The 115,343-nt window shown below is 42.8% G+C and carries 97 protein-coding genes and 4 tRNA genes (2 of these 101 only partly in view); 55 read left to right on the top strand and 46 right to left on the bottom strand.

The window, feature by feature from the left end; genetic code table 11:
• Both AC1XUE_RS03960 and AC1XUE_RS03955 read right to left on the bottom strand, forming a co-directional pair.
• On the bottom strand, positions 1–303 hold the 5' portion of the coding sequence (locus AC1XUE_RS03960; RefSeq protein WP_483354626.1) for an EamA family transporter. Its footprint begins 126 nt before the window's first position; only the first 303 of its 429 coding nucleotides appear in the window; its start codon is at positions 301–303; its stop codon lies off the left edge, out of view.
• Positions 304–358: 55 nt separating this feature from the next.
• Positions 359–763 (bottom strand): response regulator, encoded by a 405-nt coding sequence (locus AC1XUE_RS03955; protein WP_483354625.1) that lies wholly within the window; start codon positions 761–763, stop codon positions 359–361.
• Between the two features lie 272 nt (positions 764–1,035).
• On the opposite strand from AC1XUE_RS03955, the gene AC1XUE_RS03950 reads away from it, so the two are divergent.
• Positions 1,036–2,364, top strand: a complete 1,329-nt coding sequence (locus tag AC1XUE_RS03950) for a sensor histidine kinase (RefSeq protein ID WP_483354624.1) — start codon at positions 1,036–1,038, stop codon at positions 2,362–2,364.
• Here the strand turns inward: AC1XUE_RS03950 and AC1XUE_RS03945 are convergent.
• The 3 genes from AC1XUE_RS03945 to nhaA all read right to left on the bottom strand — a co-directional run bounded on the left by AC1XUE_RS03945 (position 2,343) and on the right by nhaA (position 4,938).
• Positions 2,343–2,639 carry a hypothetical protein gene (locus AC1XUE_RS03945; protein WP_483354623.1) on the bottom strand — a complete coding sequence of 99 codons (297 nt, stop codon included), beginning with the start codon at positions 2,637–2,639 and terminating at the stop codon, positions 2,343–2,345. The two genes, AC1XUE_RS03950 and AC1XUE_RS03945, sit on opposite strands and share 22 nt — an antisense overlap.
• 120 nt (positions 2,640–2,759) lie before the next feature.
• Positions 2,760–3,341, bottom strand: coding sequence for a MutS-related protein (locus tag AC1XUE_RS03940; RefSeq protein ID WP_483355995.1), 582 nt, complete (start codon positions 3,339–3,341; stop codon positions 2,760–2,762).
• A 388-nt stretch (positions 3,342–3,729) separates the two neighbouring features.
• Positions 3,730–4,938: a Na+/H+ antiporter NhaA gene (gene nhaA / locus AC1XUE_RS03935; protein ID WP_483354622.1), complete on the bottom strand. Its 1,209-nt coding sequence runs from the start codon at positions 4,936–4,938 to the stop codon at positions 3,730–3,732.
• A 349-nt stretch (positions 4,939–5,287) separates the two neighbouring features.
• On the opposite strand from nhaA, the gene AC1XUE_RS03930 reads away from it, so the two are divergent.
• The 4 genes from AC1XUE_RS03930 to AC1XUE_RS03915 all read left to right on the top strand — a co-directional run bounded on the left by AC1XUE_RS03930 (position 5,288) and on the right by AC1XUE_RS03915 (position 9,107).
• Positions 5,288–7,057, top strand: a complete 1,770-nt coding sequence (locus AC1XUE_RS03930; RefSeq protein ID WP_483354621.1) for a TrkH family potassium uptake protein — start codon at positions 5,288–5,290, stop codon at positions 7,055–7,057.
• A 5-nt stretch (positions 7,058–7,062) separates the two neighbouring features.
• On the top strand, positions 7,063–7,740 hold the full coding sequence (locus tag AC1XUE_RS03925; RefSeq protein ID WP_483354620.1) for a potassium channel family protein: 678 nt from the start codon (positions 7,063–7,065) through the stop codon (positions 7,738–7,740).
• A 233-nt stretch (positions 7,741–7,973) separates the two neighbouring features.
• A complete protein-coding gene (locus tag AC1XUE_RS03920) occupies positions 7,974–8,327 on the top strand; it encodes a DUF389 domain-containing protein (protein ID WP_483354619.1) in 354 nt (117 codons plus the stop codon).
• 126 nt (positions 8,328–8,453) lie between these two features.
• Positions 8,454–9,107 carry a hypothetical protein gene (locus AC1XUE_RS03915; RefSeq protein WP_483354618.1) on the top strand — a complete coding sequence of 218 codons (654 nt, stop codon included), beginning with the start codon at positions 8,454–8,456 and terminating at the stop codon, positions 9,105–9,107.
• A gap of 54 nt (positions 9,108–9,161) precedes the next feature.
• On the opposite strand, the gene AC1XUE_RS03910 is transcribed toward AC1XUE_RS03915, so the two are convergent.
• The 5 genes from AC1XUE_RS03910 to AC1XUE_RS03890 form a co-directional block, all read right to left on the bottom strand.
• A complete protein-coding gene (locus tag AC1XUE_RS03910) occupies positions 9,162–9,521 on the bottom strand; it encodes a hypothetical protein (protein ID WP_483354617.1) in 360 nt (119 codons plus the stop codon).
• Between the two features lie 315 nt (positions 9,522–9,836).
• The gene (gene arsB, locus AC1XUE_RS03905; RefSeq protein WP_483354616.1) at positions 9,837–10,946 is read right to left on the bottom strand and encodes an ACR3 family arsenite efflux transporter; all 1,110 of its coding nucleotides are present in this window, start codon (positions 10,944–10,946) and stop codon (positions 9,837–9,839) included.
• Between the two features lie 8 nt (positions 10,947–10,954).
• Entirely contained in the window at positions 10,955–11,368 is a 414-nt protein-coding gene (locus AC1XUE_RS03900) for an arsenate reductase ArsC (RefSeq protein ID WP_483354615.1), read from the bottom strand.
• Between the two features lie 138 nt (positions 11,369–11,506).
• Positions 11,507–12,073 carry a DUF6428 family protein gene (locus AC1XUE_RS03895; protein ID WP_483354614.1) on the bottom strand — a complete coding sequence of 189 codons (567 nt, stop codon included), beginning with the start codon at positions 12,071–12,073 and terminating at the stop codon, positions 11,507–11,509.
• 48 nt (positions 12,074–12,121) lie between these two features.
• Positions 12,122–12,451 carry an ArsR/SmtB family transcription factor gene (locus AC1XUE_RS03890; RefSeq protein ID WP_483354613.1) on the bottom strand — a complete coding sequence of 110 codons (330 nt, stop codon included), beginning with the start codon at positions 12,449–12,451 and terminating at the stop codon, positions 12,122–12,124.
• Between the two features lie 570 nt (positions 12,452–13,021).
• Here AC1XUE_RS03890 and AC1XUE_RS03885 point away from each other — a divergent pair.
• The gene (locus tag AC1XUE_RS03885; RefSeq protein WP_483354612.1) at positions 13,022–13,219 is read left to right on the top strand and encodes a hypothetical protein; all 198 of its coding nucleotides are present in this window, start codon (positions 13,022–13,024) and stop codon (positions 13,217–13,219) included.
• Positions 13,220–13,330: 111 nt separating this feature from the next.
• Here the strand turns inward: AC1XUE_RS03885 and AC1XUE_RS03880 are convergent, their stop codons facing one another.
• Entirely contained in the window at positions 13,331–13,954 is a 624-nt protein-coding gene (locus AC1XUE_RS03880; protein WP_483354611.1) for a TetR/AcrR family transcriptional regulator, read from the bottom strand.
• 80 nt (positions 13,955–14,034) lie between these two features.
• Here AC1XUE_RS03880 and AC1XUE_RS03875 point away from each other — a divergent pair, with 80 nt between their 5' ends.
• The 4 genes from AC1XUE_RS03875 to AC1XUE_RS03860 all read left to right on the top strand — a co-directional run bounded on the left by AC1XUE_RS03875 (position 14,035) and on the right by AC1XUE_RS03860 (position 17,235).
• Positions 14,035–14,481, top strand: coding sequence for a cupin domain-containing protein (locus tag AC1XUE_RS03875; protein WP_483354610.1), 447 nt, complete (start codon positions 14,035–14,037; stop codon positions 14,479–14,481).
• 80 nt (positions 14,482–14,561) lie between these two features.
• Positions 14,562–15,227: a short chain dehydrogenase gene (locus AC1XUE_RS03870; protein WP_483354609.1), complete on the top strand. Its 666-nt coding sequence runs from the start codon at positions 14,562–14,564 to the stop codon at positions 15,225–15,227.
• A 107-nt stretch (positions 15,228–15,334) separates the two neighbouring features.
• Entirely contained in the window at positions 15,335–16,099 is a 765-nt protein-coding gene (map, locus tag AC1XUE_RS03865) for a type I methionyl aminopeptidase (RefSeq protein WP_483354608.1), read from the top strand.
• Positions 16,100–16,521: 422 nt separating this feature from the next.
• Complete coding sequence (locus AC1XUE_RS03860) at positions 16,522–17,235, top strand: hypothetical protein (protein WP_483354607.1); 714 nt, start codon at positions 16,522–16,524, stop codon at positions 17,233–17,235.
• A gap of 40 nt (positions 17,236–17,275) precedes the next feature.
• Here the strand turns inward: AC1XUE_RS03860 and AC1XUE_RS03855 are convergent, their stop codons facing one another.
• The 8 genes from AC1XUE_RS03855 to AC1XUE_RS03820 form a co-directional block, all read right to left on the bottom strand.
• Positions 17,276–18,190 carry a helix-turn-helix domain-containing protein gene (locus AC1XUE_RS03855; protein ID WP_483354606.1) on the bottom strand — a complete coding sequence of 305 codons (915 nt, stop codon included), beginning with the start codon at positions 18,188–18,190 and terminating at the stop codon, positions 17,276–17,278.
• A 4-nt stretch (positions 18,191–18,194) separates the two neighbouring features.
• Positions 18,195–18,461, bottom strand: a complete 267-nt coding sequence (locus AC1XUE_RS03850) for an Atu4866 domain-containing protein (RefSeq protein WP_483354605.1) — start codon at positions 18,459–18,461, stop codon at positions 18,195–18,197.
• 56 nt (positions 18,462–18,517) lie between these two features.
• Positions 18,518–19,357 (bottom strand): oxidoreductase, encoded by an 840-nt coding sequence (locus AC1XUE_RS03845; RefSeq protein ID WP_483354604.1) that lies wholly within the window; start codon positions 19,355–19,357, stop codon positions 18,518–18,520.
• A gap of 333 nt (positions 19,358–19,690) precedes the next feature.
• Positions 19,691–20,140 carry a hypothetical protein gene (locus AC1XUE_RS03840; protein WP_483354603.1) on the bottom strand — a complete coding sequence of 150 codons (450 nt, stop codon included), beginning with the start codon at positions 20,138–20,140 and terminating at the stop codon, positions 19,691–19,693.
• A 389-nt stretch (positions 20,141–20,529) separates the two neighbouring features.
• Entirely contained in the window at positions 20,530–20,943 is a 414-nt protein-coding gene (locus AC1XUE_RS03835) for a hypothetical protein (protein WP_483354602.1), read from the bottom strand.
• A 189-nt stretch (positions 20,944–21,132) separates the two neighbouring features.
• Positions 21,133–21,594: a MarR family winged helix-turn-helix transcriptional regulator gene (locus AC1XUE_RS03830; RefSeq protein WP_483354601.1), complete on the bottom strand. Its 462-nt coding sequence runs from the start codon at positions 21,592–21,594 to the stop codon at positions 21,133–21,135.
• A gap of 102 nt (positions 21,595–21,696) precedes the next feature.
• On the bottom strand, positions 21,697–22,059 hold the full coding sequence (locus AC1XUE_RS03825; RefSeq protein ID WP_483354600.1) for a VOC family protein: 363 nt from the start codon (positions 22,057–22,059) through the stop codon (positions 21,697–21,699).
• Positions 22,060–22,153: 94 nt separating this feature from the next.
• On the bottom strand, positions 22,154–23,152 hold the full coding sequence (locus tag AC1XUE_RS03820; protein WP_483354599.1) for a helix-turn-helix transcriptional regulator: 999 nt from the start codon (positions 23,150–23,152) through the stop codon (positions 22,154–22,156).
• A 113-nt stretch (positions 23,153–23,265) separates the two neighbouring features.
• Here AC1XUE_RS03820 and AC1XUE_RS03815 point away from each other — a divergent pair, with 113 nt between their 5' ends.
• The 4 genes from AC1XUE_RS03815 to AC1XUE_RS03800 are packed head-to-tail and all read left to right on the top strand — an operon-like array spanning position 23,266 to position 28,324.
• The gene (locus tag AC1XUE_RS03815; RefSeq protein WP_483354598.1) at positions 23,266–25,650 is read left to right on the top strand and encodes a TonB-dependent receptor; all 2,385 of its coding nucleotides are present in this window, start codon (positions 23,266–23,268) and stop codon (positions 25,648–25,650) included.
• 29 nt (positions 25,651–25,679) lie between these two features.
• Positions 25,680–26,909 carry a hypothetical protein gene (locus AC1XUE_RS03810; protein ID WP_483354597.1) on the top strand — a complete coding sequence of 410 codons (1,230 nt, stop codon included), beginning with the start codon at positions 25,680–25,682 and terminating at the stop codon, positions 26,907–26,909.
• Between the two features lie 33 nt (positions 26,910–26,942).
• Positions 26,943–28,121: a PepSY-associated TM helix domain-containing protein gene (locus tag AC1XUE_RS03805; RefSeq protein WP_483354596.1), complete on the top strand. Its 1,179-nt coding sequence runs from the start codon at positions 26,943–26,945 to the stop codon at positions 28,119–28,121.
• Positions 28,118–28,324 carry a hypothetical protein gene (locus tag AC1XUE_RS03800; RefSeq protein ID WP_483354595.1) on the top strand — a complete coding sequence of 69 codons (207 nt, stop codon included), beginning with the start codon at positions 28,118–28,120 and terminating at the stop codon, positions 28,322–28,324. Before AC1XUE_RS03805 ends, AC1XUE_RS03800 begins: the two co-directional genes overlap by 4 nt.
• 178 nt (positions 28,325–28,502) lie before the next feature.
• Here AC1XUE_RS03800 and AC1XUE_RS03795 read toward each other — a convergent pair whose 3' ends face one another.
• The gene (locus AC1XUE_RS03795; RefSeq protein WP_483354594.1) at positions 28,503–30,140 is read right to left on the bottom strand and encodes a carboxylesterase/lipase family protein; all 1,638 of its coding nucleotides are present in this window, start codon (positions 30,138–30,140) and stop codon (positions 28,503–28,505) included.
• A 140-nt stretch (positions 30,141–30,280) separates the two neighbouring features.
• Here AC1XUE_RS03795 and AC1XUE_RS03790 point away from each other — a divergent pair, with 140 nt between their 5' ends.
• Complete coding sequence (locus AC1XUE_RS03790; protein ID WP_483354593.1) at positions 30,281–31,030, top strand: NUDIX hydrolase; 750 nt, start codon at positions 30,281–30,283, stop codon at positions 31,028–31,030.
• A gap of 8 nt (positions 31,031–31,038) precedes the next feature.
• Here the strand turns inward: AC1XUE_RS03790 and AC1XUE_RS03785 are convergent, their stop codons facing one another.
• Positions 31,039–31,224 carry a PepSY domain-containing protein gene (locus AC1XUE_RS03785; protein WP_483354592.1) on the bottom strand — a complete coding sequence of 62 codons (186 nt, stop codon included), beginning with the start codon at positions 31,222–31,224 and terminating at the stop codon, positions 31,039–31,041.
• Positions 31,225–31,436: 212 nt separating this feature from the next.
• Between AC1XUE_RS03785 and AC1XUE_RS03780 the strand changes: the two genes are divergently transcribed.
• Positions 31,437–32,450 carry an LLM class flavin-dependent oxidoreductase gene (locus tag AC1XUE_RS03780; RefSeq protein WP_483354591.1) on the top strand — a complete coding sequence of 338 codons (1,014 nt, stop codon included), beginning with the start codon at positions 31,437–31,439 and terminating at the stop codon, positions 32,448–32,450.
• 138 nt (positions 32,451–32,588) lie between these two features.
• Here AC1XUE_RS03780 and AC1XUE_RS03775 read toward each other — a convergent pair.
• The 11 genes from AC1XUE_RS03775 to AC1XUE_RS03725 form a co-directional block, all read right to left on the bottom strand.
• A tRNA-Ser gene (locus AC1XUE_RS03775) sits at positions 32,589–32,675 on the bottom strand.
• A 49-nt stretch (positions 32,676–32,724) separates the two neighbouring features.
• Positions 32,725–33,798, bottom strand: coding sequence for an asparaginase (locus AC1XUE_RS03770; protein WP_483354590.1), 1,074 nt, complete (start codon positions 33,796–33,798; stop codon positions 32,725–32,727).
• Positions 33,799–33,817: 19 nt separating this feature from the next.
• Positions 33,818–34,579: a TatD family hydrolase gene (locus tag AC1XUE_RS03765; protein WP_483355994.1), complete on the bottom strand. Its 762-nt coding sequence runs from the start codon at positions 34,577–34,579 to the stop codon at positions 33,818–33,820.
• A gap of 46 nt (positions 34,580–34,625) precedes the next feature.
• Complete coding sequence (locus tag AC1XUE_RS03760) at positions 34,626–35,627, bottom strand: glycosyltransferase (protein WP_483354589.1); 1,002 nt, start codon at positions 35,625–35,627, stop codon at positions 34,626–34,628.
• 58 nt (positions 35,628–35,685) lie between these two features.
• Positions 35,686–36,318: a polysaccharide deacetylase family protein gene (locus tag AC1XUE_RS03755; RefSeq protein WP_483354588.1), complete on the bottom strand. Its 633-nt coding sequence runs from the start codon at positions 36,316–36,318 to the stop codon at positions 35,686–35,688.
• Between the two features lie 161 nt (positions 36,319–36,479).
• Entirely contained in the window at positions 36,480–37,988 is a 1,509-nt protein-coding gene (locus AC1XUE_RS03750) for a glutamate synthase subunit beta (RefSeq protein WP_483354587.1), read from the bottom strand.
• 92 nt (positions 37,989–38,080) lie between these two features.
• Complete coding sequence (gene gltB / locus AC1XUE_RS03745; RefSeq protein WP_483354586.1) at positions 38,081–42,664, bottom strand: glutamate synthase large subunit; 4,584 nt, start codon at positions 42,662–42,664, stop codon at positions 38,081–38,083.
• A gap of 336 nt (positions 42,665–43,000) precedes the next feature.
• Positions 43,001–43,423 carry an STAS domain-containing protein gene (locus tag AC1XUE_RS03740; protein WP_483354585.1) on the bottom strand — a complete coding sequence of 141 codons (423 nt, stop codon included), beginning with the start codon at positions 43,421–43,423 and terminating at the stop codon, positions 43,001–43,003.
• 41 nt (positions 43,424–43,464) lie between these two features.
• On the bottom strand, positions 43,465–44,406 hold the full coding sequence (locus tag AC1XUE_RS03735) for a phosphoribosylaminoimidazolesuccinocarboxamide synthase (RefSeq protein ID WP_483354584.1): 942 nt from the start codon (positions 44,404–44,406) through the stop codon (positions 43,465–43,467).
• A 16-nt stretch (positions 44,407–44,422) separates the two neighbouring features.
• Positions 44,423–45,124, bottom strand: coding sequence for a hypothetical protein (locus AC1XUE_RS03730; RefSeq protein ID WP_483354583.1), 702 nt, complete (start codon positions 45,122–45,124; stop codon positions 44,423–44,425).
• Between the two features lie 40 nt (positions 45,125–45,164).
• Entirely contained in the window at positions 45,165–46,127 is a 963-nt protein-coding gene (locus AC1XUE_RS03725) for a vWA domain-containing protein (RefSeq protein WP_483354582.1), read from the bottom strand.
• Positions 46,128–46,256: 129 nt separating this feature from the next.
• Here AC1XUE_RS03725 and AC1XUE_RS03720 point away from each other — a divergent pair.
• The 3 genes from AC1XUE_RS03720 to AC1XUE_RS03710 all read left to right on the top strand — a co-directional run bounded on the left by AC1XUE_RS03720 (position 46,257) and on the right by AC1XUE_RS03710 (position 46,650).
• A tRNA-Ser gene (locus tag AC1XUE_RS03720) sits at positions 46,257–46,343 on the top strand.
• Between the two features lie 47 nt (positions 46,344–46,390).
• Positions 46,391–46,464, top strand: a tRNA-Pro gene (locus AC1XUE_RS03715).
• A gap of 112 nt (positions 46,465–46,576) precedes the next feature.
• Positions 46,577–46,650 (top strand) — tRNA-Arg (locus AC1XUE_RS03710).
• Between the two features lie 381 nt (positions 46,651–47,031).
• On the opposite strand, the gene AC1XUE_RS03705 is transcribed toward AC1XUE_RS03710, so the two are convergent.
• Positions 47,032–49,425 (bottom strand): ABC transporter permease, encoded by a 2,394-nt coding sequence (locus tag AC1XUE_RS03705; RefSeq protein ID WP_483354581.1) that lies wholly within the window; start codon positions 49,423–49,425, stop codon positions 47,032–47,034.
• Between the two features lie 360 nt (positions 49,426–49,785).
• On the opposite strand from AC1XUE_RS03705, the gene AC1XUE_RS03700 reads away from it, so the two are divergent.
• Complete coding sequence (locus AC1XUE_RS03700; RefSeq protein ID WP_483354580.1) at positions 49,786–52,065, top strand: NADP-dependent malic enzyme; 2,280 nt, start codon at positions 49,786–49,788, stop codon at positions 52,063–52,065.
• A gap of 206 nt (positions 52,066–52,271) precedes the next feature.
• Here AC1XUE_RS03700 and AC1XUE_RS03695 read toward each other — a convergent pair whose 3' ends face one another.
• Positions 52,272–53,330 carry a M14 family metallopeptidase gene (locus AC1XUE_RS03695; protein WP_483354579.1) on the bottom strand — a complete coding sequence of 353 codons (1,059 nt, stop codon included), beginning with the start codon at positions 53,328–53,330 and terminating at the stop codon, positions 52,272–52,274.
• Positions 53,331–53,676: 346 nt separating this feature from the next.
• Between AC1XUE_RS03695 and AC1XUE_RS03690 the strand changes: the two genes are divergently transcribed.
• Positions 53,677–54,600, top strand: coding sequence for a class I SAM-dependent methyltransferase (locus tag AC1XUE_RS03690; RefSeq protein ID WP_483354578.1), 924 nt, complete (start codon positions 53,677–53,679; stop codon positions 54,598–54,600).
• 103 nt (positions 54,601–54,703) lie between these two features.
• On the opposite strand, the gene AC1XUE_RS03685 is transcribed toward AC1XUE_RS03690, so the two are convergent.
• Positions 54,704–55,066, bottom strand: coding sequence for a DUF4174 domain-containing protein (locus AC1XUE_RS03685; RefSeq protein ID WP_483354577.1), 363 nt, complete (start codon positions 55,064–55,066; stop codon positions 54,704–54,706).
• 72 nt (positions 55,067–55,138) lie between these two features.
• Between AC1XUE_RS03685 and AC1XUE_RS03680 the strand changes: the two genes are divergently transcribed.
• The 4 genes from AC1XUE_RS03680 to AC1XUE_RS03665 all read left to right on the top strand — a co-directional run bounded on the left by AC1XUE_RS03680 (position 55,139) and on the right by AC1XUE_RS03665 (position 61,158).
• A complete protein-coding gene (locus tag AC1XUE_RS03680; protein WP_483354576.1) occupies positions 55,139–55,654 on the top strand; it encodes a peptide-methionine (S)-S-oxide reductase in 516 nt (171 codons plus the stop codon).
• Positions 55,655–55,739: 85 nt separating this feature from the next.
• The gene (locus AC1XUE_RS03675; protein ID WP_483354575.1) at positions 55,740–57,755 is read left to right on the top strand and encodes a BCCT family transporter; all 2,016 of its coding nucleotides are present in this window, start codon (positions 55,740–55,742) and stop codon (positions 57,753–57,755) included.
• A 63-nt stretch (positions 57,756–57,818) separates the two neighbouring features.
• The gene (locus AC1XUE_RS03670) at positions 57,819–58,442 is read left to right on the top strand and encodes a flavin reductase family protein (RefSeq protein WP_483354574.1); all 624 of its coding nucleotides are present in this window, start codon (positions 57,819–57,821) and stop codon (positions 58,440–58,442) included.
• 304 nt (positions 58,443–58,746) lie between these two features.
• Positions 58,747–61,158, top strand: a complete 2,412-nt coding sequence (locus AC1XUE_RS03665; RefSeq protein WP_483354573.1) for an ABC transporter permease — start codon at positions 58,747–58,749, stop codon at positions 61,156–61,158.
• A gap of 91 nt (positions 61,159–61,249) precedes the next feature.
• Here the strand turns inward: AC1XUE_RS03665 and AC1XUE_RS03660 are convergent, their stop codons facing one another.
• Positions 61,250–61,600: a DUF4260 domain-containing protein gene (locus AC1XUE_RS03660; RefSeq protein ID WP_483354572.1), complete on the bottom strand. Its 351-nt coding sequence runs from the start codon at positions 61,598–61,600 to the stop codon at positions 61,250–61,252.
• Positions 61,601–61,672: 72 nt separating this feature from the next.
• Positions 61,673–62,254 carry a Crp/Fnr family transcriptional regulator gene (locus AC1XUE_RS03655; RefSeq protein ID WP_483354571.1) on the bottom strand — a complete coding sequence of 194 codons (582 nt, stop codon included), beginning with the start codon at positions 62,252–62,254 and terminating at the stop codon, positions 61,673–61,675.
• Between the two features lie 586 nt (positions 62,255–62,840).
• On the opposite strand from AC1XUE_RS03655, the gene AC1XUE_RS03650 reads away from it, so the two are divergent.
• Both AC1XUE_RS03650 and AC1XUE_RS03645 read left to right on the top strand, forming a co-directional pair.
• Positions 62,841–66,107 (top strand): T9SS type A sorting domain-containing protein, encoded by a 3,267-nt coding sequence (locus AC1XUE_RS03650; RefSeq protein WP_483354570.1) that lies wholly within the window; start codon positions 62,841–62,843, stop codon positions 66,105–66,107.
• 683 nt (positions 66,108–66,790) lie between these two features.
• On the top strand, positions 66,791–70,057 hold the full coding sequence (locus tag AC1XUE_RS03645; protein WP_483354569.1) for a T9SS type A sorting domain-containing protein: 3,267 nt from the start codon (positions 66,791–66,793) through the stop codon (positions 70,055–70,057).
• A 68-nt stretch (positions 70,058–70,125) separates the two neighbouring features.
• Here AC1XUE_RS03645 and AC1XUE_RS03640 read toward each other — a convergent pair whose 3' ends face one another.
• Positions 70,126–71,424 (bottom strand): M20/M25/M40 family metallo-hydrolase, encoded by a 1,299-nt coding sequence (locus AC1XUE_RS03640; protein ID WP_483354568.1) that lies wholly within the window; start codon positions 71,422–71,424, stop codon positions 70,126–70,128.
• A 243-nt stretch (positions 71,425–71,667) separates the two neighbouring features.
• On the opposite strand from AC1XUE_RS03640, the gene AC1XUE_RS03635 reads away from it, so the two are divergent.
• From AC1XUE_RS03635 to AC1XUE_RS03620, 4 genes are all read left to right on the top strand, one after another.
• Positions 71,668–72,237, top strand: coding sequence for a Crp/Fnr family transcriptional regulator (locus AC1XUE_RS03635; RefSeq protein WP_483354567.1), 570 nt, complete (start codon positions 71,668–71,670; stop codon positions 72,235–72,237).
• A gap of 157 nt (positions 72,238–72,394) precedes the next feature.
• Positions 72,395–73,780 carry a TolC family protein gene (locus tag AC1XUE_RS03630; RefSeq protein ID WP_483354566.1) on the top strand — a complete coding sequence of 462 codons (1,386 nt, stop codon included), beginning with the start codon at positions 72,395–72,397 and terminating at the stop codon, positions 73,778–73,780.
• 25 nt (positions 73,781–73,805) lie between these two features.
• Complete coding sequence (locus AC1XUE_RS03625) at positions 73,806–74,765, top strand: HlyD family secretion protein (RefSeq protein ID WP_483354565.1); 960 nt, start codon at positions 73,806–73,808, stop codon at positions 74,763–74,765.
• 24 nt (positions 74,766–74,789) lie between these two features.
• Positions 74,790–75,968: an ABC transporter permease gene (locus tag AC1XUE_RS03620; protein WP_483354564.1), complete on the top strand. Its 1,179-nt coding sequence runs from the start codon at positions 74,790–74,792 to the stop codon at positions 75,966–75,968.
• Between the two features lie 34 nt (positions 75,969–76,002).
• On the opposite strand, the gene AC1XUE_RS03615 is transcribed toward AC1XUE_RS03620, so the two are convergent.
• Complete coding sequence (locus tag AC1XUE_RS03615; protein ID WP_483354563.1) at positions 76,003–76,878, bottom strand: helix-turn-helix domain-containing protein; 876 nt, start codon at positions 76,876–76,878, stop codon at positions 76,003–76,005.
• 173 nt (positions 76,879–77,051) lie between these two features.
• On the opposite strand from AC1XUE_RS03615, the gene AC1XUE_RS03610 reads away from it, so the two are divergent.
• From AC1XUE_RS03610 to AC1XUE_RS03590, 5 genes are all read left to right on the top strand, one after another.
• Positions 77,052–77,393 carry an L-rhamnose mutarotase gene (locus tag AC1XUE_RS03610; protein ID WP_483354562.1) on the top strand — a complete coding sequence of 114 codons (342 nt, stop codon included), beginning with the start codon at positions 77,052–77,054 and terminating at the stop codon, positions 77,391–77,393.
• Positions 77,394–77,423: 30 nt separating this feature from the next.
• A complete protein-coding gene (gene fucP / locus AC1XUE_RS03605) occupies positions 77,424–78,680 on the top strand; it encodes an L-fucose:H+ symporter permease (RefSeq protein WP_483354561.1) in 1,257 nt (418 codons plus the stop codon).
• A 42-nt stretch (positions 78,681–78,722) separates the two neighbouring features.
• Entirely contained in the window at positions 78,723–79,511 is a 789-nt protein-coding gene (locus AC1XUE_RS03600) for an L-fucose dehydrogenase (protein ID WP_483354560.1), read from the top strand.
• Positions 79,512–79,541: 30 nt separating this feature from the next.
• Positions 79,542–80,555 carry a zinc-binding alcohol dehydrogenase family protein gene (locus AC1XUE_RS03595; RefSeq protein ID WP_483355993.1) on the top strand — a complete coding sequence of 338 codons (1,014 nt, stop codon included), beginning with the start codon at positions 79,542–79,544 and terminating at the stop codon, positions 80,553–80,555.
• Between the two features lie 79 nt (positions 80,556–80,634).
• Positions 80,635–81,714, top strand: a complete 1,080-nt coding sequence (locus AC1XUE_RS03590; RefSeq protein WP_483354559.1) for an AI-2E family transporter — start codon at positions 80,635–80,637, stop codon at positions 81,712–81,714.
• Between the two features lie 17 nt (positions 81,715–81,731).
• Here the strand turns inward: AC1XUE_RS03590 and AC1XUE_RS03585 are convergent, their stop codons facing one another.
• From AC1XUE_RS03585 to AC1XUE_RS03555, 7 genes are all read right to left on the bottom strand, one after another.
• A complete protein-coding gene (locus tag AC1XUE_RS03585; protein ID WP_483354558.1) occupies positions 81,732–86,084 on the bottom strand; it encodes a PAS domain S-box protein in 4,353 nt (1,450 codons plus the stop codon).
• Between the two features lie 244 nt (positions 86,085–86,328).
• Entirely contained in the window at positions 86,329–88,203 is a 1,875-nt protein-coding gene (locus AC1XUE_RS03580) for a monovalent cation:proton antiporter-2 (CPA2) family protein (protein ID WP_483354557.1), read from the bottom strand.
• Entirely contained in the window at positions 88,200–88,799 is a 600-nt protein-coding gene (locus AC1XUE_RS03575; RefSeq protein ID WP_483354556.1) for an NAD(P)H-dependent oxidoreductase, read from the bottom strand. The genes AC1XUE_RS03580 and AC1XUE_RS03575 overlap by 4 nt, the downstream gene beginning before the upstream one ends.
• A 60-nt stretch (positions 88,800–88,859) precedes the next feature.
• Positions 88,860–89,855, bottom strand: coding sequence for a bestrophin family protein (locus AC1XUE_RS03570; RefSeq protein ID WP_483354555.1), 996 nt, complete (start codon positions 89,853–89,855; stop codon positions 88,860–88,862).
• A gap of 128 nt (positions 89,856–89,983) precedes the next feature.
• Positions 89,984–90,757 carry a LytR/AlgR family response regulator transcription factor gene (locus AC1XUE_RS03565; RefSeq protein WP_483354554.1) on the bottom strand — a complete coding sequence of 258 codons (774 nt, stop codon included), beginning with the start codon at positions 90,755–90,757 and terminating at the stop codon, positions 89,984–89,986.
• On the bottom strand, positions 90,754–91,800 hold the full coding sequence (locus AC1XUE_RS03560; protein WP_483354553.1) for a sensor histidine kinase: 1,047 nt from the start codon (positions 91,798–91,800) through the stop codon (positions 90,754–90,756). Before AC1XUE_RS03560 ends, AC1XUE_RS03565 begins: the two co-directional genes overlap by 4 nt.
• The gene (locus AC1XUE_RS03555) at positions 91,797–92,756 is read right to left on the bottom strand and encodes a GAF domain-containing protein (protein WP_483354552.1); all 960 of its coding nucleotides are present in this window, start codon (positions 92,754–92,756) and stop codon (positions 91,797–91,799) included. Before AC1XUE_RS03555 ends, AC1XUE_RS03560 begins: the two co-directional genes overlap by 4 nt.
• Before the next feature lie 530 nt (positions 92,757–93,286).
• Here AC1XUE_RS03555 and AC1XUE_RS03550 point away from each other — a divergent pair.
• From AC1XUE_RS03550 to AC1XUE_RS03460, 19 genes are all read left to right on the top strand, one after another.
• Positions 93,287–94,114, top strand: coding sequence for a type 1 glutamine amidotransferase domain-containing protein (locus AC1XUE_RS03550; RefSeq protein ID WP_483354551.1), 828 nt, complete (start codon positions 93,287–93,289; stop codon positions 94,112–94,114).
• Positions 94,104–95,810 (top strand): thiamine pyrophosphate-binding protein, encoded by a 1,707-nt coding sequence (locus tag AC1XUE_RS03545; protein ID WP_483354550.1) that lies wholly within the window; start codon positions 94,104–94,106, stop codon positions 95,808–95,810. The genes AC1XUE_RS03550 and AC1XUE_RS03545 overlap by 11 nt, the downstream gene beginning before the upstream one ends.
• Positions 95,811–95,900: 90 nt before the next feature.
• Entirely contained in the window at positions 95,901–96,326 is a 426-nt protein-coding gene (locus AC1XUE_RS03540; protein ID WP_483354549.1) for a hypothetical protein, read from the top strand.
• Between the two features lie 83 nt (positions 96,327–96,409).
• A complete protein-coding gene (locus tag AC1XUE_RS03535) occupies positions 96,410–97,255 on the top strand; it encodes an MBL fold metallo-hydrolase (protein WP_483354548.1) in 846 nt (281 codons plus the stop codon).
• A 30-nt stretch (positions 97,256–97,285) separates the two neighbouring features.
• Positions 97,286–97,678, top strand: coding sequence for a nuclear transport factor 2 family protein (locus AC1XUE_RS03530; protein ID WP_115828815.1), 393 nt, complete (start codon positions 97,286–97,288; stop codon positions 97,676–97,678).
• Positions 97,679–97,701: 23 nt separating this feature from the next.
• A complete protein-coding gene (locus tag AC1XUE_RS03525) occupies positions 97,702–100,584 on the top strand; it encodes a molybdopterin-dependent oxidoreductase (RefSeq protein ID WP_483354547.1) in 2,883 nt (960 codons plus the stop codon).
• The gene (locus AC1XUE_RS03520; RefSeq protein ID WP_483354546.1) at positions 100,584–101,414 is read left to right on the top strand and encodes an FAD binding domain-containing protein; all 831 of its coding nucleotides are present in this window, start codon (positions 100,584–100,586) and stop codon (positions 101,412–101,414) included. Before AC1XUE_RS03525 ends, AC1XUE_RS03520 begins: the two co-directional genes overlap by 1 nt.
• Before the next feature lie 18 nt (positions 101,415–101,432).
• Positions 101,433–101,774 (top strand): hypothetical protein, encoded by a 342-nt coding sequence (locus AC1XUE_RS03515; protein ID WP_483354545.1) that lies wholly within the window; start codon positions 101,433–101,435, stop codon positions 101,772–101,774.
• A gap of 92 nt (positions 101,775–101,866) precedes the next feature.
• Positions 101,867–102,622 carry a type 1 glutamine amidotransferase domain-containing protein gene (locus AC1XUE_RS03510; RefSeq protein WP_483354544.1) on the top strand — a complete coding sequence of 252 codons (756 nt, stop codon included), beginning with the start codon at positions 101,867–101,869 and terminating at the stop codon, positions 102,620–102,622.
• A 95-nt stretch (positions 102,623–102,717) separates the two neighbouring features.
• Complete coding sequence (locus AC1XUE_RS03505; protein ID WP_483354543.1) at positions 102,718–103,287, top strand: DJ-1/PfpI family protein; 570 nt, start codon at positions 102,718–102,720, stop codon at positions 103,285–103,287.
• 10 nt (positions 103,288–103,297) lie between these two features.
• Positions 103,298–103,720, top strand: a complete 423-nt coding sequence (locus AC1XUE_RS03500) for a VOC family protein (protein ID WP_483354542.1) — start codon at positions 103,298–103,300, stop codon at positions 103,718–103,720.
• Between the two features lie 70 nt (positions 103,721–103,790).
• Positions 103,791–105,614, top strand: a complete 1,824-nt coding sequence (locus tag AC1XUE_RS03495) for an AGE family epimerase/isomerase (protein WP_483354541.1) — start codon at positions 103,791–103,793, stop codon at positions 105,612–105,614.
• Positions 105,615–105,663: 49 nt separating this feature from the next.
• On the top strand, positions 105,664–106,002 hold the full coding sequence (locus AC1XUE_RS03490; RefSeq protein WP_483354540.1) for an STAS domain-containing protein: 339 nt from the start codon (positions 105,664–105,666) through the stop codon (positions 106,000–106,002).
• 3 nt (positions 106,003–106,005) lie between these two features.
• A complete protein-coding gene (gene glgX / locus AC1XUE_RS03485) occupies positions 106,006–108,126 on the top strand; it encodes a glycogen debranching protein GlgX (RefSeq protein ID WP_483354539.1) in 2,121 nt (706 codons plus the stop codon).
• A gap of 83 nt (positions 108,127–108,209) precedes the next feature.
• Positions 108,210–108,530, top strand: a complete 321-nt coding sequence (locus AC1XUE_RS03480; RefSeq protein WP_483354538.1) for an anti-sigma factor antagonist — start codon at positions 108,210–108,212, stop codon at positions 108,528–108,530.
• A gap of 12 nt (positions 108,531–108,542) precedes the next feature.
• A complete protein-coding gene (locus AC1XUE_RS03475; RefSeq protein WP_483354537.1) occupies positions 108,543–108,968 on the top strand; it encodes an ATP-binding protein in 426 nt (141 codons plus the stop codon).
• 110 nt (positions 108,969–109,078) lie between these two features.
• The gene (locus AC1XUE_RS03470; RefSeq protein ID WP_483354536.1) at positions 109,079–112,255 is read left to right on the top strand and encodes a WD40 repeat domain-containing protein; all 3,177 of its coding nucleotides are present in this window, start codon (positions 109,079–109,081) and stop codon (positions 112,253–112,255) included.
• Positions 112,252–114,924: a TonB-dependent receptor plug domain-containing protein gene (locus AC1XUE_RS03465; RefSeq protein ID WP_483354535.1), complete on the top strand. Its 2,673-nt coding sequence runs from the start codon at positions 112,252–112,254 to the stop codon at positions 114,922–114,924. Before AC1XUE_RS03470 ends, AC1XUE_RS03465 begins: the two co-directional genes overlap by 4 nt.
• Positions 114,921–115,343, top strand: the 5' portion of a protein-coding gene (locus AC1XUE_RS03460) for a GNAT family N-acetyltransferase (RefSeq protein ID WP_483354534.1). The gene runs 177 nt beyond the window's last position; only the first 423 of its 600 coding nucleotides appear in the window; it begins with the start codon at positions 114,921–114,923; the stop codon falls past the right edge of the window. The genes AC1XUE_RS03465 and AC1XUE_RS03460 overlap by 4 nt, the downstream gene beginning before the upstream one ends.

Below are 115,343 nucleotides of genomic sequence, written 5' to 3'. Positions count from 1 at the left end.
CGAAGATCTTTCTACAGTAGTAACATATGAAGCATTCCCCAGGGACAGTGCTTTGAAAGAAAAGAGTGTAGAAAGTGTAGTAGCGATACCTGCTAGCGTTATCAATAGCCATGTTTTGGGTTCAATCTGACGGATCTCCGAAAAATTGCCCTGCCATGCGACAACGCCCCATGTAATGCTGATGATCAGTACAGCCTGTATGGCAAACGCCAGGCTGGAATCTACATCTTTAAGACCCGCTTTTGTCAAAACCACTACCAGGGCTGCAAATGCGGCAGCCAGTATCGCCCAAATTAACCACATGCAAACATGAAAGTTTTATGATTCGTATATGTCAATTCTATCCAGCAGGATCAGATTAAATAACATCCGCCAGGGTATTTTCTGCATTGATGATTTGCTTTATCATCTGTGCATACGCTTCGATCGAATCCTGTTTCTTATAAAACCTGGCTATCCCAAATTGTGAGGGATCTGCCAATGGTATTACGCCCGACATGACGCATATCCGGTGGGCCAGGTGTGGGAAAGTTGTTTTGAGTAGTGCCAGGTTGCCTATAGGATCATGACGGATAACTCCCCAATCCAGAAAAATATAGTCTGGCAGAGGAGCCTGCTCTGTTTCAAATTTGGCAATGGCTTGCGGTATACTGAAGGTACTCCAGAAGCTGGAACAATCGAAATTCTTCTCTACACTGATCATGAAAATCTCATGTTCATCTGCATCATCGTCAATCAACAGACAGGATATTGTACTCATCATATTTCAGTTAACGTACCAATTCATTCTCATTTACTACAATATTCGTTCCAGCTGTCAGGGTCTGGGCATTTGAATGGTAGCAAGAAGAATTTTTGATGGATACATAGCCCGGCACAATTGATTGTTATTGGTATAGCTCAAATTGATGTTCGGGTACGCAATTTGTAATTCCTTAGGTATATCGGGAAATGATCCCGTATCCCAAGAAACGGACATTACCGATCTGGTCCGGCTTTTTGTCGGATCTATCGGCCATAATCATTTGAAATCCTATGCGTACCTACAATTCTGCTTCCCTTCACCAGGTAAATAATTATCTTTTCAGCAGGAGAGAAGCGATACTCAACAATTGGCGGGTTGTATGTGAACAAGACCGGGATCTGGGCACGGTAAGCTCGCTCAGCCGGCAAGAATTTAATAATCTGATTCCTGCTATTCTGGACATTCTCGAGCAGCGTCTTTTGCATCAGATACCCAAAGAGGATCTTACCTACGTAGCCGAAGGACACGGACTACACCGGTGGCATAAGTCGCTTGCCCTGATTGATTCGATGAAAGAGCTGAATCACCTGGCTGAAATCCTCTATGGTGAACTGGATACCTATGATGAATTGTACCCGGATACGGACAAAGGCTTACTGCTTTTTGTACAGCGTACGATTACTGCTGTGATGCAACAAACTTTCACAGGTAGTGTGCATAAATACGATGAGCTGCAACGTCTGCACGCAGCCGGAAGACTTAATTCGTTGCAGGGGGCCGTTGAGAAGATGAACGAATTGATCAATGAACGTGGTCAAATACTGCGTGCATCGTCTCATGATCTGAGGGGAAGCGTGGGGATTGTTTCTTCTGCGGCATCGCTGTTGGGAGGCGGCGACTTATCTGAGGATGAAAGGGGCGTGTATGTGGAAATGCTTAACCGTAATGTCATGAATGTGCAGGCACTTCTGGAAGATCTGCTGGATTTGTCCAGACTCGAATCGGGTCAGGAAAGCCTCAAAATAGACTGGGTGGATGTCGGTGAGCTGCTTCTAACCCTGGTGGAGGGCGCGCAAGGCATGGCCAGACAACGAAACATTGTATTAAAAGCGGACGGTCCTGCTACTTTAATGGTGCAAACCGACCGTACCAAGCTGCATCGCATTGCTCAAAATATTTTGATCAATGCACTTAAATACACTACTTCCAGGGATGATACCAAGGGCATCGTTTCTGTATCATGGTCTTCGGAAGGGCGCTACAGATGGATCCTGGGAATTCAGGATTCTGGTCTGGGAATAGAGAATGATCTCTTAGGGGTTTATTACCAACAGCTACGGCCTACCACTGAACCGACGGCCTTGCTGAGTCCTGATCAGGCAGAACCCGATCAGATCAGACCGGTTGATATACCACAGGTGCCCTCCGGGAAGGAGCTCGGTAAACTGAGCGAACAGGGGGATAAAGGTGAAGGTGTAGGTTTGCAGATCGTCAAACATCTCTGTGAGCTGCTGGATGCGAGTCTGGACGTCGAAAGTATCAAAGACCGCGGAACATTGTTTCGGGTAAGAATGCCAGTTCACTATGAAACCAGCCGTCAGGATAAAGAATCAAATTGATCAAATCCTTCTTTCGGCAGTAGTACCATTCGGGACAAGTCTTTTTCTTTTACGATTCGTCCTGTTTTTATTGCTCCTTTATGATAGATAAGAAGTGGTCCGTAGTTGATGACTTTGGGAGTTCTATGCTGTTCTGCTTCAAAAAGGATTTTTTCTGAAAATATCGAACCCGTTATTTTCATTTTGTCTTCGTTGCTTCTGTGTAGATACAGCGATTCGAGCAGAGAAAACCGTTTAGGTGCATTCGCCAGCAGAGTGCTTATCTGTGAATACAATGGCTTGCCAGTCAGGTAATTTAGGTAGCGTGTGCTTTCCTTAAGGGTAATTGTAGTAGTTTAGGCTTTTATCTGAATATAATCATTTCTTCCCTGGTTAGTCCAGCAACTTATTTTCATCTAAATTGCTCGGAGCATTTTGTCTTTTATCTGTCGCGCTAGCAATGATGCCTCTTTAATTACTTCCTCAGGGTAGTCATTCAGCTCCAAAATTCTTATGGCATTTGTCTTACTCAAATTTCCAGGCTTGATTTTGAAGTCAAATACAATTGTTCCATCTTCAACTATTTCACTAAAATGATATAAGGTATAAGTATCATTCAACAGTTCAGCTAGTTCCAGGTCATGAGTTGCAACAAAAATAATATTATCGCCTTTGTTCACATAGCTCAAAACTGCCTTTCCGGATGCAATTCGCTCAACGGTGTTTGTTCCCTTGAAATGTTCGTCAAGTAAAAATAAACTACTGAATCCAGAGCTACCTTCACACAGCAATGACTTGATTGTTAAAACTTCTTCGAAATAATAACTCTTATCGCTCAGTAGGTCGTCTGAGATTCTTATCGCCGAATGCACTTTTAGGATTGGGATAGAGAATCCTTGGGCAAAACAAGTATTTATGGTTTGAGCGGTAATAGCATTGATGCCAATTGTGCGGATAAATGTCGTTTTTCCCGACATGTTTGACCCGGTTATTATCACTGATTTTTTCTTCAGATCTAATGAGTTCCAGACCGGCTGATAAATTAATGGATGGTAGATCCTAGTCGTATTTACTTGCTTTTGCTCCGAGTTAATTGCAGGAATGCAGTAATATGGTAGAGCTTCGCACAAAAAATTTATCGATATAGCAACATCAATCTCACCGACGAACTCATAAATCCGCTAGACGTCTTGCTTCACAAAAAAGGGTTATGCCCAAGGTGTTTATCAGCACCACTCCGGCTATAATTCCCGGGTACAACACGCTGGTATGCACAGGGTGTGCCCTATTAAAATAGTTTGTTTAGTTTTCGTTCGCACAATTCCCAAAATAAAAAAACTCAATGTATCATCTTTTGGAAAATACTTTACAAATTTCCTTTTGAGTTTATATACCTTCTGTCAGGTCTGTATCTGGTAATTTTTTGCTTCTTTTATCAACTTCACCCAGCCATAAATAGCCTAAAATTCCGGATACAATAGAAGCGATTAATATAGAAAATTTCGCTTCTGCCAGTACCAATTCCATTCCTGAGAATGAAAGCAAAGCTATAAATATGGACATGGTAAAGCCTATCCCTCCGAGCATTCCTACACCAATGATGTGTAGCCAAGATGCATGCTTAGGCATTTTGGCAATTCCTAACTTTACGGCAATCCAGGAAAAAATGGTAATTCCAAGTGGCTTTCCAATGACAAGGCCGGCGATAATTCCCATACCCAACACGGTAGTCAACCCCAGCAGCATGATCGGTTCAAAATGAATATTCGTATTTGCGAGTGCAAATATGGGCATAATCATAAAATTGACCGGGTTGACCAGGATATGCTCAAGTTTTTCCAGAGGGGATTCTGTCGCGTCCGGAGTAGTCGGTATAGCAAACGCAGTCAACACACCCGCAATGGTGGCATGCACACCCGAATGATGCACAAAATACCATATAAAAAGGCCAGGAATCAGGTATGCAGCCAGACTTTTTACTTTCAGCTTATTCAGCAGAAGCAAAAAGCCAAATATGCCAAATGCATAAAGCAGATAGGTAAAATGAATGTCAGTGGAGTAAAATAAGGCAATCACTAAAATCGCCATCAGATCGTCAACAATGGCCAGGGCAGATAGAAATATTTTCAACGACGACGGTACGCGTTTTCCCAGCATAGAAATCACAGCAATCGCAAAAGCGATATCTGTTGCCATAGGTATGCCCCAACCACCGGCTGTCTCAGAGCCGTAATTAAATGAGAAGTATATTAGAGCAGGAGCCATTACACCTCCAATCGCTGCCAGTATGGGCAATGATGCTTTTTTGAAAGATGAGAGTTCTCCCTCTACCATTTCCCGCTTGATTTCCAGTCCGACTAAAAGAAAGAAAATGGCCATCAAGCCATCATTAATCCAAAGTATGACAGGATAACGCAGATGAATGCCTGCAAAGTTTGCACCGAGCTCAGTTGCCAGAAGTGCTTCAAAACCGGGCCCCAAACTCGTGTTTGCAATAATTAAGGATATGATTACACAAAAGATGAGAATCATACCACCAATAGATGTGGATCTGAAGAATTGCTTGAAAGACCTAAGGTTGATTAGTTGTGTCATAGCTGCAAAACTAGTCACTAACGCCGGGATTTACACCCAAAGAGATAAGTAAATGCGTAAAACCTATGCACTCCTTTTCTGTATAGGCTGGTTAGCTATCAACATTCCGTTCACAGGTAAGTGGTCAGGATCTATGCTATTGGCAAGTATTTTGGGTATAGATCTCATGCAATTTTGTGAGCCAAATTGAAGTAAAAACATGCCTTTATCCAACGCAGTCCTACTGGTAGCATATCAAACCTGGATCAGGTGAATTGTGTCAGAGGTGATGTATTAAACAGTTTTTATACATTTAAATAATCTGCGGTTGGGTAAATACCCTTATGTTTGCTGCAAACTATACCCTTGAATGGAGGATAAAATAAGATACTTCCGAAAATGGCTTGATCACATTTTGATTGCAATGAGTATTGTTTGCTCGATGGTGATCGTATTTCATTTGGGATACAATACCGATCTGCACATCGAGCAGCTTACAAACCGTATGCTCGAATGGTGTTTTTTGTTTTTTGCTCTGGCCTTGGCAGCGAAGACCTTTACAGCATTTAAAAGTAAGTCTTCTGTGATTTCAAGGGTAGGGGAGGCGCTGCTATTCTTCTATTTCGTTGCCGTGATCATTGCCGATAGCTATCATTTTTCCGCTTCGGAAGGTACCGAGCTTGTCAAGCCTGAATGGATGTATTTAGGAATTTTTTCCATACTGATCATTGAAGTATCGAAGCAAACCTTGTTTTTTGATAAGTTTTATTTTAATCCGACGCTGCTGTTTGTATTAAGTTTTTTGACCTTGATCTTAATAGGTACCGCACTACTGTTGCTCCCTAAAACGACGCATCATGAGCAGCTCAGCTTCGTGGATGCACTTTTCTTAGCAACGAGTGCGGTTTGCATCACAGGACTTTCTGTGGTTGACATCGCTTCGGATTTTACACGCTTCGGACAAACTATTTTGCTTGTTTTAGTACAGATCGGAGGGTTGGGTATTATGACCTTTACAGGCTTTTTCGGTTATTTCTTTTCCGGCGGGTTCTCCTACAAAAATCAGTTAATGTTTACAGAACTGATCGGTGAGAATAAAGTTAGCTCTGTAATTTCAACATTGTATAAGATTATTCTTGTTACATTCTTTTTTGAAATACTGGGAGGTGTCTTCATATACCTGAGCTTAGACCCGGACGACTTCGAAAGCCGAGCAGAACAGATTTATTTTACCGTTTTTCATGCGGTAACCGCATTCTGTAATGCAGGATTTTCTACTTTGCCCGACGGATTGAACAACACTGCTGTCAGGTTCAACTACCAGCTTCACCTGGCTATAGTTCTACTGTATGTGATGGGCGGACTAGGATTCGGTATCGTGTTCAACTCTTATGAGTTCATCAGACGCTGGCTGTATAATTTTTACCATAAAATCAGGTATGGACGTCATTTCGTTTACAGGGCCCGCGTGATCGGATTTAACTCTAAAATAATCGCTTACACCAGCTTCTTTCTAATACTTTCTGGCTTTGTGCTGGTGTTTATTCTGGAGTATAACCACACGCTTTTAGCACACGAAAGTTATTTTGGTAAGATTGTTACGGCCCTATTTATTGGTACCAGCCCCCGCTCTGCCGGTTTCAATACGATTATGATGAGCGAGCTGGCCTTTCCTACTGTTATGTTAATTTTTTTGCTGATGTGGATTGGAGCTGCCCCGGGTTCAACAGGAGGTGGGATCAAAGTGACCACATTTGCCCTGGCTACGTTAAATATCTTCACACTGGCTACAGGAAAAGATAGAATAGAAGTCTTTGGTAGAAAGGTTTCTGATGATTCCATATCAAGGGCATTCGGCATTATATCTTTATCACTCGTTTTTCTAGGTCTGGCTATTTTTATGTTATCGGTTACAGATCCGGAAAAAAACCTGCTCTCCCTGGCGTTCGAGACGTTCTCTGCTTATAGCACCACTGGCCTGAGTTTAGGGATTACCCACGAATTGAGTGATGCTGGTAGATTAGTAATCATTTTGACTATGTTTGTCGGTAGGGTAGGCTCGCTAACCTTACTGGTAGCATTTGTTAAAAAAGCAAAACCAACAGATTACCAACTCCCTGGTGAGCAAATGAACTTTTAGACGATATGAAGTACGTAATATTTGGATTGGGAAGTTTTGGTAAATCCCTTGCTACCCGGTTAACCGAACTCGGGCATGAGACGATAGGCGTGGATAACAACATGCAAAAAGTAGAGCAGCTAAAGGAGCTGATCACCCATACGGTGTGTATGGATTGTACCGATAAAAATGCGGTGAGTTCGCTTCCACTCAAAGATGCTGATGCAGTCATTGTGGCGATAGGAGAAGACGAAGGTGCTTCACTGCTGGCAACAGCTTTGCTGAAACAGTTGGGCATGAAAAAAATCATCGGCAGGGTTGTATCAGATCTTCAGAAGACCGTTTTGGAGGCCATGCAAATAGAAGAATACATACTTCCTGAGGAAGAATCAGCCGAAAGGTTGGCCATGAGGCTCGATAATTCTGGGATCGTTGATTCATTTAAAGTGTCTGAGAAGTATAGCATTATAGAAACCAGGGTGCCCGCCAGGTATGTAGGTATGACCTTGGCCGAGGCGGATTTGACAAAGCGGTATAATGTCATCGTTCTGACCGTTCTGACATTGTCCAAAGGTTCAGAGAATGGCCTTTCCAAAATATTCAAAAGAGCATCGGGTATTGCCACGCCCAACACAGTCATGCATGAAAATGAAGTTTTAGTTCTTTTTGGAGAATTGGATGATATTGAAAAACTCATGCATTGATCCAGCATGTGCTGGCTTATTCGATTACATAATTAAATGCAAGTTAAATAGTCATTGAAAAGCTTCTGAGAAGATTTGACATTTCTTCTGAGCGGGAGGAGTATACAACCATTCACGATATAGTTGAAAGTGGCATTCAATTTAAAGGTACCAATCTATGGATCCTTATTTTTGCCATATTTATAGCATCCGTTGGACTGAATGTCAATTCCACGGCTGTGATCATTGGTGCTATGCTCGTATCTCCTTTAATGGGCCCTATTTTGGGGATGGGATACAGTATTGCAACCTACGACTTTTCTCTTTTTAGAAAGGCGCTTGTCAATTATATTTTCGCTATTGTAGCTGGCCTGCTTACATCGGCCACCTATTTTTATGTTACACCCATCTATCAGGCGCACTCTGAACTGCTGGCCAGAACACAGCCCAATATTTATGACGTAATTATTGCGCTGGTAGGAGGACTTGCCGGAATAGTGGCCATATCCAGTAAGAATAAAGGCAATGTAATTCCTGGTGTGGCTATTGCAACTGCGCTTATGCCTCCTTTGTGTACCGCAGGTTATGGCCTTGCTACAGCCAATTAGGGCTTCTTTTTTGGAGCACTTTACCTGCTTGCAATCAATACCGTTTTTATAGGCAGCGCGACACTGATCACCGTCAGGTTACTACGTTACCCTATTCGTAATTATGCCAATGAGTATCAAAAAAGAATGGCCAACCGATGGGTGACCTTTCTGGTACTTTTAACCACCATACCAAGTGTATACTACGGCTATTTACTGGTTCAAAAAGAGCGTTTTATACAGGATGCAAACAATTTTATTACAAACGAAACCTATATAGAAGGCGATTTCCTACTGAAGCATGAGCTTGACGCTGCTAAAAAACAAATCAAGCTTATATATGGCGGGCGGGTGATTGAAGAATCAGAAAAGAAGCGTTTGGCTGATCGGAAAAGAATTTATGGTCTTGCAAACACTACTCTGATTATACAGCAAGGCTTTTCAATTAATGATGTTTCAGATGATCTTACCCAGAATGAACGCTATCAAGCCGAAATCAATCGGCTTAAAACAGAATTGAGTACAAATATTAAAATGCAGGACAGCATACGCGCCCAAAAGGACGTCGGTAGAGTGCTGTATCAGGAAATAAAGCCCCTTTTCCCATATGTGACTTACTGCTCAGCAAGTGAGCAGGTATTTTATACAAGTCAGGGTAAAGCTCAGCGTTTCACTGTCGTTGTCTTGGGCACTTCTAATATCAGACAAACCAACCGTGACAGATCAAAAATTGATAAATGGATGCAGGTGAGATTGAAAACTGAGTCAATAAAATTATATGTCGACAAAGCTGCCTTGTAGCATTGATTCGTTTTTCTTAAAGCCCAGAATCGAAGATAACTTCTGGATGGATACTCAGGAGTCAACCGCCCTTTTTACAAAAGCTCCAAGGAAGCTTCCCACAAAGGTTAGAATGAGCGCGCCAATCAGTCCAAACAGTTCCAATTCGCGTTTTGCTGTGTCATGTTCTGTTGCACCCAATAAAAGAAAGTATCCTATTGTGATCACGGCACATAAGGCAATAGCCCACATCCATCCTTTTTTGGTCTGTAAGAATCCAATAATCAAAGATACCGCAACAGCCACCATATAGGGTGTATGAATATGGGTAGCGTACTTAACGAAGTACGTAATTATTGCACCTCCAATCAGAACCACCAATGTGGCGAGAATAAATCCTGAATTAAAAAATGATCTGTTATTTGTCTGCTGCATAGTGATGATTTTAAGAATTGCGGTTGTTTTTTACAGTTCGTCTAATGATAAAAATTTGAGTATATAGCGTAAGTTGGTGTAACAGAAACATACGGCTAACCTCCCTCGACGATAATCGCTATGTAAATCCGGCGCAATTATCATTCCATACACTATTAGCAAGCTAGATGGCTCCAATCCTTATGTTTACTGTCATTCAATAATATGGATGAGTCCTGATTGATATGCAGCGTCACATAAGCACCCCTTGAATCATCATCTCTGGGTTTGCCAATTGATCTCAAAGCGCTTTGGCCACCACCAATTACAATCAGATCATATACATCCAACAGGCGGGTGAATATTTTCTGTTTTGTAATATTTATCCCGCAGCCAGAAAGCCACATTCACCAGGGCTATCAATGCCGGTACTTCTACCAGCGGACCTATTACGCCGACAAATGCCTGGCCGGAGTTGATACCGAATACGCCGATAGCCACAGCAATGGCAAGTTCAAAATTGTTGCCCGCCGCAGTGAAGGCAATGGAAGCATTTTGTGAATAATCCGCACCCAGTGATTTTGCCATAAAGAAGCTGACCAAAAACATGATCGCAAAATAAATCACCAGTGGAATAGCGATTAAAAGCACATCACCCGGAAGCTGAACAAGCAGCTCACCTTTCAAGCTGAACATGAGCATGATCGTAGCTAAAAGCGCAACCAAAGTAACAGGTGATATCAGGGGGATAAATTTTTTCTCATACCAGTCTTCCCCTTTCAATGCAGTCAGCCCAAAACGGCTGATCATGCCGGCAGCAAAAGGAATACCCAGGTAGATGCCTACACTGATTGCAATTTCTGCAATGGTAATATCTACTTTTAGTCCCTTTAGTCCTACCAACGGAGGAAGTACCGTAATAAAGAAATAAGCATAAAAGCTGTAAAGTAGTACCTGAAATACACTGTTTAATGCTACCAGTCCGGCTGCATACTCCCGGCTGCCTTCTGCCAGCTCGTTCCACACCAAGACCATGGCAATACACCGGGCCAGACCGATCAGAATTAACCCGATCATATAATCCGGATGATTGGGAAGAAAGATAATGGCCAGTATAAACATAAGTGCCGGCCCGACAATCCAGTTCAGTAAAAGGGAAGCAGTCATCACTTTGGTATTTCGGAATACTTCGCCCATTTTGTTGTATCTGACCTTGGCCAGTGGCGGGTACATCATCAGGATCAGGCCGATAGCAAGAGGGATATTGGTTGTACCACTTGAAAAAGTATTGATGTAATCCGGCAATGACGGAACAAAATTACCAAGGCCTACGCCAATGGCCATGGCCATAAAAATCCATAATGTTAAGTAACGGTCAAGAAAGCCCAGTTTTTTACGACTGGCTGCCGGAGCGGCGGCTCCCGGAGCACAATTAATAGCTGACATAATTATTTTTAAAGGTTCTCCTTGACAAAATTTTCTGAATACGTTTTGATCATTTCACGTACTATGCGAAACTGCTGCATGATTTGCACCTCGCTACCGGTTGCTTTGCCGGGATCCGGAAAGTTCTGATGGAATTTCTTCGCATTAGTCGGAAAATACGGACAGCGTTCTTTGGCGTTATCACAGACCGTGATCACAAAATCAAAGTCAATGTCTTGGTATTCATCGATGTTGTTGGACGTGTGGCCGGAGATATCAATCCCATCCTCGGCCATAATAGAAATGGCTTTGGGATTTACGCCATGGGTCTCAACCCCAGCACTATATACACTGGCTCTCTCACCAGCAAATTTTCTGAGATAGCCTTCGGCAATCTGGCTCCGGCAGCTGTTGCCGGTGCAAAGTACCAGTATTCGTTTCATGTTCGCTGTCTGTTTTTTTATTAGATGATATGAAGTCTTTGATCTTTAGCTTTTTGCAATGCTGTCTTAAAAGACGACTGTTTTAATGGCTGATGACATTGTGCAAAGAGCGGAATATTCATTCTTTCCGATACCTTATCAACAGCATCCACCGCCAGGTGTACAACGCTGACTTTCTGCAGCTTCAGGCGCTTGCCTAAAATAGGCTCCTGTGTTGCTAGCAGGCGTGCAGCATTCCTCACCAGATGAGGTAGTCTCACAGCTACCACCACGTGTTTTTGCCTTACACTGCGTAAAGTCGGCGGTCAGATTTACGGTAAGTGAAGCTTTGTCTGAAATCAGATCTGATGGATACATCTGGCGGGTATCAAATTTAGAATTACCAAATTCTATTTTAACTGTAGCCAATGGATTGAGGGGAAGCGATTTTTCTACCAGGCTAATAATGGAAAGCGCTTTGCTTACCTTCATAGCACAGTCTGTTTCGGCTACAGACGGTTCCCAAAGCTGAACAATGATTTCAGTCCAGCTGTTGACGACCCCACCGCAGTCCACCGACAAAATAGGCGCTTGTTTGATTTCGGTAATGTGATAGGATGCATCTACGAATTGGCCTTCAGTATATTGGAATTGAAGTGTCTTCTGCGGATTTTCTAAAAGGGTATTTTTGAAGGCCTGCCAAGTCATAGGATTTAAGTTATTCATTGCTATATTACGATTATTCTAAACATGAAGAATTGTGGTAATTATTCCTTAATTACAGCATTTTGGATTAATCTCAGTTTCAAAAATTTCGCCAAAAATTACCTTTGCTTCTGCCCAAACCGTCTCATTAATACAGTAGCAAACACGTGGAGGATTGATTTCCCCATGCAGGATGCCAATATTTTTAAGCTCTTTCAAATGCTGTGATACCGTTGCCTGAGCAAGTGGTAAAACTTCTACCAGATCACCGCAAACACAGGATTTTTCCTTTAAAAGATGCTGAATGATAGCAATGCGTGCAGGATGCGCCAGCGCTTTGGCCAGATCGGCGATCCGGTTCTGCTGGTCAGTGAAAACTTGTGTCTTTGTTACTCCCATGCCCAAAGGTAATGATGTTTTTTATTATTGCAATAATACGATGATTTAATAGGTTGTAGGTCGAGCGTTAGTTTGGGTTTAAGTTTATTAAATTCATAGACCTGTTTGATCATGTCTTTTAACCAAATTAAATCGCTGACGCAAGTGGCTTGCTCACCGCAGATTCGGTTGGCAATAAACGTTTTGTAAAGATACGATAGGTGTGAATTAAGGAAATCGATTTTCAACTTTGCAAATTGTCTCGTATTTTACCTACGTAGACAAGCAACAACTTGACTCCGATTGAGCAACATAAATATTTGTTCAGAAAGGAAAACAATATTGTTCCTAATTATGTCGCTGATGTCAGTTTCGACAATATATGCACAACAAATCTCACTTTATGACAGTGGTGGCAATTCACAAGCTTACATCGATTATGATCAGCAGATGACTGGAATTGCAGCCTTTTGCTGAAGGAATTGATTAGGCATTACTTTTCTGAGCGCAACAGTCAATTTTCCTGCCAAAAAATCAGCTTCCATTTCAGTACTAAGCTATTGAACTGGAAGTAATAAATACAATCACAGATTGTACGAATTTGACCGTTATTCCGCCGACATGCTCGCCTGCAGATCTTTTGCAGAGTTGAACACAGCCGATAAGATCAAGCAGCTCAATTTCGATCTGCATGTTGGCTCTGTTTTGAGCTTTCCAGGAAAAGTTCTTGCCTGTATGGCGAGTCTGATACCGGCAAGTTTGCCCGTGTCAGGATTTGATATCTGGTAGGGTAGAAAAATGAAAAGCCAAGGGTCAAGACTAAAAGGACAATTTCAATATTAAATTCAAAAGCCAATAAGGTGTAGCATCTAACAGTTTCAGGTTGATTGAGCAGATAGCTTATTGTTCCCCCTGTCGTTGCTCTGCTGCCATACCTTTAAGGATCATTTCCAACGTCCATTTCAGCAGCTCATTGGACTGCTTGTTATTTAATCCGCTCACATCTTTATTGGCAATTAAAGGCTCAATACCACAGAGCAAAGTCACTACATGTTTCAAATTGTCGTAATTCTTGCTGTCAATCTGATCTTTGAAAGGTTGCATTACGATATCCAGCGTTCGGGGACGTCTGCCACCACGATGCGCTATTGCTGAATCACCCTTCACAGACTTATCCAGAACCAGGCTTAGGTATTTGCGAAATGCGTTTTCATGTTCCTGAATCAAATTATTGAAATACTCCTGCACATATAGCAACGATTGGCTCAGATCCATGCCCTGTACATAAAATGCGAAATCCTCAGGATCTTTATGGGTCATTGATATCGCTACATCCAGACATAGTATATCTATGTTGGCGTAATACCTGTAAATCGTCGCGCGGGAAATTTGCATCTCCGCAGCTACGTCTTCCAGTGAAAAATCTTTGTTGGACAGCAGCATCTTTCTGGCAGTGTCCAAAATCTTCTTCTGCGTTTTTAGTTTCTGATCAACACGGCCGGTTTTGGTATTTTTGTTACTCATGAGACAAATATCTTATAAAATTTGGAATGATCAAAATGTGCCTTTACTTTTGTGAGACAACCGTCTAACGAATGGAAAATATGGAAAACAAGAAAGGAGTTATGTGTCTGGGACACCAGATTTTAGTACACCAGACCAGTGGGAATTATGATTTGATTGAAGGGATAAGCGCTCCGGGCATACCCGGGCCTCCTCCACATTATCATAGTGCTTACCATGAAATGTTTGTTGTAACGGAAGGGGAACTTGATTTGCTGATCGATGCAAATGTGGTAAGAGTCAAAGCAGGAGAGAGCATAGATATTCCTGCGCATACGCTACATACATTCAAAAACCAGGGAGCAGGCGACTGCCGGTATTTAAATATTCATAGCCCGAAAGGATTTGCCGGACTCTTTGAGACCTTTGGTATTGATGCTACAGAAGAAAATGCATTTGAAAAGTCTGTCGCGCCGCAAGTGATCAACGAAGTGCTGCAAAAAGCTGCCGACTTCGATATGCATATCGTTCTAAATGAAGCTAGATAACCCTGCTGAGAGCAATCTGATTTCATGTAGGAATTACAAAGACCTTAAAAACTATTTCTAAACAACATCAAATATTGCATATGAAAATTATACTGATAGGTGCCAGCGGAACGATTGGTAAGCGGATTGCAGAATCATTGAGAAGTGACCACGAGATCATCTCGGTGGGTTCAAAGAGCGGAGATATTCATGCAGACATCAGCTCTGTGGAATCTATTGAGAACCTGTTCCGGCAAACAGGCACTTTTGACGCGCTGATATGTGCAGCAGGGAATGCCTATTTTGGTCCTTGGAATACGATGACTGACCATGAATTCCGGATAGGAGTGAATCACAAATTGATGGGCCAGGTTAACCTGGTACTGATCGGTCAGCGTTATATTTCAGCCCATGGATCTTTTACCCTTACCTCCGGGCTGTTGAGCAGCAATCCGGTGCATGCTGGTTCGAATGCATCCACGGTGAATGGCGCGATTAATTCCTTTGTCATAGCGTCTGCATCGGAGCTACCGCACGGAGTACGGATTAATGCAGTAAGCCCTGGTCTTGTTGAAGATGCTACAGATTACTATGCTTATTTCCCAGGATTCGTTCCGGTCACGATGCAAAGAGTTGTAGCGGGATACTATCAAAGTTTGTCAGGCACGGCTACAGGTCAGATCATCGAAGTGCATGAAGACACAGAACCAGTCAAAATCGAGGCAAATTTGCATGGGGATCATGACCCCAATCGGTTGAATTGTTAGTCCGGACAGATAAAATCGTATCTTTGCAAGATCAAAAATACCTGATGCCGGCATGTCGCAATAGCCTTAATCCAGATATCAACGGTGCCATTTTTACAATACGATTTATGTCTATATCAACAGAATCCGATTTACTGGGAATGAGAAGTGCAAGCGAAGCGGTTGCATATACACTGAAGAAAATGACCGAATATGCTCAGCCGGGAATGACCACCAAAGAGCTGGACGATTTTGGCGCCAAACTATTAACTGAATTTGGAGCAAAGTCTGCTCCATACTCGACCTACGGTTTTCCTGGCTGGACCTGCATCAGTGTGGATCAGGAATTTTGTCATGGGGTACCTTCTGAAAAAAGAAAATTAAAGCAGGGAGATCTTATCAATATTGACGTCTCTGCTGAATTAAACGGCTACTGGGCAGACAATGGCGGTTCGTTTGTGCTGGGCAGTGATATCAATCACCATCAAAAACTTGTGGATGCATCGAAGCAAATTCTGATGAAAGCCATAGGTAATATCAAAGGTGGTGTTAAAATAGCAGATATTGGGCATATCATGGAGTCGGAAGCTAAAAAACGTGGCTTCAAAGTGATCAGGAATCTGGGTGGACACGGTATAGGCAGAGGTTTACATGAGCAGCCTGACGAACTTCTGAACTATAAAAATAAATTTGATCATAGGAGATTTAAGAAAAATTCTGTTGTGGCGATTGAAACATTCATTTCTACAACTTCATCCTTTGCCACTGAGCTCAACGACGGGTGGACCATGGTTGGAAATAAGGGCGGCTACATGGCACAACATGAGCATACAATCGTAGTTACTGACAAAGCCCCGATCATTTTGACAGCAATGAATGAAATATTTAATTGATATCAGTATCAGTAGAAGTGCATGGAGCGGATTCAACCGCTGATGAAATGGTAAGTGTCTCAAACGCTTACCATTTTTTTGTTTTCCGGGAGCAAACAACTGGATGTGACATGTAAAGTTTCCAGCAGATACCGCACGCTTTTCAGACATATGTGGAGCAGTCATTCATTCTGACGCCGTATGCTCTAAAAAGGCTGAGTTGGTCAACGCCTTTGAGAACGTAGTGAAGTGAGCTGCAACGAGCTGTTAATTTCCGTCGTAGCTTTGCGCAACATACTTTTTCTTCATTCGGAAAGTAATCGTTGTTGCGACGGTATTGCTGGCATATCTTTGATGTAGTGATCTGGCAAATCAGCAAATATTTTACAATTCGATCTCTAAAAGAGGCTGACTGTAGATATTCAAATCTTAGCAAATCATATATGATCAAAATTATATTGTCATTATTAATTATAGTGTCTTTCTTTTCCTGCAGAGCCCTGAAAGACAGTCCTAAGTATAAGCTTACAGACGGCGTATACACTACCCGGGTTGATGGTCAGAAAATAGCCGTTTATGTAGAAAATGTAGAAGATTCGGTACTGGTATATAGTCTGCCTGCCGGCAAGCACACAAAGCCAGGTAGCGCCAAGCCCCTGAAGCCCAAAATGGTTTATCCCCGGGCACGGATAGATGAGGAGATTACCAACAGTAAATACAGAAAAAATGCTTTTGATCTGGACGTACTAACGATACCGTTTAAGTTCCGTCCTTCTACCAAAACGCTTAACACGCAATTGAGTAACCATCTGAATGGAGCCTTGTACGTAGGATACCGTAGCGACACGTACGAATTGTCTTATAAAACCAATCCGATTGGTAAGGTAAGTCAGCGAATTACGCATTTTGGGTTTTCTGCGGGTTTAGCGACCGGAATTGGCTCAACTCCGATCAATCCATGGGTGACAGATGATAACGTCAGCGATGAGTATGATGGGTTTGTCTGGTCAAAAGCATTTTGTATACTGATGGGTGTAGAAAAACTTAACTTCGGACTGGCGCTCGGAATAGATCATTTGCTGGATAGCAACAAGCAGTATTGGATCTACCAGGGAAAACCCTATGTAGGTGTGACAGTAGGTTTGAATATCAATTAGCACATAGCAACTGTAACATGCGTTTTATGTAATCTTCGGACTACTCGTACATCTGCCTGAATTGAAGCGGGGTGTGGTCAGTTTTGTTTTTAAAGAGCTTGCTGAATGACTGAGGATGTTCAAAACCAAGTTCATAGGCAATTTCACTGATGGACAAACTCGTCGTGGTTAGCTGCTCTTTGGCATATTCGATCAGCTTGGACTGAACATACTGCTGTGTGTTTTGTTTGGTATATATCCTGAGCAGAGTGCTCAAATAATTGGATGATATATTCATCTCTGAGGCAAGATATCCAACTGGGGGAATACCGTTTTCAGATAGTTTTCCGCTTCGGAAATAGTCTGACACCAACTGCTCAAAGCGGGTCAGTAATTCGTGGTTGGATTTTTTTCTGGTAATAAACTGTCTGTTGTAAAATCGGTCGGAGTATATCAGCAACCTTTCTATTTGTGCAATAATCAGATCCTGACTAAACCGGTCAATATTAGATTGATATTCCTGCTGTATGTTCTGAAGAATATCAACGATTACCAATTCTTCCTTTTCGGAAAGAAACAATGCTTCGTTGGCTGCATAATGAAAGAATTCGTATGATTTCATCTTCTTTGCCAGATCCGTGTTCCACAAAAAGTCGGGATGGATCAGCAGTAGCCAGCCGGAAGGATCTATTTGGGCATTGGGGTTGATCTCAATTTTAAGAAATTGATGAGGAGAAACGAAGGTCAGTACACCGGAGTCAAAATCGTATTGCTGCTGGCCGTAATTAAATTTAGCATTAACATTCCGTTTCAATCCGATCGAGTAAAACTGTTGTACCCATGCCATTTCATGATCAATTACATGATAGTTCACCTTGCTGTAGTCGATCAGACTGATAAGCGGATGCTCGGGCTTGGGAAGACCACAAAAAACATGAAACTCGGATAACGAATTGAAACGAAATGTGTCAGCCATAATCTTAATTGTTTTTTCGGTTTTCTTTGTACAATATCATACCTGCATGATGCAACACGCCGTCGATGAATTCGCCATCGGCGGTAAATCCGGTATCATCTTTGTAGTCAATATGATTACCGGATACAGTGTAACTACCCTGGTAGGCGCTTTGGCGGGATCCGCGTGCTTCATCATATCGGTTATCCGCCAGCAGCTCATGGCGAATATAGCCATCTTTGGTTACCCACATGCCAATATAATCGCGCGTTTGTTCTATGGTTGTTACCATCGCAGTAGGTTGTTTAATAACTTGTGAATCACATGATAAGGTCAGTACCATTAGGATCAAAAGCCGGTTGATAGTGTGTATGCTTTCCATTTTTCTGCGTCCTGGCGGATTATTTCAGTTTTCTGTTGCAAAAGATCATAGGCATCGGTTCCTAATAGCAGGTGTACCGGTGGATTTGGCTGGCCTGCGATGGCGATAAGCACTTCAGCAGCCTTTACAGGATCATTCGGTTGATTGCCATTGATTTGCTCTGCATGTGCCTTTTCGGAAGCTCTTGCCGCCTGATAATCCTCAATGGTAATTTGTGGTCTTTTGAGCGAATCCGCGGTAAGGAAATCAGTACGGAAATAACCCGGATACACAATTGTAACATGTACTCCGAATTCCTTCACCTCTTCTGCCAGCCCTTCACTAAACCCTGCCATGGCAAACTTAGTGGAACAATAGATGCCCCATCCTGGGAAGTTGCCCAGAAATCCGCCCACGGAAGCAATGTTGAAGATATGTCCTGATTTTTGATCCCGCAGGTAAGGCATCACATTTCTGATCACATTCAAAGGACCAAATACATTGACATCAAAATTCTCTCTCGCTTCTTGATCAGACAATTCTTCGAGTGTACCAAGTTGTCCGTAGCCGGCATTGTTAACCACCACATCTATTCTGCCGAAATGCGCGACAGTTTTTTCTACAGCAGCTTTCACCGAACCAGGATCCGTTACATCGACCTGTAGCGGTAAAAATTGTGCAGATTCTTCTCCAATAGCCTTTACCAGAGATTGCATATTTCTGGAAGTTGCTGCGACCAGGTAATCCTGGGCAAGCAGCATTTTTATCAGTTCTAATCCAAGGCCTTTTGAGGCCCCGGTTACAAGCCAGACTTTCTTTGTTTCCATGTTCATTTTGTTTTAAATTAATGATGGTACAAAGGTGGTTATCTCACATAAAGCATCATTAGCCCAATCCTGAATTGTTGTAGCCGGATCGTGAAATGATGGTGCAGCTGAGTGTGATGGTAGTCTGATTGAAGAGTATTGGGGAGAATAGTTATGTGATTGCCTTTGGAGCTGTCTGCTCGAGGTATAAGACAGTATTGATCGTATTATTACCACAGAGCGGTGATCAGGTAGAGCCAGTTTTGATGCGAAATTGAGGATCAAATAGCATTACCCATGTATTCGAAAATGAATGTGTAGAGTCTCTTGCATCACATATCATGGGAAGCAAAACTACTTGCTCAACAATTCATCAGTGATAACTAATGTATAATTCACTTCAATACAACCAAAATCCCGTCCACCAGGCTTGCGTTTTTGTCTGGACCAAAGGGCTTCTAAAACCGGTGCCTGGCTATAAATAATGGAGTCAGCTCCATTAATGGTTATGTATAACTGAAATTTAGAAAAAGTTGAATTTGGGGGAGGAACACTTCCAAATTCAGCTCCTTGTCCGATTAATGCTCGTTGACCACTCTGCACTACCGTGGCAGAATCCAACTGATCGTTCAAACCCGGCGATCCAAAATCAAGCTGAAAGCTTTTTTTGCTTTGATTGTCGATATAATAGTATGCCACACCCATACACCCATCGGTGCGATTATTTTTACCAATGAGTGGTAGGTTGTCGCACCCCGTCCCTAGGAGTAACACTATTAGGAGAAAAAGAAAAAATTTGTTCATGCTTAGGTAATGAATGTTACAAATTGATGACGTCAAATCCACTACAATAGTTGTACTGGATTTCAAAATTCAATCTTCAATAATGTCGTTCATGTATGACGCTTGAATTAAAGTTCCCGCGCGTTTTGTCTGCTGTCAATTGCGCATAGCTCAATGTGTTCTATAAATAAAATCTGCAAAGTCCAGAAGTTCTTCATGATTTCTAAGTTGTGTGAGCTAATTCAAGAAAATATGGCTTTAAAATAGGATCAAGCACTATAACACCAGGCCTTGCCATCGCAGACAGATTGATATTAATTGGACAATCCTGCTGATTTAAAGCAGCAGGATTGCATTAATACTCAGGAGACAAAACAGTTTTAAACTATTGAAATAGGAACAGCTGTATATCAGTCTTTCTGTTTGAACCTATACCGGATTCCCCAGCTGCCTCTGACAATGGGAGTGCCTTCAGAGAAAATAGGGGCTAACTCTATATGAAAACCGAAATTCTTTGAGGTGAAAGGGAAAAAGTGAGCACCTACAGGTGCAACGAGTCCGGCAGTATTGTTAGCACGACCTCCTAATCCCGCGTACACTTCTACACTTTCTTTATTGATAAACTGGTAGGTAGCGACGGCTTCAACCGACATGTTATCCAGGTATGTATCTACTCCTACACGAAGTTCCGGCAGAAACCGGTCAGCAATTTCATAGTTAAAGCCCACAAAAGGCAAATTGGATTGATGAGCACTCACGCCAAACTGGGCGATAGATAAATTGGATATCAACAGGAAACAAAATACAGGTATTATTTTACGCATACAGGATGATAGCATTTAATTCGAAAAATGATTTATAAAAAACGAAGATATATCTAATTCTACATTAAATTCCAACCTGTACAGGGAATGCTGCTACAAGATAACAATAGAGTTTTGATTCATTTTTTCTACACGGCATGTTCGCCGGCTTTACCATAATCCATGGGTATATCCTCATTCTTGCTGTCACTACATGCTTTTGTTTTGCTCAATCAGTGCCACCATCTTTGAATTAAAAGTCGTCAGATCTGCCCCCAGACCGTCAAAAAATTCCAGATCGGCAGCTTCGACACACACAATGGCTTCTTGTAGAACTGTTTCTCCGTCTTCAGTCAGCCGGATGATTTTCGCTCTTGTATCTGTAGGGTGCTCCTGGCGGGTAATGAATTTCTTCTCCTGAAGCGTTCTCAAAACTTTGGAGACCATCATCGTGTCTGCATTGCCTTGATTGGCTATATCAACCTGTGTCACTTTATCACTTTGTCTGGATAGCCAGGCTATAGCACACAGTAAGGCGAACTGTGTATGCGTCAGGTCCAAAGGATCCAGGACGCGTTTCAGTTTCCTGTGCCACAGCATCGTTAGTTGTCCCATAAGGTAGCCGGGGCTATCATCTGGATTTTTAAAATGGAATTCAATTCTTTTGGACATACGATTAAGATTACGTGCGTGGGGAAACAAGGTCAAAGTTATATCGGGTAGCCCCGTGATTAGTTAGACGCGATTACCCGGTATCTTAATATCCCGATTAAATTAGTTAGCCTTCAGAAATGTAATGTTGTATCCATCAGGATCTTTGGCAATGAGAATTTTTCCAAAAGGTGTTTCCTGAATAGGTCCTAATAACGTTACGCCTTTGGATACTAACTGAGTCTGCAAACTCTCAATTTCCTCATCAATTGCAAACCAAAGCGAAGCGCCGATGCCTAGTTCCTTCCCATCAAGATTGCCGATAGGCGTTCTGATGGCAAAACTTGCCTCACCCTGGTTGTATCTGAAAACACATGCCTGTGGATTGGGAATTCCTGCTTGCTCAAATCCAAGTTTTGCAGTGTAAAATTCTTTCGAGATCTCTAAATCCCGAACTTGAAGAGAGGCGAATTCTAATTTTCTCATGATATATGGTTTTTTTTGATGTCTCAAATATAATATACGTGACTATTATATGCAAGTTTTTATTTCTGTGACAATACCTGGAAAAATATTGTGATCACCTTTTCAAATCCTTGGGGAGTATATTGAATTTGCGTTTAAATGCGGCAGTGAAATGCTGGGGGTTTTTATATCCGGCCAAAGTGGCAATCTCGGCAATAGAAATCTGCTGGTCTGCATCCAGAATTCTCTGTCGGGCTTCAGCCAACCGCATATCAGTGATGTATCCAAAAATAGTGGTTCCGAACAATTCCTTAAATTCTTCCTGTAGTTTCGTACGGTTAATACCCGCTATTTTTGAGAGCTCTTCAATAGAATACGGATCATAAATGTTCTGAAGCAGCAAGTCGCGTACATAAGTCAGTTTTTCTACGCTTGCCTTTTTACTCCGTCTACCCAACCCATCTACCGGTATGATCTGATTAATCTGCAGTACGAGTAATTCCTGAACCTTTGCTTCTACGAAAAGCTTTTTTAGAGGCGGGGCATACTGGCAAGTCTTTACCTCGTTAAGGATCATCTTCATGGCCGGGGTGATGGGGAAACTTTTGTGTCCCATGATGGCAGGTAGACTTTTTTCTATATTTTTTCCAAATTCACCCAGTACTTCCAGGTCATTCAAAAAGAGGTTGCGAAGGAAATCCACAGATAGTTCTATTTCAACGCTTTCTGACCATTTTTTTTTCAGATAAAATAATTTTCCGTTCAGCGAAGGATAAAAAAGAAGACAGTGAGAGCCGCCATACACAGAGGTTTCAATTTCGAACCTGGCTTTGGGGTTGTATAAACAGCCTACTGTGGACAGTTCAAAATGCATTTGCAGATAGGGGAAATCGCTTTCAAGAATTTGTTCCAGATCGTATTCCGCCTCTCCTTCCAGTATGGAATAGATCATTCCCGGGCAGTAAATCCTACGCGTTCGACTTTTAATGCCTTTATAATCCCATTCATGTACGGTTTCTCTAAATTGAGATTTCTCAATTAATGAGAACCCATCCTGGTAATCTTTGACGTAGTTCAGGTCTGATATATCCTCCGACCGAAAAATGATTTTCATTAGTTTACTGCTTAGCGCGTCATTAATAGTGCATATGACGTTAGCGCGCAATGTCGCGAACCCATTACTTTTGCAGCTATTTATAAATAGTCTTATTAAGCAAAATTACAAAATTGACTCGAATTTTCCTTCTTCCGGTAACTGCGCTGATCATCATCACTATGGGTTGTGTAAGATCCTTCGGACAAGATGTTTACCTTCACGGAATTGTCCGGGATAAAAATAGCTTTGCCCTTCCAGGGGCGAGTGTATTTTTGGGAAATTCAACAGAAAATACTACCACCGGTGATGACGGCAAATTTCAAATCAAAATCGTCTCTACTGATACTTTTCAAATTGTCGTGAGTTATGTTGGATTCAAAACGCTCAGAAGGACGATAACCCGAAAAGAGCTATCCGGAAAAGAGCTCATTTTTGTATTGGATAGCGACGAAACACAGCTTTCGGAAGTACAGGTGACCGGTCTTAGCGAAACCCAGCTGGCCAGATTGCAGCCTATCAAAGCCGAAATTATTAATACCAAGGCCATTCAGGAGCAGCCTTCTACTTTGGTGGAACTGATGAACCGGTCGGCAGGGATCAGGATCAGGCAAACCGGGGGGCTAGGCTCACATGCTGGTTTGATAATGAATGGTTTTCAGGATCGGGCAATTAAGAATTTCAGGGACGGAATTCCGCTGGACTACCTCGGCGCGGGTTACAACATTTCCCTTGTGCCTGTTAATATGCTGGAACGCGTTGAAATTTATAAAGGGGTATTACCAACAGCGCTGGGGGCTGATGCGCTGGGTGGGGCAGTGAATATGATAACCAAAAGATCGTTGTATCGTTATGCGGAGGCGTCTTACGAAGTAGGGTCTTTCGATACGCATCGTGCATCCTTAAATGCGCTTTATTCGGATACTACCCGTCATTTTTTTGTCGGTGCGGATGGATTTTTGAACCGATCGGATAACAATTACAAGGTGGATGTGATTGTAACAGACCAGGAAACAGCAGCACGTACTCCCGCTACCGTTCGCTTATTTCATAACCAGTTTAACAATTATTATACCGAAGCTTATGGTGGACTCACCAATCTGAAATGGGTTGATGAGCTGAGAGTAGGAGTGACCTGGTTTCATATTCACCGCCAGAATCAGTATGGCTCGTCTATGTCACAGCCTTTCGGAGCGTCGGTTAGCAGTCAATATTCGGTCATACCGACGGTAAGGTACCGCAAAGCTTTTGGCAAATTACATCTCGATCAGTTTCTGACAACAAGCAACATTAACACCACGCAAGTCGATACGGCAAAAGGCACCTATGACTGGTATGGAAACTTTATTCCCAGCCCTTCGCGTCATGGCGAGATTTCTATGAGGGGCACCCTGTCCGATATTCAATTTTCCTACTTCACTTCCAGAACGCATCTGAGCTATCAAGTAGGGCAGAAGCATTTGGTTGAGGCAAATCTGGTTTCGACGAACATTGGCCGTACCGGCCGGGATCCTCTTGGACTGACGTTGCCCGAAACAGGCCAGGATATTCTTTCGCTACCGGCCAGATACAACAAGGTAATTGCAGCTGCGGGTATACAGTCGATGTTCTTAGATGAAAAATTGACGAATAATCTGATTGGCAAGTATTTTCAATATAATACCTCAACGATCAATGTCGACATATATGGTACCACGTTGGGAGCGCACCGGTATACTTCCAGAAGTAGTTTCGGGATTGCAGAGGCATTGAAATGGGCATTAACGCCAAATACGTTTTTCAGATTTTCTGTCGAAGCAGCAACAAGGCTGCCTGAACAGGATGAAATTTTTGGAGACGGTAATTTCCATCGCTCTAATTTCCTTTTAAAACCTGAGAAGAGTACGAACACTAATTTGGGCTTCCGAACTGAGAAGCGTCATGCATACAGTCTGGAGGTCAATGGTTTTTATAGAATCACCCGTGATTTGATTCTTAGGATGCCTGTTGATTTTCTGTTTACACAGAATCAAAACGTGGAAAGTGTAAAAGGACTGGGTATTGAAACAGACCTGAATGTTTCACTCACCCGGTGGTTACGTGCCAACGGTAATTTTACCTATCAGGATTTTCGGCTGTTCGATACGGGAAACCGTCTTAAAGAAAAGGCAAGACTCAGGAACACACCGTATTTTTTTGCTAATCTCGGAATGAATAGTACGCTGAATACAAAAGGCGTGGGGAAATTACAGCTATACTATTTCTTCACGTTTGTGCGCGAATACTACCTGGATTATGTACCAAAGGCAATGGAGCCCGATGGCTTTCTGGGACTTTGGGGCAAAGCCAAATTTGATGCTCCAAACATCATTCCTGATCAGGTATTGCATGCTGCTGGTTTCACCTGCAATCCATTAGGGGAACGTTTTTCGATCGGATTTCAGGCCAAAAACTTTCTGAATGCACGCGTGTATGACAACTTCCGTATTCAAAATGCCGGCCGCAGTCTACACGTCAAAGTGAATTATGTCTTAAAATAAATTTTATATTTTTTCAATCAATCCAATCTATGAGATCCCCTTTTAAATATCTTTATTTCCTTCTCGCAGCGGCGCTTCTGACCGGCTGCTCAGATGATAACAATGGTAGTGAAACACCTGCTCCGGATGATAAAGAAAAGTATGTACTGATGACGAACGTTTCGCGGTTCGGAGATGGTTATGTTACAAGTTTTTCCGATTTTCCTTCAGGATCAGTGAAAAATACCAATGAGAAAACTTTGGGTTTAAAGGCTGCTTTTGGTTTTCGTACCTATGGAAAGTGGATTTTTAACCGGAGCAATGCTGCGGGAGACCAAGGGTTGCAAAAGTTTACTGTTAATGCTGACGGCAGTTTCAAAGATGAAGGATTTATTGCAGGAGCTACGCAATATCTGGTGCTGAGCGAAACCAGCGGCTACTATCTTGATCTGACGAGGGGAGCATTGAAGCTGCAGAAATTTAATCCTTCAACCATGCTGCGTACAGGTGAGATCGATCTGTCTGCTTTGAAAAAAGAAGGCGTGGAATTCCAGTCAGTGGGGCAGCACACGCTGGCTGCAAAGGAAGGCAAACTTTATGCAGGTATCACTTACGGAACTACAGCGGGTGCAGGTTACGGAGACGACTTATATAATACGATTGAAGTTGCTGTGATTGACGTGGCTACGGATAAGTATGAAAAAACGATTAAGTATGATGGACTGAGAAGTCTGGGATGGGGATCTTCTGCGAATAAGATGTGGTCAGTAGGAGATGACGGGGCATTGTATCTGTATGCTACAGGCCTGGGTAAAATGCAGTTTGAGAAATCTTCTATACTTCGCATTAAAAAGGGTGAAACCGATTTTGACAGAAACTGGATATTTACGGTTCCTAACGGGAATTCTATTGCTATGGCATTGATTAAAGGTGGTAAACTCTACTATGAACTGGCCTCAACACCTTTGAAAACAGACTATTCCAATCTGACAGCTAGTATATTTGATTACCATGTTTATGATTTCACCACTAAGCAATCAACCAAAATAACAGGGATGCCATTGCACGATTATGCATATGCCAATGAGCAGGCTATCATTGAAATTGATGGAAAAATATATCTATGGGTTAGAAATGGTACTGTCACTACAAGCGGCACCACGACGGTAACAACCGTAAACGAAGACGGTTACTATGTGTTAAATGGAACAACTGCTACCTCAGCGTTCAAGGTTGCTCATGACGGGACAATTCAGGGTTTTGCCAAAGTGAGCCAGTAGAAAGTGATTGCATAACGGATAACCTTTAAGTATATGAGTTCTGTAAAAAAAATTAAGATTTGGTTTGAAATCCACAAATGGACGAGCCTGATCTGCACAGCTTTCCTGCTGATGCTATGCCTGACCGGCCTGCCGCTGATCTTCCATGAAGAAATTGAAGAGCTGGAAGGAAAGCCCCATCTGGCCAGAGAAGTGCCTGCAGGTAAGCCATTGGCAGGACTGGATAAGCTGGCTATAAATGCATTAGCTGAATATCCGAAAAAGGTTATCCGTTACATTTATTGGGACGAACATGAGCCCAATACCACTGCTTTCAGTTTGTCGGACTCGATCAATGCGGCACCTGACAACTTTACAACGGTGATCATGGACGATCATACGGCAGAAGCACTGGCAACACCTAACTACCAGGAGGGCTTTATGTATATCATGCTGCAGCTGCATGTTGACATGTTCATGGGAATCGGTGGCAAGCTGTTTCTGGGGTTCATGGGCTTGCTTTTCTGTGCTGCGATCGTGTCGGGTATGATGCTGTACGGCCCGATTATGAAGCGGTTCGATTTCGGAATGATCCGGACCGAGCGGTCTACGCGCCTGAAGTGGCTGGATTTACATAATCTGCTTGGTGTAGTTACAATCGTATGGGGGCTTGTGGTGGGTTTCACCGGAGTGATCAATACTGCCTCAGAAATTGTGCTGGGGCTGTGGCAAGTGGGACAACTTTCAGAAATGACCGCGCCATACAAAAATGAAGAGCCGATAACTGGTAAGCTTAGCTCACTGGATCAGGCTGTGGCGCTAACCAGACAAGCAGCGCCTGAGATGGAACCCTCTCTGATAGCTTATCCGGGAACACCATTTTCAAGCAAACATCACTATGCTGTGTTTGTGAAAGGAAACACGCCATTGACAAAAAGGATCATTAAACCAGCATTAATCGACGCGGGAAAAGGCGAACTGACAGATTTGCGCGACATGCCGTGGTATGTGAATGCATTGTTTATTTCACAGCCGCTTCACTTTGGCGACTACGGCGGGTTGCCTATGAAGATTATATGGGCACTTTTTGATATTGCTACCATTGTAATACTTGCAAGCGGCTTGTACTTATGGTTTGCACGCAATAAAGCTTCCAGGGCACAAATAAGCCGGATGTCAAAACACGAAACCGAAATTCTTACCGTACTTGCTCAGAAAGAAAACGTATCATGATGAAAGACCTATTTTGGAAAGTGTGGGGGATACCCTTGGTGATCGGCTTGTTTTCAGGTATTGGTTTGATATCGGCGTTGACAGGCGATGGTGTATATGATTTAATCTCCTGGCTCTCTTTAGGTGGTCCTGTTGTATTGACCGTATGGTATTTATTCAAAAAGAAGAAAACGACAAGAGCCGCGCGAACAAAGTCCAGATAAAATTCCTGACCGCTTCATAAGGCTCGTCCCAAGATTGTTCAATATACAAGCTATCGGATAGCCGATAATGAGATTGATATGAAACCTGATAATAAACGGGAGCCCACTTTTGAACGAAGTGGGCTCCCGTTATTTTGCTATTCTGGCGGATGTTGCCAGATTTTGAAACAGAAATTGTCTATCCGTTTTTATTCGCCATCGCATCCAAAAGTATATAACGACCTCTGTGCTTTTCAGTCTTCAGATTAGTGTCAACGTCAATATACATGTAGTTGGCATCTGTGTCTTTTTTGACAGGCTGCCAATCAGGCAAACCCTTGCCGTTAGGGTTTCCTTTTTTGATGAAATTGACAAAATATTCCTGCATTGTCGCAGACACTTTGTGGTCTTCTGGTGTCCATGCGTACACTTTATTATGTGAGAGATTGCCCATTGCATACTCAATTTCTGCGGAGTGTACTGCCCCCTTGGGTAAAGGCGCTTTCGTGGCTTCGGTACTTTTCGAAACGCCACCCGCCAGGTTAGCAGACACATTTCCCATTTCGGCATTCATGGCAGGACGAGGGCGACCATACAGATAGCGGTATACCGGCTTGCCGCCACCGGTTTTACTTTGTATATCAATCCATTTCCATGTCCCGAATCCGATAAAACGATCACCGGCAAGATCGGTGGCAACCTGCTCTACTTCAGCGTCGGAGGTCGCGGAGTATTCTTTTAAAACCTTTTCGGCCTGCTCGCCATACAATTTCTGAACTGCTTTGGTGTAGTTTTCAAGCGTTGGTTCTTCTTTTCCCAATATCATTCGGAAATTCATTTCCTCAGTATTCCAGCCAGCCAGCAATGGTACCTGAGATTGTTTTCCCGCCTGGAATATTTTCAACGGAGCTTCAGGGAAAAAATATCCATCCACTGCAGAAGAGAATCGTGGAACACCCTGTCCGGCAGTTGCTTTCAGCATATCCTCTGCGGGTACAGCCCGCATGTCTGCCAGTGTTTTTTTGCCAACCTGCTCATTGAATTTAGCTCCGGCTTGTTCTGCCTGGGTTAACGGAACCGGGGGTAATGTGCCCAGTACAGACCCGCTTTCGCCGATGGCTGCAGAGAAAAGATTTTTGGAAAGGGGAGAAGCCATCAATGCACTCACAGAGAGTGAGCCAGCGGATTCCCCAGCGATTGTAACCTTGTTGGGATCACCGCCAAATGCTGCAATGTTCTTTTTTACCCAGGCCAGCGCCGCTGCCTGATCCAGATAACCGTAGTTTCCCGAAGCATGGTTGGGAGATTCCTTCGTCAACTCTTCGGAGGCATAAAAGCCAAATACGCCCAGGCGGTAGTTCACCGTAAGGCTTACGATGCCTTTGGTAGCCATACTTTCTCCATCGTAACGCCCTTCGGATCCGTCACCGGCTATAAATCCACCTCCATAGAAATAAACAAGAACAGGCAGTTTCTCAGCGGACGATTTCGCAGGGGTCCATACGTTCAGGTAAAGGCAGTCTTCACTCATATCGTCGGAGCGAAAACCCATGTCGCCGAAAACAGCATTTTGCATGGCGCGCGGACCAAACTTGTCGGTTTTGCGGACACCCTCCCAGTTTTTAACCGGCTGGGGCTCACGCCAGCGCAACTGGCCAACCGGTGGTGCTGCGAAAGGAATACCTTTAAAGGATCTTACTCCTGAAGGTTCAACAATACCTTCTACAACCCCGTTAGCTGTTTTTGCTTGCGGTGCAGAAGTGGCCTTTGCTGACTGTGCAGAGGAAACATGCGCTATCTGCAATGCCAGCAGCATAGTAATAATGATTGTTTTCATTCGAGCTTTATAAATAATAAGTGCTGATTATAAAAGACAAAATGCTCAGGCGCATCAATATTGTCTCATGATGGAACAATAATAAAAAATTCTTTTGACAATCTTGCTTTTTTCTCACTTCGACGCCTTATTTTTATATAATGAGCAAGAAAATAGAAAATCCGTTACATCAGAATTCACAGGGAATAGGCTACTTGCCAGGGCTGGCCATGGATTTTGTGATTTTTGGGTTTGATCAGGATGAGCTTAAAATACTTTTGCTGGAATACCGCAACACCAATCTTTGTGCTTTGCCGGGTGGGTTTATCAGGGAAAACGAAGATCTGAATGATGCTGCCAGGCGTGTGCTGCACGAGCGTACCGGACTAGCAGATATTTATCTGGATCAGTTTTATACTTTCGGCGATCTGGCCCGTTATGATCAGGTTCCGTTACGTACCATTATGCAGGCCAAGGGAATGAACCCGGCCGATGATCATTGGCTACTGCGGCGTTTTATTTCGGTCGGTTACTATGCCCTTCTGGATTTTAGAAAAGCCGCTCCGGCTCCGGACACACTTTCGGATACCTGTGTGTGGTATACCCTTGAAAACCTTCCAGAGCTCATGCTTGATCATAAGGCTATTGTGCAAAAAGCTTTGGACACACTACGGGCTGATCTTGACAGGAAACTGGGTGGTAATGATAGCTGGGCAGCGCCTCTGCTTCCTGTGTCCTTTACAATGAGGGAACTTCAAACACTGTATGAAACAATTCTCGGCCAAAAGCTCCGGCGCTCAGGTTTTCAGCGTAAGGTACTTGGATTAGGAATACTTGAAAGGCTTGAAAAACAGTATAGCGGTGGCGCGCACAAAGCGCCTTATTTGTATCAGTTTGTGAGGGAGAAGTAACGTCTTTCTTAATCATATCGCAACCTCATTTTCCACCAAATTATGAATCCTATTATGGGCAGCAACACTCCGATGAGGGATGCCAGGAATGCAAGTACGTTGCCCGGAAGACCTAGCATACTTCCCACATGGATGTCGTAGTTCATCCCTCCGGGTTTCGTAAGCAAAGATGCTTGTGGCAAATTCAGTTCCATACCCCTCGTTACCTTTATATCCTTTGAAGTATGCTTGTTGAAGACATAGTGCGGTTGCCGTAAAAGTGGCTTGATACTTTACACATGCGTATTAGGTATACTTTCTTGTTAAGATAGCAAGTAAAGAGTAGGAGAGCATACGCGTTTTGAGGAACTCATATGCTGAATAAATGCTTTTTAATAGCAGTGTACTTGCAGTTTTAAAAATCAACATGGCAGATAAACTTCTTCAAAATATACCCCTATCCATTCTGGATCTTGCACCGATCACGGAGGGAAACAATGCAGCCGTAACTTTCAGGAACAGTCTTCAGCTCGCGCAACGTGTGGAAGAGCTTGGCTATAACCGGTATTGGCTGGCAGAGCATCATAATATGGAAAGTGTTGCCAGCTCAGCAACATCTATATTGATTGGTTACATTGCAGGTGGTACACAAACGATCCGTGTGGGCAGCGGTGGCATTATGCTACCCAATCATGCACCGTTGATCGTTGCTGAACAATTTGGTACTCTTGCTTCGCTTTACCCTGATCGTATAGATTTGGGACTGGGGCGTGCACCCGGAACCGATCAGGTTACAGCACGCGCGCTCAGGCGCAATTATATGGAATCCGTTCAGGATTTTCCGGAAGATATACTTGCACTGCAAACCTACTTTTCGAAAGAAAACAGCAATTCAAAAGTCCGCGCTATTCCCGGAGAAGGCTTGGATATCCCTATTTGGATATTGGGTTCGAGCACTGATAGTGCGCAATTGGCTGCACATCTGGGATTACCGTATGCATTCGCCAGTCACTTTGCACCAAACCATTTCCTGACAGCCATCGAACTGTACCGAAGAAATTTCAGACCCTCCCGGTATCTGTCACTGCCTTATGTAATGGCTTGTGTTAATGTAATTGCTGCTGATACTAATACTGAAGCCGAGCGATTGGCCACCTCATTTTTACAATTGGCTACGGGCATCATTACCGGCAAGCGCAGACCTTTACAACCACCTGTAGATAGTATGGAGGGTATTTGGAGTGATTACGAAGAGGCAGCAGTCATGCAAATGATGAAATATACATTTATAGGAGACAGCAATAAAATCAGCAAAGATCTGATCTATTTTCAACAGCGTACCCAGCTGGATGAATTAATGGTTACCAGTCACATATACGACCCTGAAGCGCGTATACATAGTTATGAAGTATTAAAGAGTGTGCAGGGAGCGATCAGCTAAGCAGAAGCAGCACGGACTTTTACTGCGTCATTAAATTGATGATTTAAAAATATATTTGAATATTTTATTAGGTGTCATAGCAAAAACCCCGTTTAAGACATTTAAACGGGGTTTTTGATGTTTTTCTATTGCATTTTGCAGAGAGGAAGAGATTCGAACTCTCGATACAGTTACCCATATACTACCTTTCCAGGGTAGCTCCTTCAACCACTCGGACACCTCTCTGTGTGGTTAATCAGGGTGCAAATATAGTAGAAGTAATTGAATAAACAAATCAGACACTCATTTCTCCTCGCAGCGGCAGTCCTAAAAGCTCTGCGCACTTTGTGATGTCCTTCTCTTTGCTGAACACATACATCATTTTTGTAATAGCTGCTTCTGCAGTAATGTCAGAACCACTTACCACACCTACTTGTTTCAAAAATTTACTTGTTTGATAGTGTCCCTGAATTACTTTGCCACCTTCACACTGAGATACATTGAAAATGACAATACCAGATTCGATAGCTGTTTTAATAGCATCCAGAAACCAGCTTTCCGTGGTAGCATTACCTGCTCCATAAGTTTCCAGAACTACTCCCCGCAGCCCTTCGATGCCCAGAATCGACTGTACAACTTTCTGAGTGATTCCGGGAAACATTTTGATAAAGGCGACATTTGTGTCCATTTGTTTATGAACAAGCAAAGTGCCATCTTTTACCCTTGGTTTCAAAAACGGGTAGTTGTATTCAATTTGAACACCTGCATTAGCCAGGTAGGGATAGTTATCGGAATGAAAAGCATTAAAGTCTGAACTCTCCTGTTTTTTTGAACGGTTGCCCCTTAATAGCTGTGAGTTAAAATAAATGCATACTTCTGATAAAATCGGATTTTGATCTTCATCCTTTGCGGCTGCCAGCTCCAGCGCAGTAATGAAGTTCTCACGAGCATCTGACCTTGCCACACCTATAGGAAGCTGAGCGCCCGTAAGAATGACCGGCTTATCCAGATTTTCCAGTAGATAACTCAGAGCCGAAGCCGTATATGCCATCGTATCTGTGCCGTGTAGAATCACAAAACTATCGTACTTGGCATAATTGCTCTCAATAATTTCTGCCAATTCAATCCAAATAGCCGGATTGACGTTGGATGAATCGATAGGTTCTTGCAAAGAGAGAAAGGTAATTCCAAAGCTTAGACGGCTGATTTCAGGAACTTTTTCAATAATCTGGTCAAAGTTAAAAGGCACAAGTTGTTTTTCCTTGCTCTCATACACCATCCCCAAAGTTCCACCAGTGTATATAACGAGTACCAATCCCTGAACAGGATCAGGTGATATAGGATTGATATCAATGGTTGTATATGACATAATTGGCATTATTAAGGGATTATGCCGAAAGCATGCCCAGTGCGTTTTTAGTTGTGGCTTTTATTACTTCTTCTTTACTGATCTGCTTAAGATCACCTATTCGTTGTGCAACCAGCTCTATATAGGATACTTCATTTCTCTTTCCGCGGTAAGGAACCGGAGCAAGGTATGGGCTGTCTGTTTCCAAAACCAAATGCGCTATATCAACATAGGGTATAACCTTATCAAGCCCTCCGTTTTTGAAAGTAGCTACTCCTCCGATTCCTAGTTTAAATCCAAGCTCAATAGCTTTTTCTGCTTCAGCGAGCGAGCCGGTAAAGCAATGAAAAATACCAGAAAGTTTGGGTTCTGCCAGTTTCTCAATGAGTGCAACTGTCTCTTGAAATGCATCTCTGCTATGAATGTCAATCCATATATTATGTTTTACCGCTAGTTTACACTGATAAAGAAATGCTTGTTCTTGCTGTGCGCGATAGGTTTTGTCCCAAAATAAATCCATTCCAATTTCGCCTATTGCAATAAATTCCCTTTTAGCAAGCCACGCTTCCACGATCTCAAGTTCTTCCTCGAAATCTTCTTTTACATAACACGGATGTAGCCCTATCATTGGCAGACATTTGTCTGGATATTGATCGGCTAATAGCATCATTGGTTCAATGGTAGCACGATCACAGTTGGGCATCCAAATCTGACTTATACCTGTATTCCAGGCCCTTTTCAGCATTGCCTCGCGATCATCATTATAGTCCTCACTGTAAATGTGGGCATGTGTTTCAACCATCATTTGTAATTATATCTTTTTAGTTTTTGTATCGGCCATTTCCTATTCAGTAATTTCTGCCTTTCCAGACTGTTTTTCCGGGTGAAGCGTGGATTATCAACATCCATAAACAGACAAGCATCAGATAAAACCAGAAAAAGAAAACCGTTTTCCATAAATCACTCTGTTTAAGAACAATGATGGCATACATAACAACTGTCGTTATGAGCATATAATGTGATACCGCCATACTCCAGGCTCGCTGAGGATCCCAAAACGCAATCGTGCAGATAATTGGAACATAAAGCGCCGACATGATCACGCAGATTTTCAATATAAGCGGCAATTCCATAATTCCCTGCATCCACCTCCTTCTTTGTATTCTTAATTCACTCAGGGAATTCAGCGGCTCCGAATGTGCTATGACTTTCTCCGTATAGGCTTGTGCAAATGTATACTTCGCTTTGACAATGGCCATAAGCAAGGCGTAATCTTCAACAATCGAAAACCCGATTTTCTCATAACCTCCCACTTTAAAATACGCTTCTCTGGTTACTGCCATATTGTTACCGAGTCCCGCAAGTGCAATTTTAAACAAGGAAAAAAAACGCAACACCGACAAAGTGAAAAGCCATTCGAGGGAGAGAAAATCAGCCAAAAGATTGGTACTCCTCATGCGGGTCAGCCCGACAACAACTCCGGTTTCAGGGGAAAAATGTCCCAACATGGCGTGTATCCAATTGGCCGGAACGGTAATATCGGCATCGCAGTACAGAAAATAGTTTCCTTTGGCTTTGTTGGCAAGTTGTGCCAGTACGTTGGCTTTCCCTTTTAGGCCAGCTGTTTCCTGCTGAATTCTATAATATTGATATTCAGGCTTGTTTAAAGTAAAATTATGAATAATTTCCGCAGTCCTGTCACTGGAATCGTCATCACCGATTAGCACTTCCATTTCGCTTTTTGGGAAATCTAATTCTGAAAGCGACTGCAGGCATCTTTCTATATTTTTTTCTTCATTCCGTGCTGCCAACAAAATACTAACCTGAACCTGGGGATCTGACGATGACATGTATTTATTTAAAAATGAGAATTTCGGTTGTAAAAGAAATGAGCCAAAAGCTTTCCATCTACAGGATTTGATTCATTGATAAAATTTGAAAACTAAACCCTTTTTCGGAAAAATGTTCAAGGAAACGCGGAAGCGTGTATTGCATATTTTTGGAAGCCTTCACACTGTCATGAAAAAGGACAATTGATCCCGGACGTGTGTATTTAATCGTTTTCTTTAAACAAACCTCCGGAGTAATATGCGGCGAAAAATCTCCGCTCAGTACATCCCACATAATTATTTTTCTGTGATCCGGGATCAATTTGATCTGACTGCTCTTCATCCGGCCATAGGGAGGTCTGAACAGATTGGTTTCCACCATAAGCTGTTGGTCACATAGCTGAATGTTTTCCATATACGTTTCATCCTTTGTCTTCCAGCCGTTCATATGGTTAAATGTGTGATTACCAATTGCATGACCCTGATCCAAAAGCATGCGAAAGATATCGGGATGTTTGCGTACATTATCTCCGATACAAAAAAATGTTGCTTTGGCATTGAACTTACCAAGCGAGGCCAACACAAATTCGGTTACAGCAGGTATCGGGCCATCGTCAAAAGTAAGATATAGCTTTTTTTCATCTGTTGGTATGTGCCAGATGAAACGGGAATAAAAAGCCTTTAACCAAAAAGGAGAATAGTGTAAAAACATAAAATGATTATTTCACTCAGCCTGGTAAGATACCGGGTATCTGGCACAAATATACATATTACTCGACACCCCCGATGCGGACATGACTACCTGTAAAATAGAAAAACCGTACATCTGCTGCACGGTTTTCTATATTTATATTCGAAATAGTGGTTAATTCACTACACGTGAGCAAAAGATGGATTAAACATCGAAACAGCTTTAGCTTCAAGGAATGACTCTCCCATCAGGAATTCATCAACTGCTCTTGCCGCTTCACGCCCCTCGCTAATAGCCCAAACTACCAAAGACTGACCTCTGCGACAGTCACCTGCGGCAAAGATTTTCTCATTTGATGTAGATTGATAACCAATGGTTTTGATGTTTCCTCTGTCATCAAACTCTAGTCCCAGATTGTTCAGAAGACCTTCCTGCTGTGGATGAAGGAATCCGGCAGCAAAGAGTGCAAGCTCGCAATCTATAGTACGCTCACTTCCAGTCACTTCCTTCATCTGTAGGCGTCCTGTCTCTGCATCTTTCTGCCAATCCAGATCTACAATTTTAATCGCTTTCAAATGACCATTCTCATCTCCAACAAATTCTTTGGTATTGATTGACCAATGTCTGTCGCAACCTTCATCATGAGACGTAGACGTACGAAGCATCATCGGCCAGTTTGGCCATGGAGTACTTGCATCACGCTCTTTCGGAGGAATAGGCATCAATTCTATCTGAGTAACTGATTTCGCTCCGTGACGGTTAGAAGTACCTACGCAGTCAGATCCGGTATCACCACCACCAATCACAACCACATTTTTACCCGTAGCCAACAGATCACCGTCTTTATATTTGATTCCGCGGTGATCCACAACAGGCTCAATCCCGGACACCCGTTTGTTTTGCTGGCTCAGGAATTCCATCGCAAAGTGAATTCCTTTCAGATGACGCCCCTCAATTTTGACATCACGTGGAACGGTAGATCCCATTGTCAGTATCACTGCATCGAAATCATTTTCCAGCTCATCCGCTTTGATATCAACACCAACATTGACATTGGTACGGAATTCAATGCCTTCCTGTCGCATTACCTCAAGACGGCGATCAATCACTTTTTTATCAAGCTTGAAATCAGGAATGCCGTAACGAAGCAATCCACCCATTCTGTCAGCTCTTTCAATCAGTACAACTGAATGCCCGGCCTGATTTAGCTGACTTGCCGCCGCCAGACCAGCAGGACCGGAACCTACTACTGCCACCTTCTTGCCGGTACGGCGCTTTGGAATCCTTGGTTTTACAAGGTTCAGCTCAAATGCTTTCTCGATAATTGCCTTTTCGATGTATTCGATGGCTACCGGTGGTTTGTTAATTCCCAGCACACATGCCGACTCACAAGGTGCAGGGCAAATTCTTCCCGTGAATTCAGGAAAATTGTTGGTCGAGGACAAAATCTCATATGCCAGTTTCCAGTTTTCGTCGTAAACAGCATCATTGAACTCCGGAATAATATTACCCAGCGGACAACCATTATGGCAAAAAGGGATCCCGCAATCCATACAGCGGGCCGATTGTTGTTTGGAGTTTGAATCCGTTGGCGCTGTTTCGATCTCCTTATAATCTTTAAGGCGCTCGTCAACAGCTCTCTTTTTAGGCAATTCCCTTTCAAACTCTAAAAATCCGGTTGGTTTTCCCATTATATTTCTTTCAAATTAATCGTGATTGAATCGGGCCGTTTAAAAGTTTAACCCGGTAAGCTAACAGCCAATTGCCACCGGGCCAAAAAGCATTACAGGTGATCTACGTCTACGACGATATCCTGATACACCACATTTTTATCCGCTATTTGCTGTGCAAGCGTAATTCCACGTCCTTCAAGCGCTTTCTTAAAGTCGGACGGAAGCACTTTTACAAAAAGTTTCACGGACTCTTCCCAATTCTGTATCAGTTGGAACGCGATATTACTCGTTGTATATTGGAAATGTTTGTCAAGGAACTCTCTGAGTATTCCCTGATCTTCATCGGTGAGCTCATCAAGAGTGACCATTTCCATATTCACTTTCTCCTTAAAGTCACCTGCTCTGTCCAAAACATAAGCTACACCACCCGACATACCTGCGGCGAAGTTTCTTCCGGTTTCTCCAAGAATAACTGCCAAACCACCTGTCATGTATTCGCAGCCATGATCTCCTAAGCCTTCTACAACCACTTTTGCTCCTGAGTTACGCACACAGAAACGTTCACCTGCCGTTCCTCGGATGTAAGCCTCACCAGATGTTGCTCCGTAGAAAGCCACGTTACCTACGATAATGTTCTGTTCTGGTTTGAACTTAGAATCCCTGTCAGGATATACAATCAGTTCTGCGCCACAAAGCCCCTTGCCGAAGTAATCATTAGCATCTCCTTCCAGTTCTAGGCGAACGCCAGCGGTGTTGAATGCCCCGAAACTTTGCCCGGCCGTTCCGCGGAACTTATAGTGAATTGTTCCCTTTGGCAATCCCTCACCTCCGTATTTCTTTGAGATTTCATTGGAAAGCATCGTACCAACCGCGCGGTTCAGGTTGTTGATAGGAAACTCTTTATATACTTCTTCTTTATTTTCAATTGAAAGCTTCGCCGCATGAATCAAGTCCAGGTCGATAATGCTGTCTATACCATGATCCTGCTCCTCCTGCTTAAACTGTGCTACGCTGATGCCTGCTTCCTTATATAGAATCGCATCGAAGTTCAGATTTTTATATTTCCAGTGTTTAATGTCATGGCGTAATTCAAGGTATTGAGCCTGACCTACCATTTCATTCACTGTGCGGAAGCCTAACTGAGCCATGATTTCGCGCAGTTCCTCTGCCATGAAAGTGAACATATTCACCACATGTTCCGGCTTTCCTGAAAACAAAGCGCGCAATTCTTTACGCTGCGTTGCCACACCTACAGGACAAGTATTCAAGTGGCACTTACGCATCATGATGCAACCAGCAGCTACAAGAGCCGCCGTAGCAACGCCCCACTCCTCAGCACCCAATAAGGCAGCTACAGCAAGGTCTTTACCTGTACGAAGCTGTCCGTCTGCCTGAACCGTCACTCGGCCACGCAATTTATTACGAACGAGCGTCTGATGTGTCTCTGCCAGACCAAGCTCCCAGGGAAGACCTGCATGGCGAATGGAACTTAAAGGAGAAGCACCTGTTCCTCCGTCGTATCCGGCAATCAGAATATGATCCGCATGTGCTTTTGCAACACCGGATGCTACGGTTCCTACACCAGCCTCTGAAACCAGTTTAACACTGATACGGGCTTCTTTATTTGCATTCTTTAAATCAAAAATCAACTGCGCCAAATCCTCGATAGAATAAATATCGTGGTGAGGAGGAGGGGAAATCAGACCCACGCCTGGTGTCGAGTGACGCGTACGTCCGATCCAGTCGTCCACCTTAAATCCTGGCAGCTGACCGCCTTCACCCGGCTTAGCACCTTGGGCGGTTTTAATTTGAAGTTCGCCTGCATTGCTCAGATAGTGACTTGTCACCCCGAAACGTCCTGAAGCAACCTGCTTAATCTGCGAGTTCATACTATCGCCATTTGGCAATTTTGTATAACGCATTTCATCTTCACCACCTTCACCGGAGTTGGACTTACCACCGATACGGTTCATCGCGATGGCAAGTGTTGTATGTGCCTCCCAGGAAATTGACCCAAAGGACATTGCACCTGTAGCGAAACGTTTGAATATATTCTCAACTGGTTCAACTTCTTCCAAAGGAATAGGATTTCCTTTTTTGAAACGGAGCAGTCCACGCAAAGTCAGCGCTTTATGGCTTTGATCGTCAATCAGCCGGGAGAATTTCTTGAATTGCTCATAGCTGTTATTCTTAGTAGATTGCTGCAACAGGTGAACGGACTGCGGATTAAAAATGTGCGCTTCACCACGCTGCTTCCATTGATAGAATCCACCTACTTCCAGTTTTGGATGTTCCTCGGGCGTCTCATGGTAAGCCACTTTATGACGTACCAGAATTTCACGAGCGATCTCAGAGATCCCCATCCCTTTGATACGGGAAATGGTTCCCGTAAAATAACGATCCACTACATCCTTATTCAAACCAACACATTCAAAAATCTGTGCTCCCTGGTAAGACTGAAGGGTTGAAATACCCATTTTAGAGAAGATCTTAAGCAACTCCTTATTAACAGCCTTAATATAGTTATAATGTAATTTTTCATCCTTGAAGCCTTCTTCGATCATCCCTTTTCTGTTCATATAAGAAAGGGTTTCGAAAGCCATGTATGGACAAACACCAGCTGCTCCGTAACCAATTAAAGTAGCGAAGTGATGCGTTTCCCATACATCACCGGCTTCTACCAATAGCCCAACCCTTCCTCTGAGTCCCTCGCGGATCAGGTGATGGTGGATCGTTGCAGTAGCAAGCAACGAAGGAATCGGTGCGTGGTCCGAGTCAATTGCACGGTCGGATAAAATGATGATTTCAAAACCATCTTCAATGGCATCTACCGCATAACGGCAGATTCTTTCCAATGCTCTTTCCAGTGCTTTTCCACCCTGGTCGGCCCGGAAATATGTATTGATCGTTTTTGCCTGAAAGCCTGCTTTATCAACAAAACGAAGTTTGTCGAACTCATGTACCGTAAGCACAGGATGTTGCAGAGCGATCTGGCGGCAATGTATAGGACTTTCTGTAAGGATGTTTTCGGTTGCTCCTACAAATGAGATCAGAGACATGATCGCTCGTTCACGGATTGAGTCGATCGGTGGGTTGGTCACCTGAGCAAACAACTGCTTGAAGTAGTTTGAAAGGTGCTGGCTTTGCTCAGACAGAACGGCCAGAGGAACATCGGTCCCCATTGAACCAATTGCTTCAAGACCTGTCTGACCCATTGGAGCCAGAATCATACGCAAATCTTCAGAAGTATATCCAAATGCTACCTGACGTTTCAGAAGCGCATTTTCCTCATAAGGGCGGTAGGTTCTGATGGGTGCATCAAGTTGATCAACGTGCAATTTGTATTCATCAAGCCATTGCTGATAAGGCTGGGCAGAGCATACACTCGCTTTCAATTCTTCGTCGGGAATAATGCGACCTTGCTCCATGTCAACGACAAACATACGCCCCGGCTGTAAACGACCTTTTGTAACCACCTTCGCCTGGTCCACTTCAAGTACCCCGGCCTCCGAAGCCATGATAATGGTATCATCATCCAATACCCAATAACGTGAAGGACGAAGTCCGTTACGGTCGAGTGTTGCACCAACCATCTTTCCATCTGTAAAAGAAATAGAAGCAGGTCCGTCCCAAGGCTCCATAATTGCTGCATGGTATTCATAGAATGCCTTGCGCTCAGGATCCATTTGCTCATTACCATCCCATGCTTCAGGAACCAGCATCATCATGACGTGCGGTAATGAACGGCCTGAAAGATGGAGCAATTCAATTGCATTGTCAAGATTTCCTGAATCAGACTGATTTCTGTCGCAGATCGGCAGGATCATGTCCATTTCTTCTTTCGTAAAGAACTCAGAAGAAAAAGATTTCTCCCCGGCTCTGATCCAGTTTACATTTCCTTTTACGGTATTGATCTCACCGTTGTGCGCTATGTAGCGGAAAGGCTGAGCCAGTTCCCATGCCGGGAAAGTGTTGGTTGCAAAACGGGAGTGTACCACAGCAAGTGCAGACACGACAGCTTCGTTTTCCAGATCCGGAAAATAATATTTCAGTTGGGCAGTTGTAAGCTGTCCTTTATATGAGATCGTGCGGCAGGATAAAGAAGAATAATAAAATTTACCCTTAGAACCTTTTACAGTATCAGTAATAAGTCTGGCAGAAACCTGGCGAAGAATATATAGCTTACGCTCGAAACCGAGATCATCGGTGATTTCATCAGGACGCTTTATAAACATTTGCTCCACATGCGGCTCCACTGAAAGAGAACCCTCACCAAGCGTATTGTTCAGTGTAGGCACCTTGCGATAACCTAAAAGTTGTAAGCCCAGTTTTTTAATCTTCCTGTTGAGGATATCACGGCATTCGGCACGCATTGTTGCGTCATTAGGAAAGAATATCATCCCCACGCCGTACTCACCTGCCGGCGGAAGCTGAAATCCGAGTTGCAGGCATTCATCCACAAAATACTCATGTGGGATTTGGATCAGGATACCTGCTCCATCTCCTGTGTTGGGGTCAAAACCTGTGGCGCCCCTGTGTTCCATACGCTCCAGCATATGAATAGCATCGGCTACGATCTGGTGTGACTTGCGGCCTTTGATGTTAGCCCGGAAACCTATTCCACATGCATCATGCTCAAATTCCGGACGGTAAAGTCCCTGATTTTCTACCATTGGTTCAGACATTTGCGACATATATCGAAGAGTGTAGAGAAATTAACAAATTCGTATATAGAATTTTTATAAATAAGCGCTTAAAAAAAATCGCCAAAACTGCTTTACCTTACGATTAGGGTAAAGCCACGCAATATAATCATAAAAAATATTTGGCGGAATAGCCGAATGACAAAATTTTCTTTCACTGTTTTAATTTGGTTGTTTTATTACAAATAATCTAAAAATATTGATAATGTGATAACGAACGGGCTTAAACATTCAAAATTTGTGAATCACTCTATACGTAAAAACAAAAAATCTCATCCTGTAGGAGAATGAGATTTTTCGTCAAAATAGAATATTTTACCGATGCCCTCAGGGCTCTTTGGATTCGCTTACGCCTTCATAGTCTTCATCGTCATAATCATCATCCCCTGCTCCAAATTCATTTTCAAGATTATTCATAAATACAGCATCTATCGCTTCTTCTTTCGTAGGAAGAATCGTCAGATCGGGAATTTTCAATGCTTCGAGCGTATCGATAAAGTCGTCATCTCTGGTTACCAGAACCAATAATCCCAAATCATTCGCACAAAGCCAGTTAATTTTTTTGAGTACAGCTGTTCCCTGGGCATCAATTGATTTGGTTTGCTGCACATTCACAATCAGACTGTGATAGTCTTCGCGAAATAGTGATCGCGCTATTTCTTCAAATGCTGCAGGAACTTCGGCAGCAAAGGCATCTTCTTCAAGTTCTATAAATACGTACTGTTCTTTTTTTTCAAGCTTGTGGTTCATGGCAAGTCTGTTTTAAACCAAAACATTAGTCTTTTTTGTAATTAAAATTTTTCCGTAGCCTGAGCAATCGCTTTTTCAATGCGTTCCACAGGGTTTTCAATATGTGCTTTCTGAAATTTAATTCCCGTCACTTTTTCATAAAGCTCTATATATCGCTCCGTAATGAGTGTTACGCGTTCGTCATCCATCACAGGTATTTGTTGCCCGTCTTTACCCTGAAAGCCGTTTTGAATAAGCCACTCTCTTACGAATTCCTTCGAAAGCTGCTTCTGAGGCAATTTTTGTGCCTGGTTTTGCTCATACACATCTTTATAAAAGTAGCGAGATGAATCCGGTGTGTGAATTTCATCTATCAAATAGATGATACCATCCTTTTTGCCGAATTCGTATTTGGTGTCTACCAGAATAAGGCCCTGGTCTGCTGCCATTTCAGCACCTCTGTTGTACAGTGCAAGCGTATATCTTTCCAGATGTTCATAATCATCCTGATTTACCAGCCCCTGGCTCAGTATCTGCTCACGTGAAATATCTTCATCGTGTCCTTCATGCGCTTTTGTAGTGGGCGTAATAATAGGCTGTGGTAACTTATCATTTTCATTTAAACCATCAGGCAGTGCAACTCCGCAAACAGCTCTTTTTCCGGCACTGTATTCTCTCCACGCGTGGCCTGCGAGGTATCCCCGCACAACCATTTCAACCGGAAATGTATCACATTTGATACCAATAGCTACGTTCGGATCCGGAACCTCTTCCAGCCAGTTGGGCACTATGTCCGATGTAGCATTCAGAAAATAGGCTGCAATTTGATTCAACACCTGTCCTTTGAAAGGAATAGCTCGTGGCAGGATTACATCGAAAGCAGATATGCGATCTGTAGCAACCATAACAAGGTGTTTCTCAAAAGAGTAAACATCCCGTACTTTTCCTTTATAGAAAGCTGTTTGATTAGGAAACTGAAAATTTGTTTCGGATATACTGTTCATTGGTTTTTGATAAAAATTACCATTCAATTTGCTCACTTTGTTCAGCTTTTGTCGCATATTGTTTTCTGCGTAGCTGATAAATATATTGGGATTCTCCCGATTTCATTGCATCCAAAATTGCCCTTGCCTGATCTTCCGACATATTCATGGCTTTCAGACTGGTTAGTAACTGTTCCCGTTTTGCATTTTCTTCCACCTCCTGCTGATTCGGTTTTGGTGGTGGAGCAGGTGCATTGGTCGCTTGTGGTTGCTGTTTTTCTGCCTTGGATTGAGGCATGCGCTCTATACCCGAAAAAGCCTCCTTCAGAATAACGAAATTATGTCTTGCAATATCATTATTAGGATCGATGCGTAATGCTTCTTTCAGGCTACTCAATGCGGCAACCGTGTCTTCCTGCTGAGCCTTGATCAGACCAACCTGCAGATTAGCCACCGAGGAAATCTTTCTGTTAGTTACACGCCGCAGAAGCTGGTAATGCTGTAGCGCCTTTCGGTATTTGCCTGCCAGAAAGTAGGCATGAGCCATATTCAATCGGGCTGCCGGCTCAGAAAAAGTAGACCCGTAAGCGATCTGCTGGTACAGATCTGCGGCTTCCAGAAACTGCTTATTTTCAAAAAATCTTTCTGCGCTCAATTTCCGCTCATTAGCCTTTGTAATGGAATCGAAATTTCGATTGTCCATAAGCCAAAGCAGGAGATAGAGAATAATTGATGTCATGAAAAAACGTTTGTTGCCTTGCAAAAATAAGAATAGATCGTCACAGACGGAAGGTTCCGATCGTAATTAACACATCCAGCAGCAATAATATCAGCGCTGCGCCCAGAAAATAGTAATACTTATTACTGGCAACGGTCACTGTTCTGGAGTCAATCAGGGTACCATCCGCATTGATCACATCGCCGATTAGCTTGTTGATATCATTTTTGGCATTATTAAGTTCGTAATAGCTGCCCTTCGTATTGGCTGCAAAGGATTTTAGAAAGCCTGTCCCCAATTTACTGACCACAATATTACCGTTTCCGTCAAGAAGAGGCTTACCCTGATCGCGGATACTGATTCCATTTGACGTTCCCACTGCAACCATGTATGTACCTATTCCAAAACGGCGAAGGTTATTATATAGACTACGACTACAGTCATTTCCATTTTCTCCGTCGGTGAAGGTAATGATCATTTTTGACCGGCTGGTAGGGTCTGTACCACTCATCAGTTTGTTGTAAGCCAGCTCAACCGCTCCGCAAATATTGGTTCCGCTTGTAGGTAGCAGGTCTGTTTGCAGCGACTGTATGTAGAGTTCCAGAGCGGCTACATCATAGGTGAGGGGCACCTGAACAAATGCATCGTTGGAAAATATAATGATACCAATTTTGTTAGCCCGTTGATTTTGTATAAAATGATTTAATTCAAACTTGACTTTTTCAAGACGCGAAGGATTCACATCAGCTGCATTCATAGAACGGGAAAGATCAATTACCAGATAAATATCCTTGCCTTTTGCCGAAAGTTGTCTTTCCGCCTCCCCGAATGATGGCCCGAGCAAACTTATAATCAACAAGCCGAGGGTAATACTTCTCAGAAACAATTTAATTATGATCGTCCTCGCTGTGGTTTTAAGCTGCCTGGCGACGCGAATTGTACGTATGATGTAGGTTGTGTAAACGAAAATAAAAAAAAATATGAAAAAATATTCCGTGCTCCCAAAGGGGTAATTCCAGTTCATACTGAACGTTTTGTATAATTTAAGTTTTCCAAAAATAGGGCTTTTAACGCTTCTGATAAAGTTTTTTTAACTAAATGTTTGCTTTTCTGATTTACAACCCACTATATTTGCAACCCAGAACGGAACAACGGAGGGATGGGTGAGTGGCTGAAACCAGTAGTTTGCTAAACTGCCGTACTCGCAAGGGTACCGCGGGTTCGAATCCCGCTTCCTCTACACTGTTTTAAATGGCCGTTGGTTTTATTTCTAAGTAAGATCAAATTCGGGGAGTGGCGCAGCCCGGTAGCGCATCTGGTTTGGGACCAGAGGGTCGCAGGTTCGAATCCTGTCTCCCCGACAAATGAACAGGCAGTAGGCCGTATGCAGCTTGGACTGCGAACTGCTCACTGCCTGTTTTATTAACCGAATAAAGCAACTGCCTTCTAAGCAGTAGGTCGTTCAAAAGTTTTGGTTCCGTAGCTCAGCTGGATAGAGCAACTGCCTTCTAAGCAGTAGGTCTTGTGTTCGAATCACAACGGAATCACCGAGAAAATCAAGCGTTTAGCAGCAATGTTAAACGCTTTTTTTTATGCTGCGGTATCAAGGATCAACTCGAAATGGGGATCAGTCCGAAAACTTTGGGGAGATAAAAAGGATCAGTCCGAAAAAAGTAGTTTCTCTTATATCTGAATTTCTATAGTTACTGCAAACGAGGCCTTGACTTTGAACAAACCTTGGGCCCTAAACAAATTCGAAAAATGTGGTCGAAAGTATTCCACTAATGCTAAGTACCAAATCAAACATTTCCTCTACAATTAAACAGCATATACATGGATCAATACTTATACCTGATGATATAGTATCGATCCACGAGTTATTCCTTCTGAATATTCCGCAGTAATTTTGGTCAAACACTTATCACAAGCTATTCCGATTTCAGGGATTTGACAGGATTCATCAGTGCGGCAGCGATTGATCTGTATCCTACTGTTAAGGCTGCAATTAAAAGTGTGGCTCCAATGGCCAAAAGGAAAATTCCGGCTCCTATTTCTTCTCTGTATTTAAAGTTCTGCAGCCAGCCGTTCATTACCCACCAGGCCACTGGAGCAGCGATGACAAAAGCAATGAATAACAAGCGCACGAATTCTTTTCCAAACATCCAGACTATATTCCCGATGCTCGCGCCCAACACTTTTCTCACACCAATTTCTTTGGTTTTTTGCGTTGCCATAAATGAGACTAAACCATACAATCCCAGACAGCCAATAAAGATCGCTATGCCCGCAAACAGTTGAATCACTTCCAGCATGATTTTATCAAATGCGTAAAACTCGGCAATCTTATCATCCAGAAAAGCAGATTTGAAAACATATTCAGGGTAAATCTCATTCCAAATCGTTTCTATTTCGGTACGCGTCGTTTTCATATTTGCCATATTGATATTGACCGCATAATTCCGATATGAGGTGTAATTAGACATGATACAAATCGGATCGATATTTGCCCTGAAGGAGTAATTGAAGAAATCTTTCACCACACCAACTACGATGGCTTTATCATGATTACCATTGATGCTGAGCTGCTTGCCGATAATTTCATCAGCAGATTTCAGTTTAAGTTTTTTGATCAATGTTTCATTGACTACAAATTCACGCAAGGTATCAGAAGGCATAAAGTTACGCCCTGCTACCAATTGTAAACCGAATGTCTTTATATACTGATCATCAGCACTCTTGATATTAATACCAAACTGTTCATCCTCTGAGCGTGCATTAAATCTTACGCCAGAGGAGTTATTGGAGTTAGCGGCAGGTGCTTCAAAGCAAAATGTGCTGCTTTCTACACCAGGAAGTTGAGAAATTCTGGATCGTAACGTACTCATCTTTGCAAGATCTTTCACAGGAACCGGTACCATGATCAGGGCATCTTTCTTAAATCCAAGGTTCGATTGGGTTGAGAAGCGCATTTGATTGGCGATGACAATGGTGCCAATGATGAGAATTTGAGAAATCGCAAATTGAGTAACGACCAGTCCTCTTCTTAAATTAAACCCACCTATGTTTTTCTGTGATAACTTTCCCTTCAATGCTAAAATCGGCTGAAATCCAGCCAGAATAAGTCCCGGATACGAACCGGACAGGAAAGTAACAAGCGTGACCAATACGCCTAAAAACAATAGGAGCGTCATATCCGACAGAAGGGAAATAGACAATTGCGCTTTAAATACTTGATTGACATAGGGCAAGACAAGATAGGATATAACAAGCCCAGTAATCACGGATAAAAAAGTGATGATCGCAGTTTCTGAAATAAATTGCCAGAATAGCTGCGAACGAAGACTGCCTAAAACTTTCCTGACGCCGATTTCTTTGGAACGACTAAATGCCTGAGCGGTTGCCAGGTTAACAAAATTAACGCAAGCTGTTATAATCAGAAAAATGCCGATAAAAGACAGGGCCCACAGATTTTTCTTTTCCATTTCGCCTCCGAGCTCCGCGTTGAAATGAGTATCAGATAGAAGCTGAAGTTTAAATTGCCAGCCATCTGCATCTTTCGGCGGATAATATTTTTTTGATAAAGAGGGTAGTGCTTTTTCAACGGCACCTTTGGTAACGCCTTCCTTGAGCAGGACATAACATTGTGATTCTGAATAAATTCCCAACCAGCTATCATCTTTGGCAATCCATTCATTTTTATCTTTCAGATTGCTGTAGGAAAGGTATATTTCCTGTTTACGGTCAGAATTTACCGGTAGGTTTTTGAGTATTCCCGTAATTTTGTAATCGATTTTATTATCCACACGGATGGTCTGTCCGACCGCTTTTTGATTTCCAAAGTACTTCACAGCTATTGCTTCAGTGACGATGGCAGAATTAGGCTCCGATAGAACTGTTATTTTATCACCTTCTATCAAAGGGTAATTCATGATGTCAAAAAACTCGGGCTCAGCAAAAGCAATACCGTTTGCTTCTTCAAACTTTTGGTTGTCTTTCGAATTCGGTATAGAGATCAGCTCATTATTATAACTTATGATCCTGGCTGTTTTCTCCGCAAACGGAAAATCATTACGAAATGCCTTTCCGAAAGGACTAGGCACTCCGCTTTGTACACTTACATCTTCATTATGAAATTCTGTATAAATACGGTAGATACGATCGGAGTTTGCATGGAAATTGTCAAAACTTAGATGATATCTGACCAGCATAAAGATCAGGATGGCGCAGGAAATGCCCAGTGCTAAACCAAGAATATTAATAAAAGCGTAATCCTTACTACGCTTTAAATTCCGGAACGCAATTTTAAAGTAATTTTTTAACATGGCTAATAAGGATTTGTATTACAGCAGATCAAAAAACTATTCCAATTTTATATTTGTCTGACCATCAATTATTTGGTAGATAAATAAATGTATTTAAGTGTCCGCTATTGGACGTTCATGTTCAATAGCGGATAAGCATTTAACTGAGCTACTTCATGTGATATCATGGTTGGTGAACGTTTGGTGCATTTCGTTTCTTATGATTGGAAGTTTACAGAAAGCTACACTCCGCATACAGACATAAGATAACTTGCAGTACGATCTCTATTGTGATGCAAGGTTGAAAAGCGGTATCTTTCGAATAGCATGTACAAGTCTGTGTAATAGGATCACAGTACAGATGAAACAAAAAGAATTACGATGCAACAAGGAAAAACCAAACAGCAGCAAGCACTCGACTACCATTCAGAAGGCAGACCGGGGAAAATTAAAGTAGTACCTACAAAAAACACGAAGACCCAGCGCGATTTGTCGCTTGCCTATTCACCTGGCGTCGCAGAACCGTGTATGGCCATTTTCGAAAATAAGGAAGATGTCTATAAATATACTGCAAAGGGAAACCTTGTTGCGGTGATATCTAATGGTACGGCTGTACTGGGCCTGGGCAATATTGGTCCAGAGGCCAGCAAGCCCGTGATGGAAGGAAAAGCTTTACTGTTTAAAATATATGCAGACATTGACGTGTTCGATTTGGAACTGGACACATCAAGCGTTGAAGAATTTATCACTGTCGTGAAGGCATTAGGGCCTACTTTCGGAGGAATTAATCTGGAGGACATCAAAGCGCCTGAGTGTTTCGAGATTGAGCGGCGGCTCAAAGAAGTAATGGATATTCCTGTCATGCATGATGATCAGCATGGGACCGCCATCATATCGTCTGCAGCCCTGCTCAACGCGCTTGATATTGTAGGTAAAAAAATTGAGAACGTAAGTATTGTTGTCAGCGGTGCAGGCGCGGCTGCCCTGGCTTGCATAAGGTTATATGTTTCCTTAGGCGCAAGTAAAGACAATATTCTGATGTTTGATAAAGATGGTATCATCTCAACTTCTCGAACCGATCTGGATAAAAGCAGGCTGGAGTTTGTAAGGGAAACAAGCATAACCACACTTGCTGAAGCGATGGTAAATGCCGATGTTTTTCTTGGGTTAAGCGCAGGCAATATTGTTTCGTCCGAAATGGTAAAGTCGATGGCGAAGGACCCCATTGTATTTGCGATGGCCAATCCAAACCCTGAGATAAGTTTTGAGCAGGCAAAAGCAGCCAGAGAAGATGTGATTATGGCAACTGGTCGTTCCGATTATCCTAATCAGGTCAACAACGTGCTGGGTTTCCCTTATATCTTCAGGGGAGCACTTGATGTGAACGCCCGGCAGATAAATGAAGAAATGAAACTTGCCGCCGTTTATGCAATTGCTGAACTTGCCAGGCTCCCTGTGCCGGATAAAGTAAATGTTGCCTATGGTGAGCAGAATCTGGTTTATGGCAGGGATTACATCATTCCGAAACCTATGGATCCCAGATTACTACAGCACATTGCCCCGGCTGTTGCTAAGGCAGCAATAGCGAGCAACGTGGCCAGAAAAAATATTGAAGACTGGGATTTGTACAAAGAAGAACTAGGCAATCGCATCGGACTGGATAACTCCATTGTCAGGGTCATCAATCAAAAAGCGAGAAAGAATCCTAAACGCGTCGTGTTCGCCGAAGCAGACAATCTCAAGATACTGAAAGCAGCCCAGATTGTAGAAAGCGAAGGCATTGGAACACCTATCTTGCTGGGCAGCAGGGAGCGTATTCATGCGCTGATGAGCACGCATCATATTGACATGAATTCTGTTAACATTATTGATCAGACAGAGGAAGTAAACCAGCCACTCATGGAACGTTTCGGTGAGCTCTTCTATCAGAAGCGGCATCGGAAAGGCTATACTGTCTATGAAGCAAGAAAGGTCATGCGCGAACGTAATTACTTTGGTTGCATGATGGTTGAAACTGGCATGGCCGATGCGCTGATCAGTGGATTGACAAGAAGTTATCCTGACACGATACGCCCAGCACTTCAGATCATAGGCATGCAGGAAGGTAGTAAAAAGGTAGCAGGCATGTACATCGTACTTACGCCCAAAGGACCTTTATTTTTAGCAGATGCTACTGTAAATCTTGATCCTTCATCGGATGAGCTTGTCGACATTACTTTACAGGCGTCGAGTGCTGTGAAATTCTTTGGCGTAATTCCAAGGATTGCCATGCTTTCTTATTCTAACTTCGGCAGTAGTTCCACACCCGAGGCAAAGAAAGTGCGGGATGCCGTCAGGATACTGAAAATGCGTGATCCTGATATGCTCGTCGATGGCGAAGTACAGGCTTCTGTTGCATTTGACCAGGCGTTGTTAAAGGAGAATTATCCGTTCTCTGAGCTAATCGGTGAAGGTGTCAATACGCTCATTTTCCCCAATTTATCCTCAGGAAATATTGCTTATAATTTACTGAAGGAGGTTGCAGGCTTCGATATTATCGGACCAATACTTATGGGTCTTAAAAAGCCTGTACACATATTGCAGCTGGGTAGTACAGTAGACCAGATTGTTAGTATGACTGCCATGGCAGTTGTGGATGCACAAGACAAACTCGAACGGTAAGAAGCTAAATGCAGTCAGATGAAATGAAATGCTAATTTGTGCAAGTCAGGTTACAATATGTCAATGCATTATTGTAGCCTGATCTGCATAGTATCGTCAGGGATACTCTACAGCACTTTTTCGATCTAAACTGTACAGATATGTCATCTAATTATTTTCCCTTTAATTCAGGATCACGTTTAATGCATCTGCTTTATGAATACAAGCTATTCCATTTTAGCAAGCACTGTTACATCCTCTCCTTTGCTTATCGGGGGAGTAGCAAGAATGAGTAGTAGCATCCCATCTTCTTCTGCATAAATGGTCTGAAGAACGTCACCAAAATAACTTGTTATATGTCCTAATTTGGCTCCTTTTTTTACGTAATCTCCTGCTTTTTTAGAGGGATAAAAGATTCCGTCAAATTTTGATGTTGTATAAATCCGGCGGGAAATAAGGGTAGGGGATTGTACAGAATTGGTTGTCGAGGAAGATGTTGTCAATGACAAATAGTTTAGCAAGTTTAAGATGCTTGTCTCTATTTTGCTTATCGCCGACTGTTCTACTATTCCCAAGCGTCCGCACTCAATATCTATGGCAGGAATTCCTCGTTTAAATGCTTCTGCAGTGCAAAAAAGACTCAAAGCATCTTTTTGCATGTAGTTTTTCCCGTCTGTATCAAAAATCACCACACGATCAAATCCCAAAGCGAAAGCCATCTCTTTTCCTTTGGTTGAAATCTCCGGCATGGCGCTGTTGGCATAGTAGGCAGCATAACTGATCATGTCCTCAGGCGCATCTCCTGAATGCATATCACAAAAGTAATCGGATCTGGAAATGATTTGCTCTGTTATAAAATTTGCGATTTTTTGTGTATTTGTACCATCTTTTGAACCTGGAAAGGAGCGGTTCAAATTCTTCCCGTCTGTAGGATTTTTATAAGGCGATCTTCCTAAATAGCTTTCCAGTCCTGCTATTTGAACCAGTATAACGACTCCGTTCAGCTTACTGGGATTAATTGAATTGATCAATTTCTGAGCAGCCAGTATAGGCGCATATTCATATCCGTGAACGCCTGCGGTAATGCCCAGCGTCTTGCCGTTTCTAACCCCGTTAAATACAGACACAGGGATAAACGTTGAGTCGTGACCAGTCTCGACAGGCACCATAAAGTGTCTTTTTGTACCAGCTTTGATTTCTTTATTTTGAAAGTAATAGGAGGATTGGGTTAAGGCAAAATGTGGTAAAAATAGTATGCAGATGAATAAACTGATCTTTTTAATCATTTTCGACTTTTTTTATTATTTAATTCTGAATCAAAAGTTACGGGGATTAAGATACATTCACTAAATCAGTCGCAACAATGTTGCAAATATACTGTAGATAGCCATTTATACAAAGCGTACGCATTTCTTAGGTATCGTTACTCCAGCTGGATAAAGAAGACTCGTAAAGACATGTTTAAGCTCAACCAGTTGCCGACACAGCTGCCGGGTTGCAGGTAATAATTCCAATCCGGTTACACAAATGCGTATTATAACTTATAAGTTGGATCTGGTTTGCGATAATTGTCTATTTTTACCAATTATCTGAAAATTTCTTATAAATCTATTTGTGCTGTAAGCTTTCACTATGTCTACCGAAAAATTAAGTCATGAAGCGCACTCTACCTGGTTTCAGCAACAATATGAGACCCAGGAGGCAAAGGACAAAGCGATCACTAACTGGAAATTTGATCAGGCAAATAATACAATTAATCACTGGATACATCAGAGATTATTGGAATTGGCAAATCCGCTTCTCATTGAAAAGAAAAGTTGGCTTACGGTTGGAGATGGCTATGGATTCGATGCCAATTTCTTCTATAAGAAGGGGCTTGACGTAACAGCCACGGATATATCAAATACTTTTTTACCTCTATCGCAGGCTGAAGGTTTATTTGAGAAGTATTCTGTCGAAAATGCAGAAAAGATGAGTTTTCCTGACGAAACATTCGACTATATTTTTTGTAAGGAAGCTTATCACCACTTTCCGAGGCCCTATATGGCTGTTTACGAAATGCTTCGGGTAGCAAGGGAAGGGGTTGTATTGGTGGAGCCTCATGACCCGATTTCCAGGATGCCTCTGCTTCTTGCAGTCAGGAATATTTTTGACCGCTTTGATACAAAACTTTTGCAAAAGTATTGGAAGAACAGGTATTCTTTTGAAGATGTAGGGAACTACGTTTTTAAACTTTCAGAAAGAGAGATTGATAAGTTGGCCAATGGTATAGGGATGTCCGTAGTCGCTTTCAAAGGAATTAACAATAATTACTACGATCCAAATGCGGCACGGGAAAAGGCAGATGATAGTTCCAGAGCTTTTCAAAAAATAAAGCGTAAGCTTCAGCTGCATAATTTATTAACCACACTATCGCTGATGCCTTCACAGGTTTTATGTGCAATAATTTTCAAAAAAAGGCCCTCGGACCAAGTCATTGATGCGATGAAGCGGGACGGATATCAAGTTCATTTCCTTCCGGAAAATCCCTACGCAAAGAAGAATTCCGGTCTATAGCAAGCTCACGGGAGATTTCTGCTTGTAGACAAGCTGTGCGTATGCGTATTTTGTAATAATGTACTTTTTGCATTTTACAGGGGTAAACTCCTGCAGAACTGAATTATCTCTGGATCTTCATTTCTGTTTTACGCATGGGCATGGCATCTATCAATCCAAATAGTTTGTCTATCGTGACCACTTCTGCCGATCTGAGTTTTTCGCCACCATCACGGCCAACCAATACAAATGTAAATGCCTGCTGTTGCTTGATATCCCATTTTTTCCAAATCTCTTCATTCTTAGCCGAATAGGGAACAGGCTCTATTTCTATATCTCTTTCAAGAATACCTTTCCGGGCTTTGTTCAGGATCTGCACTTGAGATTTGAATCGTTGCTCCCCATCTGCTTTGTAAAACAACAGGACTTTTCGTGGTGGATCTGTGAAAGATGTCATGATTAGCAGTAAGATCAGTAATGTTTTCATAAAAACTCTGTTAAAAGAATGTTGCCAGCGCACAATTTTTTTAGTGTTATCATCATCAAGTAAACTGACGCAATGGGAAACACAGATACAATTGGATTTGGCGGTAGTTGCCATTGGTGTACGGAAGCAATATTCCAATCCCTGATTGGTGTTGAAAGTGTTCAACAGGGTTGGATAAAATCTTGTAATTCCGATGACGATTTTTCAGAAGCTGTAATCGTTAAATTTAATTCGCAACTGGTCTCACTTCATACGCTTATCGAGGTACATCTAAACACACATAGCTGCACCTCTACACATACGATGCGGTCGAAATACAGATCTGCGGTTTACACTTTTGAAAAAGAACAGGTCTGTCAGGCAAAGTCAGCAATCGAAACTTTTCAGGATGATTTTACAGATTCTATCATTACACAGGTCATTCCTTTTCAGGATTTTAAACTAAATATAGACCAGTACCTGGATTACTATTACAATCATCCGGACAAGCCATTTTGCAAGACCTTTATAAATCCCAAACTGAGGATTCTTCTATCGAAATTTTCAAATCAGGTGGATAACACCAAACTGAAATCTGGCAGCTTGTAATCTCATGTGGTGAATAAGATATATGTATTCACTGGTGTTTGACTAAATATTTTACCTTTACAACAAGTGGAAACCAATCTTATTTATGAACACGCTGAAAAAACTTTACCTGCCGTCTACCTTTAAAAAAGGTATTGTTATTCCCAGCCTGATCTTCATATTGATGGTGACTTTCGTATCCAGTTTTTTTCCGGATTTAACCACCATGCTTTTAGGCAATGTTCAGGACTGGATTTTTGTCAACCTGAATTGGGTGTATGTCTGGGCGGTTACCCTTTTTGTATTTTTTCTAATGGCGCTGGTTTTCAGTAAGTATGGCTCCATAGTACTTGGTGATGATGATGCCATTCCTGAACATTCATTTTTCTCATGGATATCTATGCTTTTTGCAGCGGGAATGGGTATTGGTTTGATGTATTTCAGTGTTTCCGAGCCTATATCACATTTTTCAGATCCTATTTTCAGTGAGCTCAGCCAAACACAACGAGCAAAGAATGCTCAGCTATATACCTTCTTTCACTGGGGAATACATGCCTGGGCCATTTATGGAGTAGTAGGACTTTCCCTTGCTTATTTCACCTATAGATATAAACTACCCCTTTCGCTTCGCAGCTGCTTTTATCCGCTTTTGAAAAACAAAATCAATAGTCCGGCAGGAGATGCGATCGATGCATTTGCATTGTGTAGTACATTTTTCGGAATTACCACCACGTTGGGTTTTGGTATTGTTCAGCTCAACGCAGGCCTTGTCAAAATAGGACTCATCGGTAGCAAAGCATTCGGCTATCAGGTTGTTATAGTTATTGTGATCATGACTATCTCTATTTTGTCTGCATCCTCAGGCGTTAATAAGGGCATCAAGTTTTTAAGTCAGCTTAACATCATTGGTGCAGTAATTCTGATGCTGTTTATATTGATCATGGGACCAACAGTGTTCTTACTTGGCTCATTTTCTGAAGGAATCGGTTACTACCTGAATGAGTTTTTTACATTAACATTTAACACGCACGCCTATGAGCCGGAAAGCCAGCCGTGGTTTTACAACTGGACTATTTTGTACTGGGCCTGGTGGATTTCCTGGTCTCCGTATGTAGGACTTTTTATAGCCAGCATTTCCAAAGGCAGAACCATACGCGAATTTGTATGTGCAGTATTACTCATCCCTACGGCCTTTAATTTTATCTGGATGACCATTTTTGGGAACAGTGCCAGCTGGCTGGATCAGGGTATTGCAAACGGCCAGTTGAGCAGCATGGTGTCCAGAGCAGATGAATTGCTGTTTAGCTTTCTTGACTATTTTCCGGCTTCCGGGATCAGCAGTGCCTTGGCTATTTTCATCATCTTTATATTTTTCGTGACATCTGCTGATTCAGGGATACTGGTTATTAATAACATTGCATCAAACAATGCTATGAAATCTCCTAAATGGCAACTATCCTTTTGGGGAATTCTTCTGGCACTGCTAGCTTTAGTACTCCTCAATGCGGGAGGATTGCAATCACTTCAAACCATGACTTTGATTACTGCGCTACCTTTTGCTATCATCATGATTTTGTTTTGTTACAGCCTTGTCCAAGGGTTAATTGTCGATAATTATTATTACAGCAGAGGTTTTTCTCCGGCCACTAATAACTGGTCAGGGGATTTATGGAAGGAAAGACTTGGCAAAATTCTGGCATCCAAAAATCAGGAATACGTAGATCAGTATATTAAACAAACGGTTCAGCCTGCGCTGGATGAACTGGCAACAGGCTTCAACCAGAAAGAAATTCCTGCAATTGTACATAGTAGCAATAACCCTATGCAGGTATCATTGACGATTAAACATAAATCAATCGAAGATTTTACATACGGAGTCCGAAGTAAATCAAAAACAGTATCGGATTTTCTGGTCGACGAAGGTAATATCCCAGGCGTGATAGGAAATGAGTCCTACATTCCGAAAACCTTCTTTGGCGACAACCGATTGGGTTACAATATTGAGTATTTTACAAAAAATGAAATCATTGCTGACGCTTTAAAACAGTATGAACGATTTTTGGAACTATCTTCCGAGGTCAAAAATGAAATATTTACTGATATTACACTCAAGCGCAAATGATAGCACACCTGACCTGGCACAGACATTTGTCCTACACATCATTACAACTTAAAACGAATTAATATGTATCATGTAACATATGATCAGATCCAGGAAATGGAAAAGTATTTTCGGATTAACCTGATCAATAGTGTGGCCGGATTCAAGTCATTAAATATGCTGGGTACAATCAGCGAAAGTGGCAATACTAATCTTTGTCCTGTCAGTTCAACATTTCACCTGGGAGCAAATCCACCTTTGATAGGACTTGTGATGCGCCCGGAAAGAGCTCATAACGACACCTTGAACAACATTAAATCTACGGGTGTTTACACCTTAAATAATGTTTTGCCCGATACCTACAGGCAGGCCCACCAGGCTAGTGCCAGCTACCCATCCGGTGTGTCTGAGTTTTCGACATGCGGTTTCAATGAGCACTATGTGAGTGGATTTCGGGCACCCTTCGTTTCAGAATCAACTGTTAAAATAGGCTTGGAGCTACAGGAACTGCTGGATGTTCGACTCAATGGTACAACCATAGTCATTGGGCGGATTAGCCACATTTTATTGGCAAACTTCATATTAGATACTGATGGTGCAGTGGATCATACCAAAGCAAAAACAATGACAGTGGCCGGTTTAGACACCTATTTCCTACCACAACTGATGGAGCGACTGCCGTATGCTAAACCTGAAACAAATTCCTGATAAAGTGTCATCAACTTTATAAATTGCTGATAAAAGGCTGAAAAGTGAAGATATAAAAGTATTTCAGAAAGGGCATGAATCAGCTATCCGTGTCGTGTCATGCATCGTTATGATAACTGACCCAATAGTGATTATTTATGATAAGTAAAAGTACGTTGATGAACGCGAATCGTTCGAAATCGGACATGTGTTGTTTGGTAATTCATTGATTTACAGTTTTAGCTTACATGGCATGTAATTTGGTTGGACATCATATATATGGGGCTTATAATCCGATAGCCGTACTTTTTTAACTTGCCATTATATGCTTCACAACTACCTCAAAATAGCTTTTCGCAGCCTTTGGAAATACAAGACAAATTCTTTTGTCAGCATTGCCGGGTTGGCATTTGGAACCAGCTGCTTTTTGCTGCTGGCCACCTATGTACTGCATGAGGTTCGATACGATCGTTTCTTTCAGAATAAGGATCGCATAGCCCGCGTCAATCTGTTCTACCAGTATGGTGAGGGTGAACCCTCGCATATTGCCATGACACCAACGGCGGTCGCCCCCACATTCATGCGCGAGTTTGAAGAGGTTGAAAAGGCAGTCCGGATATATCCTTTCAGCGGCAATGGATCTGTGGCTGTGCGTTATGACAACCAAACATTCAACGAGCGAAAGATTATTTTTGCAGATTCTGCTTTCTTTGAGGTCTTTTCCTTTCCATTTATTGAGGGTAATCGTGCATCTGCATTGTCGAATCCTAATTCTGTGGTAATCGACCAGTCTACCGCTAAAAAGTACTTTAAAGAAGGAAAAGCCCTGGGTAAAATGATCTCCATGGATGAGCGATACAATTTGCAGGTAACAGGGGTAATTGCCGATGTTCCTTCCTACTCGCATATTAAGTTCAATTGTGTAGCTAGTTATGCAACATTGGCTCGCTCAAAAAGTGAGGTCTTTAATTCTGCGAATGATTTTAGTTATATTTTGCTTCGTCCCCATGTATCGCTGAAAAGTTTCCAGGATAAGGTAAATGCATTTGTGAAATCGAAATGGAATAACCCTGCTGAACCAGCTTCTCAATTGAGGCTCGATGTAGAAAAATTGGCTGATATCCACCTGTATTCTACCGTTTCCAACCAGATGGAAGCCTCTGGTAATTATAAGTATATCTACATTCTTTCAGGTATAGCTGTGTTGATTCTAATGATAGCATGTATCAATTTTGTAAACCTGGTTACGGCCAGGGCAGCAATCCGTGCACGTGAAGTAGGCGTGCGCAAAGTGATAGGAGCGATCAGGTCACAGTTGTTCATGCAACATCTTTTTGAAAGTGCTCTGATAACGGTGACTTCTACCATACTGGCATTGATATTCACATTACTTTGTTTGCCTGAACTGAGCATGCTTACAGGTAGTAGCCTGAACCTGTCAGTCTGGCCGGATTTTAGTTTTCAAATTGGTTTGCTAGTGCTTGTGATAATCATTACGCTTGTTTCAGGAATGTATCCTGCAGCTGTTTTGTCCGGTTTCGAACCTGTGAAGGTGCTGAAAGGAAATGCATTTTCCGGATCTGAGCGAGGTGGCTTGCGCAACACGCTTGTGGTGTTTCAATTTTCAATCTCTGTGCTGTTCATTATCGCAACGCTTATTGCAAACCAACAGCTGAATTTTATTCAAAACAGGAACTTGGGTCTGAACCCCGATCAGATACTGGTACTGGACATGAGCGCGGGTATTCCTGCGAACAAGCTGGCATCTATTAAAAATGATTTAATGGGGCAGTCCGGTGTGAAATCTGTTAGCGCATCTTACAGCTCACCACTGGATATTCAGGGAGGATATTCGATCACCGCACAAGACAAACCGAAGGAGTTTTATATTGATATTACAGCCATCCCGGTGGAGAAGGATTTTGTGCAAACGATGGGGATGAAGCTTTTATTGGGCGAAACTTTCAGCAATACCGACATTACACAAGCCACTCAGGAAAGTGAAAATGAGCGGAGATTTGCGTTTTTGTTAAACGAATCTGCTGTAAAGGCACTCGGCTGGACCCCTTCGCAGGCGCTGGGAAAGGAAGTAAATATGAATGGCAGGCAGGGTAGGGTGAAAGGTGTTCTGAAAGATTTCCATTTTCGATCCATGCACGAGAAAATTACGCCCATCGCTGTCATCCCTGAATACGATTATTTCGGAAAATTGTTGGTAAAGACAAGCGGAGCTGATGCAACACATGCAATTAATATCCTTTCAGCAAGCTGGAAGAAAAATTTTCCCCTACGCCCTTTTGAATACCATTTTCTTGATCAGGAGTTTGAAGATATGTATCAGGCTGAGAAGAGAATAACGCATATCCTGCGTATATTCTCGACGATAACCATCCTGATTTCCTGCCTTGGGTTGTTTGCGCTAATATCTTTCATATCTCAGCAACGCACCAAGGAAATAGGAGTTAGAAAAGTACTTGGAGCTTCGGTTTCCAGTATTGTCTTTCTACTTTCGAAAGATTTTATCAGGTTGATTATCATTGCCGTACTGATCGCGTCTCCAGTTGCCTGGTATTTCATGAATCAATGGCTGAATGACTTCGCTTATCACGTGGAAATCGGCCCGTGGATTTTTATGCTGGCATTGTTCATTGCGGTAGCCATTACATTTGCGACAATTAGTTTTCAGAGCATCAAAGCCGCACTTATGGATCCTGTGAAGTCGTTAAAAGTGGAATGAACAGTGTAAGCAACCATCCGTTTTTTTCTATTGCGGAATAAGCAATCAAACGGAAAAGTTCAGGATGTATACCATACAAGCCTGGACTTTTTTATTTCCCAATTTCTCCCAGATGAGTAAATTTAAAGCCATTATTTAACTTCAGGCCATATCCCATCATTCTGTCCATGGCTGAGTGAGCGTATAGGATAATACCGGCAAGAAGCAGGCCATCATTGGTAAGCAGATGGCCTGAGATACCAATGGCAGTTGCCAGTGCCTTGTGATGAAATAAATTATAGGTACGTGCTCCTGTTTTATTGCCAAAGGTGTATCCGATTATGCTGAGGTCGGGCAGGAGTAGCAAAGCGGGGAAAACCCACCAGACAAATGGTAACTGGTTGAACAATATAATAGCGATCACAAATTGAGCAACTTCTTCAACTTTTATCAGCGTTTTCATGATTGAAATAATTAATGATGCTGCAAAGGTCGGAGGCTAGCTGATGTAAAATAGTTAACAAAAGATAAGAAATCAGGATGTGATAATGCGTCGTCGGATGCGACTCAGAGACACAGGAGTAATGCCAAGATACGACGCTATGTATTGCTGAGGAATCCGTTCGAGGATTTTACGCTTGATAGCGGTGTTAATAAATTTGAGATAACGTTCTTCCGGAGTGAGTGTCAGAAGCTCAGCCAAACGAATATCCAGGCCGATGAACAGATACTCAGCAAGTTTGCGTCCAAAAACCTGATATATCGGGTATTTCTCATACAGTTCTGTTAATGATTCGTATTTGAAACAAATCAATTCACAATCTTCCAAGGCTTGCACGGACATGGTACTGCCAGTATTTGTTATACACCCCATATAATCCCCAACCAGGTTATTCTCAAAGAAGAAGTAGGTAGTTTTCTCTTCGCCATCGTTGTCGTAGAACAATCTGCATGAGCCAGTGATCATAAAGTAGAGTTCCCTGGATTGCTGCCCCTGCGTAATCAGGTAGTGTTTTTTTGGAATTGACCTTACAGACATGGTCTCTGCAAAGGCTTGCCATTCCTGATCGTTCAGATCAACAAAACGGCTTAAATACGTACGAAATTGATTGGTCATAAGGTGTAATATACAGACAAATAGATACAGGTAATCACGGATTTTGTATGGATTGGGAGTTTTTGCTACGCGAAAGTTTCTGATGATAGGGTGTACACGTCATTTTAATATTATTACACCACGATTGCCCCTATACAGAGCAACACTCTTAATTATAGCAAAAGTTCTTTTCCTTTTTCAAGCTTGCCTGTTTTGGGTTAATCACCGTTTTATGCCATACATTAATCCACGCATGGCACCTGGAATTCAGTTCGTAAAATCATAAACTTAAGTCACTATGGAGCCATGTACAATAACAATATGTTAATGATTTATAGAATAGAATTTTTGCTATTTGCTAGCTATAAATTATTATTATTTCTATTAAGTATCTCTATATTTATCTGTCTGTATAATTTTTATTTGTAGTATTTTTTTTAAATTATTAATATTTTTTGTGTTGATATATTTTTATTCTTTTTGAAATTTAATTTATATTAATTATTTTAAGTTATATACTATTATTTTCATTGATTATCGAGATTAAATAGTTTTACTATATTGCAAATATAATCTTTTATTTTCACTAAAATCACACACACTTTATATGAGGGATTTACTACGCATTTTACTTTTCGCTGCACTGTTTGTTTTATTTGTAAATTATTCGTATTCACAAACAGTTGTTTATGTGCCAGGCAATTCATCAACTTTGCCAAATTATCCAACGGTGGATTTGGCTCTCACTAATTCTTCGAATGATCTTAGAATTGTTCTGACTTCGCCAGTTACTACTCCCGCAAATGGTTTCACATTTCCATCCGGCCATCCTGACAGAACGGTTGAGTTTTATGGTTCAGATACGCTTACGGCCATTATTGACGGTTCTGGCCTGAATGGAGCTAGTTCAATGATGGGAACAGGAGGACCAGCTTCAGTTTATAATATGAACAGTAGATTAGGATCTATCAAATTTACAAACATAAAAATTATCAATGCTCATACCAATGGTAATGGTTCGGTTTTGAATACGAATACTCCGGTGGTCGTCATGGCAATTAATTCTGTTTTTGATAACAATCGTGCTGGCGTGGATGGTGGAATGTTTTACATCAGACATGATACAAACAAATTAAATCCTATTATTTTTAATAACTGCTATTTGAGAAATAATACCGCTGCGAGAGGAGGAATTGGGTTTTTTCAAATTAGAGGGGTTAGGGTGGATATTGAATTTAACAATTGCGTTATAAATAATAATAGTGCAAATGGTGTGTATGGCGATGATGCTTATGGGGGAGGTTTAATTAGTGTATTTCCCGGGAACTCGATGCACGGTTCCAACATCTTAATCAATAGTTCTACGATGTTTAATAATAGTAGCTTATCTGATGGTGGTCTATTTTATATTGCGAATCAGGTCGACAATGCGGATAAAAATATAATTAAGATTTTGGGGAGTCGGATAGCAGGAAATAAAAGCAGAGTAAATGGAGGGGGCTTTTATACAGGCAGGGGGAACTATGATATTCTGGTTCAGAACAGCAATCTGGATGATAATATCTCTGAAACAGGAAGTGGGGGTGTTTTTTATATTCATAGATTCACAGCCGCTAATTCGTCTTTTTTAGTTGATGGTTCATCATTTTTGCGAAACAAAGCAAATCTCCATGGAAGTGTTCTTTACACGGGTGAACTTCATAACGGCTCTACTTTTGGTATACGCAATCACGCTGTTTTCAATAGAAATGTTGCCACAACCGGTTCAGGTGGCGTTTTTAACATCACCTCGGTTGGCGATCAGGTCACTTTCGATTGGTCGGATTTTATCATGAACAATAATGCTGCGGGAGAAGATGGGGGTGTATTATACAATGGAGGGTCTGGTGTTAATTTTACATTTCTGAGCTCTAATGGTACTTTGCAGAGCAACCTTGCAGGTATTGACGAGGTCTTTGAACCAAATAACAGCTATCCTAAAGGAAATGGAGGAGTTATGTACGTGGGTATGATAGGTGTAAATGCGTCATTTACATTTGACAACCTTGCTTTAACTTCTAATGAAGCACAGACCGGCGGTGGCGGAGTATTCTATACTGATGAAGTTGCGAATTCTTTTAAATTCAATATGACCAGACTAACGGTAAAAAATAACTGGTCAGGCGAACATGGCGGAGCTCTGAATCTGGGAGAGGTAATTGGAGCCTTGTCAAACTTTACTATCAAAACTTCAGTCTTTGAGAATAACGAATCGCGCTCTCAATATGGAGGAGGAGCCATTATTGCCGCTAAAATGCTTCTTGGGGGAGGTGTTCAATTCAATTTTGAGGATCTGGAATTCAGAGATAATAGAGCAGAACAAAGAGGTGGGGCGATTTGTCTTGCAGGTTATGACGATACAAATTATTTTGAATGCAGAATGAAAAGGGTAAAGTTTTATGATAATATCGCAGTAATGAGTGGTGGTGCTCTCTATTTTACCAACGGGATGATTGACATGTCTGAGGGTATGTTTGAAAATAATCGGGTTGAGTCATCTGCTTCTGATGGTTTGGGAGGTGGCATTTATTTTGATTATACATCGGCTACTATTACAAACAGTTCTTTTATAAACAATTATGCAGATAATGGGGGTGCAATAATGCACCAGCGATCCAGACTTGCCTCTACCCGCAATACGGTTTTCGTAAACAATGAATCATCTATCTCAGGAATTGGTGGAGCTACTTATCATTCAGCGAACTCCTATTCGACAGAATACTTCAATTGTTTATTTGCAGGAAATACGGCTGGAATTTTTGCAGGAGCGATTTATCAGCGCGCCGCAGGAGGCATAGGGAATCAGCCTGTTCCTATAGTCAATTGTACATTTTATAACAATTTCACAACTAACAACAATAATTCACAAAGTAATATTAGTGCCGGGGCTGTTTTTTCGCATACGGCATCAAACGTTGCCAATTGTGTATTTTATAACAATAGCGGACCCTCAGTAAGTAATTTCAAAGACCTAAATATGTGGGTTCCTGCGTCTAGTACTATTACGACGAGCTCGATGCAACTGGCGAATGGAACAGCATACAATAATCCTGCTTTGGTAGGGGTAAATCTGTTTGGAAATACAAACCCAGGATTTATGAATGCGTCTAATGTTCTTGGTGCATCAGGAACCGGTAGAGGCACAGATGCCGGTCTGAGGCTTACGCATCCATCCATGGTCAATAACGGTACCAATAACGTTAATTCTACTGTAAGTGATTTATCAGGAGCCGGGAGATTTGAAGGGATAATAGATATGGGAGCCTATGAAAAGGTATTTGTATTACCAGTAACGCTTGTAAACTTTACAGTATCAGGAGAGAATGAAATCACCCATTTGGCTTGGTCAACGACTGTGGAGACAAATAGCTGCTGCTTTGAAATACAACACAGTCTCGATGGAAAGGTATGGAACACTATCGGTATGGTTAACGCACAGAACACTTCTGGCGGGCAACATGATTACAATTTTAAGTCTGATGTTGGCTTGCAGGGAAATTCATCTCATCGCGTGGAATATTACCGCTTAAAGATGTTGGATAACGACGGCACCTTTGCATACAGTGCTATCAGAAGTTTTCAGACAGCGTCTGAGTTAAATGTGAGTTTTTATCCCAACCCTGTAGCCGAGAGTTTAGTGTTCAAAGCCTTAGATATGTCCACTGTTGTGAATGTAGAACTTATTAATATGTCAGGGGTAACTGTGCTTCGATCTTTGCCGCCCTACCTAAATAACAGCATAAATGTCAAAGCTATAATCCCAGGCATTTATATCGTCAAGCTTGAACAGGGTAATGGGCGTATAATTACGGGACGAATATTGGTTGCAAAATAGATTTCAGAAGGGTATTCTAGTAATCCGCTGTATCCGAGTGTAAACACTCAGTTACAGCGGATTACTTGTTTTTAATATGCATGCCTGTGAGCTATCCATTTTATAAATATGCTTCTGCCTATATACCATGAAATTCGTCAAACGACATAGCTATGTGTTGTCTGGCTTTTCCTGATTTTGTAGTTATCTCACACATCGCCGTCTTCGACATTCTCATCCATTTGCTTATTATACGCTGCAACTTTATACTCACATTACGTTCAATCCATTCTTAACTACATACAATAAATAGAAAAAATTTTATTGTAAACTGTATATAATCATCATTGTTGATAAAATATTTATATTGGCACAATTATTTTGTAGAATTATGTTTACTGAAATAGTTGTATTTAATGGTATACGAAAGTAGTAGTACTTATATATGTGTTAGTATGTGTACACTTGCAAGTGTAATTAATGTCTGAAACCGAATTGCCATCATGATTTGATAGACGCATTGGTTTCGAATCTGTAAGCCGAAATAGTAGGGATTCATAGTGGTAACATTCTCCGATTTTTCAGCTGATAGGTAAGTGCGCTTTCTACTGTCATCCATATTGAACCAAGCCAACTGTCTAATTAGTCGCAAGCTTTATATAGAAGATTAAGCTATTTTATTACACTCAACTCAATGAATTATTATGAAAACTTCACTACTAAAAAGTCTTTATCTCATAGCAATCTGCTGGGTTATATTTCATGATACTTATTCGCAAACAATTGTATACGTCCCAGGAAGCACATCATCTTCTCCGAATTATGCAACTGTTGATCTGGCATTGACTAATGCCTCTAATGATCTGCGAATTGTCTTAACTTCACCAGTAAACGTACCATCCAACGGTTTCACGTTTCCTTCAGGCCATCCTAATCGTATCGTTGAGTTTTATGGATCGGATACGCTAACCGCTATCATCAATGGAGCATCTTTGAGTGGAGCAAGCTCATTGATGGGAAATGGGAGCCCAGCGACAGTTTACAATATGAATGACCGACTTGGCAGTCTCAAATTTACTAATGTGAAGGTGATTAACGCACGTACAACAGGTAATGGATCCATTTTGAATACCAATTCGCCAGTAACAGTAACTGTTGAAAATTCAGTTTTTGATAACAATGGTGCTGGTGTTGACGGCGGAATATTTTATATCAGGCATGATACAAGTACTCCCAATCCTATTGTCTTTCGGAATTCAAAACTTCGAAATAATACAGCAGCAAGGGGAGGATTAGCCTATTTTCAGAATAGAGGTGTGAGTGTTACTCTAGAATTTGATGGTTGTGATTTAAATAACAATAGTGCAACAGGTACATCAGCAGAGGCGTCTTATGGAGGTGGCTTAATAAGCTTCGCGCCGCTCACTTCCACCTTTGGAAGTAGCGTCTTAATTAATAGCTGTAGTATAGTAGATAATAGTAGCCTTTCGGATGGCGGATTATTCTATGTAACCAATCAACTTGATGGCGGAGTATCTAAAAATACCATAACCATTACACAGAGTAATATCTCACGTAATAGATGCAGAAATAATGGGGGAGCATTTTACTATGGGAGAGGATACCATGACGTCACAATTAGATCAAGTACTTTTGAAAACAATAGGGCTGAAGTTGATAATGGAGCAGTATTTTATATGCATAGATTTACAGGCGAGAACTCATCCTTCGTTGTTGACCAGTCCACATTCACAGAAAATGTAGCGGGTCTTGGTGGAAGTATATTATATACAGGTGAGCTCAATAACGGTTCTGTTTTTAGGGTTCAAAATAATTCTACATTCACAGACAATGTTTCTACTGGTGGGTCGGGAGGCGTATTTACAATATTAACGGTGGGAAATAACGTTACATTTGATTGGTCAAACTTAACAGCTAACCGTAATATAGCTGGAGAAGACGGCGGAGTGTTATTTAATGGAGGTTCTGGTAGTAACTTCACATTTTTAAATTCGAACTGCATTTTCCAAAATAATAAAGCGGGTACTGATGAAATTTTCGACCCGGCAAATGGAAATCCAAAAGGTAATGGTGGCGTTATGTACGTAGGATTAATTGGCAATGATGCCAGATTTAACTTTAATAATTTAAATTTTACAGCCAATGAAGCCCAGACCGGCGGCGGCGGCGTGTTTTACACGGATGAAGTTGGTCGGGGATGGAATTTTTTAATGACTGGCTTGACAATTAATGATAACTGGGCTGGAAGACATGGTGGAGCGCTCAATCTAGGTGAAGGAATAGGAGCACTTGCAAATTTTACTATTCAGAATTCCAGTTTTCAGAATAATGATTCCAGATCAGAGTATGGTGGAGGAGCCATCATTGCAGCTCGAATGCTGGCTGGTGGTGGCACACAATTTAATTTTCAGGATCTTTCTTTCACGGGAAATCGTGCGGTCGAGAGAGGTGGCGCTATTTGCTTAGCAGGGTTCGATAATACTAGCAATTTCAGTTGTACCATTAATAGGGTAAATTTTAATGATAATTTATCATCCTTAGGTGGTGGTGCAATGCATATCACAAACGGTGTAATAGATATTGCTGAGACTATGGTCGCCGGTAACAAGGTAGTCAGTAATGGTATAGAAGGAATAGGAGGAGGGATTTACTTTGACTATGCAGATGTCACAATCACTAACAGTACGTTTGTAAGCAATGAGGCAGACAACGGTGGAGCAATCTATCATCAGCGATCTAAAAGAGCTTCTACCAGAAATTCAGTATTTGTAAATAACACTGCATCCTTAAATGCAGGAGCTAATTATCATTCTTTAGATTCTTTTGTTACAGAATATTACAACTGCGTGTTCGCTGGAAATCAGGCAGGAATTTTTGCAGGAGCACTTTATCAGCGTGCATCAGGTGGGGTAGGTACATCACCTGTACCGATAGTTAACTGTACCTTTTACAATAATTCCACAAGCAATAATGGTGATGAGCAAAGCAATATCAGCGCAGGAGCATTGTTCTCGCATACTGCATCTAATGTGGCCAACTGTGTTTTTTATAATAACACCAGTCCGGCTGTAAGTCGTTTTAGTGATGTTAATTTTTGGGTGCCTGCAACAAGTATCATTACCACGAGTTCTATGCAACTTGGCAATGTCGCAGCGTACAGTAATCCTGCGCTGGTAGGTACTAGCTTGTTTGGCAACACCAACCCTGGTTTTGTAAATGTATCGAATATACTTGGAGCGTCCGGAACAGGTAGAGGCACGGATGCTGGACTACGTCTTGTTAATACATCTATGGTGGACCGGGGAACAAATATAATTAATCCATTATTGGTTGATTTGACAGGAGCAGTTAGAATTCAGGTGACCATAGATATGGGCGCATATGAAACTGTCACTGCGTTGCCAGTAAGGCTTATAAGTTTTAATGTAACCAAAGAAGGACTAACAAATAATCTGGTTTGGTCTACTACAGTTGAAGAGAACAGCTGCTGCTTCGAAATACAACACAGCTCAAACACTACTAAGTGGAATACAATTGGAAAAGTAAACGCTTTGAACAATCATATAGGCAAATACGACTATAGTTTTAAACATGGTGGACAAGCCACGGGAACTTCTTCTCACAAGATGGATTATTACCGGCTTAAAATGATTGACAACGACGATACATTTACCTATAGCCTTATTAAAAGTATAGAATCCTCAGGTGAACTGAACATCAGTTTTTATCCAAATCCTGTCATTGAGAAATTTACTATTGAGTCTCTGGATATGTCATTACTGGTAAATCTGGACATCATAAATGCTTCCGGGCTGACTGTTCAACGTATCTTACCACCGTATACATCTAATAGTATAAATGTTTCCGGATTAAATCCGGGTGCATATATTGTGAAAATGAAGCAGGAAAACGGCCAAATTGTTACCGGCAGAATACTGATTGCAAAATAGAATCGGCCTTCAAAGAAAATGAGATCACCAACCAGGGCGATCTCATTTTCTTATGTATAAGTCAGCTTTCACTCAGCTAATCCAGCCTCGGAAAGTAGTAGCAACAGTGCATTTTGAATCGCAAGATGCCCTTTATCATTGAGCCACCACTCGTCCAACGCGTGAGCATTACCGCCCACTCCGCCGCCGCCGATAGTTACGCATGGAATCCCCAGCGACAGAGGAGTATTGGCATTGGTAGAGCTGATGCCCAGCATCGGCACAGACCCGAAATAGTCGGCTACTGCTGCAGCTCTTTGTACAAGGGGTGCCGTCTCAGTCAGAAATCCAGTAGGCCGGTCTCCGACATTTTTAACATCTACGGTCAGGTCTTCACCCATTCTTTTGATTGCATTTTCTTCTGCTAGGCCACGTGTGATGGCAGTTTGCAAAAGCTGATTGATCTGTTTTAATTTTTCAGGACTTTCTGAACGCATATCCACTTCCATCCACGATTCAAAAGGAATTGCATTCACGGATGTTCCGCCACCGATTACGCCAATGTTATAAGTCGTTTTCTGACCCGTTTTAGTGAATTTATCTGCGTCTATTGTAAAGTAGTGAATGGCTCTTGCCAGTGCATTGTGCGGATTCACCAATCCGAATGCGCCATAGGAATGCCCTCCCGGCCCTTTAAATGTCACCTTGTAACGAAGTGATCCCACCCCTCCGTTCACTATCCTTCCTACACCTCCGCCATCTACAGCGATATGAGAATCTATTTTCAGCCCATCTTTACTGTAAAGTTGCTTTACACCACGCAAATCGCCAAGGCCTTCTTCTCCTACTGTACCGATTACGTATACATCAGCTTCAGTTCGGATTTTATTTTGATTCAGCGCTTTTAATACCGTGAGTACAATGGCCAGGCCGCGCGTATCATCGCCAATGCCAGGTGCTTTGAGTGTGTCGCCTGCAAATCTCACTTTCACATCCGTGCCTTCAGGAAATACCGTATCCAAATGTGCATCAATGACCACTTTCTTGTTTCCTGATTTGCCTTTACGAAGCGCAATAACATTCCCTACCGGATCGGTCCACAGTGAGTCGACACCGATCTGCATGAGCATTTTGGCATATTGTTTTCCTCGTACTCCTTCTGCAAACGGAGGAGCCGGAATTTCGGTGAGCAGTATATGGTCTTTCCGGGTTTCGGGCTCCAGATCAAGGATGGTTTGCAGGGCCGCCTTTACCTTTGGTTTAGAACCCAAAGCGGCGATTTCTTCGACGAATTCTTTTTTCAGACCTACCCGCTGAGATTTAGGTTTCTGTGAGAAAACGGCGGTGGACGCTACACAAAAGCAAACGATAAGTATTGTCTTTTTCATTTTGGAATAACAGTTAGGTAATTTCAAAGTGCATGAAATATGTGCAGACTTCAATCAAATGAAATATTGAATTAAATCCAAATAATGCAATTTGATTCCAGTAAATACTTGCTTTCGCAATACACTGAGCTGCATTTAGCGTAATTGCATAGGTACTATTTGGTTGATCGCTCCGGATACCTGGTTCGTATTGTTTGCACATATCGCCTTAGATCGGCATATTACAGAACCAACTTATGAACTATGGATTTACTGACTTATTTCAAGCTGATCACTACCATCTCTGCCCATGCAGAAGAGGGCATTATTACAGGTTTCAAACATCTGCAGCATCCGCGTAAGCACCATCTTTGCAAACAAGGACAGATTGTCAATCAGCTGTATTATATACATAATGGGTTGGTGCGTATGTATTACATCAATAAGCAGGGCAAGGATGTTACCTACGGTTTTTATACAGAACAGCAGTTTGTGACTGTTCCGGATAGCTTCTTCGGTCATTCGGCGAGTCGTTATTATCTGGAACTGCTTGAAGACTGTGAGCTGTATGCTGTGAGCTACCAGGAAATGGCAAAACTCAGAGAGAAGTATCCGGAAGTGCAATTGATTGAAAATCATGTACTAAGGCAGCTCTTGCTGAAAGTTTCTGATAGAATTGTTGCGTTGCAGTTCCTTAGCGCGGAAGAACGTTATATCAAACTAGAAGAATCTCAGCCTTCTATATTACAAAGGGCTCCGCTTGGAACTGTTGCCTCTTATCTGGGCATTACACAGGAAACACTCAGCCGGATAAGAGCGCGCCGGTTGTCTTAGTACAATAACAGCTGGCTTTGCTTAAATTTCATAATTTTTGATTCTATTCCAGCATGTGCTGCCTTTGCACCTGTCCGGTGTTTTTTGATCTATGTCAAAAGAACTCATGGTAGGTATGGGGAAATTTGTATCATAAAAAAATGCAAATCGAACCATTATGAAAAGGATACTAAAATTGGGGTTAGGTTTTGTAGCGATACTCGGAACTACAAACGCATTTGCGCAAAATGCGCCCGGCCTGGATGAGCTGATCTCTGCTGCACTTCGGAAAGACCATAGTCTGGCTATGAAGCAACTCGACATCGACCTTGTGCATATAGACCAACGTAAACTATCAGAAACATATCTGCCACATGTAGATTTGTCTGGTAAATATGCTTTTCTGGCTTCAGGGATAAACCTGAACGCACCTGCGAATTCCGTTCCTGAACTGGGTATTGCCTTGCCGGCCATGGATGAATCATTTACGAATAGGGCCAACCTGATTACAGGTGGTCTCAAAGCTGAAATGATCCTATACTCCGGTGGAAAAGTGCCTGCGCTTAAAAAAGCTTTGAATGAGAAACAGAAAGCGCAGACGGTTTTACTCGAGACCGACCAACAGCAGATTATTGCCGATGTTAGTACTGCTTATGACCAGCTGGCATTACTCAAACAAGTGAAAGTCGTGTTGGCCGAAAGTGGTAAAAGACTTGATGTGAATGCGGGTATTGCTGACAAAGCTTTCGAGTACGGGCTGATTACCAAATTTGAACACCAGAAAATGGATGTGAGCAGAGCGCAGCTGGAGGCGAAACGTCAGCAATATGAGGGAAAGCGCACCCTGCTTATTCATGTGCTACATAAGTATACAGGGATAGAAACCGAAAGACTTGAATTGATAGACCATGATTTGAACGCTTTTTATCAAAACCAACCTGAAGCTTCCATACAAGGTCGGGCTGAACTGACAGCATTCGACGCCGGTATTTTAGCTCAGCAATATAAAATTGAAGCCGCCAAGAGTTGGTGGAAGCCTAAAGTAGCGGCATCTACATCACTAGGTTATCTGAACTTATATGATATTAATTTAAAAGCCAAAGAACCCTTCCCGACCGGAAATACGATGGCCTTAAAAACGAACAAACTCGAGCTGCTGCCCAACTTTAATGTGGGGGTTGGATTTAAGTGGGATTTGTTCGATGGAAATAAAGGAAAAAGAGAAGTGCAGCAATCCAGGATTGAATTACAGAAAGTGCGACTGGAAAAAGAAGAGGTGGTCGAAAAACTAGAGCTGAATCTGATCCGACAAAAAACGGAACTGGGACAGGCCATGGCAGAAATGACTGCCAGAGAGAAACAAAAACAAGTTGCTTTTGATGCACTTACGCAGGCTTCTAAAGAGTTTAAGACAGGTTTAATCAAAACGTCGGATCTCATTGGCGCTGAGACTGATTACCAGAATGCTGCTATGGATTATCTGCAGGCGGTATTTAACCAGAGACGTGCAGGTATTGAGCTATTGAAAGCGACAGGTAGTTTGACAACAGAAGCTGTACAATAAAATATCAACAGAAAAATTAGAAAACATGAATACGAAATCAATTTTGCCATATACACTTATAGTGAGTTTGTTACTTGCCGGCGAGGGTTGTTCAGAAAAAGCACAGAAACCTATGGAAGGTAAAATTAAAAGGGAAACATTGGCTTTTTCGCCAAAGGTCACAGGCCGCATACTGAGAATTGATGTGCAGGAAGGTGATCTGGTTCAAAAAGGTGATACGCTGGCTATGCTGGATGTGCCTGAGGTGAATGCCAAACTGGCTCAGGCTAAGGGCGCTGTAAAAGCAACCGGAGCGCAGCGCTCACTCGCTCGCAACGGAGCTACAGATTATCAAATCAAACAGTTACGGGCAAAGCAGGCAGGTATTAAAGAGCAATACCATTTTGCTGAAAAGTCATTTTCAAGAGCTAAAGCAATGTTTGCCGACAGCATGCTGACGCCACAGGCTTATGATGAAATGGTGGCGAAGTTTCAGGGAGCACGTGCTCAGTTGGACGCAGTGGATGCCGAAGTGGCAGAAGCGCTCAGAGGTGTGAGAATGGAAACACAAACCGCATCACAAGGACAAGCGGATCAGGCTCTGGGCATATTACAGGAGGTAGAAGTGGCTTATTCAGAACGATATATTATCGCTTCTAATGCCATGCAGATCGAAACCATCACACTGCGCCAGGGAGAGTTAGCAACAGCCGGATATCCTGTTTTCAGTGGTTATTTACCTGGTACCACTTATTTCCGATTCACCGTTCCTGAAAGCCGAATTGCAGCATACAAAAAAGGAGAGGAACTGACAGTGCATATTCCTTACACAAAAGGTGAGCTGAAAGCTACTATTCAGAATATCAAACAGCTCAACCGCTATGCAGATGTTACAAGTGCGTATCCGGACTATCAAATCGAAGACGCTGTTTATGAGTTGAAAGTCGAGCCTCAAGACGTGCATCAGGCGGAGCAGCTGCTGGCCAATGCAACAGTGATTTTGTAATCTAACATCTTGATGACTTATAGTATGAAAACTATCAAAGAATTAGTGCAAAGGGAGTTCAGGTTGTTTTTTGCCAACCGTACATTGCTTTCCGTCATGATTTTTGCGCCCATTATATATGCCGTCCTGATCGGATTTGTATACAAGGAGGGGAAGGTGACAGACCTACCGGTGATTGTTGTTGATCAGGATAATTCCCCGTTGAGCAACAAACTGATAGATATGATTGAAGATAGTGAAAGGCTGCATATCCGGCAGATCAAAAAAGAAAATACAGGTACGCAGGAAGATGTATTGAATTCACAGGCTGTACTTGTCATCACTATTCCTGAACGCTTCGAAGCAGATGTATTGCAAAAGCGCTACCCGGAAGTAAACACCTTCATCAATACAGCGAACCTGCTTACCGCTAATATGGCATCACAGGGTATTCAATCGGTGCTGGGCACTTTCAGCGCAGGAATTGAAATTCAGGGATTAATGAAAAAAGGAGTTCCCCAAGCTGCAACTCAGTACGAGCCTTTTAAGTCGAATTACATCAGACTTTTTAATCCTACCGGAAACTACTTCACCTTTATGTGGCCGGCTGTACTGGCAGTGGTCTTGCAACAGGTATTGTTACTGGCATTTGCTGTAAGTTTTGCGTCTGAATTGCAGAACCATACTTTTCAAACCGAAGTGATGGGTTACACACACAATGCTGCACTGGCTATTTTTGTGAAAGCATTGCCGATTTGGTTGCTTACAATAGGAGTGCTGGGATTCTACTATTTGATGCATGGTGTTTTTCATGCACCTATGCCGTCATCGCTGCAGCCTTTTGTGATTACAACATCCATGTTTGTACTCGCGGTGACATGTATAGGGATACTGTTCAGTATTGTCATTCCTGATGCGCTGAAAGCAACGCAGGTGCTAATGATGTTTTCCACACCGGCTTTTCTGATAGGTGGTTTTAGCTGGCCATTGTCCTCCATGCCGGAAGGCGTTCAGTTCATCGCCAATCTGATTCCGCTAACTCCGTTTTTAAACGCACACAAAATTTTACTGATAGAACAAGGTAGCTTGCAAAATGTGCTGCCATTTATCAAACACCTCGGAATTCAGATCGCAGCCTATGGCACGTTAGCTGTAATAGCATTGCAATATAAGATCAAGGTATGGGATAGAGCGGCGACAGAAGTGGTTGTTGTCAAGGGGTAAGGGGGTTGGGGTAAGGGTTTAAGCCGAGGGCCGGCTAAACGATATGATTATTGATTTTATAATGAGTAGGACTAAGTCCGGTAACGTTTTTAAAAATGCGGGAAAAATAGGATAGACTTTCAAAACCGGTTTCAGAAGCAATTTCAGAGAGTGGAAGAGATGTGGTAGCAATTAAAAACTGCGCTCTCTCCACTCTCTTTTTTTGCAGATAAGTAAGCGGTCTTTCAGAAGTGTAGCGTTGAAAGATTCTCGAAAAATAATTCGGATGCTGACTGGCTCGTTCTGCCAGATGCTCAACTGTAATATTTGCCTGCAGGTTAGTCTGCATGAAATGAATAGCTTCAAGTACCTTAGAGGGGATTTTAGAATCTTTGTTATCACGAAAACTATTCCTGTTTAAGAACCTCGACATCAGTTGCAGAATCAACCCTTGTGTTTCCATGTAATCTGCGAATGGTATAAGGTTATTTCTCTGGCGAAATCCTGCCAGCGTGGGCTGTTTATCGTATAGCTTTGGATTGTCAACTTTGCCCAGGCCGCGTCCGGGATTCAATGTCAGAATTCTTTTAAATAGCGTCAAATCCTGTTCTGTAGAGACAATCTTATGAATTTTCCGATTCGCAGCAAAGAGCGAATTGCCGTCTGAACTCTCTTCGAGTACGTGAATATAGTATTGACTCAAAAAGTCGCTGCAGTGATGGTTGCAAATGGTAAAGCTGGGAACCAGATATAAAAATCCTCTTTCCAATATCAGATCGTTACTACTGTCTCCTAATGACCCGGCTCCGTCGTCTATGAGGTAAATCCTGTAAAATGGGCTGATTACATTGTGGTAATTCCAATTTTTGTTCAACCTGATATGATCGGCATTCAAAAGCGAAAAGTTGCCCTTAAAGTCATTATTCTGCATAATATAGCTCTTGGGATTATTTCTGATTCATCCTATATTTTTGAAAAAGTCTGTTTTGTTCAAATGTAGGATAATTTTGTACAATTACTGCAATTAATTATACTATACATTTGTCAGGTAAATTGATGATATGCATCTCTTACTTTGATCAAATTATACCTTAACCCGATATTATGAAACGTTTTTGCCTTGCTGTCGATCTGAAAGACGATCCTAAGCTGATAGAAGAATATGAAAAATGGCATAAGCCAGAGCATGCCCGTCCTGAAATCTCTAAAAGTATACTGGATGCAGGAGTAACCAGTATGGAGATTTTTCGCGTTGGAAACCGTCTTTTTATGATTATGGAAACTGAGGATGATTTCACATTTGAGAACAAATCAAAAATGGATCAGGAAAATGAAAAAGTGCAGGATTGGGAACAGTTTGTCTGGAAATTCCAGCAGCCACTACCCTGGGCTGCTCCCGGTGAAAAATGGATGCTGATGGACCAGATCTTCAAACTTACCAAATAATTCATTACCTCATTATTTAAACAAAATTCCATGGCTGATCGTAGTAAAACAAGACTGGCTGTCATATTGATAACTTCTTTGTTTTTTCTTTGGGGCTTTGCCCTCAATTTGAATCCGATACTCATTCCGCATTTAAAGAAAGCCTGTCAGCTAAGTGATTTTCAGTCAGCTCTTATAGACTCAGCATCCTATATAGCTTATTTTCTGATTGCACTGCCGGCAGGGCTTTTCATGAAACGATTCGGTTATAAGGCCGGGATTACTTTTGGGTTGCTGCTATTCGCATTCGGCACGTTCCTTTTTTATCCTGCTGCAGAAATGCGCCATTTTGGTTTTTTTCTGATCGCACTATTTATCATTGCCAGCGGACTTACTATGCTGGAAACCGCTGCAAATCCATATATCACCGTGTTAGGTGATCCGGATTCAGCAACACAGCGACTTAATTTTGCGCAGTCATTCAATGGTTTGGCTGCATTCCTGGCTCCGCTAATGGGTGGCACATTTATACTCTCAGGCAAAACACTGTCAGAACAGGAGCAGCAGAGCATGTCTGCGTCGGAGCTTAATAGTTATTTGGATATGGAAGCTGCTTCCGTACAGATGCCCTTCATCGTTATCGGTATTGTTGTTCTCATTGTTGCAATTCTGATCTGGAGAACCAGTCTTCCTGAAATACAGGATGATGCTGACGAGTCCGCGGAAGTGTCAGCATCGGTACTGGGAGAGAAGAACCTTATCCTCGGAGTGATTGCACAGTTTTTCTACGTTGGCGCTCAGGTTTGTATCAGTAGTTTCTTTATACGTTTTGCGGATCATGTAGCAGGGATTGAAGAGAAAACAGCCGCGTATTTGTTGTCAGGAGCATTTCTCAGTTTTATGATCGGCCGTTTTATTGGTACCTATCTGATGAGATTTGTGGCCCCTCCCAAGCTATTGGCGATATATAGTCTTATCAATGTTGTGCTATTGGCAGCAGCTGTAACCACAACCGGCATGCTTTCAGTGTATGCTTTGGTAGGCGTGCAGTTCTTTATGTCTATTATGTTCCCTACTATATTCGCTCTCAGCATCAGAGGTCTTGGATCCAAAACAAAAATGGGGTCTTCACTGGTCATCATGGCGATTGTGGGAGGTGCTATATTTCCGGTAATCATGGGGCAGGTTTCTGATGTGTCCACAATTCAGATTGCCTATATCGTACCTGCTGTATGCTTCCTGGTAGTCTTCTATTTCGCAATAAAAAATAATTCTATTAAAAATATAAAGCTCGGAGCATCACACTAGTTGACTGCTGTAAATTTATCTAACACCATTAAATTTATCCGTATGAATCTGAATTTGAAAGATAAGGTAATCATTGTAACAGGTGGAGCAAAAGGAATCGGAGAAGGTATTGTGCAGGTACTGGCAGCAGAAGGGGCTGTGCCGGTAATCGTCGGCAGAAATGCGGCAGACAATCAAAAGGTTGTTGATCAACTTGCATCCAAAGGTTTTAAATCTTTTCAGGTTGCTGCCGAACTTACCCGGCCAGAGGAATCCAAAAAAGCGGTAGATGCTGTACTTGCAACATTTGGCCGCATTGATGGATTGGTCAATAACGCAGGCGTCAATGACGGTGTCGGACTGGAAAATGGTAATTATGATGATTTTATAGCTTCTCTCCACAAGAATGTAGTTCACTATTATCTCATGGCCCAACATGCGCTGCCTGCATTGAAAGCTTCCAAAGGAGCGATTGTCAACATCAGCTCCAAAACTGCGGAGACAGGCCAGGGAGGCACTTCGGCTTACGCAGCGGCAAATGGCGGAAGGAATGCATTGACGCGCGAATGGGCTGTTGAGCTATTAAAATATGGAATTCGTGTAAACGCAGTAATTGTCGCTGAATGTTGGACGCCGCTTTATGAGCGCTGGATTGAAACATTGCCGAATCCAACAGAAAAGCTGGCAGGTATTACCGCCAATATACCGCTGGAAAACCGCATGACTACTGCTGAGGAAATCGCGAATATGACCGTTTTTCTTCTGTCGGAGCGCTCAAGCCATACGACAGGGCAATTAATATATGTCGATGGAGGATATGTACATCTTGACAGAGCTTTGGCCAATTCTTAAATCAATCTATACAGCAATTCAATTAAAATGATGAATACACTTGTTTGTACAACCCCTGGCCAATTGGATTACACACACCAGGAAATGCCTGAGAGCCGGTCAGGATATACAACCATCCGCATTCGGCGTATAGGGATTTGCGGAACAGATTTGCATGCTTATGAAGGTACGCAGCCTTTCTTTAACTATCCGAGAATCCTCGGACATGAACTTGCCGGGGAGATCGTCCGGACGGATGCAGAAGGTTTTCAGGTTGGAGAATATGTAACTTTTATTCCATATTTTAATTGTGGAAGCTGTGTAGCCTGCAGAAATGGGAAACCCAATTGTTGCACCAATATCAATGTTTTTGGTGTACATATAGATGGTGGTATGACGGAGTATGTTTCTATTCCTTCTTATGCACTTGTACATGGCAACGGTCTGAGCCTTGATGAGCTTGCCTTGGTGGAGCCACTGGCCATTGGTGCTCATGGTATTCGCCGGGCCGGCGTTACACCCAATGATACCGTGCTGGTGGTTGGCGCCGGGCCTATCGGGTTAGGAACCATGGAGTTTGCGCGAATTGCAGGAGCGTCGGTGATCGCTATGGATATCAACGAAGACCGGCTGAACTTCTGTCGTGAAAAATTAGATGTTTCTTATACGGTGAACGCTCTTGCAGATGATGTCCATCAGAAGTTGTCAGATTTTACAAATGGGGATATGCCTACCGTTGTCATAGATGCGACTGGAAATCAAAGAGCGATTAACAATGCCTTTCAATACCTTGCACATGGTGGAAGATATGTGCTTATCGGATTACAAAAAGGTGAAATCAGTTTTACACATCCCGAATTCCATAAGCGTGAAGCTACGTTGATGAGCAGCCGTAACGCTACCCGTGAAGATTTTGAGCATGTAATCGGCTGTATGAAATCGGGGTTCATCGATCCTACAACCTATATAACTCACCGGGTTGCATTCGATCAGCTGAAGAACACTTTTAAAAACTGGTTAAATCCGGAGTATGGAGTGATTAAAGCCATGGTTGAAGTACTTTAACGAAATTATGGGGGTAGACCTTTACATGGTTTACCACTGTGTGGAATGATTTTTGGATATCCTTGGAAAATCATTTTCTATGGATAATCATATTACAAAAATTCTTCGCTGGATATTGTTGCTAATCGCGCTTCCTGCTGGCCTGTATTTGGGAAAAACATTTCTGGCGCCACTTGCCATTGCTGCCGTTCTGGGTATGATGTTGATTCCGGTTATGGATTGGCTGATGAAAAAAGGGCTGGGCCGTGGCTGGGCAGTAGCAGGAAGCACCTTTCTACTTATACTTTTCTTTTTATTTCTGGGTGGTCTGATAGCTATTCAGGTTAAGATGATCGCTAAAGATTGGTCTGAAATTGAAAAAACGTCGGTTGCACTTTTGGAACAAGCGCAGTCTTTTATTGAAGACAAGGCAGGGGTGGATCCTGACCAGCAACTCGAACAGGCTAAGGGGATGCTGGCGAGCCTGGGTGAAGGCGGACCTGCTGCCCTTGGCACCATTGGAGGAGCTATCGCCAGCACCGTTCTGGTTATTGTATATGTAATTCTTATCTTGTCTCAACGGGAGCGTTTCAAAGAATTCATTCTGCTGAATGTGCAGGCGAGCGAACAAGTTCGGGTTCGGAAAGTACTGAAAGAGATTCGTAAAACCTCTGGTGGTTATTATTGGGGAATGTTCAAAGCCATGTTGATTCTCGTAGTGCTTTACGGCACAGGGTTTTTGATAGGGGGTATCAAATATGCCCCTTTACTTGCCTTGATTGCTGCCGTCTTTTCATTCATTCCATATCTTGGAAATTTAATTGGCGGCTGCCTGGCTGCTATGCTGGCTATGGTATCAGGTGGCTTTTCCGCAGTTCTGATTGTAGGTGGTGTTATGTTTGCGGCTCAAATGATCGACAATTACATCACGCAGCCGTATGTTGTGGGGAAAGAGGTTGATTTGAATCCATTTATGACTATAGCATCGGTCATCGGCTTCGGACTCCTCTGGGGTGTTGCAGGAGCCATTATTGCCATTCCTATTACTGGAATATTAAGAGTTAGCTTTCACCACTTCAAGGAAACCCGTTCGTTTGCTTTCTTAATGGGTAATGAAAAACCGGACTCTGCGCCGGAGGGAATCCGACAGCAGAGGGAAAAAATTAAAAGTGTTGAGTAAAATTGAAAATGTGGTTTCTATTTAGCCGATGCTATCATAGGGGTAAGTAAGTCAGATTCTTTCTTCAATTCGGAGACCAATTGTTCAATCCGTTCTTGATCAAACAAAGTCATGTATTCTAATTCCTGGGTGATGGCAGTTACCTTATTCATAAATGCCGATGCTGAAGCCCCTTTTAGTTTATGGGCTGCACTTTTGATGCCGGGAAGGTCGCTGTTATCATAATGTTTGTGAAGATCGGTAACACCCGCCTGAAGCGCTTCTTCTGTAAGAGTCAGGAATTCAGTAATGAATTCCTGATCATTCATATAAGTTCTTTTTAACAACTCAATATCGAAATGTTCCTGCTCATCGTCATGACTACCTATGGGCCTGACCTCTGAGCTGGTAACGGATTGGGTATGACGGTCAATGATGGTCCTGATAGAATCTTCGACAAATGGCTTGGCTACAAAGTCGTCCATTCCTGCATCTATACATTTGTCGCGCTCTCCCTTTACATTGCCTGCCGTGAGCGCTACAATAGGCACGTAGTTATGTTGTAGCAAATTGCGAATGGCAAAGGTTGCCTCATAACCATTCATTTCCGGCATTTGCACATCCATAAATATCAGGTCTGGCTTAACCCGTTTACAGTGTTCAACAGCTTCAAGACCATTAGCTGCTTCCAGAATAATCCCTGCTGGCACCACCTTCGAAATAATGGTTTTTGCCAGGAACATATTTACGGGATTATCTTCTGCAATGAGTATAGTCAGTACGTCCTGATTGATATCATCGGATTCTGAAATACTCACAAATTCTTCGTGGAATTCCTTTTGAGATAATCTGGACAGGCAAAGATAAATATCGTTGATTTTCAGGGGTTTCATTAGTCGATAGTTCACTTTTAACTCTTCACATCCCTTAATGACCGTGGCATCGTCTGCGGAACTGTTAAGTAACACCACCGGAATTCCTTCTGTTTTTTGAGAGAAAGTTTTTCTGATGTGACGAATGGTTTCCAGACCATCCATATAGGGCATATGGTAGTCGATCAAAATGGCATCATAGACAGTGTCAGACTCCAGTGCTTCCAAAGCATCGAATCCATTCGTTACCTGTTCGGACTTCACATTCATCAATTGAAGCATTCTCTCTACGATAAGCCTATTGTTCTGGTTGTCATCAACTATCAGAACATTCTTGATAGATTCGGCATTGTCCCAGATGATAGGCTCTCCGGGCTCAGACTGCATGGTCAGGTCAAAAAAGAAAGTGCTTCCAACACCATGAACGCTGTTGAGCTGCAGGTAGCTACCCATCATAGCCAGCAAGCTGTTAGAGATAGTCAGGCCCAGGCCGGTCCCTCCATACTTTTTGGTTGTGGAGTTATCTTCCTGAAGAAAAGCGTCAAATATTTTAGCTTGCTTTTCTTCACGGATACCAATGCCGGTGTCGCGTACAATGAAGCGGCAGGTGATCTCATTACTCTCAGCGGGACGATAATCCAGGATTTCAATCTTCAATTCAATTTCCCCGCTTTCGGTAAACTTTGCAGCATTGCTCAGCAGGTTGATCAGTACCTGTTTTAATCTGATTTCATCAATCCAAACAAAGCGAGGCAGATCCAACGGAATATTCAGCAACATTTCCAGACCCTTATTCTGGACCGGAAAGGAGATAATATCAGCAGATTGAGATGTAATTTCATAGATATCACCTTTATCAATCTCCAATTCCAGCTTACCGGCTTCTATCTTGGAGAAGTCGAGTATATCATTAATGATGCTCAAAAGGGCATTTGCCGACTGATTGACAATTGCAAGATACTGGTGCTGCGTATCGGTCATACTGGTTTTTAAAACCAGATCCGTGAATCCGATAATACCGTTCAGCGGCGTTCGGATCTCGTGGCTCATATTGGCCAGAAACTCCGACTTGGCAATACTTGCCTGCTCGGACTGGATTTTTGCTTGTTTCAGTTCGTGACGAACAAGTGTTGCTTCGGTAATATCTTCTGTGAACATCATAATACCGCCAACCGAGCCGTCGTATTGATACCAGGGGCGAACTTCCCATTTTAGATACTGATCGGCTTCCCAACCCGGAGGCCTCCATAGCTCCTCGTCACAAGATAGTGTTTCGCCCTTTAATGCACGCTGGTGATGCTCTTTCCAGGGGTCTTCAATATTGGGAAAAATATCATAATGTGTAATGCCAATAATGTTTTGCCCGGTTAACCGGTACTCTTCCATCCACTTTCTGCTCACTGCCATGTATCTGATATCCCTGTCAAACATAGCGACCGCTGCCGGTGCATGCTCGACAAATGCCAGCAATCGTGCCTTCTCATTGAAGAGCTCCTTTTCCGCTTTTTTCGTGGCAGTGAGATCTGTTGCTACACCCAGATACCCAATTATCTCATCATGGTGATTCCGGATTGTAGTATTTACCAGCGATACAGGTTTCAGTTCCCCGCTTTTGGTACGGTAGGTCCATTCCCGAACTTCCGCCTTATCAGTTTCTGCCTTATGTACCAATATTCTGAAACCTTCTATTGGATATCCGTATTCACGAGTAAGCTCGTCGGAACGTACTTGCAGCTCGGAAAGCAGGTGAAGCATGCCAGGCCGATTGATACCGATCATCTCTTCTGCCCGGTAGCCCAGAAGATTTTCGGCGCCTTTGTTAAATACAGTGATGACACCGTCCATATCGGTAGCGATAATACTGACTTCTGAAGCGGCATTCAATACATCGTCCAGCAGCTTTTTTGAATTGGCCGTCACGAGTTCGGCCCTTTTCTTTTCGTCAATATCCTGATACATCCCGTAAAGTTTCAAAGCTCCCCGTTTATCTGCTTCTGCATGACCAATCGTTCTGAGCCATTTACTTTCACCGGTAAACGTTGTAATTTCAAGTTCCAGGTCGTAACTCTTATATTCATCGATTGCAGACTGGACAGCTTCTGTAATTTTCATCCGGGTCTCCTCATGTTGATACAGACTTCTGATACTATCCACATTTGGCTTGTAGTCAGAATCAACTCCAAGAATTGATTTAGTGACTTCAGACCAGTGTACCTCCTGTGTGGCCATATCAACTTCCCAGCCACCCACTTTTGCCATCTGATTACTTTGCAACAACATGGTTTGTACCTTCTCCAATTTCTTGGCCAGCTTCTGACTTTCCGTTACGTCAATGGAGTTGCCAACAATATGCTGATATCCTTTTTCATTGGTAACCAGGATATTTTGGAAGTTCCATATTCTGTATGAACCGTCGCGGTGACGGGTAGTCATCAAGCCACTTGATATGCCATCTATTTGAATATCAGTCAAGTATTGTTTAAGTGTTGGGTGGTGCTTTTCAGGGATAATGTCAAACAAAGTCATTTCAAGTATATCTTGCTTGTCATAACCCAGCAGGCGGGCACCAGCGGTATTTACGGTCAGGAATTGTCCTGACAGGTCATGTGTGCACATGAAGCCCTGGGAGTTTTCAAAAAACGACCTAAAATTATCCTCGCTTGTTTTAAGCTTCTCTTCCTTGATCTTTTCTTCTGTTATATCACGGCCAATGCAAAACAAGTTTCCTGTTCCTTGCTCGGTTGTTGTTACCCATTGAATATATACATAGCCGCCATTCTGATGTCTTACTCGGTGGACTGACGTGCCGGAAGTTTCTTTGTTCATTAGGATTGAAAGATCCTCGTTGGTTTGGTTCCTGTCGTCAGGATGAACCATATCCTGAAAATGTGTATTCAGAATATAAGCTTCATCCCAGCCCAGCACATTGGCAAAGGCGGGATTCACTTTCTTGAAATAGCCGTCAGTTCCTGCTATACATATCAGGTCGTTGCTGAGGTTAAACAACCGGTCGAAATTACGTCGCTCATCTTTTTTACGTTGTTCAAGAATCAGGGACGTAGCCTGATCAGAAAGAAGCTTCAGAGCCTCGAGCTGATTGGTAGTCAGTTTCTTTTTCTCTGAACCTGATACACAAAATGCTCCCAAATGATAGCCGTTAGGGTCAATGATAGGGAAACCTGCGTAAAACCGTACAAACGGTTCACCAATAACAAACTTATTGCTGGCAAAACGCTCATCTTGTGTAGCGTCTTCAATTTGCATGAGCTCATCTGTCAGGATTGTATACTGGCAAAACGAATCTTCCTTTGGAAGCTCATCCATGTCCATTCCGTATTGTGAAATAAACCACTGGGTTTTGTCATCGATTAAAGATAACATCGATATAGGTGTATCACAAATGATGGATGCCAGCTGTGTCAAACGGTCAAATTCCCGTTCTTTAACAGTTGTAAGTCCCTTATATTCGCGAAGCACCTGAAGCCTTTTGGCTTCATGATCAGGAAGAGGAAAGTTCATTTCGATGTTGAGTAACGCATGCTAAATTTCCTAAATCTCCGTATTTTTTTTCAATAAATAAAGTGATTATAGCTGCGTACCGAGATTCAGGATATGGTGCCTTTAACAGTACCAGAGGATGATTATAGAAGGGTTGGCAGTAGACAGGATATCCGAAAAGCTGGCTTTTGTATATCAACTGCTTATATATGACAATGCCCCATGTATTGATCAGACATGAGGCATTTTGTTGAGCATGACTATATTATTTCTTTCCCATTAGTGTGTCTTTTACAAAATTGCTATCCCAGCTATGGTCTTCAGTGGAAAAGTCCAGCAGGAGGTCTTCCTGTAAAAGCTTTTCCTGCATCTCTATTTCACGTCGTGCGTGAATTGCGTACTCTTTCATATCGCTTCGGGATCCGGCCAGTCGTTCCAGCGATTTTTCATCATAGGTGATAAACTTGTGCCCCTGTCGGGTAGCAGTATACTTTCTGAAGCCGAGTTCGTGCAATGCATCAATAGCCAGATGTACAGATGTGTAAAGCGTTTCCCTGTAAATATTTGTAACACCCATTTCCATCATCTCGTGTGCATCAAAACGGTTTCTGGCCCTTGCCAGTACCTTTACATGGCCATAATGTTTCTTAACGATTTTAATCAATTCATTGTTAAGTTCAGGCGAGTCGAATGCAGTAATAAGTAATTTGGCATTCTCGATGCCGGCTGACTTCAGCAAGTCAATCCTGGTCGGGTCCCCATAGTAAACGTTAAATCCCATTCGTCTTAATAATTCAACCTGATCCGCATTATTATCGAGTACTGTTGCTTCAATGCCATTGGCGCGCAGCAAGCGTCCGATAGTACTTCCGAAATGGCCAAAACCGGCTATGATGACCTGATGCTGCACATGTATTTCATCAGCAGCCCGTTTTTCAGGAGCTTCATCCGTGCCAAAGAAGCGCGTGATTACCTTTTCGTTAAATAGCAGCAGGAGTGGTGTAGTCATCATACTGATAGCCGTCACAGCGGTGAATTTTCCTAGCCATTCTTCATTGATGATGTGAAGTTGCCCTGTGAAAGAGAGTAATACGAAAGCAAATTCACCTACCTGACTGAGACCGAGGGCAAACATAAAATTCTGGTCATTTTTTAATTTGAAAGCTCTTCCAATCGCAAATAAAATGCCGAATTTGATCAGGATCACGGTACATACGATGAAAGCAATTTGTCCGGGTGACTGAGTCAGCAACTGGAAGTTGATAGCTGCGCCTACACCCATAAAGAACAATCCGAGTAGTAAGCCTTTGAAGGGTTCTATATCGCTTTCCAGCTCGTGGCGGAATTCGCTGTTGGCAAGTACAACACCAGCCACAAACGTGCCTAGAGCAGGGCTGAGGCCAACGGTCTCCATCAAAAGGGCAACCGCCACAACCAGCAACAGGGAAGAGGCCGTAAACATTTCCCTCAGTCCTGTTTTGGCAATGAGGCGAAGCAAGGGTACTACCAAATACGTTCCTATTCCATAAATGGAAGCTACAGCTCCGATCACAATTACCGTTTGAAGCCATGCAGGAAGCCCTACTAGTAAAGATGGATGTGCCGACTCAGGAGCAACGATGGCTGTAGCCAGTAATGGTAAAATAGCCAAAATGGGAATGACCGCTATGTCCTGGAATAGCAGCACTGAAAATGATGCTTCACCAGCCTGAGATTTTGAAAGTCCTTTTTCCTTTAACGTTTGTAAAACAATTGCAGTGGAAGACATTGTTAAGGCCAATCCAATCGACAAGGACATCGTCCATTCCCAACCAAGGAACATAAAGAGACCAAAAATCAACAGGGTTGTACCAATCAGTTGCGAAAATCCGAACCCCGCAATGGCTTTACGCATTTTCCAAAATGCTTTGGGCTCCAGTTCCAAGCCTATCAGAAATAGCATCATCACCACACCAAATTCAGCCACATGCATTATACCTTCACCTTCCTGGCCTATAAAACCAAGAACAAAAGGACCTATGACTATGCCTGAGATCAGGTAACCAAGTACCGAACTCATGCCGATTTTCTTTGCAATCGGCACACAGATTACTGCAGCCGAAAGATAGACCAATGCTTGTGGTAGAAAGTCACTGCTCATACAATTTTCTCTTTTAGTAGCCAGTCGTTCATATATTCAAATTCCTGAAGTGCATCTATATCCAGTATGTTTTGCTGAAAGTGATCCAGAAGCCTTGCATAGTCCTGACTGAGCGTCAGTAGTTCGTCATCGTTTATTCTGTGTGATCCCTGTCCGGCAAAGGGAGGGAGATACCTCATGTTGCACAAAGTGGTGGTTCGATTGAAAGGCGTTAGAAATTCCTTTAAAGTGAAGTGGTGATAACCGTCTGGCTGATAGGTGGATCGTGCGCCGCCGGTTGATAAAACCTGCATGACCACTTTGCCTTCCAGCGCTTTGCCTTTTGGGCCGTATGCCCAACCAGCTTCCAGGACGATGTCAATCCACTGCTTCAACAACGCCGGGCAACTATACCAGTAAATGGGGTGCTCCCAGATAATGATATCATGATTCAACAGCAGCTCTTGTTCTCTTTGAATGTCGATGTTAAAATCGGGGTATTCCTGGTAAAGGTCGTGAACAGTGATTCCCTCCGGAATATGGTCTACAAAGGATTTATGTATCCTCGATTTTTCAAATAGCGGATGTACGAGCAGAACGAGTATGCGATTTTGCATGAATGAACTATGTTGGTTTCTTTTTGTATTTTAAAATGTCATTATCCCGGCAAAAGGGGGCTACATCAGAATGTCATTCACTGCGGTGATTGCCGGTGGAATAGTGGTCTCATCAAGCATTTCCCTCAGGTCGATCTCGATTGTTCTGCAAATCGCTGTCATGGGTATATCATTGATTGCATTTTCAAAGGGATTCTCGCTCGTATCACCCACAATTTCCATAGTGTTGAAAACCCATGCAATAATGATATATGCAGGTACGGCTATCCATACCATTTCTGGTCCCAGTTTAAGGAATTCATTGATCAGTCCGAATGGCAGGATGAGAATGAATAGCCAAACAAATACCTTGCTGAAATAAGCATATTGTCGCGGGAAAGGAAAGTTTTTGATTCTTTCCGCCGCTCCCTGTTGATTGTAAAACTCCTGAACCAGTGCCATCATCTGCACGTAAAAACGCTCATTAATCCCGCCGTTACGGAATATCTGATCGAGCAGTTTCGTTTGTGATTTCAGGATGTGCGCGGCAGGATTTTTTTTAGATAGAAAATATCTGACTTCTGATTCCGGTAAAAATTCGCTTAAAGCCAAGTGTAAAGGCGCCTGGTCATGCCCTCCTTTCAGCACTGCATGAGCAGTCGTATTGCTATTATTCCAGACACTTTTTTGTCGTAGTTGTATTCTGACAGCATTGATATAGGCAATTAATCCGTGTATCAGTTTTGTCTGAAGTTGTTTTTCATTCATCCCTGCTATATCTGAATCCGGTTTTATATAAGCTATCGCATAGGTTCCCCACGTACGGCTTGCATTTACGATGCCTCCCCAAATTCTTCTTGCCTCCCAGAGTCGTTCGTAGGAGGAGTTATTTTTAAAGCCGACGTAAAATGCAACTGCGGTTCCGATCAAACCAATAGGCACGAAGGAAAAGCCGATAGACATGTGGCCCCAATATGTGAGGCAGCACAAACAAATTGAATAGGTCAGATAAAATAAAAGTGATGGCCAGGCAAACGAAAGGATAATAGACGGCTTTATTTCTCGGGCTGTATACATGGCTTACTTAAAAAGGGGACGGGTTTGGCCAGTAAGTTTTAAAAATTTGTACAGCTGATAAATCCAATTTTGGGTGAACCAGCAAATTTCCTGTATCAAGCTGAAAATAAAGAGCCTAAAATTTCCGGCTAAGAGAGCTCCTCAAACCATTTTTTAAACACCGGCACACGCTCTTTACTGATCAGGATCTGATTGGCCGAAACCGGTGATGTGCGTACCAGAAGCCTGCCGTTAAAGTAAAGCTCTATTTCACTGATACATTCCCTGGCGATGATGAATTGCCGGTTTGCTCTGAAAAAATTGGAAGGATCCAGTTGATTCTCAAGCTCCTCAAGGTTTTTATCTACCACGAAACTGCGGTCATCGTGCAGGGTGGCCACCACCACACTATTGCGGATTGTGAGCCAGGCAAAGTCAGTATCTTTTAAAGGAATGAGTTTGTCACGGAAGGGTACAAGAAAGCTTCGTCTCGGATTTTTCCTTGGCAGAATCTGTGAATGCATTAATTCTTCCAGATACTTTATCTTGGTAATTGCATTTTCTTCATTAAGCTGGTAATATTTATCCAGTGCAAATTTGAGCGATTCCTGACGAATGGGCTTCAGCAGGTAATCGATGCTGTTGAGCTTAAAAGCACGCAATGCATACTCGTCGTGCGCAGTGGTGAAAATAACAGGACAGCTGATTGATATTTGTTCGAAAATCTGAAAGCATGTTCCGTCACCCAGCTGAACATCAAGAAAAATAAGGTCTGGTGAGGGGCTGGTGGTGAGCCAGTCGACCGCCAGTTCAACGCTTTCCAGTATGTCAAGAATTTTAGCTTTAGGATCTATCCGCTGAATGAGCTGGGTAAGGTATTCGCCTGCCGGAACTTCGTCTTCAATAATGAGTATTTGTGTCATGGAGCTTCAATGAGGGGTATTTTCACTGTAAATTGTTCGTCCTTTTCCAGATGTGAAGGATGAATACCAGTTTGAATTTTATATCTTTTATCCAGATTTTTCAATCCGATTCCTGTTCCGGGGACATCCAGCTTTTTATTGACTGAGTTCTGAACAATGAGCGATTTTTCACTTTCGTTGAGTTTTATCTCAATAAATAGCACCTGATTGGATGTGATCACATTATGCTTAATTGCATTTTCGATCAGGATTTGCAGTGAAAGCGGGATAACAAACCACTCTTTGGTAGTGCAGACGTCTTCAAAAAAGAAAAGAAGTTTTTCTCCAAACCGGGCCTTATACAGATCCAGGTAGGATTTTGCTGCAGCAAGCTCGTCGCTTAGCAGTACCAGACTTTGGTTTTGAACTTTGAGGTTGTAACGGAGAATATCAGACAGATCCAGTACGATACGCTGTGCCAGGTCCGGATTAGAGAAGATAGATATGTTAAGGATATTAAGTGCGTTAAAAAGGAAATGTGGATTAAGCTGATTTCGCAGCGCTTCCAGTTGCGCCTTGATTTGTTCCACTTTCAACAATTCATTCTCAAGCGCAACACGGTAGTATGCCTGAGATGCGAGTAAAAAATTACGATAACCCAGTATGGCTAGTATCAGCAGGGAATGGTACAGATAATATACAATTCTGAAAATCAGTATATCAGAATTGTTTTTATCCAATGCCAGTTTCAACTGGAAAAGTATTTCATTGAGTACAAAAAAAAGAGCGACCACCAGTGCAATCTGCATATACTTGTTCTGATGATTGAACCAACTTGGAATTTTATAGGTGTAATTCAGGCATATGTACAGAAAAATCCAGGCGAATTCAAAACTGATTACAAACTGAATGAGAATATCCAGAATTGCAATACCGTATTGTGCATTAAAAGACAGTGATTCCCAGACAAAAATCAGTCGGGGTATGGTCGCCAGCAGGCTTAAAATAAAGCAGAGACGCCAACCCAATGACATCCCTTTGCTATAATCGACATGAACGGTCATACCCGATTGGTATAAAGTCGGTTTTTACTGTAAGCTGGCAGGTTCTTATTGAGGTGATTTTGCTGGATTAATTTTGCAACAGATTCTAGTAAATTCACTTCAGCTTCGGTCCATTGCCTTGGATTCATCATATCTTCCAGGCCAATAAATCCGTTCCAGGTTTCATTGTTGTGAATAGGCACGGCCAGTACAGATTGCGCATCGCGCTGATTGAGCCAGTGTTTTTCCTCTGCAGGAAGCGACCTAAGATCTCCCTGAACGTTTTGTTTGGATACAAACAGATTGCTCCATCTTTTAAAATACGGGATATCTGTCGTTTTGACTGTGCGGCTATTTACACCAGGTGCAGAAATCTCTTTTTGCTGTACGATAATTTCTTCTCCGTCAGGCATGGATTTCTTTGTGTACAGATAAATCCTGCTCAGGTCAAGTGCTTCCAGTATAATCGTGAAGACGTTGGCGATGGAATGTTCAGCCTGTTTTTCATTTAAGTTTTCCGCGGATAGCTCCTCTTCACATATGGCAAGCACCTTTTTGTGAAGGCTGCTGCTGTTTTGATGAATTTTCTCAATATTCTGCTCTGCATTGGACTTCCATTTGGATAGTGTTTTCTCCATAGCCGACAACCATGAACTTTGTTCAGAGCTGGTAATATAGAAGTCTGTGGCCAAGAGCGATAGGGCTTTTTCAGACGTGGTGGGACAATGGCCTTCTGCCATCACGAGGCACGGGCTTAATTTTCCAAGAACCGATACAAGGTCAGCAACCTGTCCGTCGGGCAGGGTACAGTTAGAAATGATCAGATCGAACTTAGATTGATGGCAAGCTTCCAGTGCCTGTTGCTTTGAGTGTACCTTGGTTGCTTGAAATTTGTAGCCGGCGTTAGTCAGAGATTCAGATATCAGAGGCTGCCAGTCCTGTCTGATCGCAACGATAAGTAAATTTAGGGGCTCCATTGAGAAAGTTTATCAGTTGAGGAGTTTATTACGAAAAAATGAATTCATCGCATTGAAAGCCTGTCAAGAAGTGAACCAATGATCACCATGCGTCCATAGAGACCTTGTAGGGTCTCTTGATATATACAGGATGTTACGTGTGATTTGTGGAATTATACTACTTGGGCTTCCAAATTTAGTATAATATATCTTCAAAATTCTATAATTATTATAGAAAAAACTTTAAAAATCCGGGCTGATCATCTAATTACTGAATTGTCAGAGGATTCTATATTGAAATGTGATTTTTTAAAGATAGTTTTTTGTAATTCTGACCTGATAGGATCGAATTCAGGCTATGAAAGTTCACTTATGCATTGATCGGTTTAAAGTCACAAATCAACTGGTTCAAGTGTTTTTTTTACAGTTTCAGGCATCATTTTAATTTTAGATGCGGTTCAACATGCCAAATTTACTGCATCAATAAGCGAAAACGATAATATTTCCTTGATGAGTCTGGCAATTTAACGTAATAAAAACTTCCTAATCCAATGTCAAAGAAAATTTTAGCTGTTCTTTCGGAATATGGTTACTGGGGAATAGAACTCGTAGGCCCTCTTGAAAAACTTGAAGAAGCAGGTTATGTAGTAGAATTCATCACACCGAACGGTAAAAAAGCTGAAGCATTACCGCCTAGTTACGACACAACTTATGTAGATCCTCCCCTTGGCACTTGCGTGACCACCCCGCTGGCTGCTGACAAAGTAAAAGCTTTCGAAGCAACAAACAGATTAGAGAAAACAAAAAACCTTTCCGCAGAAATACCTGAACGTCCTTATTTTTCAACACCGGATTTTCTCCGTGCCTTTGAGCAGTACTTCGCTGATCTGAAAACCGCTCAAGAGAACATCACAGAAGAATATGCGGCATTGCTGCTGGTTGGCGGAAGCGGTCCTATCATCGACATGGTCAATAATCAGCGCGTTCATGACCTGATCCTTGGTTTCTATAAGAAAAACTTACCGATTGCAGGTATCTGTTATGGTGTTGCACCATTGGTTTTTGCCCGTGACTTTAATGAAAGAAAATCAATCATTCGCGGCAAGCACGTAACCGGTCACTGTATCGAATATGACTACCACGACGGAACCGGCTTTCTGCATACAGACCTGAATATGGGCCCTCCTCCATATGTTCTTGAATACATCCTAAGTGATGCGGTAGGACCGGAAGGTCAGTACCATGGTAACTTTGGTAAGGAAACTTCGGTGATCGTGGATTATCCATTTATTACTGCCCGTTCATTACAATGCTCTTTCGAATTTGGAGAACAGTTTGTAAATGTATTAGATAAAGGAACAGTACGCTATGGCTGGTAAAACCGGGAATCAGAAAATTATTGAGCAATTCCTGGCAGATGGCATGGATCACATGTTCGGCAATCCCGGAACCGTTGAGCAGGGATTTCTGGATGCTGTAGAGGAATATCCTGAAATGAAGTACATTCTGACTTTGCAGGAAAGTATTGCCGTCATGGCGGCAGACGGATACGCTCGCGCGACGCAAAAACCGACTCTGGTACAGCTTCACAGCTCCCCGGGTATCGGAAATGCGGTTGGAGCGCTGTATCAGGCCAAACGTGGTCATGCCCCGCTCGTCGTAATCGGGTCTGATGCGGGGACGCGTTACATGAATATGGATGCGCAGATGGCCAATGACCTGGTAGCGATGATGGCCCCGGTGACCAAGTACTCCACCATGGTTCATTCATCCAAATCGGTGTTGAGAACTTTGCGCAGGGCTATCAAGATTGCTGCAACCCCTCCAATGGGGCCGGTATACGTTTGCCTTCCAATGGACGTTCTCGACGAGCTCAATGAGGAAGAAGTGATTCCTACACATATCCCTTCGACCAGAGTTCTGCCTTCAGCTGATTTGGTCAACGAGATAGCGGATACACTGCTGGTATCTGAAAAGCCGATGATTTTCGTAGGTGATGGCGTGGCCTACTCACAGGCAATTCCGGAATTAACTGCTGTTGCGGAGCTTTTAGGAGCTGAAGTATATGGTGTAGAGTTTGGTGATCTGGTCATGGATAATTCGCATCCGCTATACCAGGGAACCACCGGCCATATGTTTGGGGAATACAGCAAACCTATCACGACAAAAGGAGATGTAAACCTGGTCGTGGGTACGTATATGGTTCCCGAAGTATTTCCGGACCTTGGCGAAATTTATGCTACGGGAGCGAAAGTCATTCATATTGACCTGAATGCTTACGAAATTGCTAAAAATCACCGCGTTGACATAGGCGTTGTGGGTGATCCAAAGCTTTCTCTGGAAGCACTGTATGACGTTCTGAATAACAAAATTACGCCATCTCAAAAGGAAAAAGCGGTAGCCAGAGTGGAGCAGATCATCGCGCTGAAAAATAATAAAATTGCCGCGGAACACGAAGCAGATCTTACACACAAGGGAGGGCATCCTCTTCAAATGTCACAATTCGCTCGTGTTTTAGCAGAGAAGATCCCGGCTGATGCGGTTATTTTTGACGAAGCACTTACAAGCTCTCCGGCTATTACGCGCTATATGGTTCCGAAAGTGGCAGGAAATTATTTTGTAACCCGCGGTGGTTCGTTGGGCGTAGGCTTTCCAGGTGCAATCGGAGCAAAACTTTCAGCACCTCACAAAACCGTGATAGGCTTTTCCGGGGACGGTGGAAGTATGTATACCATACAAGCTTTATGGTCTGCAGTGCGGCATAATACCGGAGCCAAATTCATAGTTTGTAACAACGGGTCCTATAAGCTTCTTCAGCTAAATATCGATGTATACTGGCAGGAGAGAGAGATACCCAAACATGACCATCCTCTATCTTTCGACCTTTCTTATCCTGCCATAAGGTTTGATCTCCTGGCACAGTCTATGGGGGTTGATGCCGTACGGGTAGAAAATGAAGAAGAGATAGCACCTGCCATCGAGCGGATGCTGGTAGATGATAAGCCATTTCTGATTGACCTGGTTCTGCAGGGAGACCACAAGTCGGATTGGGTTAAAACGAATTGCTCTCAATAGTAAGATTTCAAAAGTAGCAAACCTGTTTTAAGTTGTAAACCCCCAAGACTATAAATTCTTAACTCATCATTTTTTAACTCATCATTCTCAATGCTTACTCAGGAATCAATTGAAAATTTAGCAAAAGTCTGGTATGAAAAGCTGGACGTACATGCTCCTCAGGTAGAACTATTACCCATGATCATTGATGAGGGACTTGAAATGGTATTTCCTGAAGCAACTGTTTATGGCTGGGCCGGTTTTGAAGGCTGGTTTCAACGTGTCGTACGCATTTTTTTTGATGAAGTTCACACCGTAAAGTCGGTAGTGGCAGACATTACAGGTGATACTGCCATAGTGAAAGTTGTTGTTCAATGGGAAGCAAGTGTATGGAACGCTCCCGAACCTTACAGTAAAAGAATTGCCTGCGACGCATTCCAGACCTGGGAAGTAAAGGCAGATGGAAATGGTAGTACACAGATCACAAAATATATTGTCGACGGACTTGAATACCATGAAGGATCGGCAACACTTTAGCATGTTCCATAATTCGTAATATCCGTTGAGCAGGCAGGATTGCATCCTGTAATGAAATAGTAGACCCTTCTTTATTTAACGTTATGGAAAATTTCAAGTATATCAAAGTCAGCAAGGTGGTGCTGGATACAGTGACGATACACTGTGTGCAGTCGCCTGAGGACGGAGAACTTACCAATGCCCAGCTCATCGAAAGTGCCGGATCCCTGATTCTTATCGATACGCTGCAGCTCAAGCCGCATGCAGAGGAGCTTCGTAGCTACATGGAAAGCCTCGGGAAACCACTTGATAGAATCATTATCACACATGTGCATCCCGATCACTGGATGGGAGCACCTGCTTTTAACGGAACCCCTGTTTATGCACTACAGGAGGTAATTAGCACTATCGATTCAATGTCCGACTATTTTATAGGATATCATAGAAGCCTGCATCCGGAAAACGCCGACCAGGTCATTTTTGCAGAGAAAAATCTGCCTACTGAGGTGGCGGCCGAAGGAATCATGGAAATCGATGGTTTGAAATTGAATCTGATTAAAGTGGTCGATACGGAATGCCAGGTTAACCTGATTGTGGAGATTCCCTCAGAGAAGGTACTTATCGCGCAAGACATGATTTACAACAGCGTACACGCATTTTTTGGGGATAAAACTTCCGACGGACAGTACAGCTTTGACAATTGGATCAGTGTATTAACCAATCTGAAAAACAAAGGCTATGTACATGTCCTGCCCGGTCATGGCGAACCAACCGATGCATCGGTTTTTGATAAGCAGATTGATTACCTGCATCATGTAAAGCAATTGGTGTATCAAGGACTTCAGGGTGAGGAACTGCTTAGCAGGATTATCTCGGAATATCCCGATTATAGATTAGAGCTTACGCTGCATATGTCTAACTACATGCTGTTTTTATATCCGAAATCATAAGTTTCTCTCTTCTTAAACTAACATTTCAAAATGAAAAATATTCCTGATACTAAGCTTGGTAAAATGTATACGGAGCATATTCAGCATATTCTCGACAAAAATATTGAAGCGCTCCTTGATCAGTATACAGACGACGCGTTGCTGATCAGCAGCTTCTCGAAGGCGCCGGTTGTATATCAGGGGCGTGAGCAGGTGAAAGAGCACATGCAGGGTATCCTGGGTATAGATGGCCTTGAATCAGATATCGTGTTCTGGGCTGAAACTGCAGAGCCTGAAACGCTTATGATCACTGAACAAATTACGATGACTGTTGGTGGTGAAAAGAGCGAAATGCGTTTCGCAGACAGTTGGGTTCTGAAAGATGGAAAAATTGCAATTCATTTTGCCGGCATGGTACAACATCCGGATGGTTCACTTGCCTGAAAACATACTTATCTCCCTTCATTATGAAACTGAGTAATCACGTAAACGGCCAACAATGTACTTCTGAAATAGAAGGCAGAACTTTGCTGGTGAACTACTTGCGAGAGAATCTGGCACTAACCGGTACCAAAGAGGGCTGCAGTTCGGCTTCCTGTGGAACATGTACTGTTTTGCTTAACAAGAAAGCTACTAAAAGTTGCCAGATTCTCGCTGCTGAAACTGAAGGATGTGAAATTCAAACCATAGAAGGATTGGCAACCGCCGAAGGGCTACATCCGCTGCAGAATGCTTTCTGGGAAAATTTTGCAGTACAAAATGGTTTTTCCACACCCGGTACAATTATGGCAATGTTGGAGCTGCTGAATGAAAATGTCACTCCATCCGATGCCGAAATTAAAGAAAGGCTTTCCGGTAATTTAAGCAGGGAGTCAGGCTATGAGCAAGTAGTTGCATCTGTCCGTGCTGCAGCTGCTAACATGAGAGGTGAAGAAACAAACGAAGGCATTTCATCCGATGGCAAATACGTCGGCATCTCTGTGAAGACGCGGGATACTGAAAAACTAATTACAGGCCAGGCTAAGTTTATTGCAGACATGGAATTGCCGGGAATGGTACATGCGGCTATTCTGCAAAGCCCTGTTGCACATGCCATTATTCATAGAATAGATACCAGTGAAGCGGAAACAATGCCTGGCGTGATCCGGGTGTTTACAGCCAAGGATACAACAGGAATTATGCCAATGCCTGTTATCTGGATACCTCCTTTCACCGAAAGTAATTTTTTACCGCACCCGTCCGGCATAGTACCGGGCTCTCATACAGTATTTGCTACGGACCGGGTTCGGTTTGCAGGCGATCAGCTGGCTGCCGTGGTGGCTGAAACACGCCAGCAGGCCTACGATGCGTTGTCTAAAATTAAAGTGGATTACGAGGCTCTGCCTGTCGTACTTGATGCTGAGGAGGCTATACTTCCCGGGGCTCCGCAACTTCATGAAACGGCTCCGAATAATATCATGATTCACACGACCTTCGGAGACAGCGAAGCCACTGAAAAGGCCATTGCAAATTCAGAGGTAGTGGTTGAACAAAAAATTTACAACCAGCGCATGATGCACAACACGCTGGAAGTGCGAGGTGCACTTGCTAAATATGATCCTGCAACCCAGGATTATACACTATGGGCAAATACACAAATACCTTACCCTCATCGCTTATTGATCTCGCTTTATGTACTGGGAATTCCTTACAATAAGCTGAGAGTAATTGTTCCTTTTATGGGAGAAAGTAATGGCTGTAAAGGAAATCTTTATCCCGATACTCCTCTCGTACTTTGGATGGCAAAAGAACTGGGCAGACCTGTGAAATGGATTGATACCCGTGCTGGTTTTTCAAGAAATACGGCCCAATCCCGTGATCAGATACAATATGTTAAAATTGCAGGGACTGCAGATGGAAAGCTGACAGGATTAAGTTGTGTCGCATTTAGTAACGTTGGCGCATATCCTGTGATCAATGCGCCGGGGCAGCCACTGCCATTGATCGGCAGGAGCATTCCGGGAGCATATGTGATACCACATGCTTCCTATGAGGTGAAAGTAGTGTATACCAATAAGGTGCCAACTGCGCCAATGCGGGGGTCGGGCAGGGCAGAAGCCATTTTTCTGATTGAGCGTGCAATAGAAATGTTCGCACGAAAAATCGGAAAGGATCCTGCTGAGGTCAGACGCATGAATATGGTTCAACCAGACCAGTTCCCATATGAAAATGGCCTGGGATGGACATATGATTCCGGAAACTACGAAAATACGCTTGACATAGCCCTCGAAAAGGCTGATTATTCCAGTCTGGAAGCACAAAAATTGGAAGCGCGCAGTCGTGGCAAACTGTTGGGACTAGGTATTGGTTCCTATGTAGCAGTGGCTGGTGTTGGTAATTCTGGTAAAATGGGCGGCGAAGGTTTGATGAGTGGAACCTGGGGAAGTGCATATATTCATATTGCTCCCTCGGGCGAAGTAGCCATTACGACAGGTGCCCAGCCTCATGGCCAGTCGCAGCAAACGACATTTGCACAAATAGCCGCAGAGGAGTTACAGATACCTATGGAGCATATCACAATCAAACACTCCGACACAGCCAATCCGCTTTATTACGGACAGGCAAGTTATGGAAGCCGATCACTCAGCGTGGAGGGTGTAGCCGTTCAGAAGGCTTGCCGGATGATGGTAAAAAAGGCAATAGAATATGCCGCATATCTTTTCAAAATACCAGTTGAGCTGATCGAGTATAAAGAAGGAAAAGTAATCGGAACACCGGCTCCTGAGCAGGCCATGATGACCTTACAACAAATAGCGCTGATGCTTTGGTTTGGCTGGGATTTGCCGGAAGGTATGGATCCGGGACTGGAAGGTTCTGCTTACTTTGATCCTGACAATTTCAATTTTCCATTCGGCACGCACATTGCGGTTGTGGAAATAGATGAGGAAACATGTGAGATTGATCTGATCAAATATATAGCTGTCGATGATTTTGGGACGGTCGTCAATCCTGAAGTGGTCAGAGGACAGACTTACGGAAACGTTGTACTGGGAATAGGGCAGGCACTGGCTGAAGAAGCAAAGTACTCGCCTGAAAACGGGCAGGTGCTGACCGAAGATCTGGATTCGTATATTGTACCCCGTTCGAAGTGGATGCCCAAGGTTGAACTCTATCGCACGGAAACACCGTCGCCTTCTAATCCTATGGGTGCAAAAGGTGCAGGCGATGTGAGCAATCCGCCTGTAGCTCCGGCGATGATCAATGCAATTTGCGATGCACTTTCCGAATTTGATATCAAACATATCGACATGCCGGTGACACCGCAGAAAATCTGGGAAATATTACAGCAACAAACCGAACCTGCCGAGTGATGATCTTAAAACCATTTTCATATTCAGCCCCTGAAACATTACAGGAAGCGATTTCACTCCTTCATGAGCACGAATCAGAGGTTTTTACCGGCGATCAGGCTTATGTAGGCAGTTCAAAAGCAGGCATCTCAAAGTCCTTGTCGGTAGTGAGCCTTCGTAATGTTCCGGGTTTAAATTCCGTGATACATTATGGTAACCAGCTGGTGATTGGATCTTCTGTAACGTTTGCAGCCATGCAGGCCGATAGCGCAATTTGCTCTGTCCCGGTCCTTGCAGATGCACTCAGCGCAGTAAAAGACCCGCACCTGAAAAACCACAGCAATGTCGGCGGCGCTTTATGTTATCGTTCGCTTTTACACGGACCCTTATTGGCTGCATTCCTTGTGCTGGATGGAAAAGTGAATGTTACCGGTTCGCTTGGAGACAGACAAGTAGCATTGGAAGATTACTTGACGGATGGACTGACACAAGGTGAAATCATTAGAAGTATTTCTTTGACGGTCAGTCAGGACAGGGCTGGTTCCTTCCACTTCATTGACTACATGAAGGCAGGGAAAATCGTTTGTGGTGTAGCAGTTATGGTAAGCAAAAACGATAATATGATCTCGAAAATTAGCCTGGCTGCCTGTGGCTGTGTTCCTGTCCCTGAGAGGCTACGTGATATTGAAAGTTCTCTGGCCGGCACAGATGGTTCGCCGGAAAGTATTACAGCCGCGCTAAACGAAATGACCTATGACAGATTAATCATGTCAGATTTATACATATCCAATCCATCTTATCTGTTGCATTTACTGAAAGTTCTGATCAAAAGAGCTGTCTTGAAAAGCTAAATTTTCTTTCACCCGATTATGACAAACCAGGAATTTTACGACAACCATTTGGTTCTATTGGCAAATAATGATGTCAACGAACTTGTTGAGCATGACTACCACGAAGAGGCTGTCATGATACTGCTCGTAGCAGAAGAACCCATTTATCTGAAAGGTCATGCCGAGCTGAAAACGCAGCTTGGCGATTACCTGGCGAACATCTACCGCGGCTTCATTTCAACCGAAAAGCTGGCAATTACAGAAGATAGCATTCACCTTGAAGCGACCATCATGACCGCCTGGGGAGAATCAAAAGTATACGATGCCCTTTATCTGAAAGACGGAAAGATTTTCCGGCACTATTCCGGTCTGAAAGGCTGATTGTTTGAAGTATAGTTGTTGGTTATGAATTAGTTATTTGCTGTTCATAACCTGTATTTTTTCAACCTACACGATAAACCTTTAACAACAAGATGAGCAAGAAAGTACTGATCCTCGCATCCAACGTAGGCCTTTGGGGCGAAGAGCTACAGGCCCCCTGGGATGCTTTGAAAAAAGCGGGTTTTGATTTGACCCTCGCCACGCCGAAAGGCATAACACCTTTGCCGATGGAGTTAAGCATGGACAAAAATTTTATCGACCCCATGCAAAATTATAATGTCAATCCGGCTGAGGTTGTAGACCGTATTAACGAGATTTTGGACAAAGGCGAATGGGATTCTCCAATAAAAATCGAGGATGCGGACATTTCTGACTACGACGCTTTGGCCATTGTGGGTGGCCCGGGTTCGGCGCTCGATATCGTTGGAAATCCTTTTGTACATGCGCTTTGTGTAAATGCTTATAAACAAGGTAAAATTCTGGGTGCACTATGCTACGCAGTCGGTGCTTTCGTATGGTCACGCGAGGACGATAACCTGCACAGGAGCATTATTTATGGCAAAAAAATGATTGCACATCCTCGCGAATGGGATTTTACAGGGCCGATGGGATATTCGCTGGTTCGTGCAACGGAACAAAATGCGGGAACCAATCTGGTAAGTCAGGGATTTGCATTTCCACTTGCCGTTATTGTTGAAGATGCGGTAGGTCCGAATGGACGTGTGTACTCAGATGCAACAGCAAACAGAACCAAACCACAAGTACTTTTTGATCATCCGTTTGTAACAGCCCTTTCAGTGGAATCATCTATTGCATTTGGCGATAAACTTGTTGAAGTGTTGAGTTGATAAGGTATTGTAAATGAATGGGTTCAAATACAGGATTACAATGCTTTTACCCAACGCTATCTCTAAATTAATTGCATCTCTAATTGAGCATCCTCATGAAACTGGCCGGAAAAAAAATCGGTATTCTTTTTGAAGCCGATTATTTCGAAAACGAAATATTCTATTACAAATTCCGCTTTCCCGAAGAAGGTGCGGAAATACATTTTTTGACCCGGCTTTGGGGGCAGGATAAAATTACTTTCCATGGGCACGAATACCGCGCACCGATGGACTGCTGGGAGTCGTTCGAAAACATGAGCGATGAAGAGCTACGTAGTTACGATGCGATCATTGTGCCGTCAGGTATGGTCTCAGACCGTCTTCGTTATACCGAAGATGTTGAAAAAATTCCACCGGCCACCGAATTTCTTAAACGCGTTTTTGCAGAGCCGGGTATTGTTAAAGGCATTATTTGCCATGGTTTATGGCTCGTAGCACCGGCAACAGAGCTCGTTAAAGGCCGTAAACTGGTTTGTCACAACAATCTGATCGGAGATGCAAAGGCTTATGGTGCTATTTACACCAATGAAGACGTGGTTGTAGATGGAGACCTGATAACCGGACGGTCAGGAGGGCATGCCCATTTATTTGCCAAGAAGATTATCGAGACCCTATCTATCAGCTAATCATACTAACATGAAAACGACCTTTTTTCATCTGGCACTCACGGTCAAAAATCTGGCTGTTTTTGAAGCTTTTTATGCCAAATATTTCGGTTTCAGAAGGGCAAGGGTCATAGAACTTGGAGACGACGCTCAACTCGTTTTTCTGAAGAACGATGACAACTTCTACTTCGAAATTTTCCCTCCGGAAGAGCAGCGTCCCTATCCGATGGCAGAGGCAGACGGCCCACATTATCCTGGACTTCGGCATATGGCTTTTTCGGTGGATGATGTAGACCAAAAGCTAACTGAAATGGGTAGTGACGCTGTGGTTACGCTCGGCCCGCTTCACTTTGATGATGTCATCGAAGGTTGGAAAACAGTGTGGCTCAAGGATCCGGAAGGAAACATTATAGAAGTAACGCAGGGATATAAAGATCAGGAGGATCTTGCCTGATAAAAGCATAACGGAAACCCACCCTTAAATTATTCTAACGCTTAAATCAACCCTTTTTAATGCTCAAAATATGAATATAAATTTCACTTTTTCAGACACTATCGCCGGTTATGTCACCGGATATAGCCCGGAAGAACGCTGGTTTACGCTTGAAACTTCTGATAAAAGAGCTTTCAAGATTAACCTGATCGCATCCACTTATGCAAGGAATGTTCAGAATCTTACAGAAGGATGGCAGGATCCTGGTGACATCAGTAATTTCCTTTCCAGCGAAGGGCAGTATGTATTTGCATACGGTACTTTTTATCCAAATGCAGGTGAAGAAACGGCAACCTTCGAAGCACAGCAGCTTATTTTTCCGGGTAAGGAGCCAAAAACATACCGTCACGAAGAGCAGAATTACTGGATTACTCAGATAGATTCGATTGCTTCAAGTTACCTGAAATGGCAATTTGACTATCCAAAAGAAGAAATCAATTACAAAAACTACCGGACTATGCTTCACCTGGGTGGTTCGAAGAAAGGAGATTATCTTCAGGAAACGGATACCATATCACGTATGGTATATGGATTTGCTTCTGCTTATCTGCTTACGGGTAAGGATGAGTTTCTGGAGGGTGCTGAGCTTGGAACCGAATACCTGCGCGACCACATGCGCTTTTTTGATAAAGACGATGATCTCGTATACTGGTACCACGGGCTTAAAGTGGAAGGTCAAAAGGAAACAAAACTGCTCACTTCTGAGTTTGGCGATGACCTGGACTCACTTCCTATGTATGAGCAGATTTATGCGCTGGCAGGGCCTACGCAAACATACCGGATCACTGGTGACAGACGTATCCGTGAGGATATAGACAAAACCATGGATCTTTTTGAAAAATATTTCAAAGATCACGATGGGGAAGGTTATTTCTCTCACCTGCACCCGATCAGCCTGGACGCCCGTGAAGAGTCACTGGCGCATAACCGCGCCCGTAAAAACTGGAATTCGGTAGGTGACCATGCGCCGGCCTATTTGATTAACCTGTATCTGGCAACAGGCGAGAAAGCACATGCTGATTTTCTTGAATATACTTTTGATACGATCACCAAGTATTTCCCGGATTACGACAACAGCCCATTTGTTCAGGAAAAATTCTTTGAGGATTGGAGCGCTGATCAAACCTGGGGATGGCAGCAGAACCGCGCAGTTGTAGGCCACAATCTTAAAATCGCTTGGAACCTGATCCGTCAGCAGTCATTGACACCAAAGGAAGAATACCTTGCTTTTGCGAAGAAAATTGCGGAACTGATGCCGGAAGCTGGTTCGGATCAGCAACGTGGAGGCTGGTATGATGTGGTGGAACGAAGCTTAAAAACAGGCAGAAAACATCAGTTTGTATGGCACGACCGTAAGGCATGGTGGCAACAGGAGCAGGCAATTCTTGCTTACCTGATTATGTATGGTGTGCTGGGTAATGAAGAATATGAAAAACAGGCACGTGAGGCAGCATCGTTCTACAATGCATTCTTCCTGGATAACGATGATGGCGGCGTATACTTCAATGTGTTCTCAAATGGCATGCCTTATCTGCTGGGAACAGAACGTTTGAAGGGAAGTCACTCTATGAGCGCTTACCACAGCACAGAACTTTGCTATCTGTCAGCGGTCTATATCAACCTGCTGATTACAAAGCAACCTACGTACTTCTACTTCAAGCCATATCCTAACGGTTGGAAGGATAATATCCTGAGAGTGTCTCCTGATATTCTTCCTGCGGGTAGCATCTATATCAGCGAAGTATTTATTGACGATGTGCCCTATACAGACTTTGATGCTTACGGATTAACGGTGAAGCTTCCTGAGTCGGAGGAACGTTTGCGGGTCAAAGTACAGATCAGCTCTGCAAAGTAATGGATCTCAAAAGCTAGTAACCAATAGCCGATAGCTAAAGCTAAAAATTATGAAAGTAACATTGACGGACCAGGAAGAAATTTCGGTTGTAGAGGTCACCGGAGATATCGACAGTAAAACTGCGCCTGAATTTGAGCGTAATACAAAGCTGGCTACAGAGCGAAATGAGAAGATCGCAATTGACCTGACTGCGGTGGAATTCATGTCAAGTGCAGGCCTGCGCGTTTTGCTGATGGTTTACAGAAATATCAAATCCCAGAATGGCAAAGTCATCCTGGTTGGGGTTTCTGAGGACATTCAGGATGTGATGTCTACAACAGGTTTCATCAACTTTTTTAAGATTGTCGGAACGGTAGAGGAGGCAATTGTCATTCTAAAACAGGATTAGGAAATGGCGACAGACATTAGAATTGACTATTATCCGACCCACGAACAGGAAGGGATTAAGTTCAGGAGAGGACATGTACTGCCTTTTGGTGCTACTATGGTTCCCAATGGAGTGAACTTTAGTATCTATTCCAGCGAGGCGATTGACTGTACACTGGTTTTGTTTGAAAGGGGAGAAGATGCTCCTTATGCGGAGATCCGTTTTCCGGAAGAATTCAGGACAGGAAATGTGTATTCCATGATCGTTTTTGATCTGGACTATGAGCGCCTGGAATACGGTTATCGTATGGACGGACCATTTAATCCCGAACAGGGAAGTCGGTTTGACAAAAACATCATTCTCAGCGATCCGTATGCCAAGGCAATAGGAGGGCGTGATACCTGGCTGGCCACACCCAACTGGGATAATGTATATCCTTATCGTTCCCGACTAGTGTTTGAAGATTTCGACTGGGAAAATGACCATCCCCTTGAAACACCTATTGAAGACTTGGTCATTTATGAAATGCATGTAAGAGGTTTTACCCAACATCCTTCATCGGAGGTGAAAAATCCGGGAACCTTTGCAGCTATTAAAAGCAAAATCGCTTATCTGAAAGACCTGGGCGTGAACTGTGTCGAGCTTATGCCGATCTATGAGTTTGATGAGTGGGAAAACAGCAAAGAAAATCCGGTAACGGGTGGACTAATCGTCAACTTTTGGGGATACAGTACTGTCAATTTCTTCTCTCCCAAAGCGGGTTACGCTGCTACAGGAAAATTCGGAATGCAGGTTGATGAGCTCAAAACGCTCGTAAAGGAGCTGCATAAGAATGGTATCGAAGTGATGCTCGACGTGGTATTTAACCATACTGCAGAAGGTGACCACCGCGGACATACTATCTCGTTCCGTGGAATTGATAACAAAACGTATTACATGCTGACTCCGGAAGGGTATTATTTCAACTTCTCCGGAACTGGTAATACCCTGAATTGCAATAATCCGGTGGTGCGGAACATGGTGCTTGACTGCCTGCGTTATTGGGCATCGGATTATCATATTGATGGTTTCCGGTTTGACCTCGCTGCCATTCTTGGCCGTGATCAGAACGGTGCGCCGCTCAGCAATCCGCCTTTATTGGAATCGCTTGCTCATGACCCTATCCTTGCCAAATGTAAGTTGGTAGCTGAAGCCTGGGATGCAGGCGGACTTTATCAGGTAGGATCATTTCCTGCTTACGGACGTTGGGCGGAATGGAATGGTAAATACCGGGATTCGATCCGTAAATTCCTGAAAGGGGATGAGGGAATGATCCATGAAATTGCGCAGTGTATTCAGGGGTGGCCCGACTTGTATCAGTATCGTGGCCCGACGGCCAGTATCAACTTCATATCCTGTCATGACGGGTTTACGTTGTACGACATTTTCGCCTACAATGAAAAGCACAACGATGCGAATGGCGAGGATAACAACGACGGTGGCAATGACAATCACTCCTGGAACTGTGGGGTGGAAGGTGAAACGGACGATGTTTTCATTAATCAGCTACGGCACAAGCAGATCAAAAATGCGCTGTCTGTTTTGATGGTAAGCCAGGGAGTGCCTATGATACTTTCTGGCGATGAAGCCGGCGTAACGAAGTATGGTAACAATAATACCTACTGTCATGATAACGAACTGAACTGGATGGACTGGTCGCTGCTGGAAAAGAATTCAGATATTTATTACTTCACACAGCGTATCCTGCGCTTCCGGAGAGGTCATCCCGTGCTGAGAAGTAAGACCCATTTACTGCATCGTGATTATGTAGGCAGTGGGTACCCTGATATCAGTTTTCACGGAACTCAAGCCTGGCGTCCTGATTTTGACGCATCAAGCCGGTGCCTGGCATTTATGCTGGATGGTGCACATGCGAAGAGCGGTACGATTACTGATGATAGTGTTTACGTAGCGATGAATTCGCATTGGGATGCACTGTATTATGAGCTGCCCTCACTACCCAACGGCCAGCGCTGGCATATTGCAGTAAATACCGACATGCCATCCGGACAGGATATTTATGACATAGGAAAAGAACCCTTGCTGGAAGATCAGGGAAGATACCTGGTTGGAGGACGTTCTACGGTTATTCTTGTCGGAAAATGATATAACGGTGCCGGTACCGTGCAGACAAGTGACCACGGTTTTCTTTAAAACAATTTTGTAAAACTTCTTTTAAAATATTGATCATGGCTTTCAAAATAGAAACAGTTATAGAAGAAAAAACAGCCAAAATGACTCTTCATGGGGAACTCGACTCACTGTCGGCCCGTGTTTTCATGACAGAGATCGAAAAACTGGCTGGCCAGCCCATAGAAGTACTGGTACTTGACATGGAGGAGCTCGATTTCATGTCATCCGCAGGGTTACGTGTTTTAATTTTCTCCAAGCAAAAAATCGGCACCCATTTGGCCATTTACATTGTAAAACCTCAGGAGCTGATCGTCGACACCCTGGAAAAAACAGGACTTCACCACAGCGTTACAATTGTAGATCAATATCCGGTTTAAATTGATTTTAAAATGGAATCGAAAAGTTTTCCCGGGGTGGTTGATTCCTTGGACGAATTAAGAGACTATGTTGGTGAGCTTTCACAAAAAGCGGGGCTTGCTAAAAAAGCGACTTATGGTCTGAAGTTAGCAGTCGATGAGATTGCTACCAACATCATTTTGTACGGATACGAGAAAGCAGGCCTGATTGCAGACTTTCGGGTGCTCAGCGAAATTAACGATCGGGAGTTGATCGTAATTATTGAAGACGAGGCTGCAGCTTTTGATCCCTTGGCTAAGCAAATGCCTGATGAGGACGACCTGAGCAAATCGCTTGACGACAGGGAAATCGGAGGACTGGGTATTTTTTTGACAGTCAAAGGCGTACATAGCTTTTCATACGAATATTTCAACGGTAAAAACCGAAACGTATTTGTTATGAAAAGGTCCCATGGCTAAGCGCTGGCTTCCGAAGTTCTGATAAATCAAAAAGTATAATACGTCAAACAGACTGTCTTCCGGACAGTGAAATTGGTTCAGCAACCCGATGAACAGAGTTGAATTTTAGTATGGTCGATATAACTACACTTTCTAATCCTTTTCCGGGGCTAAGGAGCTACGAGTACGAAGACCATTCGTTATTTTTTGGCAGGGAATCGCACATTCATGAGTTAAAAAATAAACTTCTGGATGCGCGTTTTCTTGCCCTGATCGGTTCTTCAGGGAGCGGGAAATCTTCGTTGGTCAAAGCTGGGCTTATTCCTTCCCTGGAGAATGAATGGCAAGTCAAAGAAAACTGGAAGGTGATCGTGTTTCGTCCGGGAAGTAATCCGGTCAAAAATCTGGTGAATGCCTTGAAAGTAAATCTTCGCAAAGAAGATCCCGATTGGGAAAACAGGGACATTGTTAAAACAGAACAGTGGCTTCTTACCGATCCAAAGGCTATTTTTCAGCTTCTTTCAGTTATCAGGGAGAGGAAAATTCTACTGGTGATTGACCAGTTTGAAGAAATTTTTCGATTTGAATTCAGCACTCATGCAGGAAAGGAAAAGCTACAAAGTCCGGCATTTATTAATTTGCTCCTTACACTGATTAACCAGCGGGAGCTTCCTATACACGTGGTGATTACAATGCGTTCGGATTACCTGGATCATTGTACCGAATTCAAGGGGCTCACAGAGGTGATCAACAGAGGTTATTACCTGCTTCCGAAAATGAATCAGGAAGAGATCCGACAGGTGATCGTCAAGCCGATAGAAACTTATGGAGCAACTATTGAGCCTGAACTAGTCACAACACTTTTACAAAAATTATCAGAGAACCCCGACTTTCTGCCCATACTACAACATGTATTAATGCGGATGTGGGATCGTTGGAAGCTTACCAAAACAGCTATATCTCCTATTTCACTGCTCGAATACGAGGCAATTGGTGAAATGGAGCAGTCTATTACACAGCATGCAGAAGAGATTTTTACGCAAAGGCTGGATGAAAAGAGACGTGTAGCGGCTGAGAAGTTATTCAAAACACTCATCGTTCTCGGACCTAGCGACACCTCGTCGCTGCATCCCACATCTCTTCGGGAGATTGAGAAAATTTCCGGTGTTCCTGACTATCTTCTGGTGGATGTGGTACTTGTTTTTCGTGAAAACGGAGTATCCTTTCTCACACCAAGACCGGGTATCAAGATCGATTCAGATTCTATTATTGACGTTGCCGTTGAAAAGGTACTGACACTCTGGGACAGATCAAGAATATGGATAGAGGAGGAACTGGAATCTGCCAAATTATACAAGCAGTTGAGCTATTCAGCTCTCTTGTATCAGGACGGCCGGACTGGACTATGGGTTAATCCGGAGCTCCAGGTGGGGCTGAAATGGTGGAAGGAAAGTGAACCAACCATTGAGTGGGCGCAACGTTATGATCCGTTTTTTGAAAGAGCCATAAACTTTCTAGACTACAGCAAAAAACAGTACGAGCAGGAGGTTCAGCATAAAGAAGACCGCCAGCGCAGGGAACTTCGTAAAGCACGCACATTCGCTACGGTTCTTGGAGTGAGTTCATTAGTTTCTCTGCTATTTCTGATCGTGGCTATGGTGCTGAGAACACAGGCTGAGCAAAGCGAAAAAACTGCTTTGGATAAAGAAAGTCTGGCATTGACCGAACGTAAACGCGCTGAGGATCAGACCAAGGAAGCCATAGCTCAGAAGAAGATTGCAGAACAGCAGGGAATCATTGCAGAACAGCAGAAAATCTTAACTGAAGAGCAAAAAGCCATAGCTGTTCGGGAACAGCAAAAATCTGTAAATGAGAGTATTGCTGCGAAAGCAGCCAAAAGATTGGCGGAAGAGCAAAAAAAAGAAGCTGACAATGCTCGCAGAATTGCTGTGCAATCGCAGAAAGAAACCGAAGTACAGAAGGAGTTTGCCGTAACAGCTCAGAAAGAATCAGAAAGACAAAAGGTGAATGCGCAAAAGGCGCAGAAGGATGCCGAGAATTCAAGGAATGATGCATTACGCCAGCGCTCAAAAGCCATTGCCCGTTTCATAGCCATCCAGTCTAATCAAATGCCCGCCGGTGATGAGCTATCGGCTCTGCTAGCCCTGCGAGCATATGATTTCAATATCAGAAATGGGGGTGAAAGAGACAATCCCGAAGTGTATGTTGCACTTTCGAAAGCTGCAGGAGCGAATGCCACACTTCAGGGGCATAACGATATCGTAAGGGTGGTAGCTGAGCCCGTGAAGCCTGGAAGTTCTTTCTTCGCCAGTGCAGGCGACGACGGTGTTCTTAACCTTTGGAATAACACAACATCAGCAAGCAGGCCAGTCTCTTTAAAAAACCCGAAGCAAACCTTCAAGAGTATTCGTTCCATACTTTTTACGCAGGATAATAAGGCAGTGTTTGTTGGAACTTCGAACGGGCAGATTGTGAGATGGGACAATCTGATTCCTGGTAGCTTACCCACAAAAACCCTTATTGCGCATGATGGAATGGTTATTAATCTGTTGACTCGTAACCTGGAGGGTAAGCCAGTGCTTGTATCAACCAGTTCTACCGGACAGATCAGACTGTGGGATATATCAAATAAAAAACTGGAGGTACTCAAAAATGTAAATCTGGATGTGGATTTGTCTTGCGTGGAAGTCAGTCCGGATGGGAAATATCTTTTTTGTGCAACTGGTAAAGAGCAATTGATCCGCATCGAAGTCGCTGACATTTCGAAAAAGCCTGTCACTTACGATTTTGGCAGCGTACGCGGTCGCATTGCTACAATGGCCTTCACACCCGATGGATCTCAACTGTTTTTAGGAAGTTCTTACGGAACACTGTACGCTGCCAAAATGAGATCCGGCGAACCGTTAATCAGTACATTATCCGGAATTCAGGGTACTCACACTTCAGGGATAACCAGAATTGCTTTTAGTCCTGACGGCAGTCGCATAGCCACAGCAAGTTTTGATTCAAAGATCAAGATCTGGAATGTGGACGAAGACCTTTCCAAACAGCAACCCGTTGTCCTCAGTGATTTTAATTCATGGGTAATGGACCTGCGCTTTACCAATGACGGGAAAAAGCTGCTTGCATCAGGAGCAGATAAAACGGTAAGAATTTGGGATATTAATTCGGCTTCCCTTTTCAACGAAGTCGCCAAAAAAGTAGCAAGGGATTTAACAGAAGAAGAGTGGGATAAATACATCGGAAAGGACATCCCGTATGAAAAATTATCACGCAGTGTAAGATGAAAAACTATACCATAATAAAAAGAGCGGTATTTTTTGTTTGCCTGATTTTGCTGATCTCTTCGGCGGGAACCTGGGCGCAAACTGACTGTGATGCTTCCGTGATTATTCCGGAGGCGGACAGGAAATACAGGAATGGCAATTTCGATGAGGTATTTGAGATACTGAATCCTTGTCTGAAAACACGTTTTTCCGCAAATGCACAGGTGCAGGGTTATAAGATCGTTGCAATGAGTTACCTCGCACTTGACTCGCTCCCGCAGGCAGCGGCGGCTGTGAGGAGTCTGCTTATAGCCAATCAGAACTACGAACCTGAATTTTCGGCATCAGCACAGTTTAAAGAACTCGTTATTCAGCAGAAGGATCTTCAGGAGCGTATCATTCAAATCACTTCCGTATCTAAAAAAGCAGAAAATCTACAACAGGTCCCGGCAACGGTAACGGTATTGACCAAAGATGATATCGTTAAAAGAGGATACCGGGATCTTACTCAAATGCTGGGTGATCTGCCCGGTTTTGATGTGATCCGTGGCAACGGTCCTGGCTATGTTGTTGTATATCAAAGAGGTTATCGTTCAACCGGGAATGACCGTACCATTCTGCTGGTAGATGGGGTCGAGGAGAATGATCTTTCATCGGATAATATCCAGTTTTCAAGACAATACTCTTTGTCAGACATTGAAAGGGTGGAGGTAATTTATGGACCGGCTTCGACCATGTATGGTGCCAATGCCTTCGTAGGGGTCATCAATATAGTGACCGTTAAGCACATGGACAAGGCGATGCCGGAAGGTAAAAAATGGGATATTTCCGGAAACGGAAGCGTCCGTTATGCATCTCTGCATACGGGACTGGTTGATGGCAACGTTACGGCCAGAACCAAAGATATTGCAGTGACTGTAACAGGACGGTACTTTCGTTCCAATGAGCTTGATCTTTCCATTTATCCGGAATGGAATTATGATGCAAGACAGGCAAGTGACTACCTCAAAACAGCTCAGAATATAACAGGGAAATCGGCAAACGGGCAGTATTTGGCTCAGCAATATTTGGATGCAAACCAGCTTGCCACCCGATTTCCAAACAGCAGTTTGTATGCAGTTAAACTGGCTGAAGATGGTCGTGCGTCGGAAATCGCGCTTACTGAAGCCGGGCGCGCGAAAGCTGCCCAACTTGATAACACTTATTTGTTTAATACTGACATCAAAGGAAATCCGGTGCAATACAATGATGTGAGCCGGAACTGGCTGTTCAGAACGAAGATTGAACTGAAAGACTTTACGATATCTCTGTTAAACTGGAAACTGGACGAAGGCGCCGCTCCCTGGTATACCAATAAATCCAGAATTGTTACCAAAGATCTTTCAAGGTGGGTGACATTAAACCGTGCTTTGTCGCTGAATTACAATAAGTTTATCAGCGAGAATCTTCAATTTATCAACCTTACTTCTTATCGTTTGCATGAGTTAAAGGGCGAAACTAACCTGGCAGGTTATGCCGGTTATTACAATAACGGACTTCGGCTCATTGATTTGTTGAATGAAAAGGCTCCAACCTACTCAATTCCATATTATTACAGAGTTTCAACCCAGCTTCGCAATGAAACCAGACTTCTGTGGACGCCGATTCCCAATCTGGATGTAAACAGCGGCCTGGAGTTACGAAACAGTAATATTCAGGGAAATTACATTACCTCTTTTGCAGAAACCCCGGATGAAACCGGTCGTATTGATTCTACGCTTGCAGGAGGCGATAATTTCAGAGTTTTCGATTTTGGTATATTCTCTCAGGCTAGCTACAGCATTGCCGAAAGGCTGAAAATAGTTGCCGGAGGCCGTCTGGATTATAACAAAATCCGCAGTAGCGGGGGGTATGGAGCTGTTTTTAATCCCCGTCTGGCAGTTATTTACTACAGGAAAAATATCGTTTTTAAAGGGATATATGCGGAAGCGTTCAAAGACGCCTCTTACCTTCAGAAATATGCTACTAATGCAGGTCGACTGCTGAACAATCCGACACTACGACCGGAGCGAGTGAAAAATCTGGAATTCAGTGTGTTAGTCAAAGTAGGAAAAGGTTTTTCGGTTAATATGGTGGGATATCATGCTAATTACAGCAACACGGTCGGACTGGCTCAGGCTACCACGCCCAGTGGCGCAACAACAACACAGTTTCAGGCATTGGGTAAGCAGCGAATAAACGGGCTCCAGGCAGAGGCTCGATATGATAACAAGATGCTCGGTCTATGGAGCAATTTTACCTATACAAGTCCGATGGATCTCAGTAAGGAAGCGGGCAACAAAATACGTGTAAGTGACATTGCAGACTGGATGATGAATGTTGGCGGCGTGATGACGCTCAGTAAAAACCTGAGCCTGAGTATAACAAACAACTATGTCAGTGCCAGAAAAACAGGATTGGGTACATCAGGAAGCAGTAATCCAGCCAGAAAGTTTCCAGCCATTTATGTGCTGAATTCTGCTTTGACCTATAACAACCTTATAAAAGGTATGAGTCTCCAATTGCAGGCTTCAAATATTTTAAATAACGAATATTTTGTACCGGGGACAAGGGCTGCCGAAGGAGTTTCCAATGCATCTCGTTTTCCCCAGGAAAGAAGAACCCTCACGGTAGCGCTATTAATCGATACTAATCTTAAGTCAGGCAAATGATGGACTCATTGTACGATACTGCTCCTTCAATATATGAAAGTATGATCCCACCAACTAATGTTAGTGAAAAAGAGTTTGCGTTGATCAAGGTTAGCTATCCTGAGCACATGGATGAAATTGGAACACTCAGAATCAGCTCCTGGAAAAATGAACGCGGAATCAATACCGAATTTTTTTCTCAGGAAAAATGGGTGGATGATCTTGATAAAGATTCACACCACTGGATAGTGATTCACCAGGGGCATATAGTAGCGTCCGCCCGGATGAGTTTTCATTATTCGTATCAAAGCATTCCATACACCAATTCGGAGTACGAAAGCTTATTCGATTTGTATGGGGGATTACCTATCGCTTCTATTAACAGACTTGTGGTGGATCCGGAAAGTCGTGGGAACGGATTAGCCAGGTTGCTGGATGAG

Source organism: Dyadobacter sp. HNCC25DJ187, assembly GCF_056895255.1.
The sequence above is the reverse complement of the archived record's forward strand: the minus strand, read 5'-3'. Positions and strand labels throughout refer to the sequence as shown.

Coding starts and splice junctions, on each gene's coding strand:
- AC1XUE_RS03955 (WP_483354625.1), bottom strand. CDS start 763: ATGATGAGTACAATATCCTGTCTGTTGATTGACGATGATGCAGATGAA.
- AC1XUE_RS03950 (WP_483354624.1), top strand. CDS start 1,036: ATGCGTACCTACAATTCTGCTTCCCTTCACCAGGTAAATAATTATCTT.
- nhaA (WP_483354622.1), bottom strand. CDS start 4,938: ATGACACAACTAATCAACCTTAGGTCTTTCAAGCAATTCTTCAGATCC.
- AC1XUE_RS03930 (WP_483354621.1), top strand. CDS start 5,288: ATGGAGGATAAAATAAGATACTTCCGAAAATGGCTTGATCACATTTTG.
- AC1XUE_RS03925 (WP_483354620.1), top strand. CDS start 7,063: ATGAAGTACGTAATATTTGGATTGGGAAGTTTTGGTAAATCCCTTGCT.
- AC1XUE_RS03920 (WP_483354619.1), top strand. CDS start 7,974: ATGCTCGTATCTCCTTTAATGGGCCCTATTTTGGGGATGGGATACAGT.
- AC1XUE_RS03915 (WP_483354618.1), top strand. CDS start 8,454: ATGGCCAACCGATGGGTGACCTTTCTGGTACTTTTAACCACCATACCA.
- AC1XUE_RS03910 (WP_483354617.1), bottom strand. CDS start 9,521: ATGCAGCAGACAAATAACAGATCATTTTTTAATTCAGGATTTATTCTC.
- arsB (WP_483354616.1), bottom strand. CDS start 10,946: ATGTCAGCTATTAATTGTGCTCCGGGAGCCGCCGCTCCGGCAGCCAGT.
- AC1XUE_RS03900 (WP_483354615.1), bottom strand. CDS start 11,368: ATGAAACGAATACTGGTACTTTGCACCGGCAACAGCTGCCGGAGCCAG.
- AC1XUE_RS03895 (WP_483354614.1), bottom strand. CDS start 12,073: ATGAATAACTTAAATCCTATGACTTGGCAGGCCTTCAAAAATACCCTT.
- AC1XUE_RS03890 (WP_483354613.1), bottom strand. CDS start 12,451: ATGGGAGTAACAAAGACACAAGTTTTCACTGACCAGCAGAACCGGATC.
- AC1XUE_RS03880 (WP_483354611.1), bottom strand. CDS start 13,954: ATGAGTAACAAAAATACCAAAACCGGCCGTGTTGATCAGAAACTAAAA.
- AC1XUE_RS03875 (WP_483354610.1), top strand. CDS start 14,035: ATGGAAAACAAGAAAGGAGTTATGTGTCTGGGACACCAGATTTTAGTA.
- AC1XUE_RS03870 (WP_483354609.1), top strand. CDS start 14,562: ATGAAAATTATACTGATAGGTGCCAGCGGAACGATTGGTAAGCGGATT.
- map (WP_483354608.1), top strand. CDS start 15,335: ATGTCTATATCAACAGAATCCGATTTACTGGGAATGAGAAGTGCAAGC.
- AC1XUE_RS03860 (WP_483354607.1), top strand. CDS start 16,522: ATGATCAAAATTATATTGTCATTATTAATTATAGTGTCTTTCTTTTCC.
- AC1XUE_RS03855 (WP_483354606.1), bottom strand. CDS start 18,190: ATGGCTGACACATTTCGTTTCAATTCGTTATCCGAGTTTCATGTTTTT.
- AC1XUE_RS03850 (WP_483354605.1), bottom strand. CDS start 18,461: ATGGTAACAACCATAGAACAAACGCGCGATTATATTGGCATGTGGGTA.
- AC1XUE_RS03845 (WP_483354604.1), bottom strand. CDS start 19,357: ATGGAAACAAAGAAAGTCTGGCTTGTAACCGGGGCCTCAAAAGGCCTT.
- AC1XUE_RS03840 (WP_483354603.1), bottom strand. CDS start 20,140: ATGAACAAATTTTTTCTTTTTCTCCTAATAGTGTTACTCCTAGGGACG.
- AC1XUE_RS03835 (WP_483354602.1), bottom strand. CDS start 20,943: ATGCGTAAAATAATACCTGTATTTTGTTTCCTGTTGATATCCAATTTA.
- AC1XUE_RS03830 (WP_483354601.1), bottom strand. CDS start 21,594: ATGTCCAAAAGAATTGAATTCCATTTTAAAAATCCAGATGATAGCCCC.
- AC1XUE_RS03825 (WP_483354600.1), bottom strand. CDS start 22,059: ATGAGAAAATTAGAATTCGCCTCTCTTCAAGTTCGGGATTTAGAGATC.
- AC1XUE_RS03820 (WP_483354599.1), bottom strand. CDS start 23,152: ATGAAAATCATTTTTCGGTCGGAGGATATATCAGACCTGAACTACGTC.
- AC1XUE_RS03810 (WP_483354597.1), top strand. CDS start 25,680: ATGAGATCCCCTTTTAAATATCTTTATTTCCTTCTCGCAGCGGCGCTT.
- AC1XUE_RS03805 (WP_483354596.1), top strand. CDS start 26,943: ATGAGTTCTGTAAAAAAAATTAAGATTTGGTTTGAAATCCACAAATGG.
- AC1XUE_RS03800 (WP_483354595.1), top strand. CDS start 28,118: ATGATGAAAGACCTATTTTGGAAAGTGTGGGGGATACCCTTGGTGATC.
- AC1XUE_RS03795 (WP_483354594.1), bottom strand. CDS start 30,140: ATGAAAACAATCATTATTACTATGCTGCTGGCATTGCAGATAGCGCAT.
- AC1XUE_RS03790 (WP_483354593.1), top strand. CDS start 30,281: ATGAGCAAGAAAATAGAAAATCCGTTACATCAGAATTCACAGGGAATA.
- AC1XUE_RS03785 (WP_483354592.1), bottom strand. CDS start 31,224: ATGGAACTGAATTTGCCACAAGCATCTTTGCTTACGAAACCCGGAGGG.
- AC1XUE_RS03780 (WP_483354591.1), top strand. CDS start 31,437: ATGGCAGATAAACTTCTTCAAAATATACCCCTATCCATTCTGGATCTT.
- AC1XUE_RS03770 (WP_483354590.1), bottom strand. CDS start 33,798: ATGTCATATACAACCATTGATATCAATCCTATATCACCTGATCCTGTT.
- AC1XUE_RS03765 (WP_483355994.1), bottom strand. CDS start 34,579: ATGGTTGAAACACATGCCCACATTTACAGTGAGGACTATAATGATGAT.
- AC1XUE_RS03760 (WP_483354589.1), bottom strand. CDS start 35,627: ATGTCATCGTCAGATCCCCAGGTTCAGGTTAGTATTTTGTTGGCAGCA.
- AC1XUE_RS03755 (WP_483354588.1), bottom strand. CDS start 36,318: ATGTTTTTACACTATTCTCCTTTTTGGTTAAAGGCTTTTTATTCCCGT.
- AC1XUE_RS03750 (WP_483354587.1), bottom strand. CDS start 37,988: ATGGGAAAACCAACCGGATTTTTAGAGTTTGAAAGGGAATTGCCTAAA.
- gltB (WP_483354586.1), bottom strand. CDS start 42,664: ATGTCGCAAATGTCTGAACCAATGGTAGAAAATCAGGGACTTTACCGT.
- AC1XUE_RS03740 (WP_483354585.1), bottom strand. CDS start 43,423: ATGAACCACAAGCTTGAAAAAAAAGAACAGTACGTATTTATAGAACTT.
- AC1XUE_RS03735 (WP_483354584.1), bottom strand. CDS start 44,406: ATGAACAGTATATCCGAAACAAATTTTCAGTTTCCTAATCAAACAGCT.
- AC1XUE_RS03730 (WP_483354583.1), bottom strand. CDS start 45,124: ATGACATCAATTATTCTCTATCTCCTGCTTTGGCTTATGGACAATCGA.
- AC1XUE_RS03725 (WP_483354582.1), bottom strand. CDS start 46,127: ATGAACTGGAATTACCCCTTTGGGAGCACGGAATATTTTTTCATATTT.
- AC1XUE_RS03705 (WP_483354581.1), bottom strand. CDS start 49,425: ATGTTAAAAAATTACTTTAAAATTGCGTTCCGGAATTTAAAGCGTAGT.
- AC1XUE_RS03700 (WP_483354580.1), top strand. CDS start 49,786: ATGCAACAAGGAAAAACCAAACAGCAGCAAGCACTCGACTACCATTCA.
- AC1XUE_RS03695 (WP_483354579.1), bottom strand. CDS start 53,330: ATGATTAAAAAGATCAGTTTATTCATCTGCATACTATTTTTACCACAT.
- AC1XUE_RS03690 (WP_483354578.1), top strand. CDS start 53,677: ATGTCTACCGAAAAATTAAGTCATGAAGCGCACTCTACCTGGTTTCAG.
- AC1XUE_RS03685 (WP_483354577.1), bottom strand. CDS start 55,066: ATGAAAACATTACTGATCTTACTGCTAATCATGACATCTTTCACAGAT.
- AC1XUE_RS03680 (WP_483354576.1), top strand. CDS start 55,139: ATGGGAAACACAGATACAATTGGATTTGGCGGTAGTTGCCATTGGTGT.
- AC1XUE_RS03675 (WP_483354575.1), top strand. CDS start 55,740: ATGAACACGCTGAAAAAACTTTACCTGCCGTCTACCTTTAAAAAAGGT.
- AC1XUE_RS03670 (WP_483354574.1), top strand. CDS start 57,819: ATGTATCATGTAACATATGATCAGATCCAGGAAATGGAAAAGTATTTT.
- AC1XUE_RS03665 (WP_483354573.1), top strand. CDS start 58,747: ATGCTTCACAACTACCTCAAAATAGCTTTTCGCAGCCTTTGGAAATAC.
- AC1XUE_RS03660 (WP_483354572.1), bottom strand. CDS start 61,600: ATGAAAACGCTGATAAAAGTTGAAGAAGTTGCTCAATTTGTGATCGCT.
- AC1XUE_RS03655 (WP_483354571.1), bottom strand. CDS start 62,254: ATGACCAATCAATTTCGTACGTATTTAAGCCGTTTTGTTGATCTGAAC.
- AC1XUE_RS03650 (WP_483354570.1), top strand. CDS start 62,841: ATGAGGGATTTACTACGCATTTTACTTTTCGCTGCACTGTTTGTTTTA.
- AC1XUE_RS03645 (WP_483354569.1), top strand. CDS start 66,791: ATGAAAACTTCACTACTAAAAAGTCTTTATCTCATAGCAATCTGCTGG.
- AC1XUE_RS03640 (WP_483354568.1), bottom strand. CDS start 71,424: ATGAAAAAGACAATACTTATCGTTTGCTTTTGTGTAGCGTCCACCGCC.
- AC1XUE_RS03635 (WP_483354567.1), top strand. CDS start 71,668: ATGGATTTACTGACTTATTTCAAGCTGATCACTACCATCTCTGCCCAT.
- AC1XUE_RS03630 (WP_483354566.1), top strand. CDS start 72,395: ATGAAAAGGATACTAAAATTGGGGTTAGGTTTTGTAGCGATACTCGGA.
- AC1XUE_RS03625 (WP_483354565.1), top strand. CDS start 73,806: ATGAATACGAAATCAATTTTGCCATATACACTTATAGTGAGTTTGTTA.
- AC1XUE_RS03620 (WP_483354564.1), top strand. CDS start 74,790: ATGAAAACTATCAAAGAATTAGTGCAAAGGGAGTTCAGGTTGTTTTTT.
- AC1XUE_RS03615 (WP_483354563.1), bottom strand. CDS start 76,878: ATGCAGAATAATGACTTTAAGGGCAACTTTTCGCTTTTGAATGCCGAT.
- AC1XUE_RS03610 (WP_483354562.1), top strand. CDS start 77,052: ATGAAACGTTTTTGCCTTGCTGTCGATCTGAAAGACGATCCTAAGCTG.
- fucP (WP_483354561.1), top strand. CDS start 77,424: ATGGCTGATCGTAGTAAAACAAGACTGGCTGTCATATTGATAACTTCT.
- AC1XUE_RS03600 (WP_483354560.1), top strand. CDS start 78,723: ATGAATCTGAATTTGAAAGATAAGGTAATCATTGTAACAGGTGGAGCA.
- AC1XUE_RS03595 (WP_483355993.1), top strand. CDS start 79,542: ATGAATACACTTGTTTGTACAACCCCTGGCCAATTGGATTACACACAC.
- AC1XUE_RS03590 (WP_483354559.1), top strand. CDS start 80,635: ATGGATAATCATATTACAAAAATTCTTCGCTGGATATTGTTGCTAATC.
- AC1XUE_RS03585 (WP_483354558.1), bottom strand. CDS start 86,084: ATGAACTTTCCTCTTCCTGATCATGAAGCCAAAAGGCTTCAGGTGCTT.
- AC1XUE_RS03580 (WP_483354557.1), bottom strand. CDS start 88,203: ATGAGCAGTGACTTTCTACCACAAGCATTGGTCTATCTTTCGGCTGCA.
- AC1XUE_RS03575 (WP_483354556.1), bottom strand. CDS start 88,799: ATGCAAAATCGCATACTCGTTCTGCTCGTACATCCGCTATTTGAAAAA.
- AC1XUE_RS03570 (WP_483354555.1), bottom strand. CDS start 89,855: ATGTATACAGCCCGAGAAATAAAGCCGTCTATTATCCTTTCGTTTGCC.
- AC1XUE_RS03565 (WP_483354554.1), bottom strand. CDS start 90,757: ATGACACAAATACTCATTATTGAAGACGAAGTTCCGGCAGGCGAATAC.
- AC1XUE_RS03560 (WP_483354553.1), bottom strand. CDS start 91,800: ATGACCGTTCATGTCGATTATAGCAAAGGGATGTCATTGGGTTGGCGT.
- AC1XUE_RS03555 (WP_483354552.1), bottom strand. CDS start 92,756: ATGGAGCCCCTAAATTTACTTATCGTTGCGATCAGACAGGACTGGCAG.
- AC1XUE_RS03550 (WP_483354551.1), top strand. CDS start 93,287: ATGTCAAAGAAAATTTTAGCTGTTCTTTCGGAATATGGTTACTGGGGA.
- AC1XUE_RS03545 (WP_483354550.1), top strand. CDS start 94,104: ATGGCTGGTAAAACCGGGAATCAGAAAATTATTGAGCAATTCCTGGCA.
- AC1XUE_RS03540 (WP_483354549.1), top strand. CDS start 95,901: ATGCTTACTCAGGAATCAATTGAAAATTTAGCAAAAGTCTGGTATGAA.
- AC1XUE_RS03535 (WP_483354548.1), top strand. CDS start 96,410: ATGGAAAATTTCAAGTATATCAAAGTCAGCAAGGTGGTGCTGGATACA.
- AC1XUE_RS03530 (WP_115828815.1), top strand. CDS start 97,286: ATGAAAAATATTCCTGATACTAAGCTTGGTAAAATGTATACGGAGCAT.
- AC1XUE_RS03525 (WP_483354547.1), top strand. CDS start 97,702: ATGAAACTGAGTAATCACGTAAACGGCCAACAATGTACTTCTGAAATA.
- AC1XUE_RS03520 (WP_483354546.1), top strand. CDS start 100,584: ATGATCTTAAAACCATTTTCATATTCAGCCCCTGAAACATTACAGGAA.
- AC1XUE_RS03515 (WP_483354545.1), top strand. CDS start 101,433: ATGACAAACCAGGAATTTTACGACAACCATTTGGTTCTATTGGCAAAT.
- AC1XUE_RS03510 (WP_483354544.1), top strand. CDS start 101,867: ATGAGCAAGAAAGTACTGATCCTCGCATCCAACGTAGGCCTTTGGGGC.
- AC1XUE_RS03505 (WP_483354543.1), top strand. CDS start 102,718: ATGAAACTGGCCGGAAAAAAAATCGGTATTCTTTTTGAAGCCGATTAT.
- AC1XUE_RS03500 (WP_483354542.1), top strand. CDS start 103,298: ATGAAAACGACCTTTTTTCATCTGGCACTCACGGTCAAAAATCTGGCT.
- AC1XUE_RS03495 (WP_483354541.1), top strand. CDS start 103,791: ATGAATATAAATTTCACTTTTTCAGACACTATCGCCGGTTATGTCACC.
- AC1XUE_RS03490 (WP_483354540.1), top strand. CDS start 105,664: ATGAAAGTAACATTGACGGACCAGGAAGAAATTTCGGTTGTAGAGGTC.
- glgX (WP_483354539.1), top strand. CDS start 106,006: ATGGCGACAGACATTAGAATTGACTATTATCCGACCCACGAACAGGAA.
- AC1XUE_RS03480 (WP_483354538.1), top strand. CDS start 108,210: ATGGCTTTCAAAATAGAAACAGTTATAGAAGAAAAAACAGCCAAAATG.
- AC1XUE_RS03475 (WP_483354537.1), top strand. CDS start 108,543: ATGGAATCGAAAAGTTTTCCCGGGGTGGTTGATTCCTTGGACGAATTA.
- AC1XUE_RS03470 (WP_483354536.1), top strand. CDS start 109,079: ATGGTCGATATAACTACACTTTCTAATCCTTTTCCGGGGCTAAGGAGC.
- AC1XUE_RS03465 (WP_483354535.1), top strand. CDS start 112,252: ATGAAAAACTATACCATAATAAAAAGAGCGGTATTTTTTGTTTGCCTG.